This is a genomic window from Shinella sp. M27 (assembly GCF_049199905.1).
In the GTDB taxonomy this organism is placed as follows: Bacteria; Pseudomonadota; Alphaproteobacteria; order Rhizobiales; family Rhizobiaceae; genus Shinella.
The window spans coordinates 8,289-120,781 of sequence record NZ_JBLZPK010000044.1 but is presented as its reverse complement, the minus strand read 5'-3'; the positions used below and the strand labels follow the sequence as shown (position 1 = coordinate 120,781).

General features: G+C 62.5%; 105 protein-coding genes, 1 tRNA gene and 1 pseudogene (1 of these 107 only partly in view). 54 read left to right on the top strand and 53 right to left on the bottom strand.

Annotation, left to right across the window (positions count from 1 at the left end; translation table 11 throughout):
* The 4 genes from bcsA to ACOZK4_RS17800 form a co-directional block, all read right to left on the bottom strand.
* On the bottom strand, positions 1-1,386 hold the 5' portion of the coding sequence (bcsA, locus tag ACOZK4_RS17815; protein ID WP_313529951.1) for a UDP-forming cellulose synthase catalytic subunit. Its footprint begins 786 nt before the window's first position; the window shows 1,386 of its 2,172 coding nt (coding positions 1-1,386); it begins with the start codon at positions 1,384-1,386; its stop codon lies off the left edge, out of view.
* Between the two features lie 85 nt (positions 1,387-1,471).
* Positions 1,472-2,398 carry a cellulose biosynthesis protein BcsN gene (bcsN, locus tag ACOZK4_RS17810; RefSeq protein WP_421593037.1) on the bottom strand — a complete coding sequence of 309 codons (927 nt, stop codon included), beginning with the start codon at positions 2,396-2,398 and terminating at the stop codon, positions 1,472-1,474.
* 122 nt (positions 2,399-2,520) lie between these two features.
* Positions 2,521-3,300: a LytR/AlgR family response regulator transcription factor gene (locus ACOZK4_RS17805; RefSeq protein WP_421593036.1), complete on the bottom strand. Its 780-nt coding sequence runs from the start codon at positions 3,298-3,300 to the stop codon at positions 2,521-2,523.
* Positions 3,297-4,406 carry a sensor histidine kinase gene (locus ACOZK4_RS17800; RefSeq protein WP_421593035.1) on the bottom strand — a complete coding sequence of 370 codons (1,110 nt, stop codon included), beginning with the start codon at positions 4,404-4,406 and terminating at the stop codon, positions 3,297-3,299. Before ACOZK4_RS17800 ends, ACOZK4_RS17805 begins: the two co-directional genes overlap by 4 nt.
* Positions 4,407-4,687: 281 nt before the next feature.
* On the opposite strand from ACOZK4_RS17800, the gene ACOZK4_RS17795 reads away from it, so the two are divergent.
* Positions 4,688-7,015, top strand: a complete 2,328-nt coding sequence (locus ACOZK4_RS17795) for a pre-peptidase C-terminal domain-containing protein (protein WP_421593034.1) — start codon at positions 4,688-4,690, stop codon at positions 7,013-7,015.
* Between the two features lie 54 nt (positions 7,016-7,069).
* Here the strand turns inward: ACOZK4_RS17795 and ACOZK4_RS17790 are convergent, their stop codons facing one another.
* On the bottom strand, positions 7,070-8,518 hold the full coding sequence (locus ACOZK4_RS17790) for an amidohydrolase family protein (RefSeq protein ID WP_421593033.1): 1,449 nt from the start codon (positions 8,516-8,518) through the stop codon (positions 7,070-7,072).
* A 440-nt stretch (positions 8,519-8,958) separates the two neighbouring features.
* On the opposite strand from ACOZK4_RS17790, the gene ACOZK4_RS17785 reads away from it, so the two are divergent.
* Positions 8,959-9,690, top strand: a complete 732-nt coding sequence (locus ACOZK4_RS17785; protein ID WP_421593032.1) for a GntR family transcriptional regulator — start codon at positions 8,959-8,961, stop codon at positions 9,688-9,690.
* 48 nt (positions 9,691-9,738) lie between these two features.
* Here the strand turns inward: ACOZK4_RS17785 and ACOZK4_RS17780 are convergent, their stop codons facing one another.
* From ACOZK4_RS17780 to ACOZK4_RS17750, 7 genes are all read right to left on the bottom strand, one after another.
* Positions 9,739-10,224, bottom strand: coding sequence for a GlcG/HbpS family heme-binding protein (locus tag ACOZK4_RS17780; protein ID WP_313532522.1), 486 nt, complete (start codon positions 10,222-10,224; stop codon positions 9,739-9,741).
* Between the two features lie 109 nt (positions 10,225-10,333).
* Positions 10,334-10,930, bottom strand: coding sequence for a response regulator transcription factor (locus ACOZK4_RS17775; protein ID WP_313532520.1), 597 nt, complete (start codon positions 10,928-10,930; stop codon positions 10,334-10,336).
* Complete coding sequence (locus tag ACOZK4_RS17770; protein ID WP_421593031.1) at positions 10,927-12,516, bottom strand: sensor histidine kinase; 1,590 nt, start codon at positions 12,514-12,516, stop codon at positions 10,927-10,929. Before ACOZK4_RS17770 ends, ACOZK4_RS17775 begins: the two co-directional genes overlap by 4 nt.
* 72 nt (positions 12,517-12,588) lie before the next feature.
* On the bottom strand, positions 12,589-14,034 hold the full coding sequence (locus tag ACOZK4_RS17765; RefSeq protein ID WP_421593030.1) for an amidohydrolase family protein: 1,446 nt from the start codon (positions 14,032-14,034) through the stop codon (positions 12,589-12,591).
* Positions 14,027-15,121: an amino acid ABC transporter permease gene (locus tag ACOZK4_RS17760; protein WP_421593029.1), complete on the bottom strand. Its 1,095-nt coding sequence runs from the start codon at positions 15,119-15,121 to the stop codon at positions 14,027-14,029. The genes ACOZK4_RS17765 and ACOZK4_RS17760 overlap by 8 nt, the downstream gene beginning before the upstream one ends.
* Position 15,122: 1 nt before the next feature.
* Positions 15,123-16,271: an amino acid ABC transporter permease gene (locus tag ACOZK4_RS17755; RefSeq protein WP_421593028.1), complete on the bottom strand. Its 1,149-nt coding sequence runs from the start codon at positions 16,269-16,271 to the stop codon at positions 15,123-15,125.
* A gap of 86 nt (positions 16,272-16,357) precedes the next feature.
* Positions 16,358-17,377 (bottom strand): amino acid ABC transporter substrate-binding protein, encoded by a 1,020-nt coding sequence (locus ACOZK4_RS17750; RefSeq protein WP_313531448.1) that lies wholly within the window; start codon positions 17,375-17,377, stop codon positions 16,358-16,360.
* Between the two features lie 586 nt (positions 17,378-17,963).
* On the opposite strand from ACOZK4_RS17750, the gene ACOZK4_RS17745 reads away from it, so the two are divergent.
* Both ACOZK4_RS17745 and ACOZK4_RS17740 read left to right on the top strand, forming a co-directional pair.
* On the top strand, positions 17,964-18,332 hold the full coding sequence (locus ACOZK4_RS17745; protein WP_313531446.1) for a cupin domain-containing protein: 369 nt from the start codon (positions 17,964-17,966) through the stop codon (positions 18,330-18,332).
* 23 nt (positions 18,333-18,355) lie between these two features.
* The gene (locus ACOZK4_RS17740) at positions 18,356-19,741 is read left to right on the top strand and encodes an NAD(P)/FAD-dependent oxidoreductase (protein WP_421593027.1); all 1,386 of its coding nucleotides are present in this window, start codon (positions 18,356-18,358) and stop codon (positions 19,739-19,741) included.
* Positions 19,742-19,750: 9 nt separating this feature from the next.
* Here the strand turns inward: ACOZK4_RS17740 and ACOZK4_RS17735 are convergent, their stop codons facing one another.
* Positions 19,751-20,443: a GntR family transcriptional regulator gene (locus ACOZK4_RS17735; protein ID WP_421593026.1), complete on the bottom strand. Its 693-nt coding sequence runs from the start codon at positions 20,441-20,443 to the stop codon at positions 19,751-19,753.
* 101 nt (positions 20,444-20,544) lie between these two features.
* Positions 20,545-21,714, bottom strand: coding sequence for a serine hydrolase domain-containing protein (locus ACOZK4_RS17730; RefSeq protein ID WP_421593025.1), 1,170 nt, complete (start codon positions 21,712-21,714; stop codon positions 20,545-20,547).
* A 398-nt stretch (positions 21,715-22,112) separates the two neighbouring features.
* Between ACOZK4_RS17730 and ACOZK4_RS17725 the strand changes: the two genes are divergently transcribed.
* The 8 genes from ACOZK4_RS17725 to ACOZK4_RS17690 all read left to right on the top strand — a co-directional run bounded on the left by ACOZK4_RS17725 (position 22,113) and on the right by ACOZK4_RS17690 (position 29,904).
* Positions 22,113-22,994, top strand: coding sequence for a helix-turn-helix transcriptional regulator (locus ACOZK4_RS17725; RefSeq protein ID WP_313531441.1), 882 nt, complete (start codon positions 22,113-22,115; stop codon positions 22,992-22,994).
* 236 nt (positions 22,995-23,230) lie between these two features.
* Positions 23,231-24,757, top strand: a complete 1,527-nt coding sequence (locus ACOZK4_RS17720; RefSeq protein WP_421593024.1) for an ABC transporter substrate-binding protein — start codon at positions 23,231-23,233, stop codon at positions 24,755-24,757.
* 65 nt (positions 24,758-24,822) lie between these two features.
* A complete protein-coding gene (locus ACOZK4_RS17715) occupies positions 24,823-25,752 on the top strand; it encodes an ABC transporter permease (protein ID WP_421593023.1) in 930 nt (309 codons plus the stop codon).
* 8 nt (positions 25,753-25,760) lie between these two features.
* Positions 25,761-26,606 carry an ABC transporter permease gene (locus ACOZK4_RS17710; RefSeq protein WP_421593022.1) on the top strand — a complete coding sequence of 282 codons (846 nt, stop codon included), beginning with the start codon at positions 25,761-25,763 and terminating at the stop codon, positions 26,604-26,606.
* On the top strand, positions 26,603-28,225 hold the full coding sequence (locus tag ACOZK4_RS17705; protein WP_421593021.1) for a dipeptide ABC transporter ATP-binding protein: 1,623 nt from the start codon (positions 26,603-26,605) through the stop codon (positions 28,223-28,225). The genes ACOZK4_RS17710 and ACOZK4_RS17705 overlap by 4 nt, the downstream gene beginning before the upstream one ends.
* Before the next feature lie 29 nt (positions 28,226-28,254).
* Positions 28,255-29,454, top strand: coding sequence for a serine hydrolase domain-containing protein (locus tag ACOZK4_RS17700; protein WP_421593020.1), 1,200 nt, complete (start codon positions 28,255-28,257; stop codon positions 29,452-29,454).
* Between the two features lie 80 nt (positions 29,455-29,534).
* Positions 29,535-29,732 (top strand): hypothetical protein, encoded by a 198-nt coding sequence (locus ACOZK4_RS17695; protein ID WP_313531433.1) that lies wholly within the window; start codon positions 29,535-29,537, stop codon positions 29,730-29,732.
* A gap of 10 nt (positions 29,733-29,742) precedes the next feature.
* Positions 29,743-29,904, top strand: coding sequence for a hypothetical protein (locus ACOZK4_RS17690; RefSeq protein ID WP_313531432.1), 162 nt, complete (start codon positions 29,743-29,745; stop codon positions 29,902-29,904).
* Between the two features lie 19 nt (positions 29,905-29,923).
* Here ACOZK4_RS17690 and ACOZK4_RS17685 read toward each other — a convergent pair whose 3' ends face one another.
* Entirely contained in the window at positions 29,924-31,138 is a 1,215-nt protein-coding gene (locus ACOZK4_RS17685) for an MFS transporter (RefSeq protein WP_421593019.1), read from the bottom strand.
* A gap of 350 nt (positions 31,139-31,488) precedes the next feature.
* On the opposite strand from ACOZK4_RS17685, the gene ACOZK4_RS17680 reads away from it, so the two are divergent.
* Both ACOZK4_RS17680 and ACOZK4_RS17675 read left to right on the top strand, forming a co-directional pair.
* Positions 31,489-32,709 (top strand): helix-turn-helix domain-containing protein, encoded by a 1,221-nt coding sequence (locus tag ACOZK4_RS17680; RefSeq protein ID WP_421593018.1) that lies wholly within the window; start codon positions 31,489-31,491, stop codon positions 32,707-32,709.
* Positions 32,710-32,743: 34 nt separating this feature from the next.
* Entirely contained in the window at positions 32,744-33,382 is a 639-nt protein-coding gene (locus ACOZK4_RS17675; protein WP_421593017.1) for a glutamine cyclotransferase, read from the top strand.
* Positions 33,383-33,384: 2 nt separating this feature from the next.
* Here ACOZK4_RS17675 and ACOZK4_RS17670 read toward each other — a convergent pair whose 3' ends face one another.
* Together ACOZK4_RS17670 and ACOZK4_RS17665 are read right to left on the bottom strand one after the other, a co-directional pair.
* Complete coding sequence (locus ACOZK4_RS17670; protein WP_421593016.1) at positions 33,385-34,245, bottom strand: urea carboxylase-associated family protein; 861 nt, start codon at positions 34,243-34,245, stop codon at positions 33,385-33,387.
* A gap of 128 nt (positions 34,246-34,373) precedes the next feature.
* On the bottom strand, positions 34,374-34,856 hold the full coding sequence (locus ACOZK4_RS17665) for an Lrp/AsnC family transcriptional regulator (RefSeq protein WP_421593015.1): 483 nt from the start codon (positions 34,854-34,856) through the stop codon (positions 34,374-34,376).
* A 171-nt stretch (positions 34,857-35,027) separates the two neighbouring features.
* Between ACOZK4_RS17665 and ACOZK4_RS17660 the strand changes: the two genes are divergently transcribed.
* The 3 genes from ACOZK4_RS17660 (at position 35,028) to pncB (ending at position 40,433) form a co-directional block, all read left to right on the top strand.
* Entirely contained in the window at positions 35,028-35,231 is a 204-nt protein-coding gene (locus ACOZK4_RS17660; RefSeq protein ID WP_421593014.1) for a hypothetical protein, read from the top strand.
* A 37-nt stretch (positions 35,232-35,268) separates the two neighbouring features.
* A complete protein-coding gene (gene putA / locus ACOZK4_RS17655; RefSeq protein ID WP_421593013.1) occupies positions 35,269-38,931 on the top strand; it encodes a trifunctional transcriptional regulator/proline dehydrogenase/L-glutamate gamma-semialdehyde dehydrogenase in 3,663 nt (1,220 codons plus the stop codon).
* A 197-nt stretch (positions 38,932-39,128) separates the two neighbouring features.
* A complete protein-coding gene (gene pncB / locus ACOZK4_RS17650) occupies positions 39,129-40,433 on the top strand; it encodes a nicotinate phosphoribosyltransferase (protein ID WP_421593012.1) in 1,305 nt (434 codons plus the stop codon).
* Here the strand turns inward: pncB and otsB are convergent.
* The gene (otsB, locus tag ACOZK4_RS17645) at positions 40,430-41,224 is read right to left on the bottom strand and encodes a trehalose-phosphatase (protein WP_421593011.1); all 795 of its coding nucleotides are present in this window, start codon (positions 41,222-41,224) and stop codon (positions 40,430-40,432) included. The genes pncB and otsB overlap by 4 nt on opposite strands.
* Before the next feature lie 105 nt (positions 41,225-41,329).
* Between otsB and ACOZK4_RS17640 the strand changes: the two genes are divergently transcribed.
* Positions 41,330-42,403, top strand: coding sequence for an ROK family protein (locus ACOZK4_RS17640; RefSeq protein ID WP_421593010.1), 1,074 nt, complete (start codon positions 41,330-41,332; stop codon positions 42,401-42,403).
* Between the two features lie 47 nt (positions 42,404-42,450).
* Here ACOZK4_RS17640 and ACOZK4_RS17635 read toward each other — a convergent pair whose 3' ends face one another.
* A complete protein-coding gene (locus tag ACOZK4_RS17635) occupies positions 42,451-42,684 on the bottom strand; it encodes a DUF2171 domain-containing protein (RefSeq protein WP_421593009.1) in 234 nt (77 codons plus the stop codon).
* Positions 42,685-43,007: 323 nt separating this feature from the next.
* Here ACOZK4_RS17635 and ACOZK4_RS17630 point away from each other — a divergent pair, with 323 nt between their 5' ends.
* The 12 genes from ACOZK4_RS17630 to ACOZK4_RS17575 all read left to right on the top strand — a co-directional run bounded on the left by ACOZK4_RS17630 (position 43,008) and on the right by ACOZK4_RS17575 (position 57,164).
* Positions 43,008-46,037 (top strand): calcium-binding protein, encoded by a 3,030-nt coding sequence (locus ACOZK4_RS17630; RefSeq protein WP_421593008.1) that lies wholly within the window; start codon positions 43,008-43,010, stop codon positions 46,035-46,037.
* A gap of 403 nt (positions 46,038-46,440) precedes the next feature.
* The gene (locus tag ACOZK4_RS17625; RefSeq protein ID WP_421593007.1) at positions 46,441-47,202 is read left to right on the top strand and encodes a helix-turn-helix domain-containing protein; all 762 of its coding nucleotides are present in this window, start codon (positions 46,441-46,443) and stop codon (positions 47,200-47,202) included.
* On the top strand, positions 47,199-47,681 hold the full coding sequence (locus ACOZK4_RS17620) for a MobC family plasmid mobilization relaxosome protein (protein WP_421593006.1): 483 nt from the start codon (positions 47,199-47,201) through the stop codon (positions 47,679-47,681). Before ACOZK4_RS17625 ends, ACOZK4_RS17620 begins: the two co-directional genes overlap by 4 nt.
* Entirely contained in the window at positions 47,675-48,265 is a 591-nt protein-coding gene (locus ACOZK4_RS17615) for a hypothetical protein (RefSeq protein ID WP_421593005.1), read from the top strand. Before ACOZK4_RS17620 ends, ACOZK4_RS17615 begins: the two co-directional genes overlap by 7 nt.
* Before the next feature lie 187 nt (positions 48,266-48,452).
* Positions 48,453-48,926 (top strand): hypothetical protein, encoded by a 474-nt coding sequence (locus ACOZK4_RS17610; RefSeq protein ID WP_421593004.1) that lies wholly within the window; start codon positions 48,453-48,455, stop codon positions 48,924-48,926.
* A 3-nt stretch (positions 48,927-48,929) separates the two neighbouring features.
* A complete protein-coding gene (locus ACOZK4_RS17605; protein ID WP_421593003.1) occupies positions 48,930-49,262 on the top strand; it encodes a hypothetical protein in 333 nt (110 codons plus the stop codon).
* Positions 49,263-49,328: 66 nt separating this feature from the next.
* The gene (locus ACOZK4_RS17600; RefSeq protein ID WP_421593002.1) at positions 49,329-51,179 is read left to right on the top strand and encodes a type IV secretory system conjugative DNA transfer family protein; all 1,851 of its coding nucleotides are present in this window, start codon (positions 49,329-49,331) and stop codon (positions 51,177-51,179) included.
* Positions 51,180-51,262: 83 nt separating this feature from the next.
* Positions 51,263-51,493: a helix-turn-helix transcriptional regulator gene (locus tag ACOZK4_RS17595; RefSeq protein ID WP_421593061.1), complete on the top strand. Its 231-nt coding sequence runs from the start codon at positions 51,263-51,265 to the stop codon at positions 51,491-51,493.
* A 79-nt stretch (positions 51,494-51,572) separates the two neighbouring features.
* A complete protein-coding gene (locus ACOZK4_RS17590) occupies positions 51,573-52,982 on the top strand; it encodes an N-6 DNA methylase (protein WP_421593001.1) in 1,410 nt (469 codons plus the stop codon).
* 97 nt (positions 52,983-53,079) lie between these two features.
* Positions 53,080-54,699, top strand: a complete 1,620-nt coding sequence (locus tag ACOZK4_RS17585) for a restriction endonuclease subunit S (RefSeq protein ID WP_421593000.1) — start codon at positions 53,080-53,082, stop codon at positions 54,697-54,699.
* Positions 54,700-54,702: 3 nt separating this feature from the next.
* A complete protein-coding gene (locus ACOZK4_RS17580) occupies positions 54,703-56,376 on the top strand; it encodes an AAA family ATPase (RefSeq protein ID WP_421592999.1) in 1,674 nt (557 codons plus the stop codon).
* 68 nt (positions 56,377-56,444) lie between these two features.
* Positions 56,445-57,164, top strand: coding sequence for a hypothetical protein (locus ACOZK4_RS17575; RefSeq protein WP_421592998.1), 720 nt, complete (start codon positions 56,445-56,447; stop codon positions 57,162-57,164).
* A gap of 19 nt (positions 57,165-57,183) precedes the next feature.
* On the opposite strand, the gene ACOZK4_RS17570 is transcribed toward ACOZK4_RS17575, so the two are convergent.
* The 4 genes from ACOZK4_RS17570 to ACOZK4_RS17555 all read right to left on the bottom strand — a co-directional run bounded on the left by ACOZK4_RS17570 (position 57,184) and on the right by ACOZK4_RS17555 (position 59,671).
* Positions 57,184-57,459 carry a helix-turn-helix domain-containing protein gene (locus ACOZK4_RS17570; protein WP_421592997.1) on the bottom strand — a complete coding sequence of 92 codons (276 nt, stop codon included), beginning with the start codon at positions 57,457-57,459 and terminating at the stop codon, positions 57,184-57,186.
* A gap of 17 nt (positions 57,460-57,476) precedes the next feature.
* Positions 57,477-58,799 (bottom strand): type II toxin-antitoxin system HipA family toxin, encoded by a 1,323-nt coding sequence (locus ACOZK4_RS17565; protein ID WP_421592996.1) that lies wholly within the window; start codon positions 58,797-58,799, stop codon positions 57,477-57,479.
* Positions 58,800-58,877: 78 nt separating this feature from the next.
* Entirely contained in the window at positions 58,878-59,231 is a 354-nt protein-coding gene (locus tag ACOZK4_RS17560) for a hypothetical protein (protein ID WP_421592995.1), read from the bottom strand.
* The gene (locus tag ACOZK4_RS17555; protein ID WP_421592994.1) at positions 59,228-59,671 is read right to left on the bottom strand and encodes a helix-turn-helix domain-containing protein; all 444 of its coding nucleotides are present in this window, start codon (positions 59,669-59,671) and stop codon (positions 59,228-59,230) included. Before ACOZK4_RS17555 ends, ACOZK4_RS17560 begins: the two co-directional genes overlap by 4 nt.
* A 65-nt stretch (positions 59,672-59,736) precedes the next feature.
* Here ACOZK4_RS17555 and ACOZK4_RS17550 point away from each other — a divergent pair, with 65 nt between their 5' ends.
* From ACOZK4_RS17550 to ACOZK4_RS17540, 3 genes and pseudogenes are all read left to right on the top strand, one after another.
* The gene (locus ACOZK4_RS17550; RefSeq protein ID WP_142588004.1) at positions 59,737-59,955 is read left to right on the top strand and encodes a helix-turn-helix domain-containing protein; all 219 of its coding nucleotides are present in this window, start codon (positions 59,737-59,739) and stop codon (positions 59,953-59,955) included.
* 10 nt (positions 59,956-59,965) lie between these two features.
* Positions 59,966-60,232, top strand: a complete 267-nt coding sequence (locus ACOZK4_RS17545) for a helix-turn-helix transcriptional regulator (RefSeq protein WP_421592993.1) — start codon at positions 59,966-59,968, stop codon at positions 60,230-60,232.
* A pseudogene (locus tag ACOZK4_RS17540) lies at positions 60,198-61,175 on the top strand (site-specific integrase); the annotation flags it as partial. The gene ACOZK4_RS17545 and the pseudogene ACOZK4_RS17540, both read left to right, overlap by 35 nt.
* A gap of 200 nt (positions 61,176-61,375) precedes the next feature.
* Here the strand turns inward: ACOZK4_RS17540 and ACOZK4_RS17535 are convergent.
* A tRNA-Ile gene (locus tag ACOZK4_RS17535) sits at positions 61,376-61,451 on the bottom strand.
* Positions 61,452-61,607: 156 nt separating this feature from the next.
* Here ACOZK4_RS17535 and ACOZK4_RS17530 point away from each other — a divergent pair.
* Complete coding sequence (locus ACOZK4_RS17530; protein WP_421592992.1) at positions 61,608-62,366, top strand: SIMPL domain-containing protein; 759 nt, start codon at positions 61,608-61,610, stop codon at positions 62,364-62,366.
* 268 nt (positions 62,367-62,634) lie between these two features.
* Here ACOZK4_RS17530 and ACOZK4_RS17525 read toward each other — a convergent pair whose 3' ends face one another.
* The 6 genes from ACOZK4_RS17525 to ACOZK4_RS17500 all read right to left on the bottom strand — a co-directional run bounded on the left by ACOZK4_RS17525 (position 62,635) and on the right by ACOZK4_RS17500 (position 65,213).
* Positions 62,635-63,078 carry a hypothetical protein gene (locus ACOZK4_RS17525; protein ID WP_421592991.1) on the bottom strand — a complete coding sequence of 148 codons (444 nt, stop codon included), beginning with the start codon at positions 63,076-63,078 and terminating at the stop codon, positions 62,635-62,637.
* 111 nt (positions 63,079-63,189) lie between these two features.
* Positions 63,190-63,537, bottom strand: a complete 348-nt coding sequence (locus ACOZK4_RS17520) for a nuclear transport factor 2 family protein (protein ID WP_421592990.1) — start codon at positions 63,535-63,537, stop codon at positions 63,190-63,192.
* 57 nt (positions 63,538-63,594) lie between these two features.
* Positions 63,595-64,017, bottom strand: coding sequence for a secondary thiamine-phosphate synthase enzyme YjbQ (locus ACOZK4_RS17515; protein WP_313522932.1), 423 nt, complete (start codon positions 64,015-64,017; stop codon positions 63,595-63,597).
* A 7-nt stretch (positions 64,018-64,024) separates the two neighbouring features.
* The gene (locus ACOZK4_RS17510) at positions 64,025-64,150 is read right to left on the bottom strand and encodes a hypothetical protein (RefSeq protein WP_298104968.1); all 126 of its coding nucleotides are present in this window, start codon (positions 64,148-64,150) and stop codon (positions 64,025-64,027) included.
* Positions 64,151-64,200: 50 nt separating this feature from the next.
* Positions 64,201-64,554, bottom strand: coding sequence for a DUF1428 domain-containing protein (locus tag ACOZK4_RS17505; RefSeq protein ID WP_421592989.1), 354 nt, complete (start codon positions 64,552-64,554; stop codon positions 64,201-64,203).
* A gap of 86 nt (positions 64,555-64,640) precedes the next feature.
* Positions 64,641-65,213 (bottom strand): transglycosylase SLT domain-containing protein, encoded by a 573-nt coding sequence (locus ACOZK4_RS17500; RefSeq protein ID WP_421592988.1) that lies wholly within the window; start codon positions 65,211-65,213, stop codon positions 64,641-64,643.
* 304 nt (positions 65,214-65,517) lie between these two features.
* Between ACOZK4_RS17500 and ACOZK4_RS17495 the strand changes: the two genes are divergently transcribed.
* Positions 65,518-66,624, top strand: a complete 1,107-nt coding sequence (locus tag ACOZK4_RS17495) for a branched-chain amino acid ABC transporter substrate-binding protein (protein ID WP_421592987.1) — start codon at positions 65,518-65,520, stop codon at positions 66,622-66,624.
* Positions 66,625-66,689: 65 nt separating this feature from the next.
* Here the strand turns inward: ACOZK4_RS17495 and ACOZK4_RS17490 are convergent, their stop codons facing one another.
* The 7 genes from ACOZK4_RS17490 to ACOZK4_RS17460 form a co-directional block, all read right to left on the bottom strand.
* Positions 66,690-68,354: an alpha/beta hydrolase gene (locus tag ACOZK4_RS17490; protein WP_421592986.1), complete on the bottom strand. Its 1,665-nt coding sequence runs from the start codon at positions 68,352-68,354 to the stop codon at positions 66,690-66,692.
* A gap of 109 nt (positions 68,355-68,463) precedes the next feature.
* Positions 68,464-70,515 (bottom strand): RNA polymerase sigma factor RpoD, encoded by a 2,052-nt coding sequence (gene rpoD / locus ACOZK4_RS17485; RefSeq protein ID WP_313522922.1) that lies wholly within the window; start codon positions 70,513-70,515, stop codon positions 68,464-68,466.
* A gap of 436 nt (positions 70,516-70,951) precedes the next feature.
* Positions 70,952-71,299: a GFA family protein gene (locus ACOZK4_RS17480; protein WP_421592985.1), complete on the bottom strand. Its 348-nt coding sequence runs from the start codon at positions 71,297-71,299 to the stop codon at positions 70,952-70,954.
* A 13-nt stretch (positions 71,300-71,312) separates the two neighbouring features.
* Positions 71,313-72,350 (bottom strand): L-threonine 3-dehydrogenase, encoded by a 1,038-nt coding sequence (tdh, locus tag ACOZK4_RS17475; RefSeq protein WP_421592984.1) that lies wholly within the window; start codon positions 72,348-72,350, stop codon positions 71,313-71,315.
* Between the two features lie 30 nt (positions 72,351-72,380).
* Positions 72,381-73,571, bottom strand: a complete 1,191-nt coding sequence (locus ACOZK4_RS17470) for a glycine C-acetyltransferase (protein ID WP_421592983.1) — start codon at positions 73,569-73,571, stop codon at positions 72,381-72,383.
* Positions 73,572-73,607: 36 nt separating this feature from the next.
* Positions 73,608-74,063 carry a GFA family protein gene (locus ACOZK4_RS17465; protein ID WP_421592982.1) on the bottom strand — a complete coding sequence of 152 codons (456 nt, stop codon included), beginning with the start codon at positions 74,061-74,063 and terminating at the stop codon, positions 73,608-73,610.
* Between the two features lie 144 nt (positions 74,064-74,207).
* Positions 74,208-74,936 carry a class I SAM-dependent methyltransferase gene (locus tag ACOZK4_RS17460; RefSeq protein ID WP_421592981.1) on the bottom strand — a complete coding sequence of 243 codons (729 nt, stop codon included), beginning with the start codon at positions 74,934-74,936 and terminating at the stop codon, positions 74,208-74,210.
* 137 nt (positions 74,937-75,073) lie between these two features.
* On the opposite strand from ACOZK4_RS17460, the gene ACOZK4_RS17455 reads away from it, so the two are divergent.
* Entirely contained in the window at positions 75,074-75,844 is a 771-nt protein-coding gene (locus tag ACOZK4_RS17455; protein WP_421592980.1) for an SDR family oxidoreductase, read from the top strand.
* Between the two features lie 4 nt (positions 75,845-75,848).
* Here ACOZK4_RS17455 and ACOZK4_RS17450 read toward each other — a convergent pair whose 3' ends face one another.
* Together ACOZK4_RS17450 and recQ are read right to left on the bottom strand one after the other, a co-directional pair.
* Positions 75,849-76,319: a VOC family protein gene (locus ACOZK4_RS17450; protein WP_421592979.1), complete on the bottom strand. Its 471-nt coding sequence runs from the start codon at positions 76,317-76,319 to the stop codon at positions 75,849-75,851.
* Between the two features lie 75 nt (positions 76,320-76,394).
* Positions 76,395-78,257 carry a DNA helicase RecQ gene (recQ, locus tag ACOZK4_RS17445; protein WP_421592978.1) on the bottom strand — a complete coding sequence of 621 codons (1,863 nt, stop codon included), beginning with the start codon at positions 78,255-78,257 and terminating at the stop codon, positions 76,395-76,397.
* 134 nt (positions 78,258-78,391) lie between these two features.
* Between recQ and ACOZK4_RS17440 the strand changes: the two genes are divergently transcribed.
* Complete coding sequence (locus ACOZK4_RS17440) at positions 78,392-78,550, top strand: hypothetical protein (RefSeq protein WP_421592977.1); 159 nt, start codon at positions 78,392-78,394, stop codon at positions 78,548-78,550.
* Positions 78,551-78,566: 16 nt separating this feature from the next.
* The gene (locus tag ACOZK4_RS17435) at positions 78,567-78,746 is read left to right on the top strand and encodes a hypothetical protein (protein ID WP_421592976.1); all 180 of its coding nucleotides are present in this window, start codon (positions 78,567-78,569) and stop codon (positions 78,744-78,746) included.
* On the opposite strand, the gene dnaG is transcribed toward ACOZK4_RS17435, so the two are convergent.
* Both dnaG and ACOZK4_RS17425 read right to left on the bottom strand, forming a co-directional pair.
* Positions 78,709-80,721 (bottom strand): DNA primase, encoded by a 2,013-nt coding sequence (gene dnaG / locus ACOZK4_RS17430; protein WP_421592975.1) that lies wholly within the window; start codon positions 80,719-80,721, stop codon positions 78,709-78,711. The genes ACOZK4_RS17435 and dnaG overlap by 38 nt on opposite strands.
* Positions 80,722-80,895: 174 nt before the next feature.
* Positions 80,896-81,345 carry a GatB/YqeY domain-containing protein gene (locus ACOZK4_RS17425; protein WP_313522902.1) on the bottom strand — a complete coding sequence of 150 codons (450 nt, stop codon included), beginning with the start codon at positions 81,343-81,345 and terminating at the stop codon, positions 80,896-80,898.
* A 336-nt stretch (positions 81,346-81,681) separates the two neighbouring features.
* Between ACOZK4_RS17425 and carA the strand changes: the two genes are divergently transcribed.
* On the top strand, positions 81,682-82,890 hold the full coding sequence (carA, locus tag ACOZK4_RS17420) for a glutamine-hydrolyzing carbamoyl-phosphate synthase small subunit (protein WP_421592974.1): 1,209 nt from the start codon (positions 81,682-81,684) through the stop codon (positions 82,888-82,890).
* Between the two features lie 80 nt (positions 82,891-82,970).
* Here the strand turns inward: carA and ACOZK4_RS17415 are convergent, their stop codons facing one another.
* Both ACOZK4_RS17415 and ACOZK4_RS17410 read right to left on the bottom strand, forming a co-directional pair.
* Positions 82,971-84,341 carry an MATE family efflux transporter gene (locus ACOZK4_RS17415; RefSeq protein ID WP_409530325.1) on the bottom strand — a complete coding sequence of 457 codons (1,371 nt, stop codon included), beginning with the start codon at positions 84,339-84,341 and terminating at the stop codon, positions 82,971-82,973.
* Between the two features lie 150 nt (positions 84,342-84,491).
* Positions 84,492-85,745, bottom strand: a complete 1,254-nt coding sequence (locus ACOZK4_RS17410) for a TCR/Tet family MFS transporter (protein ID WP_421592973.1) — start codon at positions 85,743-85,745, stop codon at positions 84,492-84,494.
* 18 nt (positions 85,746-85,763) lie between these two features.
* Here ACOZK4_RS17410 and ACOZK4_RS17405 point away from each other — a divergent pair, with 18 nt between their 5' ends.
* A complete protein-coding gene (locus tag ACOZK4_RS17405; protein ID WP_421592972.1) occupies positions 85,764-86,564 on the top strand; it encodes a hypothetical protein in 801 nt (266 codons plus the stop codon).
* Here the strand turns inward: ACOZK4_RS17405 and ACOZK4_RS17400 are convergent.
* Both ACOZK4_RS17400 and ACOZK4_RS17395 read right to left on the bottom strand, forming a co-directional pair.
* A complete protein-coding gene (locus tag ACOZK4_RS17400) occupies positions 86,548-87,495 on the bottom strand; it encodes a neutral zinc metallopeptidase (RefSeq protein ID WP_421592971.1) in 948 nt (315 codons plus the stop codon). The two genes, ACOZK4_RS17405 and ACOZK4_RS17400, sit on opposite strands and share 17 nt — an antisense overlap.
* Before the next feature lie 109 nt (positions 87,496-87,604).
* Positions 87,605-88,126 (bottom strand): DUF2306 domain-containing protein, encoded by a 522-nt coding sequence (locus ACOZK4_RS17395; protein WP_421592970.1) that lies wholly within the window; start codon positions 88,124-88,126, stop codon positions 87,605-87,607.
* 57 nt (positions 88,127-88,183) lie between these two features.
* Between ACOZK4_RS17395 and ACOZK4_RS17390 the strand changes: the two genes are divergently transcribed.
* The 3 genes from ACOZK4_RS17390 to ACOZK4_RS17380 all read left to right on the top strand — a co-directional run bounded on the left by ACOZK4_RS17390 (position 88,184) and on the right by ACOZK4_RS17380 (position 90,869).
* A complete protein-coding gene (locus tag ACOZK4_RS17390; RefSeq protein ID WP_421592969.1) occupies positions 88,184-89,032 on the top strand; it encodes a LytTR family DNA-binding domain-containing protein in 849 nt (282 codons plus the stop codon).
* An 84-nt stretch (positions 89,033-89,116) separates the two neighbouring features.
* A complete protein-coding gene (locus ACOZK4_RS17385) occupies positions 89,117-89,776 on the top strand; it encodes a dihydrofolate reductase family protein (protein WP_421592968.1) in 660 nt (219 codons plus the stop codon).
* A gap of 67 nt (positions 89,777-89,843) precedes the next feature.
* Positions 89,844-90,869, top strand: a complete 1,026-nt coding sequence (locus ACOZK4_RS17380) for a zinc-dependent alcohol dehydrogenase family protein (protein ID WP_421592967.1) — start codon at positions 89,844-89,846, stop codon at positions 90,867-90,869.
* Between the two features lie 6 nt (positions 90,870-90,875).
* Here the strand turns inward: ACOZK4_RS17380 and ACOZK4_RS17375 are convergent, their stop codons facing one another.
* Positions 90,876-91,763, bottom strand: coding sequence for a LysR family transcriptional regulator (locus ACOZK4_RS17375; RefSeq protein ID WP_421592966.1), 888 nt, complete (start codon positions 91,761-91,763; stop codon positions 90,876-90,878).
* A 109-nt stretch (positions 91,764-91,872) separates the two neighbouring features.
* On the opposite strand from ACOZK4_RS17375, the gene blaOXA reads away from it, so the two are divergent.
* Entirely contained in the window at positions 91,873-92,679 is an 807-nt protein-coding gene (gene blaOXA / locus ACOZK4_RS17370; protein ID WP_421592965.1) for a class D beta-lactamase, read from the top strand.
* A 1-nt stretch (position 92,680) separates the two neighbouring features.
* Here blaOXA and ACOZK4_RS17365 read toward each other — a convergent pair whose 3' ends face one another.
* Positions 92,681-93,862 (bottom strand): FAD-dependent oxidoreductase, encoded by a 1,182-nt coding sequence (locus ACOZK4_RS17365; RefSeq protein WP_421592964.1) that lies wholly within the window; start codon positions 93,860-93,862, stop codon positions 92,681-92,683.
* Between the two features lie 262 nt (positions 93,863-94,124).
* On the opposite strand from ACOZK4_RS17365, the gene carB reads away from it, so the two are divergent.
* Positions 94,125-97,607, top strand: a complete 3,483-nt coding sequence (gene carB / locus ACOZK4_RS17360) for a carbamoyl-phosphate synthase large subunit (protein ID WP_421592963.1) — start codon at positions 94,125-94,127, stop codon at positions 97,605-97,607.
* 176 nt (positions 97,608-97,783) lie between these two features.
* Positions 97,784-99,817 (top strand): caspase family protein, encoded by a 2,034-nt coding sequence (locus tag ACOZK4_RS17355; RefSeq protein ID WP_421592962.1) that lies wholly within the window; start codon positions 97,784-97,786, stop codon positions 99,815-99,817.
* A gap of 297 nt (positions 99,818-100,114) precedes the next feature.
* Here the strand turns inward: ACOZK4_RS17355 and ACOZK4_RS17350 are convergent, their stop codons facing one another.
* Together ACOZK4_RS17350 and ACOZK4_RS17345 are read right to left on the bottom strand one after the other, a co-directional pair.
* On the bottom strand, positions 100,115-100,432 hold the full coding sequence (locus tag ACOZK4_RS17350; protein WP_421593060.1) for a hypothetical protein: 318 nt from the start codon (positions 100,430-100,432) through the stop codon (positions 100,115-100,117).
* A gap of 432 nt (positions 100,433-100,864) precedes the next feature.
* Positions 100,865-101,128 (bottom strand): hypothetical protein, encoded by a 264-nt coding sequence (locus tag ACOZK4_RS17345; RefSeq protein WP_421592961.1) that lies wholly within the window; start codon positions 101,126-101,128, stop codon positions 100,865-100,867.
* A 229-nt stretch (positions 101,129-101,357) separates the two neighbouring features.
* Here ACOZK4_RS17345 and greA point away from each other — a divergent pair, with 229 nt between their 5' ends.
* Both greA and ACOZK4_RS17335 read left to right on the top strand, forming a co-directional pair.
* Complete coding sequence (gene greA, locus ACOZK4_RS17340; protein ID WP_313522872.1) at positions 101,358-101,834, top strand: transcription elongation factor GreA; 477 nt, start codon at positions 101,358-101,360, stop codon at positions 101,832-101,834.
* A gap of 28 nt (positions 101,835-101,862) precedes the next feature.
* Complete coding sequence (locus ACOZK4_RS17335; protein WP_421592960.1) at positions 101,863-102,915, top strand: glycosyltransferase family 4 protein; 1,053 nt, start codon at positions 101,863-101,865, stop codon at positions 102,913-102,915.
* 39 nt (positions 102,916-102,954) lie between these two features.
* On the opposite strand, the gene ACOZK4_RS17330 is transcribed toward ACOZK4_RS17335, so the two are convergent.
* Positions 102,955-103,833, bottom strand: a complete 879-nt coding sequence (locus ACOZK4_RS17330; protein ID WP_421592959.1) for a glycosyl transferase — start codon at positions 103,831-103,833, stop codon at positions 102,955-102,957.
* A 213-nt stretch (positions 103,834-104,046) separates the two neighbouring features.
* Here ACOZK4_RS17330 and ACOZK4_RS17325 point away from each other — a divergent pair, with 213 nt between their 5' ends.
* Positions 104,047-105,078 carry a polysaccharide pyruvyl transferase family protein gene (locus ACOZK4_RS17325; RefSeq protein WP_421592958.1) on the top strand — a complete coding sequence of 344 codons (1,032 nt, stop codon included), beginning with the start codon at positions 104,047-104,049 and terminating at the stop codon, positions 105,076-105,078.
* On the opposite strand, the gene ACOZK4_RS17320 is transcribed toward ACOZK4_RS17325, so the two are convergent.
* From ACOZK4_RS17320 to ACOZK4_RS17310, 3 genes are all read right to left on the bottom strand, one after another.
* The gene (locus ACOZK4_RS17320; protein WP_421592957.1) at positions 105,065-105,766 is read right to left on the bottom strand and encodes an FkbM family methyltransferase; all 702 of its coding nucleotides are present in this window, start codon (positions 105,764-105,766) and stop codon (positions 105,065-105,067) included. The genes ACOZK4_RS17325 and ACOZK4_RS17320 overlap by 14 nt on opposite strands.
* Positions 105,763-106,428: a glycosyltransferase family 29 protein gene (locus tag ACOZK4_RS17315; protein ID WP_421592956.1), complete on the bottom strand. Its 666-nt coding sequence runs from the start codon at positions 106,426-106,428 to the stop codon at positions 105,763-105,765. The genes ACOZK4_RS17320 and ACOZK4_RS17315 overlap by 4 nt, the downstream gene beginning before the upstream one ends.
* Positions 106,429-106,512: 84 nt before the next feature.
* Positions 106,513-106,980, bottom strand: coding sequence for an Lrp/AsnC family transcriptional regulator (locus tag ACOZK4_RS17310; RefSeq protein WP_023516337.1), 468 nt, complete (start codon positions 106,978-106,980; stop codon positions 106,513-106,515).
* Between the two features lie 252 nt (positions 106,981-107,232).
* Here ACOZK4_RS17310 and trxB point away from each other — a divergent pair, with 252 nt between their 5' ends.
* The 5 genes from trxB (at position 107,233) to ACOZK4_RS17285 (ending at position 112,491) form a co-directional block, all read left to right on the top strand.
* Positions 107,233-108,222 (top strand): thioredoxin-disulfide reductase, encoded by a 990-nt coding sequence (trxB, locus tag ACOZK4_RS17305; protein ID WP_421592955.1) that lies wholly within the window; start codon positions 107,233-107,235, stop codon positions 108,220-108,222.
* A gap of 112 nt (positions 108,223-108,334) precedes the next feature.
* Complete coding sequence (locus ACOZK4_RS17300; protein WP_117366706.1) at positions 108,335-109,231, top strand: LysR family transcriptional regulator VtlR; 897 nt, start codon at positions 108,335-108,337, stop codon at positions 109,229-109,231.
* Between the two features lie 527 nt (positions 109,232-109,758).
* The gene (locus ACOZK4_RS17295) at positions 109,759-110,064 is read left to right on the top strand and encodes an ArsR/SmtB family transcription factor (RefSeq protein WP_421592954.1); all 306 of its coding nucleotides are present in this window, start codon (positions 109,759-109,761) and stop codon (positions 110,062-110,064) included.
* Positions 110,065-110,100: 36 nt separating this feature from the next.
* Positions 110,101-111,222: an alkene reductase gene (locus ACOZK4_RS17290; protein WP_421592953.1), complete on the top strand. Its 1,122-nt coding sequence runs from the start codon at positions 110,101-110,103 to the stop codon at positions 111,220-111,222.
* 174 nt (positions 111,223-111,396) lie between these two features.
* Positions 111,397-112,491, top strand: coding sequence for a calcium:proton antiporter (locus ACOZK4_RS17285; protein WP_421592952.1), 1,095 nt, complete (start codon positions 111,397-111,399; stop codon positions 112,489-112,491).
* Positions 112,492-112,493: the final 2 nt, after the last annotated feature.

The window sequence follows — 112,493 nt, the reverse complement described above, 5'->3', positions numbered from 1 at the left end:
CCACGGCCAGCGGAACGAACCGTAGAGATAGTTCTGCATCATCAGGTTCACGAGCATATAGGCGAGCGTGTAGCCCAGAAACTCGCCGCCGGAAGCCGTGAAGATTTCCAGATCGAAGAAGAGATAGAAAAGCGGCGCGACGAGGAAGATCGTGCGCGGGAACGGAAACAGCCAGAACAGCATGGACGACATGTAGCAAAGCCGCTGCGGCACCGAGAGCCCGCCCTTGAAGAGCGGAAAACGGAAACGCAGGATCTGCATCATGCCCTGCGCCCAGCGGCTGCGCTGGCCGATGAAGCTGGCAAAGGTCGCAGGCTGGAGGCCGGCGATCAGCGGCTTGTCGACATAGACGCTGTTCCAGCCTCGCGAATGCAGCGACAGCGCCGTTTCGCAGTCCTCGGTGATCGACAGGCCGGAAAAGCCGCCGGCCTCGTTGAGCGCGGTGCGCCTCAACACCGCGGCCGAGCCGCAGAAGAACGAGGCGTTCCACTTGTCGAGGCCGCGCTGGATGATGCCGTAGAACATCTCATTCTCACTCGGCATCTTTTCGAAGGTGCGCAGGTTACGCTCCAGCGGATCGGGATTGAGGAAAAAATGCGGTGTCTGGACAAGGAAAAGTTTGGGATCATCCGCAAAGAACCCGACCGTCTCGCGCAAGAAGTCGCGGGCAGGCGCATGGTCGGCATCGAAGATGGCGATGAGTTCGCCCGTCGAATGCTGCATGCCGTTGTTCATATTGCCGGCCTTGGCATGCTCGTTGCGGGCGCGCGTCAGGTAGTTGACGCCGAGATCGCGGCAAAGGTCCTGCAATTCGCGGTGCCGCGCTTCGGCGGTCTGCGCCTCGATCACGGCAGCGGCATTGCGCTTCTGCTCCGTGCCGCCGTCGTCGAGCAGCCAGATGGTCAGCTTGTCGGCCGGATAGTCCATCGCCTTGGCGGCGGCGAGCGTGTTGGCGAGCAGGCCGACATCCTCGTTGTAGCTCGGCACGAACACGTCGACCGAAGGCAGCCGCTCCTCCTCGGCCCTGCGGCCCTTGCGCGGCGGCAGCGGCATCGCAACCACGAAGAGGCTGAGCGCCAGCATCATGACGCTATACATCTCGGCGAGATAGAGCAGGAAGCCGGGAATGAAATTTTCCAGCTGGTTCAGCGGCGGTAGCGTGCTCGTCGTGCGCCAGTAGACATAGCGCAGCACCACGGCGGTGCCGAAGGCAAGCGCGATCAGCCGCCAGATGCCTTCCGCCCTGAGCACCTTGATCACGGCCATGAGGGTGACGACCGCGATACTGGCGATCAGCTGGGTCTGCAGATTGATCGGCAGCGTGATGACGAGGATCACGAGGGCAGAGACAAACGCCCACAGGATGATCGTGCCAGTATGTCTCATGCGCCGCCCTTCGCCATCATAGCGTTCCAGCCCGGACCTTATGCACCATTACGTTAAGGAAAAATTAGGCTGGGCGACCGCTTTGTCAATTACAGGTTGCCGAACCCGATGCGCCCGTAACGCATACGGGTGACGGCACGACGATTGCATCTTCCCCCGCGCCTGCCGTTGTCGTCGTGGTGTTCGCGCCGCCGGTGGGCGACGGGACCACCACCATATCCTTGGCCACCACCTGCTCCGTACGCCGGGCGACAACAGGTCTGGTTTCGGCAGCGCGCCGGCTGACGGGCGCCTTTTCGATCGTCTCGACGCTGACCGCGGTGCGCCGCGGCTCGTCGATCGCCACGCGCAGCGGCTTGCCGCCGCCGACCTCGGCATCGACAGCCGCCGGCGTGCCGTGGGGGTTCCAGGTCGCGCCGGAAAAACCGCCGGTGACGGTGTAGCCGTACATCAACTCGACCAGCTCCTTCTCGCTTGCCCCCGCCTGGCAGACGCGCAGGCGAATCTGGAGCATGCCGAAACTGTTTAGAAGGTTGCGGTCGGCCTCGTCCGAGCGGATTTGCTGCCAGCCATAGAGGCAACCGTCATCGCCGGCGCCGGGACCATAGGCATAGCCGAAGGGGCCATAGGTGTTGCGCACGAAATTGCTGGAGATCGTCAGCCGACCACCGGGCACATAGGCGCGGATTTCCGCCTGGATTGCCGAATGGCGCACAGGTTTGAAGGCCAGCCCGCCGGCGGGCATCGCAACCGTTTCGGCAGGGCCGAAGGCCTGGATGCTGATGAAATTCTGGCCCGATGTCGAGGCCGAGGTGGACAGCGCGATCTGCTGCTCGATGGCATTGGTGTATTGGCGCTGGATCACGCTGACGATGGACAGCGTGCCGGGCGCGGGCAGAACCAGCGCGCTTGCCGTCGGGACCGTCGAGGAAAGCGTCGCGACGCCCGCGCCTGGCCGCGCAGCGCAACCGCCAAGCAACCCGATGGCGACCGTCGCCAACAGGGAGCCCATCCGAAACGCGCCGCCGCCGCGGCCGAAAAAACGAATCGCTGCCGAATCATCCATGGATCACTCATATTTCGACGGGCGCCGAATAGGAATCCCCAGATCCCACCACATGCCGGCAATCCGCCCTAAAGGCCGACGAGCTTCATGCAGGACAGATAGCTGCGGCCGATGCGGACCTCGCTGCCATCAAGAAGTTCCGCCGACCAGGAACCATGGCGGCCGCGCCGAAAGCCCTTGATGGCCTCCAAGCGCAGGATCGTGGATCGGTGGACGCGGATGAACTGTTCGGCCGGCAGCCGGCTTTCGAGCGAGGCGAGCGTCTCGTCGAGCAGATAGGTTTCTCCGTCGGCATAGAGGCGCGCATAGTCCCGCTCGGCATCGATACGGGTGACGCCCCCTGCCGAAACCCGCACCAGCCGTCCGCGCGAGCGCACCCAGAACGGCGGCAGGCCCGCCTGCTCCTGACGCATCGCCTTGCGCAAGACATCGAACGCCGCCGTCATCTCCGCCAGCCGCTCGGCGGCATTGCGGGTCTCGAGGCGCTGGCGCACGCGCAGGAGCGAAGCAGCCAGCCGCTCCTCCTCCACCGGTTTCGTCAGATAGTCGACGGCATCGGCGGCGAAGGCCGGAAGCGCATAATGGCCGAAGGCGGTGACGAAGACGATGGCGGGCGGTGCATCCCGCAGGGCATCGACCACGTCGAAGCCATCGCCGCCCGGCATGCGAATATCCAGCAGCAGAAGGTCCGGCCGGTGCCGGCGCGCCGCCTCGACCGCCTCCGTGACGTCGCCGGCCTCGGCCACCACCTGTACGCCGCCGATGGTGGCAAGCAGGCGGACGAGCCGCCGGCGCGCGATCGGCTCGTCATCAACGACAACAGCGGTCAGCTCGCGTTCGCCGGTCATGAACGCGCAAGCGGCAGCGAGAGGCGCACACCGAAGCGGCCGGGGCGGATATAGCCGCTGGAGAGTGACGCCGCACCGGAGAAATGCGCTGCGATGCGGTCGGCGACATTGCGCAGCCCGATGCCCATGCCCGCCGGCATCCCGTCCGCGTCGGCCGGCGGGGTATCGTTCTCCACGGTGATGACCAGGGCATCGTCAAGGCGCTCCGCACGCAGCATGATCTCCACCGCCCCCCGCGTCGCGCCTACGCCGTATTTAACCGCGTTCTCGAAAAGCGGCTGAAGGATCAGCGGCGGCACGCAGATCTCGCGCACATCGTCATCCACGGCGAAGGAGACCTTCATCCGGTCTGAGAAACGCGTGCTTTCCACCGCAAGATAATCCGACTGAAGCGCCAGCTCCTCGCCGAGCGGGATATCCTGCGTCGGGTCGAGCGTCAGCGTCTTGCGCAGGAAGGCGGAGAGTTTCAGCACCATGCCGCGCGCATGCGCATTCGCCCCCTCCTCGATGAGCCCGGTCATGGCGTTCAGCGTGTTGAACAGGAAATGCGGATTGACCTGATAGGCGAGCGCCCGCATCTGCGCCGATAGTGCCTCTTCGCGCAGCGCCGCCATGCGCCGCTCGCCTTCGGCGAGCGCCATGCTGTAGCAGAGCACGAGATAGAGGCAGCACCATCCGAAGAACAGCGACATGCCGAAGATAAGGCTATAGGCCAATTCCTTGGCATCGACCGGCGCCGGCGCCGGATAGACGCATACGACATAGATCAGGTAGTCGGCGACGGCCGAAACCGGCGTGGCGGCAAGCGAGAGGGCAAAGGCTGCCATCGCCTGCTGCCAGAGCGGCCAGGACAGTGTGCGCTTGAGCAGCATCGTCATGCCCGTCGTCAGCACCAGGGCAAAGGCGATCGAGGCGAGTTTGCCTGGCGCGGATTCGATCGGGTCCGTTCCGGCGACCGCCCAGAGCACGCTCGTCGACAGAAAAACGGCCACCCAATAGGCAGCGGCGAGACGGAAGACGGCCTTGCGCCGCTCCATGTCCTCGCGATTTTGCCTGGTCTCCTTGCGTGCCACCGCTCCAAAACCGGCCTCGGCTAAACTGGCCATTCCATCCCTCGCAACCGCCCTTGTTCAATCAGGACTATTCCGCCGATTGCCGCGCCTGTCGATAGACGCTCGTCGCCGCAGCAGGGCCGTTCGCAGAAATTCGCTCCATCGGCGCTGCCCGCCATGTTCTTTCCCGGACGCGGCGGAAGCGAACGAGATTCGATGATCGGCGATGGGCGGCGCACGGCTGCGTCGGACGAGCCTCGCCGCTCCGCTGCCACGGACGGGCGCCGAAGCCCGCCGCTGCCATGCAGAATCCCCTATTGATTTGAGGAGTTCATATGTCCACCATTCCCGGCGACACATCGACGAACGCAACGATCAGCACTGGCCAGGTCATCAAGAACAACCTGACCGCCTCCGGCGACGCCGACTGGTACAAGGCCGCCTTTTCCGCGGGGCTCGACTACGGCTTCCGCCTTTCCGGCGACGGCTCCGGTTCGTCCATGCCCGATCCGGATCTCTATCTCTACGACGCCAACGGCAATTACCTCAAAGGCGAAACGAACTATTCCTCCAGCACGGTGACGATCAGCTTCTCGGCCCTTGCCGGCGGCACCTACTTCGTCGGCGTCAAGGATAACGGCAGCGACATTGGCAACTACATCCTCACCTGGCTCGGCAACGACACGATCCGCCGCGACGTCAACACGTCGGCCACGCTTTCCATCGGCCAGACGGTCAAGAGCGCAATGGATGTCGCCGGCGATTCCGACTGGTTCAAGATCAGCCTGAAGGCAGGCCTCGACTACGGCTTCACCGCCTCCGGCGACGGCTCCGGTTCCTCACTGCCCGATCCGGATATCACGCTGCGCGATGCCAATGGCAACGTCCTGGTGGATGGCATCAACTATTCCAACACCAGCATGTCGATCGTCTACGCCGCCCTGCAGTCAGGCACCTATTTCGTCGAGGTGCGCGACAGCAACGACACCGGAAACTACAGCCTGAAATGGCTCGGCAACGACACGATCCTGCGCAACACGGCGACCACCACCACGCTTGCCACTGGCGCCAAGATCACCAGCGCGATCGATGTGAAGGGGGATTCCGACTGGTTCAAGGTCGCGCTGAAGGCCGGCATCAGCTACGCTTTCGAAGTCACCGGCACGGGCACATCGGGCCTTCCGGACGGCGATATCTATCTGCGCGACGCGAATGGCAACAAGATCGCCGGCAGCGTAAACTACTCCTCGGCCACTGGCCTCGTCACCTTCACCGCCAAGACCAGCGGCACTTATTTCCTTGAGGTGACCGACTCCAGCGATATCGGCAAATACATCGTTTCCAACCCCAGCCTCGACACCGTCTTCAACAACGTCAAGACGACCCACAGCATTCTCGCCGGCCGGACGATCGGCGGCAAGATCGACGTGCAAGCCGACAGCGACTGGTACGGCTTCACCGCCAAGGCCGGCGTCACCTACACGTTCACAGCAAGCGGCACGGGTACGGCGGCGGCGAGCGGCCTCAAACTGATCCTGCGCGACGCAAACGGCAATGTCATCATCTCGGATGCGGACGCGTCCGCTCTTATCGAATTCAAGGCGACCAGCTCCGGCAAGGTCTTCCTCGACGTCGCCGGTTACTCGTCTTCCACCAAGGGTGACTTCATTCTCACCGCCATCTCCAACGAGGCCGTCCAGAAGGGTACGGCGGGCTCCGATTCCATCAAGGGCGGCGAAAACAACACCACGATTTACGGCTATGCGGGAAATGACATCCTCAACGGAGCCGGCGGCAATGACGTGCTGAATGGCGGAGCCGGCGCCGACAAGCTCTATGGCGGAAGCGGCACCGATACGGCCTCCTATCAGAACGCGACCAGCGGCGTCGTTGCGAGCCTCCTCAAACCCACGGCGAACACCGGCGAGGCAAAGGGTGACGCCTATTCCTCCATCGAGTGGCTCATCGGCTCGGCCTTCAGCGACAAGCTGCAAGGCAACGGTGCTGCAAACCGCCTCAGCGGCGGCGCCGGCAACGACCAGCTCTACGGCGAGGACGGAAACGACGTTCTCATCGGCGGTGCCGGTGCAGACAAGCTCTACGGCGGCAACGGAAGCGACGCCGCCTCTTATGCGGATGCCAAGGCGGGCGTCGTGGCAAGCTTCGCCAAGCCGACCTCCAACACCGGTGATGCCAAGGGCGACACCTATTCCGCAATCGAAAACCTGATCGGCTCGGCCTATGCCGACCGGCTTGAGGGCAACGGTGCTGCCAACATCATCAACGGCGGCGCCGGCAACGACCAGATCTATGGCGGCGGCGGCGCCGACAAGCTCTATGGCGGCGCAGGCGCCGACCGCTTCGTCTTCACGAGCTACAAGGACAGCACGACGACCGTCCGCGACATGATCTACGACTTCTCGCAGAGCCAGGGCGACAGGATCGATCTTTCGGGCATCGACGCGCGCGCATCGACAAGCACGAACGACGCCTTCACCTTCATCGGCGAAAAGGCCTTCACCAAATCGGCCGGCCAGCTTCGCTACGTGAACAGCGACGGCGACACTTTTCTCTATGGTGACGTGAACGGCGACGGCGTCGCCGATTTCTCGGTCCGTCTCGACAAGACCATCGACTTCGTCAAGGGCGATTTCATCCTGTAAGACAGGACATCCTATGAGAAAAGGCGGGGCGGCTTCGGCCGCCCCGTTCTCCGATCAGGGCGCGACGGACTCGTAGCGCGTGTTGCGCCAGTAGCCGGTCGGCTCGGAAAGGCAGTCTTCCAGCCCGGCCCGCTCGAAAGCCTTGCGCTGCTCCACGGCCGCATTTTCCAGAATGTCCTGCGTGTTCAGATGCGCAACCTTGCGACCACGCATCAACACGCGTCCATTGACCATCACCGTATCCACGTCGGCGGCATTGGCGAAATGCGCGATGCGCAGCACCGGCATACCCGGCGGATAGAGATGGGGCTTGCGCATATCGACCAGCACGATATCCGCTTTCTTGCCGACCTCCAGCGAGCCGATCTCATGCTCCAGTCCCAACGCCCGGGCGGCATCGATCGTCACCAGCTCGATCGCCTTGCCCGGCGGCAGATAGGCGGGATCGCGGAAATGGCGGCGATGATAGTGCATCGCCTGTGTCATATGCCGGAACATGTCGTAGCCGCGATCCGGCGCGGACGCATCCGAGGCGATGCAGACATTGATGCCGGCATCAAGCAGTTCCGGCACGGGGCAGCGGCCATAGATCGACATGATGGCGCTCGGATTGTGGATGATGGAGGCGCCGGTCTCCTTCAAGGCCGCAAAATCCTCGGGCGTCAGGTCCACGCTGTGGCCGAGCAGCGCGAAACGACCGAGCAAACCGAAATCACGGGCGAGCGCGATCGAGCCCTCACGATGGCCGTCCTGGGTGAAGAGCACGCCCAGCCGCTCGCGCAATGCCATGATGGCCTCGCCCATGGCGGCAATCTCCCGGCGGTCGGCCGGATCCTCGATCTGCTTTGCATTATAGACCGGCATCATCAGGCAGACACCGGTGCCGCGGCCGAGCACATCGTTCCAGCGCGTGATGAGGTCTTCGCTGACGTCGAGTTGCTGCTGGAACGTGACGGCGACATCGCGCACCGGCCCGTCGTCGAAACGGCGGAAGCTGCGCGGAAACGGCGGACGGCGGGGGCCGACGGCGAGAATGGTGCGAAGGCCCGATTGCGCGGTCGCGCCGCAATGGGCGTCGCCGAAGGCCGGGTCGTCGGTGCGCATGATATCGGCCCCGCCGCCGAGCAGCGTCATGCCCGTCGTCACGCCGGCCATCAACCGCTCAAGCATGGTGAGCTGCGCTTCCGTCCGCCAGAAATCCGGTGTCGAGCCCTGGGCATAGACGCCCTCGCAAACCTCGGTCCAGCGGTCGACGTCACCGTAACCGGCCGCGCGGATGAGGCCGTGGCCGGCATGGGAATGGCAATCGATGAGGCCCGGCATGGCGACCATGCCGGTGCCGTCGATGACCTCCTTCGCGCCCTCCGGCGGTTCATCCTCCTTAGAACCGATCCCGACGATGCGGTCGCCCGCAACAGCGATCCAGGCGCCTTCGATGACACGGCGTTCCTCGTCGACGGTCAGCGCCGTCACATTGCGCAGGAGCACATCCGGCTGGTTCATGCCCGTTCCCTTCTTCATACAAATATAGTAATTATTGTACACAAAATCATCGGCGAGACCTTGGCGGAATGCAAGCGATATTCCATTATAGCCCGCATGTGACCGGCACGACAGCCGATGAACGGCATTCCTGCGCATCTCCAGGCGAAGGCGCGTGAAACCTCCGCTGGAAGCGCTCGCCCCATGGGCCTCCTGGCGAATTGTGAAACGGGGCCGGATCCGGCTTCACATCAGCGGTAAAATCCCGCATTCCAAACCAGAACACCCGCAAATTTCCGGAATTTGGTATACAGCGCTGGCGCGGTGTGTTGCGGATCACGTCCACCATCTTGTATTGCTCGGCGCAAGTACCCATTCCCGTCGGACTGTGCCCGGGGAATGAACGGAAAAAACGGCGATGGAGCGGTCGGGCGGAGCGACCGCCGATCGAGGGAGAGATGATGGACCAGGCGTCGAAAACAACGGCCGGCGTGCACGCTGCGGCCACGAAGTCCAGAAAGCGGACAGGCCCGACCGACGCGCATATCCATGGCGAGATCTACGGCGCCATCATCAACCATCGCCTGCGCCCCGCAACCCCGTTGCAGGAAGACGCGCTGGCGGGCGCCTTCGGCGTGTCGCGCACCATCATCCGCAAGGTGCTGCAACGGCTTGCCCATGAGAAGCTGGTCGAGCTTATCCCCAACAAAGGTGCCTTCGTGGCGCGGCCGTCCATCGAGGAGGCGCGGCAGGTCTTTGAAGCGCGGCGCGGCATCGAATGCCTGCTGATCGAAAAGCTGGCGCTGACGGTCACGGAAGACAATATTCGCCAGCTGGCCGGCATGGTGGAAGACGAAGCCGATGCCGTGGCGCGCAACGACAAGAAGCGCCGCGTCCAACTGTCAGGCGATTTCCACCTCGAACTGGCCAACATGGCCGGCAACGTGGTGATGCGCGATTTCGTACAGGAACTCGTCTCGCGCACGTCGCTCATCATCGCGCTCTACGAATCCCCCGGCGCCGTGCCCTGCTCGCATGGCGAACATGCCGAAATCATCGATGCGCTGAAGCGCAGAGACGCCAAACGCGCAGCAAGCCTGATGGACCATCACCTGCGCCACATCGAGGCGCAGATCGATCTCGAGGAACAGCCGACCCGCGTCGACTTCAACGCGCTCTTCCGTTCGGCATAAAAGCCCCGGCTTCCAACGGAAACCAGGGCTCTCGATTAAAATCCGCGATTACTTCAGCTTGGCGCTGACGGCTTCGATGCCGGCGCGTGCGCATTCGTCGTCGATATCGCCGCTCGGAGCACCGCCGACGCCGATGGCGCCGATCGTTTCTTCACCGGCCTTGACCGGAACACCGCCGGCGAGAACCAGCAGCTTGTCGATCGAAACGAGCTGGGCAGCCGCCGGGTTCTTGCCGACGTTTTCGGCGATCTTCTGGGTCGGCGTGCGGAAGGAAGCGGCGGTGTAGGCCTTGCGGACGGCGCTGTCGAGCGTATGCGGGCCAGCGCGGTCGGCGCGCAGGACGACGCGGGTCAAGCCGGCGCGGTCGACGACGGCAACCGTGACGTTGAACTTCTTGGCGGCACAGGCCTTGACGGCGGCATCGGCAGCTTCGACGGCGATGTCGAGCGGCATGTTGCGCTCGGTGAGGATTTCGGCCTGGGCGGCGCCAGCAAGCGTCAGGGCGGCAAAGGCAGCGGCTACGAACGTCTTCATGAGTATCTCCATCTGGGGCCGCTCAGGTCTCGTTGGCGGCGACGTCCTTCTTTTCGGAGGTTTTCGCGTTTTGCGGTATCGGTGGACGGACGGAGCGGGGTCCGTAGGACTACGGAGCCTGCCCGATCAGGGAGAGGCGCGCGAACTCCGCGACCGACGTCGTGCCGAGTTTCTGGGCGATATTGGCGCGGTGCGTATCGACCGTGCGGGGCGACAGTTGCAGGGCCTCCGCGATCTCCTTGGTCGACCAGCCGCGGCCCACCATGTCGAGCACCTCGCGCTCGCGATCGGTCAGCTGCGCGACAAGCTGTGCGGCTTCCGCCTTCTCCGCCCGCGCGTCGAGCGCACCGGAGGCCTGCTGCAGGGCCTCGATCAGCACCTGCTCGTCGATCGGCTTCGTCAGGAAATCCACCACGCCGGCCTTGAAGGCCCGCCGGCAGGCGTGCACGTCGCCATGGCCGGTGCAGATGATCGTCGGCCAATCGCAGCCGATGGCGCCAAGCTTTTCATGCAGTTGCAGGCCGGTGATGGCGGGCATGCGCAGATCCAGCATCAGCACGCCCGGTTTCAATTTCGGTGCCCGCGCCAGAAAGGCGGTCGGATCGCCGAACGCCTCGATGCGGATGCCATAGGTGCCGAGCAGCAGCGACAGCGCGCTGCGCACCCCCTCGTCATCATCGACCAGATAGACCGGCGCTATCGTCATTCCGCTGCTTCCTCTCGTCCTGTGGTTTCCCGCGCGGCCGGCAGGCGCACGGTGAAGACCGCGCCGCCCTTCGGGTCGTTCTCTCCCGAAATGCTGCCGTCGAAACGCTCTACGATGCTTTCGCACAGGCTGAGGCCAAGGCCCATGCCGTCGGGCTTGCTGGAGAAGAACGGCTCGAACAGCCGTGGCAGAATATCCGGTGGAATGCCGGTGCCGTTGTCGGAGACGGCGATCTCGAAGTTCCCGCCCGCAGCTTTCAGGGACACCAGCACTCGCCCATCCCCTCGCCCCGCCTGCTCCACCGCATCGGCGGCGTTGCGGATGAGGTTGTGGATGACCTGCTCGATCTCGACGGGATCGACGCGCGCCAGAGCCGGTGCATCCGAAAGATCGATATCGAGCGCGATGCCGCGCCGATCGAGATCGATACGCGAGAGCGCGACGATATCGGCGACGTGTCGGCCCAGATCGTGCACCCCCGCTTCTGGCGCGCTCTTGCCGACATAGGCGCGCAGCCGGACCAGGATGTCGGCGGCGCGCTTAGCCTGCTGCACGTTTGCCGCCAGCACGCTGTCGATCGGCGTATCGGCCAGGCCGTTCGCCGCCGCGATGCGCCGCCCGGCCTGGCTCTGGCTGAGCAGCGCCGTCAGCGGCTGAGTGAGCTCATGGGCGATGCCGGAGGCCATCTCACCCATGCTGTTGATACGCAGCGCATGGGCAAGTTTCGTCTCGTGCTGGCGCAGCGCCTCGCGCCGCGACGCCGCATCTGCCGCCTCGCGGGCGACGGCCGCCTCGTGACGATGGCGCAGCAGCGAGCGCACGAGCACGAGGCCGGCCAGCGACACGGCTGCAAAGAGCGCCAAGGGCAGCGGCGGCAGAAGCTGCGCCAGCGTAACATGCCGCTGCAGGGACAGCCGCAGCGGTTGCGTGACGCTGGCGATCGGCGCGTCAAAACTGACTGTCCGGGCCAGGAAGGACGTTTCGGCGGGTGGCATGGCCCCGGTTTCCAGCAACGGCCCCGCCGCCGTCGAAAGCTTCAGCAAGGCCCAGCGCGGCAGTTCCTCGCCCTCGACGAGCTTTGCCCCGTCGATATCCAGGCTGACGGCCAATGCGTCGTCCATGCGCTTCATCAGACGATAATGGCCGGGCTTGGCATCCGGGCCATAGACCGCCTTGCCGGGCGGCAGCTTTTCCACCGCCTTGAAGACCTGCAAGGGGTCAGCCGTCGTGCCGTCCGCGGATGTCGCCGAGCTCACCACGCCGACTTTTTCAGCCGCACGCACGCTGATAAGATCGATGGCAACGATGCGCGGGTAAAAGCGCAGGATCGACCCCGCAACGGGGCCGAAATCCTCAGACGGCTGCGCCCGGGCGAGACCGAGCGCGCTGAGGCTCGTCAGATGCGCATCATGCTGGGCGACGCGCTGCGAGATCGCCCGTTGCAGCGCGCGACCGCTTTCCGACACCTCCTGCTCCAGCGCCTGCCGGTGGCTTATAGCCGACATGAGCCCGAAGGCAGCGACGAGCAGCAGCCAGACGCCGGCAAGGGCGGCGGGGGAACGGAGGAAGGTCAGGCGTCGATGCATCGAAAGTGAAGCCGGCTCAGGGATCGGGGACGCCATCATAGGACGTCCCTCCTCCCTTGGCGATCCGCAGCATCACGGATGCGGCAATACCGGCAGCGAGAGCGGCGCGAGCTCGCAAGCCGCGCGACCGCGCGGATCGTTCGCCTGCAAACGGCGCACCGCGAAATCCTGCACCGCCTGCAATTCCGAAAGCGCGCCGTCGTAATCCACTCGCGTCGGCCGGTCGTTTTCCATCACGCAGGCGCCGTCAACATAGACGGCGGCCACCGCACGCTCGGCCGCACAATGCAGCAGATTTCGCAGGGGATCATAGACCGGCTGCATGCCGGGATGCTTGAGATCGACCAGCGAGAAATCCGCTTTCGCGCCCTTGGCGATGCGGCCGATATCGCTGCGGCCAAGCGCTCTGGCGCCGGCAAGCGTCGCCACGTCGAAAATATCCGCCGTCGAAACGTCGAACACCGTGCCGCCGGCAATGCGGGCATTGATCAACGCCGTGCGCATCTCTTCCAGCATGTTGAAGGGGTAGCTGTCGGTGCCCAGCGCCACGTTGACGCCGCTCCTGCGATACCGGCCGACCGATTGCAGCACCATGCCGCTGCGCGCGAAGGTGACGGGGCAATGGGCGACGCTGGTACGGCTGGCCGCGAGACGCTCGAGATCTTCGGCCGTGCGCTGGCGTGTCCAGGCGTGACTATCGATGAAGATGCAGTGGCCGAGGATGAGATCCGGGCCGAGAATGCCGAGCGTTTCGAGATAGCGCACGGCGGTCAGGCCGTGGCGGCGTAGCAGTTCCTCATGCTCGGCCATGGTCTGGGCGGCATGGATGGTGATCGGCACCGTGCGGTCGCGCGCGGCCTGGGCGGCTTCCTGCAACAGGTCCGGCGAGCAGGTCTCGACCTGCGCCGGCGCGACGATGCCGCCGAGCCGGCCGGACGGGTGAGCCTCAGCCGCATCGACCGTTTCCAGCGCGCGCGCAAAGGCCTCACGGCACCGCGCGGCATCCCAACGGAAATCGAGACGATGGCTACCCTCAACATGCCAGGCCGCCTCGCGGAAGCCGGGGGCGACATAGGCGCGCGCACCGCTCTGCGCCAGTGTCGGCAGCCAGCAGTCATGCGGACCGGCAATATCGACGAAGGTGGTGACGCCGCTGCGCAGGAGATCGCCGAGCATCACCGTCAGCGCGGCCTTCACCGCGTCGTCGCTAATCTCGATCAGCGTCGAATATTCGTACATCGCCTGGCCCCAGAGGGCGGCGGTGCCCTGGTCCTCGAACAGGCTTTTCGAAATCGGCTCCTCGCCGGAATGGCAGTGCACATTGATGAAGCCCGGCAGGACCATGCGGTCGCGGCCGGAGATTTCGCGCGTGAAGGGACCGTCGTAACGGCCGCCGACATGCAGGAAGCCGCTGTCGTCGAAGGCGACGTCCGTATCGTTGAGATAGGCATGGCCGCCGGTTGCCGCGTTGAAGGCGACGACGGTGTGGGCGTTTCGGATGACGGTAATGTCAGGCATGGGTCGTCCTGAAATGTTTTTCGAGGAAACGGCTATAGGCGCCCATCAGGGCACTGAAGGTGAAATAAACGGCGGCGGCGACGAGATAACCTTCGAGCACCGCGATGCCCTGCCATTCCGGATCGCGGATGGCGGAGCGCACCGTATCGAGGAAATCGACGAGGCCGACGATGGTGACGAGCGTCGTATCCTGGAAGAAGCCGATGAACAGGCCGACCATCGGTGGAATGACCTTCTTCAGGGCCTGCGGCAGCACGATCTTGCGCATGACCTGCCAGTAATGCAGGCCGAGCGATTTGCCGGCCTCGACCTGCCCCGCCGGCACGTCCTGCAGGCCGCCGCGCACGATCTCGGCGATATAGGCCGAGGCGAAGAGGATGATCGCCACCTGGGCACGCAGCAGTTTGTCGATCGTCACGCCATCGGGCATGAAGAGCGGCAGCATGACCGTCGCCATGAAGAGGATGCTGATCAGCGGCACGCCGCGCACGATCTCGATGAAGCCGACGGCCAGAACCCGGATCGCCGGCAGATTGGAGGCGCGCGCCAGAGCCAGTACGATGCCGAGCGGCAGCGCGAGCGTCAGCCCGACGAAGGAGAGCATGAAGGAGAGCGGCAGGCCGCCCCAGCTCGTCGTCGCGACCGGCGTGAGGCCAAACACGCCGCCGGCCATGAGGATGTAGAGCACCGGCAGGATGACGACGATCCAGGCGATGAGCAGCCCCCGGCTCCAGAAGCGCGGTATCATGGAAAACAGGCAGGCGCCGAAGAGCAGCAGCAGCGCCGAGAGCGGCCGCCATTGCTCGTCATAGGGATAGAAGCCGAAGAGCATGTAGCGCATCTTCTGCGCGACGAAGGGCCAGCAGGCGCCACTCGCCAGTTTGCAGGCCTCGCCGCTGCCGGAAAACACGGCATCGATAAACAGCCAGCCGATCGCGAGCTTGGCGACGAACAGGATCGCGACGATCGAGGCAACGCTGATGACGGTGTTGCCGGGTGTGCCGAAATAGGCGGAGAGTTTGCTCAAACGCGCGGCGGCCGGAGCCGGCTGCGGCGGGGCGAGGACCAGGGCCTGGACGTCGGTCATCTCAACGCTCCCTCAGCGCGACATGCGCATTGTACCAGTTCATCACAAGTGAGATGGCAATCGACAGGCCGAGATAGACGCCCATGAAGATCGCAATCGTTTCAATGGCCTGTCCCGTCTGGTTCATCACGGTGTTGGAGACCATGACGAGATCCGGATAGCCGATGGCAATGGCCAGCGAGCTGTTCTTGAACACGGTGAGATAGGTGTTGGTGAGCGGCGGGATGATGATGCGCAGCGCCTGCGGCAGCACGACGAGCCGCATGGCCTTGCCGCGCGGGAGACCGAGGGCCGCCGAGGCCTCCCACTGCCCCTTGTTGACGGCCTGAATGCCGGCGCGCACGATTTCCGCGACGTTTGCCGAAACGCTGAGCGCTAGGCCGAAGAGCAGCGCCACGAATTCCGGCCGCACATGCAGCCCGCCCGTCAGGCGGAATTTGCCTGCCGTCGGAAAATCCCAGCTCACGGCGACACCATTTGCCAGCCACAGCAGCAGCGCGGGCAGAACGAGCACGGTGAGCGCGATAAGGCCGCCATGGTTGGACTGCCCGGTCGTCACGCGGCGGCGGGTCGAGGTGACGCGGATGACGAGGGCCGCAACGGCACCGCCCAGCAGGCAGGCGAGAAGCGCCAGCCCCCCGCTTTCGATAAGTGCTGCCGGCACGACGAGGCCGCTGTTGGAGAGATAGACGCCCGGCAGCAGGTTCAGCGCCTGCTTGACCGGCGGCAGGATCAGGATGATCAGCGAATACCACAGGAACAGATAGAGCAGCAGCGGCACGTTGCGCAGCAACTCGACATAGACGAGCGCGAGCCGTGCCAGGAGCGGATTGTGCGACAGGCGCGCAATGCCCACGCCGAGGCCGAGAACGGTGCCGAAGATGGCCGCCAGCAGCGAGACTTTCACCGTGTTGGCGATGCCGACGAGGATCGCCCGGCCGACCGTATCGGTCTGCTCGAAGGCGATGGCCGATTCCGTGATGACGAAGCCGGCCGGCCGCGTCAGGAAGTCGAAGCCGGTCGCGATGTTCTGCTTGGCGAGGTTGCCGCTGGCCGTGGAGAACATCGTCCAGCCGACGAGAGCCACGAAGCCGATCGCGACGATCTGATAAAAATAGGCGCGAAAGCGCATGTCATGCAGGAAAGCCATGAAACCTCGCCGCCATGTAAGGAAGTGAAGAGGGCGCGCGCACCGCCATGCGCGCGCCCGGGTGATCGCTTAGAAAAGGAAAGCGATCAACGGATCGGCGGCGAGTAGATCAGGCCGCCGGCGTTCCACAGCGAGTTCGGGCCGCGCGTCATGCCGAGCTTGGTGCCCTGGCCGACATTGCGCTCGAAGACTTCGCCGTAATTGCCGACGCTCTTGATGACATTGTAGCCCCACTTGTTGTCGAGGCCGAGCATCTTGCCGAGTTCTTCGGTGGCGCCGAGCATGCGCTGCACGTCCGGATCCTCGCTCTTCAGTTTCTCGTCGACATTCGCCTGGGTGATACCCTTCTCTTCAGCGGCCATCAGCATCCAGACCGACCAGGAAACGATATCGCCCCATTGGGAATCGTTCTGGCGGAAGGCCGGCGCCAGCGGCTCCTTGGAGATCGTATCGGGCAGGACGACGTAGTCATCCGGGTTGTTGGCGACGGCGCGGATCGATGCAAGGTCCGAACGGTCCGAGGTGATCGCCTCGCAACGGCCGGAGAAGAACGCGGCGCGGTTTTCATCCGGGCTTTCGAAGACGACCAGTTCGAACTTGCCCTTGATGGCAGCGAAGAAGTCGGAAATGTTCTGCGCCGTCGTGGTGCCCGGCAGCGTGCAGATCGCGGCTTCCGTCAGCTCCTTGGCGCTGGTGACACCGAGCGACTTCGGCACCATCAGGCCCTGGCCGTCATAAAACACCGTCGGACCGAAATCGAGGCCGAGCGAGGCGTCGCGCGAGAAGGTGTGCGTGGTCTGGCGCGAGAGAACGTCGATCTCGCCGGACTGCAGCGCCTGGAAGCGCGTGTTGATATTGGTCGGGACGAATTCGACCTTGTCGCCATCGCCGAAGACGGCAGCGGCGATCGAGCGGCAGATGTCGGCGTCGAAGCCCTGCATCCGGCCCTTATCGTCGGGGGCGGCAAAGCCCGGCGTCGCCAGCGAAACGCCGCAGACGAGCTTGCCGCGCGCCTTGACAGTTTCGAGCGTGGTTGCGGCCGAGGCCGAGCCGGCAGCTGCCAAGCCGAGTGCGGCAGCAAAGATCGAAAGAAGTGCCTGTTTCATGCTTCCCCTCCCATTGGGTGTTGGTTGAACCGATGGCACCGCCCTCCAGCAGCACCTCGGCCAACATTGCGATCTCCCGGATCGCCTGAATTGTGTACAATGCTAAAAATCCAACAGCAACAGATACGTATATAAAATCTTCGTCATTTCGCACAAAGAATCGTGGGCAATCGACATCATCACATGACGGAATTGCATCAAAAGATGCCGCTTTCAGCCTTCCGCACCATTACAAGGCCGTGCGGAAAGGTGCCACCACATTGACCGACGAGTAAAAGATACAATTGAAAAATCTATAGTATACAATTACGATCACAAGCGCAGTGAACGAGGCCATGAAGCTCTATCGCGGCAAACTTGCGGTCCATGGCCCAAGAGCACGCCGCCATCGCGCTGGATAGACCCGAAAATTCTCCCGGAGGGCGGGGCTGGAACGCGAATGTTCCGGCCCCGTCGTCGTTTTGGGCCCGTCCTGGCGCTCTCCGATCACCTACCCATTTGGCGTATTCCGCAGTTTTTGGCCGCGCGCCAAATACGGACATGCCCTGCGAAAGCGGGAAAATGCTTCAACAAAGGTAGGAATTTCATGTCGAAAGTCATCAAGCTCGGCCGTGACGGCACTGGCCTCAATGCGCTGGAAAAGTGCAGCGTCGTACCGGCGGAAGCCATTCTCTCCGGCTTTGCCGAGGAGATGGGTGACGTGCATTTCGAAAGCGCTGACGGCTCGCTCGTCATCGGCACCTGGCAATGCACGCCCTATGCCGAAATGCTCGTCTATCCCAACGGCACCGAATATGCCGTCATCGTCTCGGGCAAGGTCGCGCTGACCAATCCGGACGGCTCCGTCGAGACCTTCGGTCCCGGCGAAAGCTACATCCTGCCGCCGGCCACCGAAGTGCGCTTCGAGGTGCTGGAAACCATGCGCAAGATCTACGTCCTCCAGACGGCCAAGTAAGCAGCGGACGGGGAGGACAGACCATGACATCGAAAGCGCTCGCCGACGTGAAAATGGAACCCTTCTGGCTGGATCGACCCGACCGGCCGGAAACGCTGCCTCCCCTCACCGCCCCGCGCAATGCCGACCTGCTCGTGGTCGGCGGCGGCTTTACCGGCCTGTGGGCCGCCATCCAGGCCCGCCAGGCAAAACCTGAAAGCACCGTCATCCTGATCGAGAAGGCAAGCGTCGCCAGCGGCGCGTCCGGCCGGCCCGGCGGTGTCGTCTCCACCTCGGTCATGCATGGCCTGTCCAATGCCGCCCGTATCTTCCCCAAGGATATCGCCGCGCTGGAAGTGCTCGGCAAGGAGAACATGCACGGCTTCATGCAGACGATCGCCGACAACGGCATCGACTGCCATGCCGAATGGGGCGGCGAACTCAACGTCGCCATCGACGACAGCCAGATCGACAGCCTGCGCGACGAACACGCGCTGCATCTGAAATACGGGCACAATGCCGTCTTCCTCGACCAGTCGGCGCTTGCCGACCATATCCGCTCGCCGCGCTACAAGGCCGGCGTCTGGACGAAAGACGTCGCCGGCACCGTGCATCCCGCCCTGCTCGCCTGGGGCCTGAAACGGCTGGCGCTGGAACTCGGCGTCGAAATCTACGAAAGCACGCCGCTCGAAACCATCGAGGAGACCGGCGGCAAGATGCGTGTGAGGACGCCGCACGGCTCCGTCACCGCCGGCCGCGTGCTGCTCGCCACCAATGCCTTCATGGCCGGCCACAAGCACATCAAGCGCCGCATCGTGCCGATCCGCGACCGGGTGCTCGCCACCGAACCCTTGTCCGATGCCCAGATGGCCGCCATCGGCTGGGGCAACCGGCAGGGCATCTACGACATGCGCACGCAGATGAACTATATGCGGCTCGCCAAGGACAACCGCATCATCTTCGGCGGCCGCCTCGCCTATGCCTTCAACGGCGACACGTCGCCCGCCATCGACCGCGCATACGACACCTATGCGCCGCTCGCGAGCGCCTTCTTCAACACGTTCCCGCAGCTCGAAGGCCTGCGCTTCAGCCATGCCTGGAGCGGCGCCATCGACCTTTCCACCCGCATGGCCGTGCATTTCCAGCGTTATTTCGATGGCAAGGTCGTCTATGCCGGCGGCTATTCCGGCTTCGGCGTCTCCGCCTCGCGCTTCGGCGCCCGCGTCGCGCTCGACATTCTCGCCGGCTCGACGCTGCCGGAAAGCCGGCTGGAATTCGCCACCCAGCTGCCGTCCATCGTGCCGCCGGAGCCGTTCCGCTGGCTCGGTGCGCAGATCACCATGAATGCGCTTGATACGGCGGATGCCAAGGGCGGATGGCGGCTGCCGTGGCTGAAATTCATCTCGGCACTGGGCTTTCCGCTGCACTGAGCGGCCGGCTCAGCCGGCCATGAACTTTGCATGTCTCAGCATGAACTGCCCGGCTTCGCGAATATCGTGCGCCACGGCGTCCCGCGCACGGGCGGCATCCTTGGCCTCCAGTGCATCCATGATGCGCTCATGGAAATCGACGTCGAGCGCCTCGGTCGGCGTAAATGTCGTGCCCTCCACCAGCTTGCGCAGGAAGGGGCCGGCCTGGAGCCAGAGAATTTCGATGATGTACAGCAGATATTCGTTGCCGCAGTGCTGGTAGATCGCAAACTTGAAGTCGAAATTGGCTTCGAGATAGCGATCGATATCGCCGGCCTTGGCTGCCTCCGTGCGTGCCTTGCAATGGTGGCGCACGGTGCGCAGGCTGTTGCCGTTGAGGCGCGGCGTGGCGAGTTCCGTCGCCGTGCCTTCGATGGCGATGCGCGCCTCCGTCAGGCTGTTGAAGGAGGCGACCGTCAGGAGCGGCACCTCCACGCTGCCGTTCGGCAGCAGGTTCAGCGCCCGCACGGCCTGCAGGCGCTGGAAGGCGGTGCGCACCGGCATCGGGCTGGTGCCGAACTGTTCGGCGACCTTGCGATAGGTCAGCTTCTGCCCCGGCTCGAAATGACCGGCCATCAGCGCATGCACGATCTGCTGGTAGACCTGCTCGTGCATCGGCACGGGGGCCTCGATCGCCGTGATGCTCGTCGCCTTCTTCGCCATGTCCGCCCCTCGAAATCCGCGCCGCGTCTTGCTGGAATGCCCTTGGTAGGAGATTTGCCGGCGCCCGCGCAAGTCCTGCAACCGGCGTGGGCGTGCCGTTATCAGACCATGCGGGACAGTTGCGCGAGGAAGGCGATGTTGTCGCGGTCGAACGGATCGGTCACCGGGTCGGGCTGCGAGGACATGCGCACGATCACGACTTCCGTTGCCGGATCGACATAGAGCCACTGGCCGTGAATGCCGATGCCGCAATAGGCGCCCTCGCCCGTCTGGTACCATTTGTTGCGGTAGCGGCCCTTCGGGAAGAGGGTGACGAAATCGCTCCTGTCCCAGGCCTCCTTGCTGCCGCCGCCGATCGTATCGGCCACCCAGGCCTCGGACACGAGGCGGTTGCCGTTTGCCACGCCGCCCTGGCGCATCATCTCGCCGAAACGGGCAAGGTCGCGCGGGGTGAGCGAGATGCCGGCCGAGGCGCGGCAGCTGCCCTCACGATCGACGGTGATAGCGACGGCACCGCGCGCACCGAGCGGCGCGAAGACTTTTTCCCGCAAGAGATCCGGCATGCGGCGGCCGGAGGCGCGTTCCAGGATGATGCCGAGCATGTCGGTGTTCGGCGAGCGGTAGCGGAAAATCTCGCCGTGCTCGCCCGGCAGCCGCTGGATCGTGCAGAGGAAATCGCGCAGCCCCTCGTCCCCGCCGCCCGGATTCCACAGCATGGCCTTGCGATAGCGCGCAAACGGGCTGTTCGGGTCGAGATAGGCCTCGTCGATATCGATGGCGACGGCCATGTCGAGCACATGCTGCACCGTCGCATCGCCATAGGCCGAGCCGGCGGCCTCCGGCACATAGCGCGTCACCGGCGCCTCCGGATCGAGCAGGCCGTTCGCCTGCAAGGCACCGGCGACGACCGCGACGATCGACTTGCTGATCGAGAAGGCGATGTGGCGATTGCCGAAATCCATGGTCGGCGCGGACCAGTCGGCGACGAACTTTCCCGATTTCATGACGGTCAGGGCATCCGCATGGGAGCGGGCGAGGAAATCCGCCATCTTCTCGTCGCCATCAGGCAGCGACACGGTCTCGGCGACGAGCGCAGAGGCATCCTCCGGCGTCTCCTCCCCGCCCGAACCGCCCCAGACATGGGCGCTGGGCACGAGTTCGCCGACATTCTGGTAGGTCCAGGCGCTGAACGGCGCCAGCCGCCAGTTGCCGAGCCGCACCGCATCGCGGGCAAAACCGTATCTCTGTTCGAAGGCGCTCGTGGCGACCATGCTCTGTCCTTTCTCTCCCGCTGCTAAGGGTGGAGCCGGTTCGCCCGCCCGATATGCCCGCCAGCATCACCGAAGCAAGTTTCCGTGCGAAACTCGAAAGACCCGCAGGACATTCCGCCCGGCTCTACCGGCCCCTCATGCAAGGCATTTTCCGACACCACCCCTTCGCCGCCCCGGAGCGGGCCGACATCCCCCGGAATATCGACGCTTCATCCCCGCAACAGGCATGCGAATGCCTGCGGGAGGCAGCTTCCCCCGCAGGCACTTCGAAGCTATACTGTGATCTCAGATCACGCAATGGGGTTGGCTGGATTTCTTGATGGCGCGAGACAAACGCAAGCTTCACGCATAGAATTGCGGGCAAGAACACGGATACCGGGATCGGCTGCGGGGAAGAGATGACAAGCGAATTGCAGGGTGAGGACGGGCAGGTCGCAGCCATCGCGGATCTCGCCATGGCATTGCTGGAGGGCATAGGCCGGCTGGATTTCCAGGAGCGCATCATGAACGCCCTGAAAGAACGCGTCGCCTTCGATGCCAGTCTCGTGCTGCTCTACCGCAAGGGCTTTGCGCCGAAAATCCTGTTCAACGACTGGCGCACCGACCGCGGCATGTCCAACATCCAGCAATACCTGCAGGGTTACTACCGGATGGACCCCTTCTACCGGCTGACGCTCGAGGACACGATCGACGGCGTGCACCAGTTGAGCCAGATCGACGCCAGCTTTGGCGACAGCGATTATTACCGCGAATTCTACCAGTATTCGGGCTTGCACGACGAGATCAACGTGCTCGTCAGCCTCGATGCGGAGACCAAGTTCGCCATCTCGCTGGCCCGCCGCAGCACCCGCCCCGCCTTCACCGGTGAGGACCTGAAATTCCTGCGCACCGCAACGCCGCTGCTCGTGAAGGCCATCGTGCGGCACTATCGGGATCTTCGTCCCGACAGCCAGGAGGGTGAGCCGCTCTTGCAAAGCGCGCTGGCGCAGGCCGTGCGCAATTTCGGGCGCAGCGTGCTCACGGGCCGGGAATGCCAGGTGGTGCAGCTCATCCTGCGCGGTCATTCGGTCAAGGAGGCGGCGATCAAGCTCGGCATCGCGCCCGCGACGGTGAAACTGCATCGCCGCAATCTCTATGCGAAGCTCGACGTCACCTCTCAGGCCTCGCTGTTTTCGCTGTTCCTCGATGCCGTCTGCTCGGCGGACAACGCCTTCGACGACCCGCTTGCCGGCTACCTCACACGCCGCGCCAAGCTGACGGGCGATATCCTGCGCGCCTGAAACGGTCTTTTTTCAGCGTCAGTTTTCCCGCCGGACCCGCCTCGTGGAATCGGGCCGGAACCTCCTGAATTTTCAGAAATTTTGCGATTCGGTAGGCAGTGCCCTTTTGCTTTGTCCGGAATTTTGTGATCACAAATCACGAAATCTACATTGACACGAACGTGATCTGAGATCACAAAATCCCCTCGAAGGACGCATCGGCCGGGGAGTGCCGCCGTCCATAAAGGGGAGAAACCATGAGAAAACTGAGCAAGCTTGTGCTGGCGGCCTCCGTCGCCCTTGGTGTCGCGACGATGGGCATGAGTGCTGCCGCGCATGCCGAGGCGCTGGTGCGCATCGCATCGCCCTATCCGGCAACGACGCTCGATCCGTCGCGCTCGGCGGCGGCCGGCAATATCGAGACCTTCGGCCAGCTTTATGCCCGCGTCCTGCACCGCAACACGGAAACCGGCGAGCTGGAGCCAGGCCTAGCCGAAAAGTGGGAGCTTTCCGACGATCGCCTGACCTATACGCTGCACCTGCGCGAGGCGAAATTCTCCGACGGCTCGCCGATCACCGCCGACGACGTCGTCTTCTCCTTCGAGCGCGTGCGCTCCGACCCGCAATCCGCCCTGCCCTCGACCTTCGGCGCGGTGGAATCCTTTACCGTGACGGACCCCAAGACCGTCGTCGTGAAGCTCAAGAACCCGCTGGTCTCGCAGCTCGGCCAGTTCGAGATGTGGAATGCCGGCATCGTCTCCAAGACGGACGTCGAAAAGCGCGGCGAGCAGGCCTTCGCCGACGTGCCCGTCACGTCCGGCCCCTATGCCGTCAAGGAATGGAAGCCGGGCGAAAAGCTGGTTCTGGCGCCGAATGCCAACTACTGGCGCACGGGCTATCCGAAGTTGGACGCGACGGTGGAACTCGTCGAGGTCGCCGAGCCGGAAACCGCCGCCGCCATGCTGAAATCGGGCGAAGTGGACGTGATGCGCGAAGTCGAGTGGTCGCAGGCCGCCGATCTCGCGGCGACCGAAGGCCTCGACATGCGCATGGAGGATTCGCATGTCATCTACACGATCCTGCTCAACAACAGCCGCGCGCCCTTCTCCGACATGAAGGCGCGTCAGGCCGCCGCCTACGCGCTGGACAAGAAGGCGATCACGGGGATCGTCACGACCGGCCTCGCCAACCCCGCCAACACGGTGCTGCCCTCCGGTCTCGACTATCACGACAAGGACTATGCCGCTTTCGCGCCCGATATGGAGAAGGCCAAGCAGCTGATCACCGAATCCGGCATGGCCGGCAAGGAAGTGAAGATCCCGGTCACCGCAGGCCAGGCGACGCAGCAGATCGCGCTCTTCATGCAGGCGCAGCTGGAAGCGATCGGCCTCAAGCCCGTCATCGTCAATGTGGACGTCGCCACCTGGTGGTCGGACACGGCGACCGCCGCCTATGACGCGACGCCGACCTGGTGGACGAACGAGCTGACGGACCCCGACACCGCCGTGCGCTGGGCCATCTGCGGCGCCTGCGATTCGCACGCCTTCAACACCTTCTACAACAACGACCGCGTCAACAAGCTGACCGAGGAAGGCTCGCGCGAGACGGATGAGGTGAAGCGCGCCGAAATCTACCGCGAGATCGCCAGGATCGCGACGGACGAGGTCGCCCAGATCCCGCTCTTCGACGCGCCCTTCGCCGTCGCCTATTCGACCCGCCTGAAGAACCTCAAGCTGACCCCTGCCATGCAGTGGACGCTCGAGGACATGACCATCGAGGAATAATCCCTCCCAGGCTGGCGCGGCGTCCCGTGACGTCGCGCCTTTTTTCCGCATCCGGGGACCTTTTCATGCACATGATCCTGCGCCGCATCCTGCAGCTCGTCTTCGTGCTCGTCGGCATCACGCTCGTCACCTTTCTTCTGGTGCACATGGTGCCGGGCGATCCGGCGCGGGTGATCGCCGGCGACCGCGCCAAGCCCGAAACGCTCGAGGCCATCCGCCAGAGCCTCGGCCTCGACAAGCCGCTATGGCAGCAGTTCCTGATCTATGCCGGCAATCTCCTGAGCGGCGACATCGGGGATTCCCTTCGCTACAAGCGCCCCGTCGCCGAACTCATCGGCCAGTATCTCTGGCCGACACTGTTCCTCACCGGCTATGTCATCGTGCTTGCCGTGCCACCGTCCATCGCGCTTGCCATCGCCAGTGCCCGCAAGCCCGGCAGCCTGACGGACCAGATCATCCGGCTGATCGGCGTCGCCGGCATGGCGATCCCGGTCTTCTGGCTCGGCATCATGATGTCGCGGTTCTTTGGTGTCAGCCTCGGCTGGTTCCCGGTCTCCGGCTACGGCAAGACCTTCACCGGTCACCTGCACCACCTCTTCCTGCCGGCACTCTCGACGGCGATCTGGATCGTGCCAGTGCTGGTGCAATCCCTGCGCGCCGCGCTGATCGAGAAATCGGCCGCCGATTTCGTCACCGCCGCCCGTGCACAGGGTGCAAGCGAAAGCGAGATCTTCTGGCGCACCGTGCTGCCCAACGCCATCCTGCCGACGCTCAATCTCTTCGGCGTCATCGTCGCCTTCCTGATCGGCGGCACCATCGTGGTGGAGACGGTCTATGCCGTGCCCGGCCTCGGCACCCTGATGATCAACGCGCTGCTGGCGCGCGACTACCACGTCATCCAGGGCCTGACGGTGATGTTCGCCGCCGCCACCGTGACCGTGACCTTCCTCGTCGACCTCCTCTCCGCGGCGATCGATCCGCGCGCCCGCCTCTAGGAGTAACCATGTCCATCGACGCCACCACCTCCGTTCCCGAACGTGCGCCGCTGCCGCTCGGCCTCGTCGTCGCCGGCAGCCTCGTCGGCCTCTGGGTCCTCATCGCCGTCTTCGCGCCATGGATCGCGCCTTACGACCCGAATGCCGTGGATATCGTGCACGCCCTGCAAGGCCCGAGCGCCGAGCACTGGTTCGGCACCGACCAGGTCGGTCGCGACGTCTTTTCGCGCGTGCTCCATGCCGCGCGGATCGATCTCCTGATGTGCCTGGCCGGAGTCCTGCCGCCACTCGTCATCGGCACGACGATCGGCCTGGTCAGCGGCTATTACGGCGGCTTCATCGACACCGTCCTGATGCGCCTCTACGACCTGACGGCGGCCTTCCCCTTCTTCGTGCTGGTTCTCGCCATTGTCGGCGTGCTCGGTCCGGGCCTCGTCAACTTCTTCATCGCGCTCGCCTTCGTCGCCTGGATCACCTATGCGCGGTTGCTGCGCGCCGAGGTGATGGCCGTGCGCGGCAGCGAATATGTGCAGGCCGCAAAATGCCTCGGCTTTTCCGACCGCGTCACGCTGTTCCGCCATGTGCTGCCCAATGCCTTCGGCCCTGTCGTCGCCTATGCGGTGAGCGATGCGGTGCTCGTCATGCTCGCCGGCGCGAGCTTCGGCTTCCTCGGCATGGGCGCGCAGCCGCCGCTTGCCGAATGGGGCGTCATGATCTCCGACGGCACGCGCTTCCTGCGCCAAGCCTGGTGGATTTGCACCTTCCCTGGCCTTGCCGCCATCAGCCTCGGCCTCGGCCTCATCTTCCTCGGCGATGGCCTTGGCCATCTCAGCCGCCAGCGAGCCGCCGCATGACCCATCCCCTGCTCGACATTTCCAATGTCTCCGTTTCCTTCGGCAAGGCGCCGGTCGTCAAAAATGTCTCCTTCCGCGTCGCGCCGGGTGAGATCGTCGGTATTGCCGGCGAAAGCGGCTCGGGCAAATCCACCATCTGCCGCGCCGCGCTGGGCCTGCTGCCGCCGACCGGCAGCGTCAGCGGCGAGATCCGTCTCGACGGCAAGCCACTCACCGGCCTCGCCCCGGCCGAATGGTTCGCATTGCGCGGCCGCGACCTCTCGATGATCTTCCAGAACCCCTCATCGCACCTCAATCCGTTGCAGACGGTCGGAAGCCAGATCGCCCAGCCGATGATCCGCCATCTCGGCCTCTCTCGCTCTGCCGCCTGGGATAAGGCGGTAGCTCTCCTGGAGGATGTCGGCATCCGCGAACCGGCGATGCGCGCGAAATCCTATCCGCATGAGCTTTCGGGCGGCATGAAGCAGCGCGTGATGATCGCCGCCGCCATCAGTTGCGCCCCACGCCTGCTGATCGCCGACGAGCCGACGACCGCACTCGACGTGACGGTGCAGCAAAAGATCCTCGAATTGCTGAAGGACCTCAACCGGCAGCGCGGCCTCGCCATCGCCTTCGTCTCGCACGATCTCGGCGTGCTCGCCGATATCTGCTCGCGCATCGTCGTCATGCGCCACGGCGAGATCGTCGAGGAAGGCGAAGCGCGGCAGGTGGTGACGGACCCGAAGCATCCCTATACGCGCCTGCTCGTCAACTCGCAGCCGGGCCGCAAGAGCCTGACCAGCGGCTGGAGCGGTGCGGTAGCCGAAACGCCTTTGCTGGAGGTGAAGGGCCTGAAGGTTCATTTCCCGGTCAAACGCGACATCATCGACGTGCTGCAACGCCGCCAGCCGGAACCGTTCAAGGCGCTCGACGGCATCGATCTCACCGTCAAGGCCGGCGAGACCGTCGGCATCGTCGGCGAAAGCGGTTCGGGCAAGAGCACGCTCGCCCGCACCATCATCCTGCAAAACCGCGCGACCGAGGGCGGCGTGACGCTGGAGGGGCGGCCGCTCGGCGACCTCGCGGGCGCTGCCCTGCTCGCCTTCCGCCGCCGGGTGCAGATGGTGTTCCAGAACCCCTATGATTCCCTCAATCCGCGCATGACCGCGCTGGAAACGATCGCCGAACCGATCTGGCGCCACCTGCTCGCCGACCGCGCGACCGCCCTCAAGGAGGCGGAAAAGCTGCTCGACATGGTGGAGCTGAAGCGTGAATTCGGCAGCCGCCGGCCAAGCCAGCTCTCCGGCGGCCAGTGCCAGCGCGTCGGCATTGCCCGGGCACTGGCGCTCAAGCCGGAAATCCTGATCGCCGACGAGATCACCTCAGCGCTCGACGTGACGACGCAGGCGCAGATCCTCGATCTGCTCGCCCGCCTCCAGCGCGAGCGCAAGCTGACGTTGCTCTATATCTCGCACGACCTTTCGGTGGTCAGCTCCTTCTGCCAGCGCGTCTATGTCTTCCGTTCCGGCAAGATCGTCGAGCATGGCCCCGCGGCGGATGTGCTCGGCAATCCGCGCGAGGCCTATACGCAACAGCTCGTCGCCTCGATCCATCGCCTGCCGGACCTCGTGGCCGGCTGATTTTCAGCACGTGATTTTTGGAGACCTTTATGAACAGCACGACCCAGCCGTGGCGGCGCGACCCGAAGAACCCCGGCGCCCCGATCATTCCGCGCGGCGAATGGGATTTTCCGCCCTATCACCGCTGGACCTTCCAGCATGTGCGTGAGATGGTGCCGACCGCCCAGATCTGGCGCGGACCCGGCTCCGTCCTGCCGCTGCCCGAGCGCAAGCGCGACATCGACGGCGTCAGCTTCGAGGCCCGCGCCGGCCGCAGAACCGTTCCGCAATGGCTGGACGAATGCGCGACGGACGGTTTCCTCGTCCTGTCCCGCGGCGCTGTCATCGACGAGCGCTACATGAACGGGCTGAAGCCCTACCGCCAGCACCTCGCCATGTCGGTCTCGAAATCCGTCACCTCGGCGGTCTTCGGCATCCTCGTGGAGCGCGGCCTCATCGACCCGGAAGCACCGGTGACGCACTATCTGCCGGAGCTAGAGGCGACCGGCTATCGCGGCGCCAAGGTCCAGCACGTGCTCGACATGACGAGCGGCGTGCTGTTCGATGAATCCTACACCACGCCGGGCTCGCATATGCAGAAGCTCGGGCAGGCCTGCGGCTGGTTCGAGGCGACCGAACCGACCTGGCCGATGACCGTCTGGCAGCTGATCCTTGAGCTCACCGAGCAGGAGCGCCCGCACGGCCAGCTGTTCCAGTACCGTTCCATCGAAACGGACGTGCTCGCCTTCATCATGCAGCGCGTGACGGGAAAACACCTCGCCGACCTGATCAGCGAGGAACTGTGGGTGCCGATGGGCGCCGAGGACGACGCCTATATCACGCTCGACCGCGGCGGCTATGCGCTGGCCGACGGCGGCTTCAACGCCACGCTGCGCGATTTCGCCCGCTTCGCCCTGCTGCTCCTCAACGGCGGCAAGGCGCATGGCAGGCAGATCGTGCCGAAGGCCTGGATCGAGAGCTTCAATGCGTCCGCCGACCACGAGGTCTTCGGCAACGAACGCCAGGGCGCACTGCCGAACGGCGCCTATCACAACCAGTTCTGGATCGAGGCGCCCGACAGCCCGGTCTTCATGTGCTTCGGCATTTTCGGCCAATATCTCTATATGGACCCGGAAGCGGAATTCGCGATGATCAAGCTCTCGACGGACGCCGAGCCGGTCAACGAGGACCGCACCTTCGACATGCTCGCCGCCGCCCATGCGTTGAGGGAGTTCTGCAAGACCGCCTGATTTTTTCCATTCGCCGGCAGGAACAATCGAAGCCCCTGCCGGTTCAAGGTCCGTACCATGATGATTGGGCGTGATCGCACATGACGGAACAGTCCAAACTCTTTCCCGAACACCGCAGGCTTTCGGGGGAGCGCTACACAATCGAAACCTTTCGTGCGGCCTATGACCTGCCCGCGCAGGAGGCCAAGCGGCTTTTCGAAAAGTTCGGCCCCTCGAAACGGGAGCTCGATCTCCTGATGCGCGCGCGCCGTGATCCCGAGCAGTTCCTGAATTTTTAAGGAAACGGCCATGACGAAGACCGACGCACACAATACGCCAAAGCCCTCCTCTCCCGACAACCGCGAGGTCGAGACCGACACGAAACCGGAAACGGAAGACGAGAAGATCAAGCGCGAGCAGGCGACGAAGCCCGCGCTGATGCCGATCGGCGATCCGGCGGGGGCGGCCTGAACGACCGCCCGCCTCCTGTTCAGGCCGCCGCCAGCCCCTCGCGGGTTTTGGGCATCGGCCTGAAGGTCATCGCGATCAGGAAAGCACCGAGGCCGATGCCACAGGAGCCGACATAGAGCCAGGTATAGCTGGCAAAGGTGTCGTAGATCAGCCCGCCCGCGACCGGTCCGAGCGCCATGCCGAGGCTGCCTGCCATGGCCGTGCCGCCTATGACCGTGCCCATCAGCCGCAACGGAAAGTTTTCCCTCGCAATGACCGCATAGAGTGGCATGACGCCGGCATAGATGAAGCCGAAAATCCCCGCCACGAGATAGAACGAGGCGAGCCCGCCGGTGAAGACATAGGCGAGCGCGCCGATGGACTGCGCCAGAAGCCCGAGCACAAGGATGTGCTTGGCGCCGAACCTGTCGCCGAGCAGGCCGAAGAACACGCGCCCACCCATGCCGGCAAGCCCCTCGACCGAATAGATGGTGACGGCCGCGATCATCGGAATGCCGCAGGTGATGGCATAACTCATCGTGTGGAATATCGGCCCCGAATGGGTGGCGCAGCAGAAGAAATTGGTGAGACACAGAATGATGAACTGCGGCGAGCGCAGCACGTCGCGCGTCGTCATGCCGCCCTGCGGCTCGTCCGCCGCGGCAAGCGCCTCGTTGCCTGCTTCCAGTGCCGGCGGACGCTTGATAAGCAGCGAGGCGGGGATCATCACGACGGCGACAACGACCGCGATGATCTGCATCGACGTGCGCCAGTCGTGGCCGGAGACCAGCCAGGCGGCGAAGGGCGCCATGGTCATCGGCGCCATGCCCATGCCGGCGGAGACCAGCGAGACGGCAAGGCTGCGATGCGTATCGAACCAGCCGGTGACGCAGGCCATCATCGGCGCGAAGACGGCCGCCGCGGCCGCCCCGACGACGAGACCAAAGGTGAACTGGAAGGCCACGAGCGAGGTCGCAACGCTCGCCGCCGCAAGGCTTGCAGCGAGCAGCACCGAGCCGGTCAGCACGACGGGCCGCGGCCCCCAGCGATCGGACAGGCTGCCCCAGACCATGCTGGCGAAGGCCATGGAGAGAAAACCGATGGTCATGGCGGTGGAAATGCCCGTCACCGACCAGCCGGTATCCTTGGAAATAGGCAAAAGGAAAACCGGCAGCGAGAACATCGCGCCGATGGCGATGCAGCCGAGCAGGCCGCCCGCCGCCACGATCACCCAGCGATAATGCGTATGGATCATTGTCATCTCCTTCGCGGTCGCCCGGCCCGGCCGGAACCGCCCCAAACCTGATACTGATCGCGCGCCGTATTCTTTGCCTCGAAAGCAAGGATAGGCGGGCACTCTACACCTTCCCGACGCGGGCTGAAGCAGGAAGACATCAGCACAGTCTCCCTGCTTGCCTCTCTGGAAGACGCTGTCATTCGCCGTTTCCGACATCGGCCATGCGAAATTTTACGCTTTCGCAAAACCCATCGCGCTGCCATCTATTGATGCGCCTCGGACGATCGCCTTGCTCTGCCCGGATACGGCCAGTCCAGAGTAGGCGGCGGACTTCCGCGGGCGGGAGTGACAAGTGTGACGGGAATGCAATGGATTCGATGATCACAGCCGCCGCCCGCGCGCTCGCCGCCGGCGACCCGCTCGGCGCGCTGAACCGCGTGGCCCTGCGCGACGATGCGCCGGCGCTTGCGCTGCGCGGCATCGCCATGGCGCAGCTCGGCGATCTCGACCGGGCGAAAACGCTGCTGAAAAGCGCCATCAGCGCCTTCGGCCCGCGCGAAACGGTGGCGCGGGCGCGCTGTATCGTGGCGGAGGCGGAGGTCGCGCTCGCCAGCCGCGACCTCACCTGGCCGGCCAAGGCGCTCGACGCCGCCGGCGAAACACTCGCCGCCCATGGCGACAGCCTCAATGCCGCCCATGCCCGCACGCTCGCCATTCGCCGCCTGCTGCTCATCGGCCGGCTGGACGAAGCGGGCGCCCGGCTTGCCGAAACCGATCCCGCCACCCTCGTCGCACCGCTGCGCGCCGCTCACGAACTTGCCGCCGCCGGCATCGCCATCCGCCGGCTGCGCACGAAAGTGGCGCGGGCCGCCTTCGCGCGCGCGATCGATGCCGCCCGACAAGCCCGCATCCCGGCCCTGCTGCGCGAAATCGAACTGGCCGCGACGGTGCTGGAAAAGCCGGCGGCACGGGCAATCGCCAGCGGCGCGGAACAGGCTCTGCTGCCCGACGACGTAGAAGCGCTCTTTGCCGGCAAAAGGCTGATCATCGATGCCTGCCGCTATGTCGTGCGTTGCGAGGAGGCCATCCTGCCGCTTGCCACGCGCCCGATCCTGTTTTCCCTGCTGCGCACGCTGGCCGAGGCCCTGCCCGGCGATGCCAGCCGGGAAAAACTGCTTTTCAATGCCTTTCGCGCGCGCCATGCCGATGAATCGCACCGTGCCCGCCTGCGCGTGGAAATGGGCCGGCTGCGCGCCGAACTGGAGCCGTTCGCCGGGATCGAGGCCACCAAATACGGCTTCGTGCTGGCGCCGCGCGGTGGTCGGGCGGTGACCGTGCTGGTGCCGCCGCTGGACGAGCCGCATGCCGACATTCTCGCGCTGTTTGCCGATGGCGAGGCATGGTCGAGTTCAGCGCTTGCCATTGCGCTCGGCACCAGCGCCCGCACCGTGCAGCGCGCCCTGGAACAGCTTTCGGCAGCGGGAAAGGTGCAGGCGATCGGCAGCGGACGGGCGCGGCGATGGCTCACGCCGACACCAGGCGCCTTCTCGACACTCTTGTTACTCCCGGGTCCGCTGCCGGGCGACTAAGATTGCGACCATCAACGATCCATAGGAGATGACGATGACGACTTCGCAAGCCCAGATCCTGCGCGAATACGGCCCCTTCCCCGATGTGGAACAGGTGGGCGGCGTGACCTATGACGGCAAGAAGGTGTGGTTTGCCGTCGGCGACCGGATCAATGCGCTCGACCCCGACAACGGCGAGGTGGTCGGTGCCATCGCGCTCGCCGCCCATGCCGGCACCGCCTATGACGGCCGCCATCTCTTCCAGATATCCGAGGATGTCATCCACAAGATCGACCCCGCGTCCGGCGCCGTGCTCTCCACCATTCCCGCCCCCGGCAAGGGCGGCGATTCCGGCCTCACCTGGGCGGAAGGGTCACTGTGGGTCGGCGAGCACCGCAGCCGGAAAATCCACCAGATCGACCCGCAGACCGGCACGATCCTCCGCACCATCGAGAGCAACCGCATGGTGACGGGCGTCACCTGGGTGGACGGCGAATTCTGGCACGGCACCTGGGAGGGGGACGAGAGCGACATCCGCCGGATCGATCCCGAGACCGGCGCGGTGCTGGAGACGCTCGTCATGCCCGAAGGCACGGCCGTCTCGGGCCTCGAATCCGATGGCGGCGAGCGCTTCTTCTGCGGCGGCGGACGCAGCGGAAAGGTCCGCGTCGTCCGCCGTCCGGAACGTGTCTGAGGTTAAAGCCCGTGGGTGCCGTCGTAGCCGTTGACCGGCGGCGGCGCCCAGCCTGCGGGCAGGCCCTTGGGCTTGTAGATCTCGACGACCATGGGATGGCAGGCCGCCGTGTCGGAAGAGTGTTCGGCCGAGCAGTCTCCGCCGGGGCAGGCCGACATGCAGCCCAGAAGATCGATCTCGGCGAAGAATTCCAGATAATCGCCCGGCCGCACCGGGCTTGCCTTCATGAAATACTGGCCGGTGTCGCGGGTGAAGCCCGTGCACATGAAGACGTTCAGCACGTCATGCACATAGGTCTCCGCCTCGCGCGGCGCCATGCCGGTCTTCTGGGCGAAGGCGCGCGTCAGGTTGGAATGGCAGCAATGGTGGTACTGGCCGCCGTGGCTGAGCAGATTGTGCGTATAGGGATCGCAGCGCGTGCCGATCACGTCATGCACCGCGCCGCCGAATTCGTCGAAGCCGTACCAGTCGAGCGTGTCATGTGTGATGGTCGCGATGGGGCGCAGATAGGGAAAATTCGAGAAGAGTTGGTCGCCGAGGCCGACATGGGTGCCGTTCAGCGCCCGCGTCTTGCCGGTGTAAAGGCGTTCCTTGAGATCGTTGGCGTTGAAGAGGTTGAGGTCGCCGACCTGCGGGCCTTCCGAGCAGACGATGCGGCAGAAATGCCCCGCCGGTACCGACCAGGTCGCCGCCTCGCGCGGCGGCACGATCACCGTCTCAACCAGCGTAAGGTCGTCGCGTAGCGCGCGATAGCTGACAAGATCCGGGTGCGGCAGCGTCTCGACGGGATAGCAGACGACCGGCTTGATCGCCTTGCGGGCGTCGGCATCGGCAGGCGCCGGGGTAATCGGTTTCGGCTTCATGAAAATCCTCCCTCTCCTCTTCGGCGGCGCGCTCCGAACGGTGCCGCTTGCCCCGAAGAAATCCACGTTTGTTGAATAACATGAATATTATTGTTCAACAAGATTGAATTCATGCGCTTAGCTTTCCGCTAGCCGCGTTCCTTCACCGTCTCCATCGCCACGTTCGTCGAGGTATTGGCGACATAGGGCAGGTTCGAAATCCGCTCGCCCAGCACCAGCCGGTATTTCTTGATGTCACGCGTGCGGATCTTCAGGAGATAGTCGAAACGGCCGGCGATCATGTGGCATTCCTCCACCTCGCGGATTTTCTTCACCGCGGCGTTGAAACTCGTCAGCGCCGCCTCATGCGTATGGGTCAGCTTCACCTCGGCAAAGGCGATATGGTCGAGGTTCATCTTCGCGGGATTGAGGATCGCCTTGAAGCCCTGGATGAAGCCTTCCGCAATCAGCCGCTTGAAACGATTCTGGCACGGCGTTTTGGAAAGGCCGACCTTCTCCGCCAGCTCCGCAACGGAGATGCGGCCGTTTTCCCCGAGTTCTTCGAGGATTTTTCGGTCGAATGCGTCCAATGACCCATCAGGCTGCAAATTTTCGATCAATCGGACCTCCATAGGACGAAAAATAGACCCATATAGCCTAAATCATCCAGATATGAAGTCCATCTGTTTTCAAGCCGTATGGTATCAATTGCGCCCAGTTTCCAGCAATGAACGCACCGAACCGGCCGCCAGCAGAGCGTGTCGGCGACGGACGTATTCCGCGCCAAGACAGGGGGAGATGGGATGCAGGACAGGACTTTCGATGCTAGCATGCCGGCGGACCTCATCCGCCACTACAAGCCGCTCGCCATTCGGGCCGTCGTGGCGGCCTGCAGCGTCAGGGCGGAACGGTCCGAAAGCGACCGCGCAGGCGTGATGCTTGCCGGCGCGGCCGATATCGACGACGCCCCTTTCCGGGACGAGCCTGCTCCTGCCTTCATCCGCTGATCCCTTCAGACACCGAACGCTTCTCATAGGTCCTTCCATGCAGAACCCCTTCTCCGATTTCGCCCCGCCGATCCGTCCGCAGAGCGCGCTGCGCCAGGCCATCACGGCCGCCTATCGCCGCCCCGAGACCGAGTGCCTGCCGCCGTTGGTCGCCGCCGCCCGCGTGTCCGAGCGCGAGCGCTATGACATCCGCAGCACCGCCCGCACGCTGATCGAGGCGCTGCGCGCCAAGCACAAGGGCACGGGCGTCGAGGGTCTGGTGCAGGAATATTCGCTGTCGAGCCAGGAGGGCGTGGCGCTGATGTGCCTTGCCGAGGCGCTGCTGCGCATCCCGGACACCGATACGCGCGACGCGCTGATCCGCGACAAGATCGCCGAAGGTGACTGGACCTCTCATATCGGCGGCGGCAAGTCGCTCTTCGTCAATGCCGCGACCTGGGGCCTCGTCGTCACCGGCAAGCTGACCTCCACCGTCAACGACCGCGGCCTTTCCGCCGCGCTGACGCGCCTCATCGCCCGCGCCGGCGAACCGGTCATCCGCCGCGGCGTCGACATGGCGATGCGCATGATGGGCGAGCAGTTCGTCACCGGCGAGACCATCGAGGAAGCGCTGAAGCGCTCCAAGCCGCTGGAAGCCCGCGGCTTCCGCTATTCCTACGACATGCTCGGCGAGGCAGCCACCACCTCGGCGGATGCCGAGCGCTATTACCGCGACTACGAAAACGCCATCCACGCCATCGGCAAGGCTTCTGGCGGCCGCGGCATCTACAACGGTCCCGGCATCTCCATCAAGCTCTCGGCGCTGCACCCGCGCTACAGCCGCACGCAGACCGCCCGCGTGATGGGCGAGCTGCTGCCGAAGGTGGTGAAGCTCGCAGCGCTGGCCAAGAGCTACGACATCGGCCTCAACATCGACGCCGAGGAAGCCGACCGGCTGGAACTGTCGCTCGATCTGCTCGAAGGCCTCTGCTTCGATGAAGCGCTGAAGGGCTGGAACGGCCTCGGCTTCGTCGTGCAGGCCTATGGCAAGCGCTGCCCCTTCGTGCTCGATTTCATCATCGATCTCGCCCGCCGCTCCGGCCGCCGCGTCATGGTGCGCCTCGTCAAGGGCGCCTATTGGGACGCCGAGATCAAGCGCGCCCAACTCGATGGTCTGGAAGGCTTCCCGGTCTATACCCGCAAGATCTATACCGACGTCGCCTATGTCGCCTGCGCGCGCAAGCTGCTCGCCGCGCCGGATGCGATCTTCCCGCAGTTCGCCACCCACAACGCCCAGAGCCTTGCCACCATCTACCAGCTCGCCGGCCCGGATTTCGCCGTCGGCAAGTATGAGTTCCAGTGCCTGCACGGCATGGGCGAGCCGCTCTATGACGAGGTGGTCGGCAAAGACAAGCTCGACCGGCCCTGCCGCATCTATGCGCCCGTCGGCACCCATGAGACGCTGCTCGCCTATCTCGTGCGCCGCCTGCTCGAAAACGGCGCAAACTCCTCCTTCGTCAACCGCATCTCCGACCCGAAGGTCTCGGTGGAATCGCTGATCGCCGACCCCGTCGAGATCGTCGCCTCCATGCCCGTCGTCGGTGCGCAGCACGACCAGATCGCCCTGCCCGATGGCCTGTTCGGCACTTCGCGCAAGAATTCGGCCGGCCTCGACCTGTCGAACGAAGAGACCCTCGCCGGCCTCTCGGCGGAACTGGCCGGCACCGCCGCAAAACAGTGGCACGCCGCCCCGCTTCTCGCCGATGGCAGCGCCGCCGGCGAAACGCAGGACGTGCTGAACCCGGCCGACCACCGCGATGTCGTCGGCCGCGTCACCGAAGCCAAGGCCGAGGATGCCGCCCGCATCGTCGCCATGGCCGCCGACAGTGTCGCAAGCTGGTCCGCCGTCCCACCCGCCGACCGCGCCGCCTGCCTCGACCGCGCCGCCGATATCATGCAGGCCCGCATCGAGCCGCTGATGGGCGTCATCATGCGCGAAGCCGGCAAGTCGGCGGCGAACGCCATCGGCGAAGTGCGCGAAGCCATCGACTTCCTGCGCTACTATGCCGAACAGGCCCGCCGCACGCTTGGCCCCTCGCACCTGCCGCTCGGCCCCATCGTCTGCATCAGTCCTTGGAACTTCCCGCTCGCCATCTTCACCGGCCAGGTCGCCGCAGCGCTCGTCGCCGGCAATCCGGTCATTGCGAAGCCGGCCGAGGAGACCCCCATCGTCGCCTATGAGAGCGTGAAGATCCTGCACGAGGCCGGCGTTCCCGTCGGCGCCCTGCAGTTCACGCCCGGCGGCGGCGCCCTCGGTGCAGCCCTCGTCGGCGCCGACAAGACGGCCGGTGTCATGTTCACCGGCTCGACGGAAGTCGCCCGCCTCATCCAGGCGCAGCTGGCCGAGCGTCTTTCCACCAATGGCAAGCCGATCCCGCTGATCGCCGAAACCGGCGGCCAGAACGGCATGATCGTCGATTCCTCAGCGCTTGCCGAACAGGTGGTCGCCGATGTCATCGCCTCGTCCTTCGACAGCGCCGGCCAGCGCTGCTCGGCGCTGCGCGTGCTGTGCCTTCAGGACGACGTCGCCGACCGCACGCTCGCCATGCTGAAGGGCGCGCTTCAGGAACTGACGCTCGGCCGTACCGATAGCCTGAATGTCGATATCGGCCCCGTCATCACGGGTGAAGCGCGTGACAACATCGTCGGCCATATCGAGCGCATGCGCGGCCTCGGCAACAAGGTCGAGCAACTGCCGCTGCCGGCCACCGCCCAGCACGGTACCTTCGTCGCGCCGACCATCATCGAGATCAAGAAGCTCGCCGATCTCCAGCGCGAGGTCTTCGGCCCCGTGCTGCATGTCATCCGCTTCCGCCGTGCCGATCTCGACCGGCTGATCGACGACATCAACGCCTCGGGCTATGGCCTGACCTTCGGCCTGCACACGCGCCTCGACGAAACGATCGCGCATGTCACCAGCCGCATCAAGGCGGGCAATCTCTATGTGAACCGCAACATTATCGGCGCCGTGGTCGGCGTGCAGCCCTTCGGCGGACGCGGCCTCTCCGGCACCGGCCCCAAGGCGGGCGGCCCGCTCTATATCGGCCGCCTCGTGCAGAAGGCCCCAGTGCCGCCGCAGCAGGATTCGGTGCATACCGATCAGGCGCTGCGCGATTTCATCTCCTGGCTCGACCGCAAGGGCAAGGCTGCGGAAGGGGAAACCGCCCGCAGCTTCGCCAACCGCTCGGCACTCGGCCTGGTGCGCGAACTCGCCGGCCCCGTCGGCGAACGCAATCTCTATGCCCTGCATGCCCGCGGCAACGTGTTGCTCGTGCCGAAGACGGAAGCCGGCCTGCTGCGCCAGATCGCGGCTGGCCTTGCTACCGGCAACATGCTGGTCATTGACAATGCCGCAGCGCTGAAGCCCGTGCTTGCCGACCTGCCCGCCTCCGTCGCCGCCCGCCTCACCTGGTCGGCGGACTGGGCCAAGGACGGCCCCTTCGCCGGCGCGCTGGTGGAAGGCGATGCGGAGGCGGTTCGCGCCGTCAACCGCAAGATTGCCGCCTTGCCCGGCCCGCTCGTTCTGGTGCAGGCCGCGACGACCGAGGAACTGCTGGGCGACCCGGACGCCTATTGCCTGAACTGGCTGCTGGAGGAGGTCTCGACCTCGATCAACACCGCAGCCGCCGGCGGCAATGCCAGCCTGATGGCCATCGGCTGATTGCCGATCCACACACGTCAAACAAAGGCCCGCTCACGCGGGCCTTTGTGCATTTGGCGCAGGGCACGGCACGGTAAAAATCGCCGTCACCCCTCCCACCCCGGCGATATCGCGTTAAGGTGGCGCCATCGAAACGGGAGAATCTGCATGCCTATCGCAAGTCCAATCGCGGCGCGCCCGGCCGGAAGGAGAGCCGCGTGACCGTCACCGATTTCGCGACCCGCACCTACGACCACAATTTCCGGCTCGACCCGATCGTGCGCAGCCTGCTCGATACGGACTTCTACAAGCTGCTGATGTTGCAGATGATCCGGCAGCTCCATCCGGATGTGAAGGCAACCTTTTCCTTGATCAACCGCACGAAGAGCGTGCGGCTCGGCGAGATCATCGATGAGGGAGAGCTGCGCGCCCAACTCGACCATGCCCGCAGCCTGCGCTTCACCAAAAAGGAGCTGATCTGGCTCGCCGGCAACAGTTTTTACGGCCGGGCGCGCATGTTCGGCCCGGATTTCATCGCCTGGCTCGCCGCCTTCCAGCTGCCGGACTACGAATTGCGCAAGGCCGACGGACAGTACGAACTGCATTTCGACGGCCCGTGGACCCACACGATGATGTGGGAAATCCCGGCGCTGACCATTATCAACGAAATGAAATCCCGTGCCGCCATGCGCGACAAGGGACGTTTTGCGCTCGACGTGCTTTATGCCCGCGCCAAGGCGCATTTGTGGGAAAAAGTCGAGCGCCTGAGGCTCCTGCCCGACCTCGTCATTTCCGATTTCGGCACGCGCCGCCGGCACGGTTTTTTGTGGCAGCGCTGGTGCGTGGAGGCCCTGAAGGAAGGGCTCGGTGAGCGCTTCATCGGCACCTCCAACGTGCTGCTCGCCATGGATGCCGATCTTGAAGCGATCGGCACCAATGCCCACGAACTGCCGATGGTCGCCGCAGCCCTTGCCGAGGATGACGCAGCACTTGCCCGCGCACCCTATCAGGTGCTGGAGGAATGGCGCCAGCACTATAACGGCAACCTGCTGATCGCCCTGCCCGACGCCTTCGGCACCACGGCCTTCCTTGCCCACGCGCCGGACTGGCTGGCGGACTGGACCGGCTTTCGCCCTGATAGCGCGCCGCCGATCGAAGGCGGCGAGCAGATCATCCGCTGGTGGCAGGAGAAGGGCCGCGACCCACGCGACAAACTGTTGATCTTCTCCGACGGCATGGATGTCGACACGATCGAGGCGACCTACCGGCATTTCCACGGCCGCGTGCGCATGAGCTTCGGCTGGGGCACCAACCTCACCAACGATTTCCGCGGTTGCGACCCGGACGGCAGCAACGGCCTCGATCCGATCTCGCTGGTCTGCAAGGTGACCAGCGCCAACGGCCGTCCAGCGGTCAAGCTGTCGGACAATCCGCTGAAGGCGACCGGCGATCCGCACGAGATCGAACGCTACCGCCGCGTCTTCGGCACGGATGTGCAGGAAGCGCGCCCGGTTGAGGTTTAAGCCTCGCCAGCCGCAGCGATAGTCGAAAGCGCCGAGCGAATAGCCGAGGGCGAAGAGGCTTTTGCCAGCGCACAGGTGGCCGTCGAAAGCGAGCCGACCCGGATCGACTGCCCGCCGCGGGCATTGGCAAGGGCAAACATCGTCTCGTCCGTCAGGTCGTCGCCAATGGTGATCGGCAGGCGATCGGCAAAGGCGGGCTGTTCGAGATAGGCCGCCACAGCGTCGCCCTTGTCGGCGCGTGCGGGTCGGATTTCGAACACCATCTTGCCCGGCTGCAACACCCAGCCCGGCCCCGCCTCCTCGGCGAAGGTCCGCATGATCCCTTCCAATGCCGTGTCGAAAGCGGGCGCCAGCCGGTAATGCGCCGCCACCGCCGCCCCTTTGTCCTCGATCAGCACGCCCTCCATCCACGCCGTCTGCTCGACAAGGCGCTGCTTGAGCGAGATGAAGGCCGGCGTTGGCGTCACGACGGTCGTCTGTCCGTCGGCACCTCGGAATTCAGCGCCATGCAAACCGGCGATCGGGAAGCGGCAGGGTGCAAAGAGCGCGTCGGCATAGGACAGGCTCCGCCCCGTCACCAGCGCAAGCGCCCCCTTGAGACGATTGGCGACGGCCTGCAGATCGCTGGCGAGCGACAACGGCACCTGAATGGCATCCGGCGTCGCCGCAAGATCCAGGAGCGTTCCGTCGATATCGAGAAACAGCGCCCAGCGGTCCGGCTCATCGACCAGGCGGCGCACCAGATGGCGGGTGGCGGCGTCCGATGGCCGCAATTTTTCCAGCTCGTCCATCGCCTTGCAAGTAGATCGCGAGGCCACGCCGGCAAGGCCGGCAGGAACAAGTTTTCGCGCGCCGCATTGTGCCCTTCACCACACAATCGCAGCAAGGGAGCCGCCATGGGCCATCGGAAAGCAAAACGGACCGCCGACAGCGACGCCCCCGTCATCCACGGCGCCGGGGACCTGCCGACGGTAACGGTCGCCAGCTATAATCTCGAAACACGCGACAAGCAGGGCTTCATCGGCGACCGCGCCAACAAATCCGCTTTCCGGGATGCACTCGAGGCCTGGCGTATGCGCATTCGTAAGGGTGGCGATGATCCACTGGGCGAGGTCGCGACCGACACGCTTTCCAAGAAGGAAATCGATGCGCTGCTCAAAGACGAGGAAACGGAAGCCGCCACCCTCGTGCGCGCGGCGGTCGATGATTTCGCCGCCGAGCTTGCCGATGTGCTGATGCGCTACCTGAAGGAGGAGGCGTGGAAGGGTACCGAACGGATTGCCATCGGTGGCGGCTTCAAGGACAGCAGGACCGGCATGATGGCGATCGCGCGCGCGCAGCTGCTGCTGAAGGCCGAGGGCGTGAAGGTCCAGTTGATGCCGATCGCCCATCATCCCGATGAAGCGGGCCTTATCGGCGCCGTCCATCTCATCCCCTCCTGGATGCTGAAGGGGCATGACGCGATCCTGGCCGTCGATATCGGCGGCACGAACATCCGCGCTGGCGTCGTCAAGCTGAACCTCGACGACGCCAAGGATTTCGGCAAGGCCAAGGTCTGGAAATCGGAACTGTGGCGCCATGCCGACGACGAGCCGAAACGCACCGCGACCATCGAATATCTCGTGCGCATGCTCGAAACGCTGATCGGCAAGGCGAAGAAGGCCAAGCTGGCGCTCGCTCCGGTCATCGGCATCGGCTGCCCCGGCATCATCGCCTCAGACGGATCGATTGCGCGCGGCGGGCAGAACCTGCCGGGCGGCAACTGGGAAAGCACGCACTTCAACCTGCCGGAGGCACTTCGCAAGGCTATCCCCGAGATCGACGATCAGCCGACCTTCGTCATCATGCACAACGACGCCGTGGTCCAGGGGCTCTCGGAAGTACCGCGCATGGCCGATACCAAGGCCTGGGCCGCCGTGACGATCGGCACGGGCCTCGGCAATGTCAGCTTCGTCAACAAGAAGGACTGATGTCAAAAAGCGGACATGAAAAAGCCGCCCGGAGGCGGCTTTTTCGGTCAGTTCAGCGTGGACCATTCCTGGCGCACCGCGTCCGCATCCTTGTTGAGATGCACATGGGCATCGACGTGGTCGACCCAGTCGAGCGGGATGAGATGGTGCTTGCCATCCTCGGAATCGCTCCGGGTCAGCTTGATGCGGCTTTCGCCCTCCATATGGTCGACAGTGCCGACATGACCGCCATCGGCGGCGCGCACTTCCATATGTTCGCGGATTTCATTTGCAGCGACCATTGTCGTTCTCCTTTGGTGAACTTGCCACAGAAGAACTGCCCAAACCCACCCAAGGTTCCTGTTTCAGCGTATTTTCGAAACGCTGCCGCAACCTTTGATTAGCCGATAGAAGTCGCTCAACGTCGTGCTGATGGGCAGGCAGCTGTTCCCCAGGGAACACGATGAGCCCCCTGCTTGTGAGCAGATGCGGTCACGGCGGGACTGCACTCGCCACCGAACTGCGGGGGCCTGACTTCCAACGTTTATGCAGCACTTTCGAGCATCCGCACCGCGGATGGCGGGCGGTCGCTGTTGTCCGAAACAGAGAATCATGGGTGAGCAAAATGGCGACGAAATACGGAACGGATGCATCGGAAACGCTGAACGGCAGCCTTGACCAGGATTACATCTACGGCCAGGGCGGCCATGACAAGATCTATGGCCTGTTCGCCCGTGATAACCTGTCAGGCGGCAACGGCAACGACACGCTCAGCGGCGGCTTCCAGGACGATACCCTCTATGGCGACCTCGGCACGGATACGCTGTCGGGCGGCCAAGGCGATGACGTCCTGTCGGGCGGCGGCGGTGCCGATACGATGTCGGGCGGGCTGGGCGACGACCGGTTCACCGATTATTCCATCGGCGACTGGAAGGGTGACGTCGTCGATGGCGGGTTGGGCACGGACACGGTCGACATCAACCTGCAATACAATACGGCCGGCATCAAATTCACGGTGCAGGATCCGACCAAGTCGGTCAACCTGTTCGGCTTCAACGTCAAGAACATCGAGCAATACTGGGTCACGGCCACCAATTTCGCCGACACGCTGACCGGCGGCCACTGGAACGACCGCTTCAACGGGCAGGACGGGGACGACACGCTGTCCGGGAATGGCGGCAACGACACGCTCGATGGCGGCGCCGGCAAAGACACGCTGAACGGCGGCCAGGGTGACGACTATCTCTATGGCCGCGACGGCGACGACAAGCTCGACGGCAGCTATGGCGACGACAACTTGCAGGGCGGCGGCGGCAACGACACCCTCACTGGCGGCAATGGCGACGACGCGCTCTACGGTGAAGACGGCAACGACGTGCTCAACGGCGGAAACGGCGACGATTATCTCTGGGCCGGCGAAGGCAACGACACGCTGAACGGCGGCGCAGGCGCGGATTACATCATCACCGGCAGCGGCAAAAACACGGTGAATGCCGGCGACGGCGATGACGAAATCCTGATCACCCTGGCGGATGGCGCCGACAAGGTCGACGGTGGTGCCGGTATCGACGAGATCGAGATCCGCAACATCTCCGGCACCTTCACCGCCAAGGCCTCCACGGTCGTCAACACGCTCGCCGACGGCACGACCATCGTCAATGTCGAGAACTACGATCTCTACGGCACGAACGACAAGAACACGATCGTCACGCTGGGCGGCAAGGACCACATCGTCACCTACGATGGCGACGACACCGTCAAGGCCGGCGCCGGTGACGATTCCATCGACGGCGGTGCGGGCAACGACAAGCTCTATGGCGAAGCCGGCAACGATACGATCTTCGCCGGTTCCGGCAAGGACGCGATCGATGGCGGTTCGGGCACCGACACGGTGTACATCGACGTCTACAGCTACCAGACGATCAACTACACCTTCGACGTCGTCAACGGCAAGGGAACGCTCTCGAACGGCTCCTACGCGCAGAACACCGAGATTTTCAACATCTTCACCTCCGCGTATGGCGACGACGTCCTCAAGGCCGGAAATGCCCAGAGCGTCTGGTTCAAGTCCTACAGCGGCAATGACCAGCTCTACGGCAGCGTCGGTGATGACCTGCTCGACAGCGGGCTCGGCAACGACAAGATTGTCGCCGGCAAGGGTGACGACGTGTTGTACGATCTCGGCGGCAACAACAACCTGTCGGCCGGCGACGGCGACGACGAGGTGCACCTGTCGATTTTCGAGGCCCATGCCGGCGGGGATACAACGACGCTCGATCTCGGCGCGGGCAACGACAGCGTGGAGTTCAACGCCGGCCTCGGCTACACTTTCGGCAAGCTCAACGCCGACGGCGGCACCGGCACCGACCTTGCCATCATCGACCGCAACGAAACCACCAAGGCCCTCACCTTCACGCTGAGCGCCAATGCGACCGTCGTCAACGGCGACGTCACGCTGAAGAATTTCGAGCGCATCGACATCACCGGCGGCTCCGGCGCCGACAAGTTCACCGGCGGCAACCTGTCGGATTCGCTCGGCGGCAAAGACGGCAACGACACGGTTGTCGGCCTTGGCGGCGACGACTGGATCTATGGCGGCAACGGTCGCGACACGCTGAAGGGCGGTGACGGCCGCGACACGATCTGGGCGGCCGGATCGAGTGACGACGCGGCGGCCGACACGATTGATGCCGGCGCCGGCGACGACTATGTCCATATCAACAACGGCGACACCGCGATCGGCGGCACCGGCATTGATACGGTCTATGTCGACGTCTCGGCGCTCACGACCGGCGTCAAGTTCACCTCCGGCACCGGCACGGTGAAAGTCAACGCCACCACCTCCTATTCCGGCATGGAAGCGCTCGACTTCACCGGCACGAAGGGCAACGACCTCGTGACCGGCGGCGCCGGCAGCGACACGCTGCGCGGCAATGCGGGCAACGACACGCTCAACGGCGGTGACGGCAAGGACTTCCTCTATGACGACGCCGGCAACGACACGCTCCTGGGCGGCGCGGGAGACGATAGTTTCACCCGCAACGAGTTCACCGGAAAGGACCTCTTCGACGGCGGCGCCGGCAGCGACATATTGGACTTCAACTATTACGGCTACGACGCCTCGGTGAAGCTTGACCTGCTCGACAGCACCAAGAACGATGGCCTCGCCCGCGGCCTCACGGTCAAGAACATCGAACGGTTCTGGGGCACGAGCCAGGACGACGACATCAGGGGTTCGAACGCCAGCGAATGGATGTACGGCGGCAGCAAGGACGATATCCTGCAGGGCCGCGGTGGCAACGACACGCTGATCGGCGGCTCCGGCGGCGATCACCTCACAGGCGGGTCCGGCAAGGATACGTTCCAGTTCAACTACGTCACCGACGGCGGCGACCAGATCACCGACTTCAAGCGCGGCGAGGACAAGATCGCCATCGACGACACCGCCTTCGGTCTCAAAGCCGGAAGCGCGATCAAGCTCGTACTCGCCGACGACGCCGTTTTTACGACATCAGGTCCGACGTTCCTCTACGAGAAGGACACGCACCGGCTCTGGTTCGACGCCGACGGCAAGGGCGGCGACAAGGAATCCGTCCTCCTCGCGACCCTGGACAACGTCTCGACGCTCTCCACCAGCGATTTCCTTCTGGTCTGATAGCAGCCCATTGCCAACCCGCTGATTACGCCTTGCGCTCTTCGAACGCGTGCTGCCAGGAAGCCCGCGTTCGAGTGTTTCACCAGAAGACATCTGTCAAAAGCATTGTTGGTATTTTCCTCAAACAGTGAATCAACACCAACGAACAACCAGACAAAGCGCTGAAACCCATTGAAAAACCGAGATTATCTCGCATCCCGTCATCCAAGCTGGACTATGTTGGATGATGGGGAATGGTGGGCCCGGAGGGCCTGCCGAATTCCAAGAAAATCAGCAGCTTAACCCCGTGTGGGACGAAGACCCCATTTTATAAAAATCAATGGCTTAGTAAAGCCGCCGTCCCACTTTTTCCGGCCGTTTTCGGTCCTTCTTTCCCGGTCGTATTGCGGCCAGGGAGGCGCGCATGAGCGGGGTGCGGCCATTTCGGGACGTGAAGCTGCAATGGCTTCAGCAGTTGAGCTGCGACAAGGATTTGAGCGACAGCGCGCGATCCGTGGCGCTCTATATCATCACCACGCATTTGAACGGCCACACCGAGAAGGCGTGGCCGTCCTATCAAACGATTGCCGACGCAACCGGCAAGAGCGTCAAGACCATTCAGCGCGCCGTCCGTGAACTTGAGGTCAAAGGATGGTTCGAGGTCCAGCGCGGAAATGGTGTCGGGCACAACACAGAATATCGTCCCTCAGCGGCGTCGATTTTACGCGCATCGGACGCCCGCGAAAAGACGGACAAAATTGTCACCCTTTACCCAAGCGAAGGCGGTCAAAATCGTCCGGCAAGGCGGTCAGATGTGTCCAGCGAAGGGGGACAAATATGTCCACCAAACTTAGAGAAAGAAAAAATATATAAACCTAACCCGCGCGAGGACGCCCCGCCGCGCGTCGAGACGCGGCGAGCCGTCCCGCTCGTTTTCGTGGCCGAGACCAAGGCCGATCAGGTCGAGCAATGGCGCAATTGGTTGCGACGTCACGGCTTTCCTTCGATCGACGCCTTGGGCATGCGAACGGTGAAAACCGGGAAAGCAGGCTATGCCCTGCCCAGCTATTGGCCGCCGGACGAAGCAAGCTCCAGCGCGCTCGATTGGATCGCTTTCTTCAGCCGTCGCCGTGACCACATCGCCAATGAAACCGCCCGGCAGACGGCAGTCCGGAGGGCATCATGACGGCTGGCGATTTGGAAGGAGCAAGGCGACCCCTGTCATACGGCGAGCCTTCTGACAGGGAGCCTTGTGAGGGGAGGCAGGCCTCCCCTTCAAACCCCACCAAGAGCACGCGGCGATCGCCCAAAGGCGAACTCAATGCCGTCGTGGTTTTCCGCTGCACCGCATCGGAAAAGCAGGCGCTGACCGCACGCGCAGCGCGGGCCGGTCTGCCCTTCGCCACGCTGATGCGGGAAGCGCTTGGCCTCACCGAGGCGCGCCGCCGCCGTCCGGTTCCCAAGGCGGACCCGGACCTGGTGCGCGCCGTCGCGCGGATCGGCGGCAACCTCAACCAGATCGCCCGATGGCTGAACACGGCCCAGGCTCAGGGCCAGGTATCCGCCATCGACGCAATCACGGTTGCCACCCGCCTGGTCGCCATTGAACGGGCGCTATCGGAAACCCTTGAGCAGTTCGCGGCCAAGGATGGCGCGCCGTGCTGATCAAGTTTTTCCGCAACGGCCAGGGCGGCGGATCGGGACCGGTTGACTACCTGGTCGAGCGCGACGTCGTCGCCTACGACCAGAACCGCAACGCGATCCGCGACGAGCGCGGCGAGATCATGCTGTTTGCCCGCGAGCCTCTGCCGGAAGTGCTGCGCGGCGACGCAGACCGCATGCGCGCGCTGATCGATGCCTGCCCGCATCAGTGGACCTATCGTGCCGGCGTCATCGCCTTCACGGCGGAGGACGCTCCGAGCCTTGGCCAACAACGGCAGGTGATGGACGCCTTCGAAAACCTTGCCTTTGCCGGTCTCGAACCCGACCGGCACGATATGCTTTGGGTCCGCCATACCCACGAGGGCCGCGTCGAGCTGCATTTTGTGACGCCACGCATGGAGCTTGCGAGCGGGCGCAGCCTCAATATCGCGCCGCCCGGCTACCAGAAGCACTACGACGCCCTGCGTGATGTTCTGAACAAGCAACACGGCTGGAATGACCCAATGGCGCCGGAGCGCTCCCGCGAGACCGTCAGCCTCATCGAAAGCGTCAGGCGCGGCGATGCCCGCGAGCTGATCCATGACTGAATCGTCCAGCGCATCGAGACCGGCCAAATCCATGACCGTCCGAGCATGACCGAAGCCTTGACGGCGGCAGGTTTCGAGCTGCCGCGCGCCGGCAAAAACTACATCACCGTGCGCGACCCCGAGACGGACGAGCGCTGGCGCCTGAAAGGAGACCTGTTTCGTGAAGACTGGACCCGAAAGAATAGCCTTGAGCGAGCGCTTGAAAGATCGGCTGGCGAGCCCAGCCGCTCCGGAAGCCGGCTCGACGCCATCGCTCCCGATGAGCTTCGAGACCGATTGGAGCGAAGCCTTGAAGCGCGCGCAAGCTACAATCGAGACCGATATCCGCAGCTTCACGGACGCGAACCGCCAGCACTTGAACGAGGCGCTGGCGATGACCGAGGCGGACGTGAACCGGCTCCGGTCGATGGTGCAGCCATTCTTCCTGACCATGGGCGCGGTGGCCTTGCTAATCGTCCTGTTGAGCTTCACCGCAAGCTGGTTATGGGCGGGCCTGATGATCGACCGCGCCCAGAACGCCAGCCTCTGGCAGATGGGCTTGCAGATCAACCAGACCAGCAACGGCAAAGTCCTGACCTGGGACGTCGACCGCCTTCAACTGATCACCTGTCAGGCCGGCTCCGCCAAAACGCCATGCCTGAAGATCGTCCAGGGAGATTGACCGATGACCGAGACCACCAGACCACCGACGCCCGAGAGCCTGTCGCCGCTGGAGCGCGAATTGCTGGGTTACGTCGAGACGTTGATGAACACCTTGCAGAGCGGAACCGCGCAGTTCGAGGCGCTGGAGAAACGCTCGACAGACATGATCGAAAACCGCCAAGCGGCTTTGGAAGGATCGCTGAAATCGCTCATCGCGTCACAGGCTACGTTCATGAACGCCTGGCTCGCCTCCGGCAATCCTTCCAACGGCACGGCCTCGACCGAACTGACGGAAGCGTTCGCTCTGCTGGAGCAAGCCGAAGCGATGCTGGAGACGGTCGCGCCGCCGACGTGACAGCCCGACCGCCTGCGCCAAGTCGCGGCCGCAACTGATCCTCATTTCCGTCCGGAGTTTCGAGCCATGAATTTGATTATTCAGCCCTATCGCTATGCCCTTTCCATTGCCATCGTTGCTGCCGGCTTCCTGCTGATGGAGACAGCGCCGTTGTTCTGGCCACCTATCTACCAAAATGCGCGCGCCGCGATCCTGGCCATGTTTTGCGGGTTTGCGCTGCTGACCTTGGCGGGAGATACCCAGGGCCGCATCCGCAGCGCGTCGGGCTTAGCTGTGGGGGCTGCCCTCCTTGCCGCGTCTGCTCTGGCCCTTACCGACCCCACCATTGCGGCCGGCGTCCTGCTCGACAGCTTCAAGGCTTGGCGAAATGCCGGCTATTCCGGAATCGAAAGCATCCGAGGCATGGTTTCGACCTGGGACCGCTTCACCGAGGCGCAAAAGCTTGGCGTGCAAACCAGCCTCGCCATCGGCCTGCCTGTGCCACTGTTCCTCATTCTGCGAGCAATCTCGATTGCCGCCCCGGCATCATCGAGCCGCATTTCCAAACAGGGTCCATGGCGCGCCCGGTGGATGAACCGCCACGAGATGCGCCAGATCCGCCACAACGATACCGGTTTGCCGCTCGGTCTTTCCGGCAGGGCAATGCTGCGCTACCGCCCCAACCCGAAGACCGGATGGCGCGCCGGCCACCATGTTGCCATCGCCGGCACCCGCGCCGGAAAAGGTGTTTCCGTCGTCATTCCGGCCATCATCGACCATGACGGGCCGGTCGCCGTTCTCGACATCAAAGGCGAGAACTTCGCCGTCACGCGCCGCTATCGGCAGTCGCTTGGCCGGCAGGTCGTGGTTCTCAATCCCTTCGGCGTCATCGAACCGTCGAAGGACCGTTTCAACCCGCTCGACTATATCCGGCAAGCGCACCTGGTCCGCGACATTGAGGTCATTGCCGAGGGGCTTGTTCGACCAGAAAGCGGCAACGGCTCGCACTTTGCAGAAATGGCGAAATCGATGATTGCCGCTGTGATCGAGGTCGTCATGACTAGGCGCGTGGAAGCCGATCGCAACCTGATCACCGTCATGGACCTGCTGTTTTCTGCCGGCTTTGAAAAAACGCTGACGGAATGGGCCGGAGCGCCTGAGATATTTGGCACCCGCCCGGCGGCGGCGGCGGCGACCTTCCTCGCAGCCGGCGAGAACGAGCGCGGCGCAATTAAGACGACGATCAAGAAGGCTTTTGATTGGGCGCGTTCCGACGAACTGCGCGCCTTTCTCAGCGCCTCCACATGCTCGCTCGAAAACCTTTTCGAGGGCAGCGCCGACCTCTTCATGGTCGTGCCGCTCGATCAGGTTGACGCCCAGGCCGTCTTTCTCCGACTACTGACAAACATCATTCTCGGCATGGTCGTGCGCTTGGAGGGTGCGAAGAAGCCGAAAAAGAACGTACTTTTGGTGCTGGACGAATTTGTTCGTCTCGGCCGGATGGAAAAGCTGATCAACATCGCCAATGTCGCCGCCGGCTGCGGCATCGAGGCGCTGTTCATCACCCAGGACAAAGGCCAGATCGAAAGCGTCTACGGCAAGGGTGACACCGCCAGCATTCTTGGCTCCTGTGTCACCACCCGCATTTTCGGTCTCGGCCGCGCCGAGTTCGAAACCGCCAACTGGGCCGCGAACGCCCTTGGCGATCAGACGGTGCTGACCCGCACCAAGCAATCATCCGCGAAATTCGGCGAAAGCCGTAAGACGTCCACGGCCGAGCAGCGCCAGAAGCTCATGACGGTCGATCAGATTCTGGAAATGAAGACAGGCAAGATGCTCCTGCTGGCGGGGTCGAAGCCGCCAGCGCTGGTTGACGCGATCGTGTCGCATCGACATCCGGCATATCGAGGGAAACTGGACCGGAATCCGATGGTGTAGTGATCGGCCAGAATATTCCCGATCGGGAAAAATCACCTCGACAAATAATAGAATCTACTGCTAATTTCCCGAGCGGGAAAATCATGCCAAAACAAATTAAGAACCCAGCTGAGATCGGCAACCTAATTCGAAATATCCGAAAGGAGCAAAACCTGCGGCAGGACGAGCTCGCGGGTGTGGCTGGGGTCGGCCTACGCTTCATTGTGGATCTTGAGGCAGGAAAGCCGACTGCTCAGATTGGAAAGGTCTTACATGTACTCCAGACACTCGGATGTGGCGTTGAAATTCGACAACCAGGAGAACGCGCACGATAAATCTTGATTTCGATTCCATCAGAAAATTCGCAAGTGTTGGCACCTCGCCCAGAAATATCCAGTAATTCCCGAGTAAAATATGAACAAAGATAGCATAACTCAAAAAATTTGGAACCTATGCCACATTCTGCGCGGGGATGGAGTTAGCTATCATGAGTATATATCAGAATTAACTTATCTATTGTTTTTAAAGTATGCAGAAGAAAGCAAGACTGAGCACTTACTGCCTGAAGGTAAGCGGTGGTCTGATTTAATAAGCTATAGTGGAGATGATATTCTGAACTATTATAGAGAAATGCTTACTTACCTTGGTGCGCATGCACCTGATGAAAACGTAAAGAAGATTTATTCGTTTCCGACAACTGTTTTTTCACACTCAGAGAACCTCAAAGCCGTAATTGAAGGTATTGCTAAGCTCGATTGGTATTCGATGTCGGGTGACGGCATGGGAGACATTTATGAAGGACTGTTAGCGAAGAGTTCTCAAGATGCTCGATCTGGAGCAGGGCAATACTTCACGCCGCGCGCCCTGGTTGATTGCATCATAAGATTAATACAGCCAGCCGCAGGCGAGGTAATCCAGGATCCGGCTACCGGTAGCGGCGGCTTCTTAATATCCGCGGATCAACATGTGCGCGCTTCAATATCTCCCGCTCAATACGAGCTCGATCCTCCGAGGTATGAAGGAATTGAGATCGAAAAAGGCACGTACCGCATTTGCTTGATGAACGCGTTTTTGCACAGACTGAGCTCAAACATATTTCTCGGAGATGCCTTAACTCAGGATGCTGAGCAGCTTTCTCCAGCAGATGTCATCTTGGCGAACCCTCCCTTCGGCGCGAAGGCCGGTAGCGCTCGTAAACTAAGAGATGATATCGTTCACACCTCGACAAACAAACAGCTTCTGTTCCTTCAGCACATTTATCTTGGATTAAAATCAGGCGGGAGAGCCGCAGTTGTCCTGCCTGACAATGTCCTATTTGAAGATGGAGTGGGACGAAAAATTCGACAAGATCTTATGGAGAAATGCGATCTCCACACCATTCTGAGATTGCCGACGGGAATATTCTATAGTCCTGGCGTCAAAACAAATGTTTTATTCTTTAAGAAGGGGCGGCGAGACACGGGCAATACCAAGGTCGTTTGGGTCTATGATATGCGATACCGCTCGCCGAGATACGGCAAGAAAAGGCCGTTACGTTCGGAGGATTTTGCTTCTTTTGAGGTCGCGTACGGCAACGGTGAGATGGCCGCAAGAGTGGATCAAGGGGAAGGAGGTCGCTGGCGCTCATTTACACGAGCAGCTATCGCAGAGAGGTTCGACAATCTTGACATTTCATGGCTGGGCGAAACAGACGCCGATCCTGAAGCTTCCCTAACTGATCCGGATGATATCACATTGGCAATCTTAGGTCATCTGCGCGCTGCGCTCACTGAAATTGAAGCGGTATCTGAAGAAATCGCAGAAATTGCGGGCGGTGCATCGTAATGGCGAAAATCGGCCTTATAAGTTTTCATTGCTTTATTTTTGAGCGACCCAAAACTGGTACGGATAGATCACTACGCCAGATCGGGGAGGCTCGACCGTGAGCAAGTTGCCGATTGGCTGGGTGGAAGTTACCATTGAAGAGATCACAAATTACGTCTCACGTGGAAGATCCCCAACCTACACGCAGAAAAGCGACTTACCAATAATCAATCAAAAATGCATTCGCTGGGACGGCATTGATGAACTGCATCTGAAATTCGTCGACCCTGCTACATGGGAACAATGGTCTGACGAGCGCTTCGTTCGTAATAGAGATATTTTATGGAACTCAACTGGAACTGGTACTATTGGAAGGGCCGCTTTATTTTCTGGGCTTTCCGGCTATTCGCGGGCAGTCGTTGATACTCATGTAACTATTATCAGACCAAGCGAACATATTTATGAAAGTTACCTATTTTACTTCATAAAATCCCCTCTTACTCAAGAGAGGATCAAGGATATGCAATCGGGCTCTACAAATCAGGTAGAACTTAATCGTAGTGAGATTAAGTCAACCGTTGTGCCGATCGCGCCTTTGTCTGAACAGCACCGAATTGTCTCCAAAATAGATAGCCTATCCGCGAGAATAACCCGTGCCCAGGCGGAATTGGCGCGCCTGCCTCCCTTGATTGCACGCTACAAAGAAAACTTTTTAGGAATGGCGACGTCCGGCAAACTCACTGAGAACTGGAGAAAAGAAAATAGCCAGCCTGATTGGAGATATTGCAGTGTAGAGAGCATAGCGGATCAAGTGTTTGATGGGCCTTTCGGGTCGAAGCTCAAATCTTCTGACTATTCTCGATCCGGCGTAAGGGTGATCAGGCTAGAAAATATCGGAAATTTGAAATTCATCGCAGAGAAAGAGACCTATGTTCCCCTCGAAAAGTTTGAGGAATTAAAGCGTCACGAACTCTTGCCAAATGATGTGCTCGTTTCCTCTTTTGTGTCTGAAGAAATTCGGGTTTGTGTATTTCCGAAGAATTTTACTACCTCAGCCATAAATAAAGCGGATTGCTTTTGTGTGCGGGTCAACTCCGATCTATGTCTTCCTGATTTTCTCGCTTACCGCTTAGCGTCTCCGGAAACATATCAGTTACTTCGGGACGAGGTACACGGCGCAACTAGACCCAGAATCAGCCTTGGACACTTGCGCGCGCTGAGGCTCAAGCTTCCGTCTATTGAGGAGCAGGCTGAGATTGTGCGTCGGATAAAGACGGCATTTTCCTGGTTGGATCGCGTATCCAGCGAGCAAACGAGCGGCGCGAACCTCCTGCCGAAACTTGAAGAAGCCATCCTTATGGCAGCTTTCAGCGGGCGGTTAGTGCCTCAAGAACCAACGGACGAGCCTGCGGGTGCGCTGATAGACCGAATTAAGACCACCGTGGTAAAGCCCCCATCTACGGATCAAAAAAGAACGCGGCGCAAACTGCTGACCAAGGAGAAGCTGATGACATCGGATAAGAGCCTTGAAGAGGTGCTGGCGAACGCGGGCGATTGGATCTCTGCGCAATCGGCTTTTCAGCTTTGCGGCGTGAAAGACGGTGTGCCAACTGAATTTATTGAAAACCTTTACGCTCAGCTACGTGATTTGGATAAAGTCGGAAAATTAGAAACAGATGCCGTCACAGACAAACAAGGTCGCAAGCTCTTCGATAGACTTCGTATAAAGGCGGTATGACCGATGCGCCTAGATAAGCTTACGATTGGTAGTTCAAAAGACAGCCCTACCCACAAGTTTAAAAATCTTAAGAACGTTTCAATTGATTTTGATCAAAAGCATTGGATTACCGTTGTAATCGGTTGGAACGGCACCGGAAAATCCAATGTACTCGAGGCACTTGCAACGATCTTCCGCGATTTGATCTCTGGTGAAAAAAAGCCTGTATTTGCTTATCAACTTGATTACCGCATCGGGCGAGGGTCCGAGGTGTTAAAAGTCCATATTGACGCAGACCCAGATCGCGAACGCGACAGCCTCATCATCTATGCAAAGACTGACGAACCACGAACTGAAGAGAGCCTCAATCTATTTGCGCAGGATGAAGGCGATGTGGCGTCGTCGGCCGGAAAAAGAGTTTCGCTGAAAGCGTTCTTTAGCCAAGAAACGGGATATCTGCCTCGCTACGTGTTTGCCTACTACTCCGGAGAAAGCGACAGACTCTACAAGATATTTCGCCCATACCTGGAAAAATTTGACGCACAATTGAGGCAGGGAAAAGATCCAGGCCTAAAGCGTCTTTTTCACGCGATGCCTGTTCATAGCCAATTTGTATTACTTGCGTTTTTGATGCAGCAAACCGATGACGTGCGCGAGTTCCTCTCTAATCATCTCGGAATTGACCCAGATCAGGGCATTGAGTCAGTTTTGTTCGTTTTGCGGCAACCACCTTGGAAATCAAAAGAGGGGGATGAACGGTTTTGGAAAGCAAAAGGTGTTGTCGCGGCGTTCCTTGATCGGCTTTACGAAATTTCTCTGGCCCCGATTGAGGTTAGTCGACGTATCAATGTTTCTCTGTGGAACAAAAAGAAACTAGAATTCAAATATTTATACGTAAAAGATATTGAAACTCTGCGAAAACTTGTTGGAGAGCAAAGGCCTGCCGAGTTCTTCCGCGATATGGAGAGTGCCCATGCCTCGCAACTATTTGAAGAAGTACGTATCCGCGTAAGACTTAAAAAGAATGATGGGCCCGTCACATTTAGGGAGCTTAGCGAGGGGGAGCAACAACTGCTTACCGTTTTGGGCCTTCTAAGATTTACCGCAGAAAGCGAAAGTATATTTCTACTTGATGAACCGGACACGCATTTGAACCCGAGATGGAGTGTTGACTATCTGCAATATTTGAAAAATTTTTCAGGGCAAACCGAAGAAGAAAGAGAGAGAAGCCATATAATTTTAACTACTCACAATCCACTTTCGATTGCAGAGCTGACTAAAGAACAGGTGCAAATTCTTTACAGAGATCCCGTTTCTAAAAATATTGAGTCTCAAAATCCCGCTATTGATCCAAAAGGCATGGGTTTTGCAAATATTATAACCAGTGACATGTTTGGGCTCGGCTCAAATCTGGACGGCGCGACAAATCGTGACTTAATTGAACTTCATCGTTTATCAACGAAATCTGAGTTGACCACTAAAGAGCGGCAAGACTTATCAAATATCCGAGAGCGCCTGCAAAGTCTTGATTTCAACTTCGCAACACGGAACAGAGTTGAGCAAGAATTCGTGCGTGCTCGCTTTGATCTATCCGATGACGCTGATTTCGATAGCCCTATTGTAACGCCTGAGAACAAGAAAAAGGCTGTTGAAGTGTTGATAAAAAGCTTGCTCAAAAATCTTGAGGATCAAAAGTAGTGAGGTTCATTCCGCTTTCTTTTCCACCTCACTTGCCTAAGAAGTGGGGTAAAATATACGATGGTAGGGTGGCCGCACTAGCCGCGAAAACTGCTCATGAAGATCGGTCAGTCTACCTGAAGAAGTACGGCAGCTGGAAATTTCTAAAAAGCTGGTTGGCAAAAGCCAGCTATGGAAAGTGTTGGTACTGCGAGGTTAAGAGCCAGCGTGCGCCGATGGATGTGGACCATTTTCGACCGAAGCTTGCTGTCACAGTAAACGGCCAAAAAATTGCGGGCAGCCAGGGATACTATTGGCTAGCTTATGAATGGTGGAACTTCAGGTTGTCTTGTCAAAGATGCAATCGGCCAGAAGAAGGAGATGCTTCGATTGTCTACGGCAAAGCAAATGAGTTTCCCCTAAAGGAGGAAGGGTGTCGCTGCGTTTCTTCTGTAGACGATCTTTTCTCGGAAGCTCCAGAGCTTTTAGATCCTTGTGATCCTGATGACTTCCTATTGTTGGCACATGGAATTGACGGCGAAGTAAAACCGTCCTCGATGCCGGGCACTTGGGAGTTCTCGCGCGCAGAATATACGGTAAAGTTGCTTGGATTTAATGCATTCAATGTTCCCGAGGAAAAGAGAAGTAATTGGCGTATATTGGACGACTTAATAAGGATGGCTGGCAATTTGCCCGAAGTCGTTTCTCATATCCAGGAAAGGATTTCGCCCGATCACGAGTATTCCAGCTTCTTTCGAGCCGCCGTTGGCACGCATCGAGACAAGGCATGGATTGAGGACATCATATAAGCGGGCGCGCTCTTTAACTTCATTGTCTTGGTATAAACCCTACTTCAAACCCAAATAACCGACCGATTTTGTCCAATGTTCCCAGAGTCGGGTTCGCCGTCCCAGCTTCCATTTCAGCCACTTGTCGCCGCGTTAGCGCAAGCGTTTTAGCAAACTCCTCTTGCGTCATGCCGAAACCCTTTCGAATTTCTGCCACAGCACCAGGTAGCCTTAGATCACCGGTTCGAGCACGCTCAGCCAATGTTCGCCGGTTTTCAAGAATCTCTTCCTTCGTGGGTTTCTTCCAGCGAGCCATTTAGCTGTCCCCCAGCATCATTGGCACGCGGCCAGAGCGTTATCCGCGATTTCAATACAGCGTCCCATTGCACGTTCTAGAATTTCCGGAGACGCACCCATATCTTTCGCCATGGCCGGTGTCTGCCGCAGATATTCGGCAAACGCGGAAAGCTCAGCCGCGAGCGCATTCTGCTCTGCAGGATCTGGCATCAGTTCGGCACAAATGCGCTTCCAATCGGGAAGATGATCGCGACCACCGTCACGCATCATGGCCCAACGGGTTGAGCGAACGATCCCCTCTTTGGCGAGCCGCATTGGTGCAAAATCAAAGAGCGGAGACAGGCGGATCGTGCCGTCTTGGTGCTTGCTAAGAGCAGAATTCCGGCCGTGATTATCGGGATTGCCGAGCGCCAGGTTGACGATGTCGCGCTTCAGGTATTCAATAACGTCCGCGAAGGGATTGGCCGAATATTGGCGCAGAACGTCGATATAGGCCTCATGCGTGCCGACGTGACCGAAATCCGCAACACCGATCGCGGACACGAGGCTTTCCTGGCCCAGCCGGATGGTTCCGCCGCCTTCTCTCCTCTTCCGGTCGAAACGGGGAATGATCAGGACACCTTCAGCATAGGTTGAAGGCTCGCTGACATTCACACCGATCTCTTGCGCGATCCGCGAATAGAGGGCTTCACCTTCGAGTATAAGGCGGTCCACAGGCTCGTTGCTGCGTACCAGCTTAACGATGACGTGGCGCACGGCCTCATCATCAGTCACGAAGCTGTCGGGATAATAAAGACCGTCATTCGCCTGGGTCATTGAGACCTTCGGCCATTCGCCTTGCAGGCCGCTGGAGCCGGAGGCGAGCATTCCAAAGCGATCGGCGACTTCCATGAAGCGATCCGAGCGCTGAAGGATCTCTGCTTCCGTCACCCCTTGGCGCTCAACACCGCGCAGCCGTTCCGCTTCGGCGTCCGCCGCTTCTTTGATGCGGATATTGCCTATGCCGCCCGTTGCCGATCGCAAAAGCAGCGGGAGATCAGAAGCGCGCGAGCCTTCAGCAAGACTGAGATGCTCGGCAAGCTTTCGCCTTGCATGCCCCTGCGGCATGAGATCCAACAGGAAAGGCGGCCAACTGCGGCTATATCGATTTTCGAGATCAACGGGATAACGGACTGACAAGGCGCGACGGTCCCGGACCGTTTTTCCGGCCGCGAATTCCGCCGACGCCACGGTGACGAAATAGTCGAGATCGTAATCGACGATCGACGCGCCCTGGAAGCCGGCCGCGTCGCCCTTGAGTTCTAGCGTCGCGGCGTGATGCCACTCACCATCAAAATGGGTTTGGAGCGTTAGGCGCATTATTTGACCCCTTCAATGGTACAAATAATGCATTTTCTCAAGTTATTCAACCCATCAAAGTGGGTTGAATAATTTCCGTTAGAACTGCCAGCTACCGAAGCGGTCATGGAAGCTTCTGATTCGGCTGACCATCTTCCGACCCCGCAACGCACTACCGCAAGCGAACAGCATAAGGGACAGGCTCAGCACAGGTGTCAACCAAGCATCGGAATCGCTTCTCCCATCAAACACAATGAGCAAGACAGTTCCCATCGCCGCGAAGAAGATCATTCCGAAGTCGTATTGCTTTGAAAGGCTCGTGAGCCGGGCCGAATGTCGGGCATAGCGCAGTTGCCTTGCCAACTTTCGTTTTTCAGATGCCAATTGATCGCGCTGGCGCCCGATTGCGTAAAAACCCTGTTCGATTTTCTGTTCAAAGCTCGACTTATTCATATTGCTGACCTCAGATATTTCTCTGCAATTTCCTCTGTGAATTCGCCGTGCTGTTCGGCGTAGTCGATTAGGAACCGGATGAGCTTCAAGCGCTTATCCGGTTCCACCTGACAGTTTTCCCGCACGATAAAGGCATCAACTTGGTTCGTGACCTCGTGATAGAGATCGACCCTGTCGCGATTGTAGGGGCTGCCTTCCCCGGTCATCATCCAGACTGGATTGACGTTGAACTTCGTGTAGAGCGAGCGCAGTACGCGAACGGGAATCTCTCGTTGGCCGCGCTCATAGGTATTGTAGCCGCCCTGGGAGACCTCAAGCGCTTCCGCAAAGGGGATCTGTTTCAATCCCGAGTTTTCCCGGATCATCGCCAAACGTTTGCCCATCTGAATGAGCAGCGTGTCTTGCGTCGAATTATTATTTTTCTGATAATCGCGTTGCATTTTTGAGCTTGATGTGATTCTTTCGGGTTCATATCATTCTATCATCAGTTGGAGGTGAATTTCCAATGCAGGCGCAACTCTTGTCCCCCAAACAGCTCGCAGACCGTTCCGGATGGCCGGTCGCACGCATCCGCAATCTGATCGCCAAGCAGGAAATCCGCCATGTGCGAATCGGTGGAAGTCTGTTCCTGCCGGAAAACGCCGTGGATGAGTATCTTGCTGCGAATATGGTCGAGCCCAAGCAGAAGGCTTTGGCGCTTGTTGATAGCGCCTCCAGAGCGTGAGGAGCGGCACATGAAGCAGCAAGCCGAAGCGCTGGCCCCACGCCCCATTTACAAGGTCGCGGTCAGCCGCGTCCGTGCGGCGGAACTTCTCGACGTCTCGACGGGCACCTTTGACGACTGGGTTCGCCGTGGCCTTATGCCGAAAGGCGTGAAGATCGGCGCGTTGCGCCGTTGGGATGCCGAGGAAATCCGCGCTTCCTGGTACGACATCAAAGAACAGGGCTTGAGCGGAGAAGAAGACGATGGCGAAAACCCGTTTGATCACGCGGTTGGGTAGCCAGCGCGTCCCCTTCAAATATTGCTCGCGGGATATCGACCGGCACGGCAACGAGCGGTTCTATCTCCGCCTGCCAAACATGCCGAAGTATCGCATGACGTCCGTTTATCTGGACGAGGCGGGCAGCGTCACCCAAGCGTTTACCGAGGAATATCATCGCGTTCTGGCTGGCGATCGTGGTGAAAAAACTGTCCCGGTTTCCCGCCTAGAGCCGGGTTCGGTTCGTTGGCTGGTCGAGACCTACTACCAATCAAAGACTTTCCAGAGCTACTCGCCTGCCACGCAGAAGGACAAAAAGAGCGTTCTCAATCGCTACTGTGAAGTGGTGGGGAATTACCCCTTTAAGCAAATGCGCAAGAGCGACATCGAGAAGAGCCAGATGAAACGCCGTGATACTCCCGGCGCGGCCGACAAGCTGGTGAAGTACCTGAAGGCGCTCTTCAATTGGGCCATCAGCGCGGAGTTGGCGACATTCAATCCCACGAACGGCGTCACCAAAATCCATAAGTCTCCCGGTTTCCATACGTGGAGCGAAGCGGAAGTGGCGCGCTATCGCGCAGACTATCCGCTCGGCTCCACAGCTCGGCTTGCAATGGAATTGATGCTGAATTTGGGCGTCAGACGCTCAGACCTTGTCAAACTCGGTTGGCGGAACCTGGTCGGAGACCGCATCGAATTCATGCCGGAGAAGGGGTCGAAAAAATACGCGCAGTCCATCAGCCTGCCGGTTACAGACGAGCTTGGCGAGGCCCTGGATCAGATAACGCATGATCAGCCGACCTTTCTTATCACCGAATACGGCAAGGCGTTCAGCGGGAACGGCTTCGGCAACAAGATGCGCCAGTGGTGCAACGACGCCGATTTACCGGAATGCTCCGCGCACGGCCTGAGAAAAGCGTCTGCGACGATCCTCGCCGAGGCCGGCGCGACCGAACATCAGTTGATGGCGATCTTCGGCTGGTCTGATTCCAAGATGGCGCAGCACTACACGAAAGCCGCCCAATCCAAGCGCATCATCGATGCCGGTTTCGAGCGCCGCAAAACCTATGTGGCCCGCAAAAATGTCCCACTTTCATCGAGCCGGAATTCCGGTGAGACAAATCGAGGAAAAAACGATGGAAAAACAACGCCTGAAGACAGAAATGGTGGGCCCGGAGGGACTCGAACCCCCAACCAAGCGGTTATGAGCCGCCGGCTCTAACCATTGAGCTACAGGCCCGATCCGACGATTTGCCGGGGCCGTCGGTCAATGGCGGCCGACGGGTGGAAAATCGTCTAGACGAAATCGGGCTTCCTCACAAGCGCTGCCGTATTCTCTACACAATGACGAGAGAAGAACGGGACAAGGGACACAACTATCAGGAGATATTCCAATATGGCCCACGGAATCCTCGGCCGCCGCACCGGCGCCGGTCTTGTCGCACTTTCGCTTGCTCTCGCCGCCGCCCTCCCGCTTGCTGCGAAGGCTGAAGATGGCGCCAAGCCGCGTGAAGCGACGATCGTCGTCACCGGTGAAGGCTCGGCCGAAGTCGCGCCCGACATGGCGCTGATCGACCTTGGCGTCGTCAAAGATGCCAAGACCGCCCGCGAGGCGCTCGACGCCAACAACAAGGCCATGGCCGAAATCCTCGCCGCCCTGAAGGAAGCCGGCATCGCGGAGCGCGACCTGCAGACGTCGGGCTTCATGATCAACCCGCAGTACCAGTATCCGCAGAGCTCGAACGGCGAAAACCCGCCGCCGGTTCTGACGGGCTTCCAGGTCACAAATACCGTAACCTTGCGCGTGCGCGATCTCTCCAAGCTCGGCGAGATCATGGACAAGGCCGTGACGCTCGGCGCCAACCAGGGCGGCGGCATTCGCTTCACCAACGACAAGCCGGAAACGGCCGTCAGCGCGGCGCGCAAGAAGGCCGTCGAGAATGCCATGGCCAAGGCCAAGGAATTGACGGATGCCGCCGGCGTCGGGCTTGGCCGCGTTCTGGAAATCTCGGAGACGAGCTATCGCGCCGAACCGATGCCGATGATGCGCGCCATGGCCAAGGACTATGCCGCCGAAGGCGGCGCCGTGCCGCTCGCCACCGGTGAGAACAGCTACTCCGTCGTCGTCAACGTGACCTTCGCCCTCGGCAAGTGAACGGCACGAAACGGAATACATGACAGGGGCCGGGAAACCGGCCCCTTTTTGTTTGCGCATGCCAATCCCCGGAGCGCACCCTTCCCCTCCTGCCCCCTCGCAGGGAACAAAAGGTCTCATCGCGCGGCATCCATTTTCCGCGCATCCACCCACTCGCCCAAAACGCAAAAACCCTCCCGGCTTGCGCCGAGAGGGTGGCCGTTCGCCGGCCGGGGGTGACAAGACGAACGGCTTTCGTTCAGGCAGCGGCCGGAAAACCGGCCCGCCCTTAACGCCAGAGAACCGGGCAGTGACGGTCGTTGGCGAAGACGACGCGGCTATAACCGCCGTGGCGGAAACCTTCGACAACGACCTTGCGCGGCGTGATGTCGGCGATGCGGGCACGGCGCAGGCCGAGATCGCGTGCCTTGGCGACGGCGAAGTCCGGCGAGCAGCGACCGCGGTGACCCCAGTCACCACCATGGCGGCGGTCGTCGCGGCGATCCCAGCGATCACGTCGCTCCCAACGATCCCACCGGTCGCGGCGATCGCCGCGGCGGTCCCAGCGATCGTTGTCACGGCCATAATCCTGAATTTCGAGGAACCCGTTGCGGTAGCCGACCTGCTCGATCGAGAGGTTGATATCGGTTGCGGACGCGGCAGGCGCCACGGCGGTCAAGGCGCCAAGGCCGAGAAGGGCGGCGAGCATGGTCTTTTTCAGAAAATGGGTCATCGAGGTCTCCTGTTCGCTCTGCCCTGGCCGTCTTGCGTCGGGCGATTGAGGAGACCTTAGGGCCGCGTGCCTGAACGCAGGCCGAAGCGGCCGTTCAGCCTGCGTTCAACTTCATGAACCCGTGAAGAAGGCCATGCGGGTAATCACCCCGTCCTCCAGCTCGAGCAGCAGAATCTTTTCTTTGGAATAGCTGCCGCCGGCTAGGTTTCCGCGGGCCGTAAGGCGGATGGCGACAGTGTTGCCGGGCGGATCGCTCATCACCAGGGCATCCTGGTAGGTTTCGTCATTCGCCGCGAAATGCCGGACAAAGCGCTCGCGCAGGGCCTCGCGTCCATTGTCGCTGCCCTCGCCGATCCCGGAAAGCGCGACGTCCTCATTCACCTTGGCGGCGAGTGCTGCGAAATCGCGAGCGTTCAGCGCCTCGATCACGGCATGAGCGATATTTTCGGTGTTTGCCATGGAGGCCTCCTTTTCCCGGGTTTCCGCAGCAACGGTTCACCCGACAAATCGGTTCCGTCAAGAACCGAGATGCAGGACGATTTCGCGGCGATGCGGCCGGTCGCGATGTTCGAAGAGATAGAGGCCCTGCCAAGTGCCGAGCGCCAGCCGGCCGCCCATTACGGGGATGCCGATGGAGACCTGGGTGAGCGCCGCCTTGATATGGGCCGGCATGTCGTCAGGCCCCTCCAGCGTGTGCACGATCCAGCGCATGCTCGGGTCGTCGGACGGCGGCACGAGGCGGCGGAAGAACTGATCGAGATCGCGCCGCACATCCGGGTCGGCATTTTCCTGAATGAGCAGAGAACAGGAGGTGTGACGCACGAAGACGGTGAGCAGGCCCGTTTCCAGGCCTGCATCCCGCACGAATGTCTCGGCCTCGCCGGTGAACTCGTAGAGCCCCTGCCCGCGGGTTGGAAGGGTCAGGATAGTCTGCGGCATCCGCGCCTCAGCCGATCGCCCAGAACAGGCCGCCGACGACCACGATGAAGGCCAGGATCACGCCCATGAATCGGGCGAGCCCCATATTCGTATCCGTCGTATCGCCGACGATGGCATAGTAGAGATCGAGCATGGCAAGGCCTTTCTTCCGGTGTCCTCCGTGATAGCCCAGCTGCGCCGGGCTCACAACTCGACGATCGCCTGGAAGCCGCCATAGATCATGCGCTTGCCGTCGAAGACATCCTTCCAGTCGTCGCCCTTCAGCCGCTCGTCGGCCATCACCTTGGCGACGATTTCGTCACGTTTTTCGCGGGATTCGTAGGTGACCCACGAGAAAATCACGATCTCCTCGTCCTTCACCTGCACGGCACGCGGGAATGAGGTGAGCTCGCCATAGGGCACGTCGTCGCCCATGCATTCGACATAGTCGATCGCGCCGTGTTCCTTCCAGACGGCGCCAGCGGTGCGCGCCATCGCCTTATAGGCCTCGACATTGGCCTTCGGCACGGCGAGCAGAAATCCATCCACATAGGTCATGATCGTCTCCTCCTTCGGTTTAAGACCTTCAGAGGACGTGGGGCGCCATGCCAATCCGACAAGGGGCGTGCACTTTTTGTGCCCGGTTACCAGGCGCCGCAGTTCCGCAACTGGCGCGAATAGCTGGAGGCCATGTTGGCCGCCCGCTTCGCGCCGGCCTTCGCCGTAGCGCTCCAGTTGCCGCGCGAATAGCCGCCGTGGCCGTGATAATAGGCGATGTAGAGCCGGTAGGTATCGTTGAGCGCGATGCCGTTCTTGCGGTTGCTCTCGGCGTGGTACCAGGCGATGAAGCGGATCGCGTCTTTGAAATCGGTGCGCTTGGCCATCCAGCGGCCGGTCACGCGCTTGTAGCTCGCCCAGGTGCCGTCCAGCGCCTGCGAGAAGCCGAGCGCCGTCGATTGGCGCTTCCACGGAATGAAGCCAAGAAGCTTGGTGCGCGGCGGGCGCGCATTATGGCGGAAGCCGGATTCGGTGTAGATCGTCGCCATCAGCACGGCGACGGGAACGCCATATTCGCGCTCGGCACTGTAGGCGGCGCGCCGCCAGTTATCCCAAAGGCCGTCGCGCTGCTCGAAGATGGCACAGGCATTCTGCGTCTGTCTTGGAACCGACGCACAGCCAGCGAGCAGCAGGAGGACGACGATCAATACGCAACGCATCGCTAATCCTCGAAAATTTCCGGATATTTATAATTGGTAAATCTTAAGGATTGGTTTTGATTCAACTGCGGTTCATCGTCTTCCATTCACGGTCGTGATCCGCCCATCAAATATGCAAATGCATTATTTTGTTGCGCTTTTTGCCCTCGCGGCCTAATCAATCTGCAGCACGCCGGACCCTCACGCATGATTGTTCCGGAGCGTGATTTGCCCCCTCCCCACCGGATTTCGTGCTTACGCCATCCGGGTGCGGGAAGGTTTGCGACCGGGCCCTCCCAAGGCCTCTAGTTCAGGAGAACGACCCATGAAGAAGCCTCTTTTCGCCGCTGCTGCCCTCGCGGCATCCGTCGCCTTCGCACCGCTGGCGCATGCCGACATCGTCATCGGCCTCATCGCGCCGCTGACCGGCCCGGTCGCCGCCTATGGCGACCAGGTCAAGAACGGCGCGGAAGCAGCCGTTGCCAACATCAACAAGAACGGCGGCATCCTCGGCGAACAGGTCGTGCTGAAGCTGACCGACGATGCCGGTGAACCCAAGCAGGGCGTCTCGGCGGCCAACCAGATCGTCGGCGAAGGCATTCGCTTCGTGGTCGGCCCGGTCACCTCGGGCGTCGCCATCCCGGCCTCCGACGTTCTGGCCGAAAACGGCATCCTGATGGTCACCCCGACCGCGACGGCACCGGACCTGACGGCCCGCGGCCTCACCAACGTTCTGCGCACCTGCGGTCGTGACGACCAGCAGGCCGAAGTCGCCGCTGCCTATGTTCTGGAAAAGCTGAAGGACAAGAAGGTCGCCATCGTCCATGACAAGGGCGCCTACGGCAAGGGTCTGGCAGACGCCTTCAAGGCCGCGATCAACAAGGGCGGCATCACCGAGGCACTCTACGATTCGGTCACACCCGGCGAGAAGGATTTCAGCGCGCTGCTCACCCGTCTCAAGGCCGACGGCGTCGAAGTCATCTATTTCGGCGGCTACCACCCGGAAGGCGGCCTGCTTGCCCGCCAGCTGAAGGATCTCTCCGTCAACGCCACGATCATCGGCGGTGAAGGCCTGTCGAACAGCGAATACTGGGCGATCGGCAACGAAGCCGCTGCCGGCACGCTCTTCACCAATGCGTCGGACGCACTGAAGAACCCGGATTCCTCGGCGGCCGTCGCCGTGCTGAAGGAAAAGGGCATCCCGCCGGAAGCCTTCACGCTCAACGCCTATGCCGCCGTCGAAGTTCTGAAGGCCGGCATCGAGAAGGCCGGCAGCGCCGAAGACGCCGCCGCCGTCACGACGGCGCTGAAGTCGGGCGAACCGATCGCAACCGCCATCGGCAAGCTCACCTACGGCGAAAACGGCGACCTCACCTCGCAGAGCTTCTCGCTCTTCAAGTGGGAAGACGGCAAGATCGTCGCCGCCGAGTAAGGCTTTTGCACTTTGAAAATGCGGACGCCGGGGTTTTTACCCCGGCGTTTTTGTTTGTGGGCGCTTCACCGTCCCGCGCGAAATTTCTCCTTCAGCCGCGCGATATCCGCAGCACTCCAGTCCGTCACACCGGTCACGGCAATCCACGGCTCGACATAGTGCTCGCCGGCATAGACATGGCCGAGCCCCATGGGCGTGGTCGTTGCCATGGCGAGGTCGAGCGTCAATTGCAGGAAGGTGACGACCGGATACCATTGGAAATCCGGCGAGACATCAGGCCCACGCGGCGAAGCCATCCAGGCCGGTTGGCGGTAGAAGGCGTAGGGGTCGTAGAAGACGATGGGATCGCTGGCATATTGCAGATAGACGATACGCATCGGCCCCCAATGGTCGCCCGCCTCCGGCAGCGCATTGCGCTGGCTGGTGAAGCGCACATAGGAACCGTCACGGAAGCGCGGAAGCCAGGCCGGCGTATCGGGATTGCGGTCCGCCGTCATCTTGCGCCAGATACGGCTCGGGAATGGCGGGCCGGACCAGAGCGCGCCCTGATAGGGATCGCCGATCACCTCGAACAGCTCCGCCGATTGCTCCGACGACAGCGCACCGAGGCTCAAACCATAGAGATAGAGTTTGGGCCGGCTTTCCTTCGGCAGGCTCGTCCAGTGATCATAAATGGCATGGAAAAGCGCACGCGCGGCCTCCGCGCCATAGTCCGGCTCGGCAAGCAGCGAAAGCCAGCTCGCCAGATAGGAATACTGGATGGCGACGCTGGCGATATCGCCATGATGCAGGTACTCGACCGTGTCGATGCCCTCAGGGTCGACCCAGCCCGTGCCGGTCGGCATGATGACGATGAGCGTCGAGCGCTCGAAGCCGCCGACGCGGATCAGTTCGTCCAATGCGATCTTCGCCCGCTCCTCCGGGGTGTCACCGGCATTGAGGCCGGCATAGACCCGCAACGGCTCCATCGCCGGCTTGCCGGTGAAATCGGCGATGTCCTTGGCGCTCGGCCCGCTTGCTACATAGGAGCGGCCCATCCGGCCAAGCGCGTCCCAGCGCACCAGCGAGGCGGCGCTGCCGGATTTCAGGGGATCGGTGGGTTCGGCGGTGTCGGGCTCGATCACCTGGTCGAGCCGGCGGAAGGAGGAATCCGCCGTATGCAGCACGAAGCGCACCAGCACGCCGTCCGCCAGCGTCCAGAACAGCGTCGCCGCCAGCGCCGTGCCGATGACATAGGAGAGCCTGCGCGGCGCTGCCCGGCGCGAGGTGCTGGCGAAGAGTTTGACCAGCAGTGCAAAGAAACGGCCAAGGCCGATGAAGAGCGTAAAGACGACAAGGGCAATCAGGCCAACATAGAAGGGATGCGCCGTCTCGATCGGCGGCAGCATCATCAGCGTGCGGATGGAGTTCTGCCATTCGGCGGTGCGCCAGAGGAAGACCAGCACCACGACGCCGCAGACGCCGCCCGCTGCCGCCTTCAGCCCCAGCCGCACCCGATCCTTCGGCTCCGGCAGTTCCAGCCAGAACCACAAGAGCGACAACAGCACGCCGAGACCGTAACCGCAGGCCATGGCGACACCGGAGAGCAGGCCCTGGGTGATGTAGGTGCGCGGCAGGAGGCTCGGCGTCAGCGATGCCGCAAAGAACAGCGTGCCGAGCACGAGGCCGGTTGCGGAGAAGGAGAGGAGAAAACGCCAGACCCGATCCCGCACAGCACGCTCCTTTCGCATCCAGGCCCAAACCTTGCACGGCAGCCGCCGGGAGGCAACACGGCAGGCCGAAATGCAAAAGCCCCGCGGCCTTTCGGAGCGCGGGGCTTTTCGTGTCTGTTGCGTCGCCTCAGCTGTCGAGGAACGAACGCAGCTTGCGCGAGCGGCTCGGGTGCTTCAGCTTGCGCAGCGCCTTCGCCTCGATCTGGCGGATACGTTCGCGGGTAACCGAGAATTGCTGGCCGACTTCTTCCAGCGTGTGGTCGGTGTTCATGCCGATGCCGAAGCGCATGCGCAGGACGCGCTCTTCGCGCGGCGTCAGCGACGCCAGCACGCGGGTCGTCGTCTCGCGCAGGTTCGCCTGGATGGCGGCGTCGATCGGCAGGAGCGCGTTCTTGTCCTCGATGAAGTCGCCGAGGTGCGAATCTTCTTCGTCCCCGACAGGCGTTTCCAGCGAGATCGGCTCCTTGGCGATCTTCAGGACCTTGCGGACCTTTTCGAGCGGCATGGCGAGCTTTTCGGCCAGTTCTTCCGGGGTCGGCTCGCGGCCGATCTCGTGCAGCATCTGGCGCGACGTGCGGACGATCTTGTTGATCGTCTCGATCATGTGCACCGGAATGCGGATCGTGCGCGCCTGGTCGGCGATCGAGCGGGTGATCGCCTGACGGATCCACCACGTCGCGTAGGTGGAGAACTTGTAGCCGCGGCGATACTCGAACTTGTCGACCGCCTTCATGAGGCCGATATTGCCTTCCTGGATGAGATCGAGGAACTGAAGGCCACGGTTGGTGTACTTCTTGGCAATCGAGATCACGAGACGAAGGTTGGCTTCCACCATCTCCTTCTTGGCGATGCGGGCTTCGCGCTCGCCCTTCTGCACCATCGAGACGATGCGGCGGAATTCGGCGATCGAAATGCCGGTTTCCGTGGCAAGGTTCTGGATCTCCTGACGGATGTCGCGGATCGTCGTGTTTTCGCTCTTGGCGAATTCCTTCCAGCCGCGGGCGGCCAGATTGGCGATCGACTTCATCCAGTTCGGATCGAGTTCCGCACCGGAATACTGTTCGAGGAACGAGTCGCGCTTCACTCCATAGCTCTCAGCGAGACGCAGCAGACGGCCCTCGTTCTGCATCAGGCGCTTGGAGATGTCGTAAAGCTGCTCGACGAGGCTGTCGACGCGGTTCTGGTTGAGCGACAGCGACTTGACGGCCGTGATCAGCTCGTCCTTGAGCTCCTTGTAGCGGCGCTCCTGGGCGGGCGACAGCGTGCCGGTGGCCTGCAGGCGGGCTTCCACCTGCTGGTCCTGCAGCTTGCGCAGCTTCTTGTAGGTCTCGGCGATCGTGTCGAGCGTTTCCATGACCTGCGGACGCAGTTCCGCTTCCATGGCGGCGAGCGAGAGGTTCGACTCGTCGTCGTCCTCTTCCTCTTCCTCCGGCGGCAGGCCCTCGCCGCCGACATTGGTGATGTCGTCGTCGTTGGCGGCGCGCGGCCGGCGGTTCTTTTCCTTCTCTTCGGCCGCCTTGCGGTCGGCCTCGATCTTTTCCGGGCTCTGGAACTGCGGGGCAGCCTTCGCCTCGGGACCGGAATAGGTCGTCTCGAGGTCGATGATCTCGCGCAGCAGCGTCTGGCCTTCGTTGAGTTCATCCCGCCAGATGATGATGGCCTGGAACGTCAGCGGGCTCTCACAGAGGCCGGCGATCATCGTCTCGCGGCCGGCTTCGATGCGCTTGGCGATGGCGATTTCGCCCTCGCGCGACAGGAGCTCCACGGAGCCCATCTCGCGTAGGTACATGCGCACCGGATCGTCCGTGCGGTCGGTCGGCTCTTTCTTCTTGGCGGCCGCAAGGGCGGTGCCGCTGGAAGGGGCGAGCTCGCCGCCTTCGCTCTCATTGTCGTCGTCGCCGCCGTCGTCTTCGCCCGGAGCCGCCTCTTCGGCGTCCTCGTCCTCGATGACATTGATGCCCATGTCGGAGAGCATGGACATCGTGTCCTCGATCTGCTCCGAGGTCACTTCCTCGGACGGCAGAACCGAATTCAGCTCATCCATGGTCACATAGCCGCGCTTCTTGGCGGCCTTGATCATCTTCTTGACGGCATCATCGGAAAGATCGAGAAGAGGGCCGTCGGATGCGCCTTCGCGTTCGTTTTCGACTTCCTCGTTCTCTTTGACCTTTGTCGCCATTTATTTCGTCGCTTTCTTGAGCATCCAGTTTTCAAGCGGTCAGGGTTTCCGCAGCCGAGCGCCCTTCGGCTTGCGCAATCGCCTCTCGGCGCTCCTGACCTAACGGATTGACAATTAAATCCTGATTAACCACAGCCCGGCCCGCCGGCTTGTGGACGTGTCGCCAAGGCGACACAATTGACATGACTTCCCGATCCGCCGTACCCATTCCTTCTCAGCCAACAATGGTGATTCCCAGAATTTTCGGTTCCGTCAAGCTTTTCCGGTAAAAAAGCCGTAAAAGGCTCCGATTCGGGTTCGCGAATATGAAAGTCGACGGATCCGGGCGATTGAGCCTTCATGTAGGCGTAAATCGTAAAAAGGCAAGAGCCAACCGCGCCTCACCCCGCACACCCGTCGGCACCGCGATTCGCACGCCAGGGTTTAAACGGGCCTTTCAGAACGAGCGCCCGTCCACCTTGTTGATCGTCAATGTCTCAAGATCGATCGCCGGAAGGCAGCGCAGATTGACCGCCGCCATCCTGTTTCCGTTGGGATCAGACCCTTCGCCATAGGGCGCAATCCCGCACTTGGCGCAGAAGTGGTGCTGGATGACGTGGCGGTTGAACGTGTATGTCGAGACGTTCTCCTTCGGCGTCGTCAGCCGCAGGTTTTCCGCCGGCACGAAGGCGAGCAGCCCGCCGCGCCGACGGCACAGGGAACAGTTGCAGTCGAGCCCGCTGTCGAAGTCGCCCTCCACCTCGAAGGCGATATTTCCGCAATGGCAGCTTCCTTCGTACTTCATGCCAAATCCTCCTTTAATGCCAGTCCATCACAACCTTACCGGAATTGCCCGAGCGCATCGCCTCGAAGCCGTCCCGGAAGTCGTTTATCCCGATGCGGTGGGTGATGATCGGTGACAGATCGAGCCCACCCTGCACGAAGGCGATCATCTTGTACCAGGTCTCGAACATTTCGCGGCCATAGATGCCCTTTAGCGTCAGCATCTTGAAGATCACCTTGTTCCAGTCGATGCCGAAGCCATCGGGCGCAATGCCGAGAATGGCGATCTTGCCGCCATTGTTCATCGTGTCGATCATCGAGCGGAAGGCCGGTGGCGCACCGGACATTTCAAGGCCGACGTCGAAGCCCTCCGTCATGCCGATCTCGTTCATGACGTCCTTCAGGTCCTGGCGGGACGCGTCGACGACATAGTCGATGCCGACCTTGCGCGCGAGATCGAGGCGGACGGGATTGATATCGGTGATGACGACCTTGCGCGCCCCGGAGCGTTTGGCCACCATCGCCCCCATGATGCCGATCGGCCCGGCGCCGGTGACGAGCACATCCTCTCCGACGAGATCGAAGGAAAGCGCGGTGTGCACGGCATTGCCGAAGGGATCGAAGATCGCCGCCACCTCGTCGGGCACGTCATCGGGGATCGGCACGACATTGTATTCGGGAATGCAGACGAACTCGCCGAAGGAGCCCGGCCGGTTGACGCCGACGCCCTTGGTGTAGTGGCAGAGATGTCCCCGCCCGGCGCGGCAGTTGCGGCACTTGCCGCAGACGATATGCCCCTCGCCGGAAACGCGTTCGCCCGCCTTGTACTTGGTGACCGACGATCCGACCTCGGCGATCTCGCCGACGAATTCATGGCCAACGACCATCGGCACCGGAATGGTCTTCTGCGCCCATTGGTCCCAGTTCCAGATATGCACATCCGTGCCGCAGATCGCCGACTTTTTCACCCGGATCAGCACGTCGTTCGGGCCGACCTCCGGCACCGGCACAGTCTCCATCCACAGGCCGACTTCGGGTTTTGCTTTAACCAGCGCGCGCATCATGTTCGACATGACGAAACCTCCGCAAGGGATTCAGAAGACTCAGGCAATCACGCCCAGTTCACGTCCGACTTCAGCAAAGACCTGTATAGCCTTGCGAATATCCGCCTCGCTGTGCGCCGCCGACATCTGGGTGCGGATGCGCGCCTGGCCGCGCGGTACGACGGGGAAAGAAAAGCCGACGACATAGACGCCCTTTGCCAGCATGCGGCTTGCCATGTCCTGCGCGAGCGTTGCGTCGCCGAGCATGACGGGAATGATCGCATGCCCCTCTCCCGCCAGCGTGAAGCCGAGCTTGGTCATCTCGCTACGGAACAGATCGGCATTGGCATAGAGACGCCGCCGCAGCGCATCGCCATTGTCGATGAGATCGAAGACCTTGAGCGAGGCGGCTGCGATGACCGGAGCGAGCGTGTTGGAAAACAGATAGGGCCGCGAGCGCTGGCGCAGCCATTCGACCACCTCGCGCCTGCCCGACGTATAGCCGCCCGAGGCCCCACCGAGCGCCTTGCCGAGCGTGCCGGTGATGATGTCGACACGGCCCTCGACGCCGCAATGTTCGGCCGAGCCGCGGCCATGTTTGCCCACGAAGCCGACGGCATGGCTGTCGTCCACCATGACCATCGCACCGTATTTTTCAGCCAAGTCGCAGACGCCGCCGAGATTAGCGATGATGCCGTCCATCGAGAAGACACCGTCGGTCGCGATCATCTTGAAGCGACTGCCCTCAGCCTTCTTCAATTCCTCTTCCAGCGCCGCCATGTCGTTGTTGGCATAGCGGAAGCGCTTCGCCTTGGAGAGGCGCACGCCGTCGATGATCGAGGCATGGTTCAGCGCGTCGGAGATGATGGCGTCCTCCTCGGACAGCAGCGTCTCGAAGAGACCGCCGTTTGCATCGAAACAGGAGGAATAGAGGATCGTATCTTCCAGCCCGAGGAAGGAGGAGATGCGCGCCTCGAGCTCTTTGTGCTCCTCCTGCGTGCCGCAGATGAAGCGCACCGAAGCCATGCCGTAGCCGTAGCGATCGAGGGCCGCCTTGCCGGCCTCGGCCAGTTCCGCATTGTCGGCGAGGCCGAGATAGTTGTTAGCGCAAAAATTCAGCACGCGCTCACCCGATGCGACGGCGATCTCACCCGCCTGCTTGGAGGTGATGACGCGCTCCGATTTATAGAGGCCTGATGATTTCAGGCCGGCGATTTCGGATTGCAGATGGGTGATGAAGGCGGAGGTCATGGCGGGCACTCGCAAATACCGGAGGGAACGAAAGGCTTAGGCCGTACGCTGGGCATAGGCGGACAGCAGCGGCTCGAAATCCTCCATCGCGGGGAATTTCTCATAGCTGTGTTCGGCTGGCGTGGCCGCCCAGGCGAGCTTCTCGCTCGTATAGGTCTCGACGAAGGGACTGTACCAGCCGGTGTCCTCCAGCATGGTCGGCCGCACATTGACGAAGAAATCGAGGCCCTGCGGCCGGGTGAACATCCAGGTCATGCAGTCAGGGCAGAAATGATGCCCCGCTTCCCGGCTCGCCCCGGCAACGACCGGCTCGCCCTCGACGACGGCAAAACCCTCCGTCGGGATGGCCGCGCTCAGCGAATAGGCGCTGCCGGACATGCGCTGGCAGCCGGTGCAATGACAGGCCATGGTGATGAGCGGCGGCGCGCTGATGCGGATTTTCACCCGCCCGCAGCGACACGCGCCATCAAGCGGCAGTTTCGGTCGGTCCATGGGCTCGGCTCCCCTTCCGATTGACGCCGGCTTGTCTTTTTAGATCGTAATGCCGGCGAATGGCTCCACGATGATAGTTCTAGCGCAGCAAAAGCCCGCGTAAAGGGCGGCCATCAGCCTTTCCCGGTTTTCAAGCGCCGCTTTTCAGATGCGGTAGCAGGCGATGAGCAGGAACATCGGCCGGTTGAGCTCGACCTGCCATTCCGGATGCGCGGCAAGCTGCGCTTCGCTCGGCCGCCACTCCTCGACATGGCGGATCGCAAAACCCGCCGCGATCAGCGCATTCAGGGTCGTGCCGAGCGTGCGGTGATGCTTGACGACGCCTTTGGCGAGCCAGTCCGTCGTGCGCGGCCCCTCGACCAGATAGCCATCCACCGGCCAGACCGTGCGCCCGCTGACCTCGGCCCAATCCGGCGCCGACGGCGCCATGTAAAGCGGGTGCTCGATGGTGAAGACGAAGGGGGCACCCGGCGTGAGCGCGGTGTGGATGGTGCAGATGAGCCGGTCGAAATCCGCGACATAATGAAAGGCGAGCGAGGAATAGGCAAAGTCGAAACTGCCTTCCGGCAGGTCAAGATGATCAAGATCGGCAATCTCGTAACGCACCGCCGGTGAGGCCGTCTCCGCCTTCGCCCGCGCGATCATGTTTTCCGAGAGGTCGAGGGCCAGAACGCTCTCGGCCCCCTCGCCCGCCGCATAACGCGCAAACCAGCCGAAGCCGCAGCCGAGATCGACCACCCGCTTGCCCTTCAGGTCCGGCAACAGGGCACGCACCGATTCCCACTCCGCAGCGCCGGCCAAGCCGTGCACCGAACGCGGAAGGTTGCTGTAGCCCTCGAAGAAGGCGGGCTGGTCGTAGATATTCTGGGCCATGGGAGACTTCCTTTACGGCCCCGACATAACCCGGTTCCGGTCTTCGGCAAAGCCGCACTTTCCAGCAGCCACTTTTGCGCAGGGTTGACAGAAACGCGCTGCCGCTATCCGGTGGCACCGCGAAAAGGATGCAGGCGATGACGATACTCGACAGGTTTTCCCAGAAAGGTCGCGTGGCGCTGGTGACCGGCGGCGGACGCGGCCTCGGCTTCGAGATCGCCAAGGGCCTGGCGGAGGCCGGCGCCCATGTGGTGGTGACGGGCCGCACACGCGCGACGCTCGAGCAGGCCGTGGCGAAGATCGCGGCAGCCGGCGGCAGCGCCTCGTTTGCCGCCTTCGACGTCGCCGACCGCGCCGCCCAGCGCGCCGCGCTTGCCGAAATCGAGGACAATCACGGCCGGCTCGACGTGCTCGTCAACAATGTCGGCGCGCGCGACCGCCGCCCGCTGGCCGACATGGACGACGCGGCGATCGATGAACTGATCGGCACCGATCTCTCCGCTGGCGTCAGCCTGTCGCGCGATGCCGCGGCCCTGATGAAACGCAACCGCCACGGCCGCCTCATCACCATCACCTCGATCGGCGGCCATGTCGCCATGCCGAACGACGGCGTCTATCCAGCCGCCAAACACGGCCTCACCGGCCTGATGCGCAGCATGGCCGTCGAATACGCCCCGCACGGCATCACCAGCAACGCCATCGCCCCCGGCTGGTTCGCCACGGAAACCAATGCCGCGATGGCCGCCAACGACGAGCTCATGCCCTTCGTGCGCCAGCGCATCCCCGTCCAGCGCTGGGCCCGCCCCGACGAGATCGCCGGTGCGGCCCTGTTCCTCGCCAGCGACGCCGCCTCCTTCGTCAACGGCCATGTGCTGGTCGTCGATGGTGGCATGACGGTCAGGATGTAACCGGTTATCCCGCCGCCGCGGCCTCCAACGGCGCGATATTCAGCTTGACCATCTTCAGCATCGCCTCGGTGACACGCTTGACCTTTTCCTGGTCCGGGTCGCTCATCAATTCACCGAGCCGCGTCGGGGCGATCTGCCAGGAGAGGCCCCAGCGATCCCGCAGCCAGCCGCATTGCTCCACGGAGCCGCCCTCCTTCAGCGCATCCCAGAGGCGATCGAGATCGCGCTGCGTCTCGCATTCGACCATGATGGAGAAACTGTGGTTGAACGGATCGAGCGGGCCGGCCTCGATGGCCATGTAGCGCTGGTCGCCCAGCGTGAAGCTCGCGATCCTGACGCTACCGGGCGGGCCGCTCGGCGTTTCGGCCGGCAGGGCGGAGATCCAGTGGACCGAGGAGCCGGAAATGAGCGCGGTATAGAAGCCGATCGCCGCTTCCATATCCTTCTCGAACCAGAGATGCTGCGTGACTTTCATCGGAACGTCCTCCTGTGCGCATACTCAAGGACGAACAGGGCCGGAACGTTCCGACATCCCTTTTTAAAAAAAGTCCTAGCCGGCAAATTCCTCGATGACCGCAAGGAAGGCTTCGCCGAACCGGTCGCGCTTGGAAACGCCGATGCCGGGAATATCCAGCAGTTCTTCCAGATCGCTCGGGCGTTCCTTGGCAAGCGCAATGAGCGTCGTGTCCGGGAAGACCACATAGGGCGGCACGTCGAGGTCCTTGGCGATGGAGAGACGCTCGGCGCGCAGGAGTTCGAACAGCTCGCGATCCGAACCCGACAGGTTCGAGCGCTCGCGCGCGGCGGGCGAATTGCCGGCTTTCGCCTTGCGCCCGGTCTGCGGCCGGTCCTTGCGGAACAGGACCTCCCGCTCATGGCGGAAGACGGCGCGCGCCTCCTCCTCCAGTTTCAGCGCACCGAAGGCCGAATGGTCGACGCTGATCAGGCCCATGGCTAGCAACTGGCGGAAGATCGACTGCCAGATGCGCGGCGCGATGTCCTGTCCGGCGCCGAAGACAGGCATGTCCGTATGGCCGAAACGCTGCGTCTTCTCGTTCTCCACCCCCATCAGCACATCGATGACATGGCCCGCGCCGAACCGCTCACCAGTGCGATAGACGGCGGCGAGTGCCTTGATCGCCGCCTCGGTCCCGTCCCAGGTCTCGACCGGGTTGCGGCAGGTGTCGCAATTGCCACATCCGCCGGCATGCGCCTCGCCGAAATGCGCCAGGATCGCCTTGCGACGGCAGCCGGCCGTCTCGCAGATGGCGAGCAGCGCCGTGAGCTTGCCGCGCTCGATGCGCTTGACCTCCTCGGCCGCATTGCCCTCGTCGATCATCCGCCGCCGCTGCACGACATCGGCCATGCCATAGGCCATCCAGACCTCCGACGGCAGGCCGTCACGCCCCGCGCGCCCCGTCTCCTGGTAATAGGCCTCCACCGAACCCGGCAGGTCGAGATGGGCGACATAGCGCACATCCGGCTTGTCGATGCCCATGCCGAAAGCGACGGTGGCGACGAGGCAGAGGTTCTCCTCCTTCAGGAAGGCATCCTGGTTGGCATCGCGCACCGCGCGGTCGAAACCCGCATGATAGGGCAGCGCCCGCACCCCTTGCGTGTTCAGCCACTCGGCCGTGTCCTCCACCTTGGCGCGCGACAGGCAATAGACGATGCCGCTCTCGCCCTCGTGCTTCGACAGGAAACGCAGGAGTTGCTGGCGCGGCTGGTCACGCTCGGCGATCTCATAGGAAATGTTCTGCCGGTCGAAGCTGGTGGTGAAGACTTCGGCGTCCTGAAGTCCGAGGCGCTCGATGATATCGTCGCGCGTGTGCGGATCGGCCGTCGCCGTCAGCGCGATGCGCGGCACGCCGGGATAGCGCTCGCCGAGCATGCCGAGCGCCCGGTATTCCGGCCGGAAATCATGCCCCCATTGCGACACGCAATGGGCCTCGTCGATGGCGAAAAGCGCGATCTTGGCATCCGCGACGAGTTCGGCAAAACCATCGGTGACGATTCGCTCCGGCGTGACATAGAGAAGGTCGAGTTCGCCGGCGCGCATCGCGTCGCGAACGGCAAAGAACTCCTCGCGCGACAGCGACGAATTGAGCCCGGCCGCCCGCACGCCGAGCTGCTTCAGCGCCTCCACCTGATCACGCATCAGCGCGATCAGCGGCGAGATAACGATGCCGACACCCTGCCGGCAGAGCGCCGGGATCTGGAAACACAGCGACTTGCCGGCACCTGTCGGGAACAGCACGACGGCATCACCGCCCTGGGCGACATGCTCCACCACGGCCTGCTGCTTGCCGCGAAAGGCGTCATAGCCATAGACGCGCTTCAGCACGTCGAGCGGCGTGGCAACAGGCGCATCGAAAAGCGCGGCAAGGGAACTGGAGGATCTGGTCTGGGTCATGGTCAGCACGTTTTCCCTCATTCTTGCCAGCCCGTCCACACCGGCAACCTCTTGCCCCCGACTTTTAACGTCAAACACAATGTTCTTGATTTGTTCCAAATTCAAGATAAAGTCGCAGTCGTGGAGAAAAAAACATGACGGATGTCTATGCAACACTCGGCGCTTCGGACGCCGCCGCGACTGCGACGTTCTACGATGCGGTGCTCGCAATGATCGGATGGGCGGTGCGCGATGATTGTCCCGGATGGCGCAGCTATTCCAAAAACGGCGGGCCGGACGGTTTCACCCTGTGACTCTGCACACCCTTCGATGGCGCAGCCCCCCAGCGTCGGAAACAGCACGATGATCGGCTTCCCGGCCGCAACGCAGAGCGTCGTCGATGCATTTAATGCCGCCGCCCTCGCCCATGGCCTGACGGCCTACCTGAACGAACCGGCAGGCATTGTCGGCGCTAGCGTGCAGCTGGGCCTTTCACGCGGCCGGACATGACGCCAAAACCCTCGATGATCGCTTCCTGGCTTTCCAGGCGGACGGTCTCGTTCTGCACTTCCTGCAGAGCGCGAAGGATTTGCGGCACGCGTTCGCCGTCGCCCTCCTCCGTCGCGAGCGCCAGGTCGCGTTCGAGTTCACGACGCTGCCAGAGCAGGGCGCGGGTGCGCTTGTGAAGGGCGAGCGCCTGCTGGTAGCCTTCGTTCGCATCCTCGGAGGCGGCCTCGGCCGTTGCCGTCCAGAGGCGGGAGTTGCGCACCTGTTGCTCGAGGCCCTTGAGCAGCGCTTCAAAACCGGCGGCCTCCAGCTCCTCGATCAACCGGGCGCGGTCAAGCCGCGCACCGATGGCACCGGCAATGCCGATCAGCGACGACCAGAGGCGTTGCAGGTCGCGGTTTTCATATTCGATGATGGCGATCTCGTCGTAGTGGCTGAAGAGAAGGTCGGGATGATTGACCACCGTGAGCGCCAGCACACTTTCGCGAAGGGCGGGCAGTTCCTGCGCGCCGCGCACCAGCGCCGAGCGGGCAAGTCGGTCGGAGATGCCTGACGGCATCGCATTGCCCTGCGCAGCACCCCGGTTCCCGCCGCCCCTCGGCTGCCGGTTGCCGGAGAAGCTGCCGCCGCCATTGTTGCCGCCTTGCCGCTGGACGGGACGGAAGAAGGTGTTCAGCCGGTCGCGCATGTCCTGCTGGTAGTGACGGCGCACGTCCTCGTCGGCAATGACCGCCGTGATCTGGCGCAGGCGCGCTTCCAGGGCCGCGCGGCTTTCCGGTGTCTCGAAATTCGCGCCCTGCACCTCGCGGCTCCAGATCATCTCCGCTAGCGGGCGGGCGCTTGCCATCACCTTGTCGAAGGGCGCCCGGCCCTCATGGCGCACGAGATCGTCCGGATCCTTGCCATCGGGCAGCAGCGCAAAGCGCACGGTGCGCTCCGGCTTGATGAAGGGTAGCGCAAGATCGGCGGCGCGGTTGGCCGCGCGGATGCCGGCGCCATCGCCGTCGAAACACAACACCGGCTCCGGCGTCATCTTCCAGAGCAGGTCCAGCTGGTTTTCGGTGAGCGCAGTGCCGAGCGGTGCCACGGCGTTTTCGATGCCGGCCTGGTAGAGTGCGATCACATCCATATAGCCTTCGACGGCGATAATGGTGCCCGTGGTTTTTTCGTCTTGCGCGGCGTTGCCGGCGCGGCCTGCCCCTTGCATGCTCTTGCGGGCGCGGGCGTGATTATAGAGAACATTGCCCTTGTGGAAGAGTTCCGTCTCGTTGGAATTCAGATACTTGGCCGGCGCATCCGGCGACATGGCGCGCCCACCGAAGGCGATGACCTTTTCGCGGATCGACAGGATCGGGAACATGATGCGATCGCGGAAACGGTCATAGGACACCGGGATTTCCGGCCCATGAACGACAAGACCGCAGGCCTCGATCGCTTCCTTCGGCACGCCCTTGCCGGCGAGGTGCTCCTTCAGCGCGTTGCGGCTGTCCGTGGCAAAGCCCAGGCGGAAGGTCTCGATGGTGCGACCCGTCAGGCCGCGGTCGCGCAGATAGGCGCGCGCCTTGGCGCCCGCGGGCGTCTGGAGCTGGTCTTCGAAGAAGCGGGTCGCCATTTCCATGACCTCGACGAGGCCCATGCGCTCCTTTTCACGCTGTTCGGCCTGCACGTCCGGCTGGGGCATGGCGACGCCCGCCATGTCGGCGATCTGCTGCACGGCCTCGGGGAAGGACAGCCCGTCGAGATCGGTGAGGAAGCGGAAATGATCGCCCGAAACGCCGCAGCCGAAACAATGGTAGCGGCCCTTGCGGTTCTCGCAATGGAAGCTCGGCGACTTCTCGCCGTGGAACGGGCAGCAGGCCCAGTAGTCGCCGCGCGAGACATTGGTCTTCTTGCGGTCGAAGGTCACGCGCCGGCCGATCACGTCCGAAATGGGGACGCGGTCACGGATCTCGTCTAGAAAAGCGTTGGAAAAGCGCATGGCAACCTCGGTTGGGGTTCATATAACCATCCATGGGGCCAGCCGCCAGCGATAGTCGCCCGCCCACAGCAATTCACAGGCCCACGGTCACCGTTGCGCCAACCTGCCAGAAAGCATGCCGAAAACAAAAAGGGCGGCTTCAAGCCGCCCTTCCCACTCGACACCCATTGCCCGTTACTTCAACAGGTCCTTGACCACGCCCGAGGCCTTGGCGAAATCCATCTGGCCGGGGAAACGCTCCTTGAGCACGGCCATGACCTTGCCCATGTCGCGCAGGCCCTGCGCGCCGATCTCGGCGATGACGCCGGAAATCAGCTCGCGCACCTTCTCGTCGGAAAGCTGCTCGGGCAGGAAACCCTTGATCACGGCAATTTCCTGCTGCTCCTGGGCGGCAAGCTCAGGGCGGCCGTTATCGGCAAAGATCTTTGCCGATTCCTCGCGCTGCTTGATCATCTTGGCGAGGATCTGCAGCACTTCGTCGTCCTCGACCGGGCCCTTGCCCACGCCGCGGTTGGCGATGTCGCGGTCCTTCAGCGTCGCCTGGATCAGGCGCAGCGTGGAAACACGGCAGGCGTCCTTTGCCTTGAGGGCTTCCTTCAGGTCGTTTGCGAAGATTTCGCGCATTCTTTTCTCCATGAAAGGCCGTCGGCGCCGGATGCGCGACCAAGCCTTGTCGTCGTTTACATGTGCATGCTCATAGACCGGCAAAGGCCATATCCGCAAACGGATTGCGCAAGCGCTTGATTCCAAAAGCTTTATAATTCAACGCAATCCACAGGCGGCGGTTGACCCCGTCATCCGCTTTGTCTATTTTCCGGCACCTGCACGAAATTTGGCAATCAGGGCGAACCAACGCGGGTTTCCGCGCGCCCCCGTTTGCGACAAACGCTGCGACCTCAAATGGTGCCTGGTCCCCCGGCTTTCAAGCCGGTGGCGCTCGGTGCCGGAAACGGGATGAACATGACCTCGACCCCCGCATGGACCACTGAAAAGCCGACCGCCCTGCTCGTTCTCGCCGACGGCACGGTCATCGAAGGCAAGGGCATCGGCGCCACCGGCAAGGTGACGGCGGAAGTCTGCTTCAACACGGCGCTGACGGGCTACCAGGAAATCCTGACCGACCCCTCCTATCTCGGCCAGATCGTCACCTTCACCTTCCCGCATATCGGCAATATCGGCGCCAATGACGAGGACATCGAAGACCTGACGCCCGCCGCGCGCCACGGCGCCGTCGGCACGATCTTCAAGGCCGATATCACCGATCCCTCGAACTACCGCTCGGCAAAGCATCTCGACGCCTGGCTGAAGGCCCGCGGCATCATCGGCCTTTCGGGCATCGACACGCGCGCGCTGACCGCCTGGATCCGCGAAAACGGCGCGCCGAACGCCGTCATCGCGCATGACCCGAACGGCGTCTTCGACATCGAGACGCTGAAGGCGGAAGCCAAGGCGTGGAGCGGCCTCGTCGGCCTCGACCTCGCCAAGGTCGCCACCTCTGGCCAGTCCTCGCGCTGGAGCGAAAAGCCCTGGGTGTGGAATGAAGGCGCCGAAGACCTCGCGGACGGCGACGTGAAGTACCACATCGTCGCGCTCGACTATGGTGTGAAGCGCAACATCCTGCGCCTCTTCGCCGGCCTCGGCTGCAAGGTCACCGTCATGCCGGCAACGACCAGCGCCGAAGACGTGTTGGCCCAGAAGCCGGATGGCATCTTCCTCTCCAACGGACCGGGCGACCCAGCGGCAACCGGCGAATATGCCGTCCCGGTCATCAAGACGCTGATCGAGACGGACATTCCAGTCTTCGGTATCTGCCTCGGTCACCAGATGCTCGGCCTTGCCGTCGGCGCCACCACCGAAAAGATGCACCAGGGCCACCATGGGGCAAACCACCCGGTGAAGGACCACACGACCGGCAAGGTGGAAATCGTGTCGATGAACCACGGCTTCGCCGTCGCCTCGACCTCGCTGCCCGAGGGTGTGGAAGAGACCCACGTCTCGCTGTTCGATGGCACGAATTGCGGCCTGCGCCTCGTCGGCAAGCCCGTCTTCTCCGTGCAGCACCACCCTGAGGCCTCCCCCGGCCCGCAGGACAGCCACTACCTCTTCCGCCGTTTCATCAATCTGGTGCGCGAGAAGAAGGGTGAGGATGCCCTGCCCGAACGGGCGTAAGCGATCCCGATCCATCGACATTCAAAAGGCCCCGGAGATCATCTCCGGGGCCTTCTTCATTGGGCAATTTCGTTTGGTGGTTACGCTCTCTGCCGCACCAGCCGGTAGAAGCGCCAGTTGAGCAGAACTGCTGCTGCGGCAAGCCCGCCGACGAAGCCGAACCAGATGCCAACACCGCCGAAGCCGCCCGGGAAGGCGAAGAACCAGGCGCAGAAGAAGCCGATCGGCCAATAGGAGATCAGCGCCATGACCATCGGGATGCGGGTATCCTTGAGGCCGCGCAGCAGGCCGGCGGCGATGGCCTGGAGGCCGTCGACCAGCTGGAAAATGCCGGCGATGACGACGAAGGGGCCGGCGATCGCCAGAACCGCCGCCGAATCCTTGCCCGCCTCGTCGAGGAAGATTGCGGCGAGCGTCGTGGGGATGCTGGCAAAGAGCACGCCGCCGCTGATGGAAATGACCACCGCAACAGCAAGCACGGCCAAGGAAGCTCGTACAACGGCGAGATGATCGGCGCGGCCATGGGCGACGCCGACGCGCACCGTGCCTGCCTGCGCCAGGCCGAGCGGGATCATGAAGGCGATGGAGGCCAACTGCAGCGCGATGCCGTGGGCTGCGAGTTCCAGCGTGCCGATATTGCCCATCAGCAGCGACGCACCGGTGAAGAGGCCGACTTCCGCCAGCATGGTGAAGCCGATCGGCAGACCGAGATGCACGACCTCGCGGAACGCCGGCCAGTCCGGCCGCCAGAAGCGCACGAAGAGTTCGTAGCGGCGCATCTCCGGCCGCCACTGGATATAGGCGGTCAGAAGCAGGAAGCTCAGGATATTGACCGCGACCGAGACGATGGCCGCACCCTGGATGCCCAGGGTCGGGAAGCCGAAACGGCCAAGCACCAGCGCATAGGCGAAGAAGGCGTTGATCGACAGGATCGTGATGGTGACATAGAGCACGATGCCGGCGCGGCCGACCGCGCTGACGAGGCCGCGCAGCGTCATGAACAGCAGCGCAGGCGCCATACCCCATTGCACGATCTTCAGGTAGCCGCCGGCAAGGGCGGCCACTTCCGGCTTCTGGCCGGCATAGAGCAGGATGCGTTCCGCATTGTAGAAGATCGGCGCCGTCAGTGCCGAATAGAGGAGCACGACCCACATGCCCATGCGGACTGCCCGGCGCACCGCGACCGGGTCACCGCGCCCATAGGCCTGCGCGACCATCGGCATCACGGCATTGGCAAAGCCGGAGCCGAAAATGAACAGCGTGAAGAAGAACTGGCTGGACAGCACCAGGGCCGCGAGAGGAACAGCACCGAGGCGGCCGACGATGACGACGTCGGTCGTATGAATGCCGAGCTGGGCCAGCTGGGCGCCGATCAGCGGCACACCCAAGGCGAAGGTCGCCCGGAAATGGGCGCGCCAGCTGTTATCCGCGCGATGCGTTGCCATGTGCATAATAGTTCTCACTTTCGCATCGCTTCCGATCACAAGTTTCGGCCGCGATCAATCGAATAGGATTGATGATCTCATCAAAAATGCGCGATTGCGGTCAAAACGACCGCGTTTTCTCGAAAATTTCGTCGAAATGTTACGTTTGAAAGCGGTTCAAGCCCCTTCCCGCGTCATTTTTTCCATCGGACCGGCACCTGCGCCGCGCAACCGAGTGACGAAGATCAGGAGGCCGACGAAAAGGATCAGCGCCGCTACCGCATAGGGCGCGCCGGCAAAGACGACGGGGGCCTGGGGTCCGGTGAAGTGGCTGAATGCCTGGGTGAAGATCAACGGCCCGATGATGGTGGTGATGCTGGAGACGCTGGTCAGCGCGCCCTGCAACTCGCCCTGTGCCGAGGGCGGCACGCGGGCCGAGGCGATGGAGCGCAGCGGCGGATCGGCAAGGCTTTCGAGCGCCGTCAGCAGGATCACGGCATAGACCATCCAGCCCTGATAGGCGGCGGCGTAGCCGGAAAGCCCCAGCACCGAGAAACAGAGGCCGATGACGGCCGTGCGGTATTCCCCAAGTTTCGGCACGACGCGCGGCAGAACGAAGCCCATAACAATCGCCCCGCCGATGCCGAAAACACCGAGCGACAGGCCGATCTGCCCTTCGCTCCAGCCATAACGCAGCGCCGCAACGAAGGGCCAGACGGCGGGATAGACCGCGTGCGACAGGTTATAGCAGAAGAAGACGAGGCCGACCCAGAGCACGCCTTTATAATTGCGCATCTGCAGGAGCGCGCCGAGCGGATTGGCGCGCGACAGCTCGAAGCGGCGGCGGTTCTTCATGTCGAGGGTCTCGGGCAGCAGGATCCAGGCTGCGACGAAATTGAGAAAGGCGATGGCCGCCGCGCCATAGAAGGGAACGCGCGGACCGAACTCGCCGAGAACGCCGCCGATGACCGGCCCGATGACGAAGCCTGTGCCGAAGGCGATGCCCATCAGCCCGAAGTTCTTCGCCCGCGTTTCGTCGTTCGAGACATCGGCGATATAGGCCGCCGCCGTGGAAAAGCTAGCGCCGCTGATGCCCGCCAGGATGCGCCCGATGAACAGCATCCAGTAGCTCGTCGCCAGGGCACAGATGAGATTGTCGATGGCGAAGGTCAGCACACAGGCCAGCAGCACCGGCCGCCGGCCGAAACGATCCGACAGGTTGCCGATGAAGGGTGCGAAGAGAAACTGCATGCCGGCATAGACCAGCAGCAGCCAGCCGCCGTCGATTGCCGCATGGCTGAGATCGTCGCCCGTCAATTCCCGAAGATAGGCCGGCAGGACCGGCATGATGATGGCGATGCCGATCACATCGAGAAACATGATCATGAAGACGAGAAAGAGCCCCCGCCGGGTGGACCTGGCATCGATCATGGAAAGACCTCGAAAAGAATGGCGCCCACGCCGCGGGCAAAATGTCAGGTGCCGACTTCTAATTCAGTTTCCACAGCGAAACAATCCGTGAACATTGCAAATCTTTTGATGATGGCGATGCGTTTCCTTGAGGGATCGGCGGCAAATGCCCTGGCCGCGCCGACCGTCAGCGTATTGTCAGCTTTCTCGTGGAAAGTTGCGGCTCGGACCGGATTTCCCCTCGGGAAGGCCGAGGCCGGCATTCCTCGCGAGGTCACCATGACGCCCCAGACCTACCCTTCGGTCTTTCCGAGACCGGCTTTCGCAAGCCAGTCCGTCAGCATCGTCACGGGCCTCTATCTCTTTCTTCTCACCATCCGGGACTTCTGGCCGGAGACCCTGGTGCGGCTTGGCGAGCGGCCCGGCACGCTCGCCCTGCTGACAATGGGACTGGCCTGTCTTTTCGTCGGGACATGCGTGATCGTGTCGTGGAAGAAAATGATGATGAAGCCGCTGCTCGTCGTGGTGGTGCTTCTCACCGCCGGTGCAGTCTGGCTGCTGGATCAGGATAGCCCCTTCCGGGCCTTGGGCGGTGATATTGTCAGCTTCGCCACGCATATGGCGCTCTTCGGCCTCGTGCCGGTGGCACTCCTTCTGTGGATCCGCGTCCTGCACGGCTCGTTCTTTTGGCAGATGCGCGGCAATCTCGCGGTCGCCATTCCCGCCATCGCCATCGCGCTCTCAGTGATGACGACCCATCTGACGGACTATGTCGCGATTGCCGGAGAAGAAATCGCCGGCGTCGGAGACGCCGGCCCGGCTGTTACGGTTCACCCTTGAACGTGTCGCAGGCATCGACCCGGCCGGTGTCGAAGCCGCGCTTGAACCAGCGGCGGCGCTGGTCCGAGGTGCCGTGGTTGAAGCTTTCGGGGACGACGTAGCCCTGCATGCGCTTCTGCAACGTATCGTCGCCGATCTGGGTCGCGGCGTTCAGCGCTTCCTCGAGGTCGCCGCTCTCAAGCAGGCCCTTCTGCTGGGTATATTTGCCCCAGATGCCGGCATAACAATCGGCCTGAAGCTCGACGCGGATCGACATCTGGTTGGCCTCGACCTCGCTCATGCGCTGGCGCTGCTGGTTGAAGCGCGGCAGCACGCCGGTAAGGTTCTGCACATGGTGGCCGACCTCATGGGCGACCACATAGGCCTGCGCAAAGTCGCCCGCCGCATCGAACTTGTTGGCAAGCTCATCGAAGAAGCTCATGTCGAGATAGACCTTGCGGTCGCCCGGGCAATAGAACGGGCCGGAGGCCGCGGAGGCAAAGCCGCAGGCCGATTTGACGGAGCCGGAGAACAGCACCATCTTGGGCTCCTCGTAACGCTCGCCGGCCGCCTGGAAAATGCCGTTCCAGGTGTCTTCCGTCTCGGCGAGAACCGTTGCCATGAAGGCCTTGGTTTCCTCTTCCTGCGGCGACGAGCGCTGGCTGGCATTGTCGGTCTGCTCGAAGCCGGGGCGGCTCGGCTGCCCGCCACCGCCATCCATCACCTGCAACAGGTCGATGCCCATCGCCTTGAAGATGAAGTAGATGACAACGAGGAAGATGATGGTGCCGATGCTCATGCCGCCGCCGCCGGCGCTGCGTCCGCCACCCATCGGGATGCGGAAACCGCCATTGCCGCGACCGAACGGATTGCCTCCCCCCATCGAGGGGCCGGGACCGGGTCCGCGCTGGTCCTCGATATTGTCCGACTGGCGACGACCTTTCCATTCCATGGCGCATTTCCCCGCATTGATTGCCGACGAACGTCCACGGCGTGAATTCGTTCCTCAGCAAAAACTTATAGGGCCAGCCGCGCCGCCTTGCAAAACGAAAAGCAGCGTTTCAACGGCGCCGGAAGATCGCATTGAAACGCTGTCCCCAGCCCGCCTCGCGGATGGCCAGCGCGCCGGCCGCCACGAAGATCATGCTGACGAGGGCAGCCGCAAGCCCGCTCGCAAGGCCGGACGTACCGTCGAAGATCATCATGCCCATCACCCGGTGCGGAACGAGCGTGAAAAGCCCCGCCACCACGATGCCGCCGAAATACATGCCTGCGACATGGGCACGGTGGGCGCGGATATTGCGCTGGCGTGCCGTCTGGATCGCCCGGACGCTGCCCGCGATGACATAGATGGAAATAAGATGGATGGGGCTGAAGCCGCCCACCGTGTTGATGCCGTGAATGAAAAAGGTCGAAAAGCTCGTGAGCACCATCAGCACCAGCCAGATTTTTCCGAGCAGCCGATGGGCCGGCGTGCCCTTGGGGCGGGCGAGCAGGATGGCACCGAGCACAGCGGCCGGAAGCACCGTCGCAACATGAAACTGGATGGCAAAGGGGGCGTTGAGCAATGGTTCGAGGGTCATGGCAAACTCGATCGTTCGTGGAAAAGGGGCGGTTGAATTCGCTATCGTCTTCGGCCAATGATCGGCCCGCCTCAAACGCTTTGGCCCGAATGGACGGAATACTTCGTGGAACGCCCCTTCCTGCAATCCGCGCTTCGTGAACTGCAGGTCTTCCTGCGCGCGCCGCGCTTCTGGGCGACCTTCGGCGCGGTCGTGCTGATCTTCTGGGTGACCGGTCCCTATGGTACCGCCGAGCGTCTGGCCACGGCGCCGCGCCTCGGCTTCTGGCTCGTCCAGCACGCCGCCGCCTGGAGTATCGCTGTCGTCACCATCGTGCTGGTCAACACGCTTCTCCTTCAGCGCGTGCCGAGCCTTCTCGGACGCATGGCGATCGGCACGCTCATCGCCGGCGCGCCCGTCGGGCTCGCCACGGAGGCGATCAGCCTGACCACCTTCGGCGGCACGCCCACCGTGGCAACCATCGTTCAAAGCATCGCCAGTGGCTTGCTCCTCTCCGCCCTTTTCTGCGGCCTCACCTTCATGACGATGAGCAGCAAGCAGGCCGAGGTGCTTTCGCCAGCACCACTGCCTGCTTCCGACGCAACGGAGGAGCGCGCCGAGGTGCTGCTGTTGCGCCGGCTGAAGCAGGAGAACCGCGGCCCGGTACTGCACATGACCGTCGCCGATCACTATACCGAGGTGACGACGAGCCGCGGGCGGGAGTTGGTGCTGCTGCGTTTTTCCGATGCGCTTGAGGAGTTGGGGGCGACGGCCGGCTTGCAGGTGCACCGCTCGCATTTCGTCGCCGATGTGCATGTCGATAGATTGCTGCGCTCCGAGGGCCGGCTGTCGATCCTGATGAAGGACGGGCGGGAAATCCCGGTAAGCCGCAGCCGCATGGAGGCGGTGCGCAGCCGCTGGGGCTGATGGATTTTTTCAAGGGCGGTGTCGGATCGACCTTTCGCCCTTCGTCTCTAGGTATGCATTCAACACATCGGCCAGGAGAACCCCATGAGAAAGATCATTGTCGGCGCCTTTATCAGCCTTGACGGCGTCATGCAGGCACCGGGCGGTCCGGAGGAAGATCCGATTGGCGGCTTCAAATTCGGCGGTTGGGTGGCACCGCTCTTCGACGAGAAGATGGGCGCTGCGATCGGCGAGATGTTTTCACATCCCTTCGACCTGCTGCTCGGCCGCAAGACCTATGATATTTTCGCCGCCCACTGGCCCTATGCCGACAAGAACGACCCGATCGGCCCGCTCTTCGACCGCATCAACAAATATGTCGCCACCCGCAATCCGGGCTTCAAAACCACTTGGCAGAACAGCCATGTGCTGGGCACCGACACGGTCGCCGCGGTGAAGGCGCTGAAGAGCGAGGACGGGCCGGATCTCCTGACGCAGGGATCGACGGCCTTCCTCAAGACGCTGTTCGAACACGACCTCGTCGACGAGATCAACGTCTTCACCTTCCCGGTCATTCTCGGCAAGGGCAAGCGGCTGTTCGGCGAAACCTCCTTCCCGCGGGCGCTGACGCTGGTGGCCTCGAGCACCAGCGAAAACGGCATCGTCATCAGCAAATATGCCCGCGCCGGCGACGTCACCACCGGCTCCTTCGAATTCGAAACGCCGACAGACGCCGAACTGGAGCGCCGCCGTAACCTCACCTGAGCGCGTGCGGCCTTGACCGCCACCTCCGTTGCAGTTCCTATTCCCCGGCGGAAAACGGGAGGATGGCATGAAAGCGGCACGGCTGGAGGCGATCGGCGGTTTTATCGTTCGCGACGTGGAAAAGCCGGTGCCCGGCCCGGACGATCTTCTCGTGCGGGTGGAGGCCGCAGGCATCTGCGGCACCGACCGTCATCTCTTCCACGGAGGGTTTCCCTGCCGTCCGCCGGTGACGCTCGGCCATGAATTCTCCGGCATCGTCGAGGCAATCGGCGATGCCGTCCTCGATTTCCGCCCGGGTATGCGCATCACCGGCGACCCGAACATTCCCTGTGGCCGCTGCGCGCAATGTCGGCGCGGGCGCATCAATCTCTGCGAAAACCTCCAGGCCATCGGCATCCACCGCGACGGCGGCTTTGCCGACTATGTGCTGGTGCCGCAGCGGCAGGCCTATGAACTGCCGTTGTCGCTGCCGCCGGAACACGGCGCCTTCTGCGAGCCGCTGGCTTGCTGCCTACACGGTATCGACATGGCGGGCATCGAGCCGGGCAGCTCCGTGGTGGTACTCGGCGGCGGGGTGATCGGCATGCTCACGGTCCAGCTCGCCCGCCTTGCCGGCGCGACCACCGTCGTGCTCGTCACGCGCCAGGCCGTGCGCCGGCAGCTAGCCGAGGAGATCGGCGCCACCCACTCCTTCGACCCCGGTGCCGGCGATGCAATCGCGGGAATTGCCTGCCAATCCGGCCTCATTCCCGGCGGTGCCGACGTCGTCATCGAATGTGCGGGCGTGGCGGAAACCATGGCGCAAGCGCCGAAACTCGCCCGTAACGGCGGCACCGTGGTCATTCTGGGCGTGATACCGCAGGGGGAGAAGGTCGAGATCGAACCGTTCGACCTGCTGTTCCGCGAGGTGAAAATACTCACCTCCTTCCTCAACCCGCATGCCCATGGCCGTGCCGCGGCACTGATCGCGTCTGATACGATCAAGGTCGATAAGCTGATCTCGCGCCGCATCGGCATAGACGATCTGCCGGATGCCGTGGCGAACCCGCTACGCCCAGGCGAGGTGAAGGTGCTCGTCATGCCCGGTCTGTAAGAGGAGTCAGGCCAACCCCTCCTCCGCCACCATTTCCCGAAGCCATGCCGAAAAGGCCGCCATGGCCGGCGTGACGCTGCGCGATTGCAGCGATGTCAGCCAATAACTGCCGAGCGCGACGCTCGTCTTGAACGGCTGCACGACGGTGCCGGAGGACAGCAGCCGCGAAAACATCAGCGGCGGGGCAAGCCCGACGCCAAGCCCCTGCAGCACCGCCTCCATCATGGCGAGCGAGGTATCGAAGACGATGGCATTCTGCGGTGGCGGCGTGCGCGGCAGGCCGGCGGCCTCGAACCAGCGGGTCCACTCGTCGCGGCGGTAAGAACGCAGCAGCGTCAGGCCAAGCAAGTCTTCCGGCGCCTTCAGATCGCGCGCGACATTCGGGATCGCCAGCACCGAAAGCGGCGCATCGAAAAGCCTGGCGGCATCCGTGCCGTGCCAGGCGCCGGCACCGAAACGCACGGCGAAGTCGAGCCCTTCGGCAGCAAGATCGACGCGGTTGTTGTTGGTGGAAAGCCTGACCTCAACGAAGGGATGGCGCTCGCGAAAACGTGCAAGCCGCGGCAGCAGCCAGCCAACCGCGAAGGTGCCGACCGCACCGACCGTCAGGATTTCCCGCACGTGGCCGCCGCGAAAACGCTCCACCACATCGGCCATGCGGTCAAAACTGTCGCGCAGCACCGGCAGCAGGCTCTCGCCCTCCGCGGTAATCATCAGCCCTCGCGGCAGGCGCTTGAACAGCACGACCCCGAGCTGGTCCTCGAGGCTCTTCACCTGATGGCTCACGGCGGCCTGCGTGACGTTCAGCTCGATGGCCGCGCGGGTGAAGCTCAAATGCCGCGCGGAGGCCTCGAAAGCGCGAAAGGCGTTCAGCGGAAGATATGGCCGGACCATGGCAATGCCCTAGTTTTCCTCATGGCTGAGACCAGTATTGATCTTTTGTCAGCCCATCAAGCGATTGCTATCAAGACGGCACAAACCACTCGAAATCAGAGGAAACGGGATGGACAAACGTCTTTTCGCCGCCGGCGCCCTGCTGGCTGCAAGCTTCGCGGCGCCAGCCGAAGCCCGCATTATTTGTACCATCGTTGCGGATGCCGGCAGCAATGAGGTCATCATGGAAAAGGGTGACTGCAAAAGCCGCGTCACCCCCGCCTCCACCTTCAAGATCACACTCGCCGTGATGGGCTACGATTCCGGCTTTCTGGAAAATGCCGACGAGCCGGAACTACCTTTCATGAAAGGCTATCCGGACTGGCTGGGCGATGTCTGGCGCCAGCCGACCGGACCGCGGCGCTGGATGAAATATTCCGTCGTCTGGTATTCACATCAGATCGCTAAATTCCTGGGCTACGAGAAGCTGCGCGACTATGCCGAGGCCTTCGGCTACGGCAATGCCGATGTGACCGGCGATCGCGGCAAGAACAATGGGCTGGAACGATCCTGGATCGCCTCGTCCCTGAAAATCTCGCCGCGCGAGCAGATCGCCTTCCTGAAGCAGCTGGTCAATCACGAACTACCCGTCTCCGCCGAAGCCATGGACGCCGCGATGGAGATCGTCGAGGGCCAGGAAATCGGCGGCGGCTGGCACGCGAAGGGCAAGACCGGCATGGCCTTCCCGCGCCAGGCCGACGGCAGCTTCAACTATAATACGCCCTGGGGCTGGTATGTCGGCTGGGCGAGCCGCGGCGAGCAGACCGTGGTTTTTGCACGGCTGGTCCAGGACGAGAAGAAGCAGGAACCGCGTACGAGCCTGAGGGCACGTGACAGCATTCTCGCGGAACTTCCAGGCATTCTCGCCACGGAATGATCTAGCGCGGCGGCACCATGCCCATCCCCTTGCGGGCGAGGCCAGAGACGTTGAGCGCGAGCTTGCGCCGAAACACCGGGGACGCGCCGATGACGCGCAAGGCAAGGTTGCGCAGGATGCGGCCGAAGACGCTGCGCACCATCGCCATCCGCGTGAGGCGATCGGCGAGCGCCAGCACCTCCACCGCAGCCGGGCGGCGCTTCTCCTCATAGAGGTCGAGCGTCGTCTCCGGCGCCTTGCCGTTCAGGACATCGGCCAGCAGTTGCCCCAGCACCACGGCATCGACGATCCCGGTGTTCATGCCCTGCCCGCCGGCCGGGCTGTGCACATGCGCGGCATCGCCCATCACGAAAACCGGGCCGGAGCGATAGTGCGAGGCAACGCGGTGATGCACGCGGAAGCGCGAACTCCAGATCACATCCCGCACACGGCCCGGCACCGTGCGCGGTCCGCGCGCATCCAGCAGCGCCTGCACGAAGGCGGCATCCGGTTCGGGCGGCGCCTCCTCGACCGGCGCCACGATGCGAAAGTGGCCGCCGGGCAGCGGCGCGACGACACCCATGCCTTCCGGCGAGAAGAGCAAGGTCACCTCGTCGCTGAACCCCCAATCCATATGGACATCCGCCAGCACGAAGGAGCCCGCATAGGCCTCGCCATCGAACGCAATGCCGGCCGCCTCTCGCACAACGCTGTGCATGCCATCGCCGCCGATGAGGTAGCGAGCACGGATCACCTGTTCACCTTCCTCCATTGCAAGGTGAACGGTCGCGCCGCCCGCGTCCGTTTCCACTTTCGTCGCCGTCACGCCGCGGGCGACGCTGCCGCCGAGCACCGCCAGCCGCTCCGTCAGGATCGCCTCCGTCTCGTCCTGGGGAATCATCAGGACCTCCGCATAGCGCGAGGGCAGCATGGAGAAATCGAGTTCGAGCAGCGCCTTGTCATGGTCGCGCAGCGCAAAGCGCGTCAGCGGCAGGCCGCGGCGCTCCAGTTCATCCGTGACGCCGATGCGCTCCAGCACTTCCAGCGTGTGCGCATGGATGACGGCGGCGCGCGAGGTGTTCTGGCCGGCGGCGAGCCGGTCGACGATGACGGGGCGAAGACCGGCCTGTTGCAGGGTGACGGCGAGCGCAAGGCCCGTCGGCCCCGCCCCGACGATCAGCACATCGGTTTCCTGCGGCAGCATGCTTCCCCTCCCGGAATCGATCTTGAAAAGCCCCGACAGGTCCTTAATAAGCGGGTTACAGGGCCGCCTGTTATATCGCCGGCATGCGGCTGGGGAACACCCCCTGCACTTTTCCTGTCGATTGCGCGATTTTCGGGGTTCCGCTCCCCCTGTCATTTGCCTATAAGCCGCTTCTAGCCTTGAAAGACCATTTTTGCGCGCCCGGCCCGGTGAACCCATCGCCATGCCGGTTTTTCGCGCACGCGGAAGATTGGATAGAGAGATGCCCAAGCGCCAAGATTTGAAATCGATCCTCATCATCGGCGCGGGGCCGATCGTCATCGGCCAGGCCTGTGAGTTCGACTATTCCGGCACCCAGGCCTGCAAGGCGCTGAAGGAGGAAGGCTACCGCGTCATCCTCGTCAACTCCAACCCGGCGACGATCATGACCGATCCGGGCCTGGCCGACGCCACCTATGTCGAGCCGATCACGCCTGAAGTCGTCGCCAAGATCATCGCCAAGGAGCGCCCGGACGCGCTCTTGCCCACCATGGGCGGCCAGACGGCGCTCAACACGGCGCTTTCCCTCAAGCGCATGGGCGTACTCGACCGCTACAATGTCGAGATGATCGGCGCCAAGCCCGCCGCCATCGACATGGCTGAAGACCGCGCCCTCTTCCGCGAGGCCATGGCCCGCATCGGCCTGGAAACGCCGAAGTCGCTGCTCGCCAACGCCACCGAGATCAAGGACGTCGACCGCAAGGCGCATGAGGCCGAGCGCGCCAAGGTGAAGGCGCAGCTTTCCGGCGATGCGCTCGACAAGGCGCTGGACGAGCTGGAAAACCAGTGGAACCTCGGCGAGACCGATCGCAAGCAGCGCTATATGAGCCACGCCATGGCGATCGGCGCCCAGGCGCTGGACACGATCGGCCTGCCCGCCATCATCCGCCCGTCCTTCACGATGGGCGGCACCGGCGGCGGCATCGCCTACAACCGCTCGGAATTCTTCGAGATCGTCAATTCCGGCCTCGATGCCTCGCCGACCACCGAAGTGCTGATCGAAGAATCCGTGCTCGGCTGGAAGGAATATGAGATGGAGGTCGTCCGCGACAAGGCGGACAACTGCATCATCATCTGCTCCATCGAGAACATCGACCCGATGGGCGTCCATACGGGCGACAGCATCACCGTCGCCCCGGCCTTGACCCTGACGGACAAGGAATACCAGATCATGCGCAACGCCTCGATCGCGGTGCTGCGCGAGATCGGCGTCGAGACCGGCGGCTCGAACGTGCAGTTCGCCGTCAATCCGGAGAACGGCCGCCTCGTCGTCATCGAAATGAACCCGCGCGTCTCGCGTTCCTCCGCGCTTGCCTCGAAGGCCACCGGCTTCCCGATCGCCAAGATCGCCGCCAAGCTCGCCATCGGCTATACGCTGGACGAACTGGAAAACGACATCACCGGCGGCGCGACCCCGGCCTCCTTCGAGCCGTCCATCGACTACGTCGTCACGAAGATCCCGCGCTTCGCCTTCGAAAAATTCCCCGGCGCCGAGCCGACGCTGACCACCGCCATGAAGTCGGTCGGTGAAGTCATGGCCATCGGCCGCACCTTCGCCGAATCGCTGCAAAAGGCGCTGCGCGGCCTCGAAACGGGCCTCACCGGCCTCGACGAGATCGAAATCCCCGGTCTCGGCGACGGCAACGACAAGAACGCCATCCGTGCCGCCATCTCCACGCCGACGCCGGACCGCCTGCGCATGGTCGCCCAGGCGCTGCGCCTCGGCCTGACGCCGGAAGAAGCGCACGAAGGCTCCAAGATCGACCCGTGGTTCCTCGATCAGCTCAAGGCCATCGTCGACATGGAAGCCCGCATCCGCGAGCACGGCCTGCCGACGGACGCCGAAAACCTGCGCATGCTGAAGGCCATGGGATTCTCCGACGCCCGCCTCGCCACCCTCTCCGGCAAGCGCCCGAAGGAAGTCGCGGAACTGCGCAACGGCCTGAACGTCCGCCCGGTCTTCAAGCGCATCGATACCTGCGCGGCCGAATTCGCTTCGCCCACCGCCTACATGTACTCGACCTACGAAACCCCGTTTGCCGGCGCGACGCGCTCGGAAGCCGAGATTTCCGACCGCAAGAAGGTCGTCATCCTCGGCGGCGGGCCGAACCGTATCGGCCAGGGTATCGAGTTCGACTATTGCTGCTGCCACGCCGCCTTCGCGCTGAAGGATGCAGGCTATGAAGCCATCATGGTCAACTGCAATCCGGAAACCGTCTCGACCGACTACGACACCTCCGACCGCCTGTATTTTGAGCCGCTGACGGCCGAAGACGTCATCGAGATCCTGAAGGCCGAGCAGACCAACGGCGAACTCGTCGGCGTCATTGTGCAGTTCGGCGGCCAGACGCCGTTGAAGCTCGCCGAAGCGCTGGAAAAGAACGGCATCCCGATCCTCGGCACCGCGCCCGACATGATCGACCTCGCCGAAGACCGCGACCGCTTCCAGAAGCTCTTGCAGAAGCTCGACCTCAATCAGCCGAACAACGGCATCGCCTATTCCGTCGAACAGGCCCGCCTGGTTGCCGGCGAGATCGGCTTCCCGCTCGTCGTGCGCCCGTCCTACGTGCTCGGCGGCCGCGCCATGCAGATCATCCATTCGGAATCGATGCTGCAAACCTACCTGCTCGACACGGTGCCGGAACTGGTGCCCGAGGACATCAAGCAACGCTACCCGAACGACAAAACCGGCCAGATCAATACCCTGCTCGGCAAGAACCCGCTGCTCTTCGACAGCTACCTGTCGAACGCCGTGGAAGTCGACGTCGATGCGCTTTGCGACGGCAAGGATGTCTTCGTCTCCGGCATCATGGAGCATATCGAGGAAGCCGGCATCCATTCGGGCGACAGTGCCTGCTCGCTGCCCGTCCATACGCTGTCCACCGAGATCGTCGACGAACTGGAGCGCCAGACGAAGGCTCTGGCCAAGGCGCTGAACGTCGGCGGCCTGATGAACGTGCAGTACGCCATCAAGGACGGCACGATCTATGTGCTCGAAGTGAACCCGCGCGCCTCGCGCACCGTGCCCTTCGTCGCCAAGACCATCGGCGCGCCGATCGCCAAGATCGCCGCCCGCGTCATGGCCGGCGAAGGCCTCGATGCGGCGATTGCCGCCTATGGCAAGAAGCCCGATCCGCGCAACCTCAAGCACATCGCCGTCAAGGAAGCCGTATTCCCGTTCGCCCGCTTCCCCGGCGTCGATACGCTGCTCGGCCCGGAAATGCGCTCGACCGGCGAGGTCATCGGCCTCGACACGGACTTTGCGCTGGCCTTCGCCAAGTCGCAGCTTGGCGCCGGCGTCGACCTGCCGCGCGAAGGCACGGTCTTCGTGTCGGTACGCGACGGCGACAAGGATCGCGTGCTGACGGCCGTGCGCCTGCTCACCGAGATCGGCTTCAAGGTCATGGCGACCTCCGGCACCGCCCGCTTCCTTGCCGAAAACGGCATCGCGGCGATCAAGGTCAACAAGGTGCAGGAGGGACGTCCGCATGTCGAGGACGCCATCCGCAACCGCCAGGTCCAGCTGGTCATCAACACGACCGACGGCAACAAGGCGATCTCGGACTCGAAATCGCTGCGCCGTGCCGCGCTGATGCAGAAGGTGCCCTACTACACGACCATGGCCGGCGCGCTTGCCGCCGCCCAGGCGATCAAGGCCCTCAAGCAGGGCCAGCTCGAAGTGCGCCCGTTGCAGTCCTACTTCTGAGCCATAGGGTTTCTGATCTTTTGAGAGCCGGGCGGTCCCACCGCCCGGCTTTTTTCATGTTGAGGCAACGGAACAGACAGGTTTGATTTCGAATACGCCGGCAGGCTTTACCGTCAGAGGCTTGTGTGCGAGCGCAATTTCAGAGACGTTAGGACGACGGGGATCCGGGGTATCCGATGATTGGGACGGCATGGCGATTGCTGCGCTTTGCGGTCATGGCTTTGGTCATGGCCGGGCTTGGCGCGTCGATTGCCGTCGCCGCCGCGCAACGCGTTGCCCTCGTCATCGGAAATTCAAGCTACGATCACGCCTCCGTCCTTCCCAATCCCGGCACCGACGCCAAGGCGATCGCGGCATCGCTGGAACGGCTTGGTTTCGAGGTGAGCCTGCGCACCGACCTGTCGAAGGCAGCCTTCGAGCGGGAGCTTGCCGACTTCAGCGAACGCGCTGCCGATTCAGAGCTTGCCCTCGTCTATTATGCCGGCCACGGTATGGAAGTGCAGGGCCGGAACTACCTGATCCCAACCGACGCACGCCTCAAATCCGATCTCCGGGTGAAATTCGAGACGATCTCGCTGGAAGACGTTCTGTCCGCCGTCGAAAGTGCGAAGGGTCTGAAGCTCGTTCTGCTCGATGCCTGCCGCGACAATCCGTTCCTTCAAACCATGTCGCGTCAGAACAAAACCCGCTCGACGAGTCGTGGCCTCGCCAAGGTCGAGACCTATCCGGGCGTGCTCGTCAGCTACGCCGCCGCCGCCGGCACGGTCGCTGAAGACGGTCAGGGAGAGCACAGCCCCTATGCAGCAGCCCTGCTCGATCATCTGGAAACGCCGGGCCTGGAGCTCAGCCTGCTCTTCCGCAAGGTCGCCGACGACGTGCAGCAAAGGACCGACGGGCGGCAGACACCTTTCGAATACGGCCGCCTTCCCGGCACGAGCATCTATCTCAAGGCACCGCAGGAGATCGTGGTGCCGGAGAAGAAGGAGCCGGTGGTCGACGCCTGCCGCGATGCGGCGGCCCATTGGGCTGCCATCGCCGACAAGGGCGACGAGGACCTTTTCAACGATCACCTGACCCGCTTCGGCACCTGCGCCTTCTCCACGCTTGCCAAGCTCGCTCTCGCCGATCTTCATGCGGAAAAGGCGCAGCAGGTGGCCAATGCGAAGGCCAAGGCTGAGGCCGATGCCAAAGCGGAAGCCGACGCCAAGGCCGCTGCTGCCGCAAAGGCCGATGCGGACGCACAGGCCGCGGCCGTGGCGAAGGCAGAAGCCGATGCACGGGCCGAGGCGGCCGCGAAAGCGGAGGCGGATGCAAAGGTGCAAGCCGCGGCCAAGGCCGAGGCCGACGCAAAAGCCGCCGCTGCCGCAAAGGCCGAAGCAAACGCCAGGGCACAGGCAATTGCAAAAGCTGAAGCAGACGCTCTGGCCGAGGCCGCAGCCAAGGCGGAAGCGGATGCGAAAGCAGCGGCCGCCAAGGCAGAAGCCGACGCGCAGGCCGCCATCGCCAAGGCCGAGGCTGAAGCGAAGGCCGCGGCCAAGGCGGAGGCAGAGCGGCTGGAAAAGCAGGCGCAGATCGAGGTCGCTGCCCTTCCCGTGGAAACCGAGAAAAAGCCGGCCCTGCTGCTTGATCAAAAGCGCGACGATGCGCTGCAGGTCACGACCGAACCCGCGCCGACGCAAGAGGAACTGGCGCTCGCCCAGCAGAAGGAACTCGACCGTCTCGGCTGCGAGCCCGGAACGCCCGATGGCAAATGGGGTCGGCGGACGCGCACGGCGATGGAAATCTTCAATCGCGAAACCAAGCTCTCATTCGAAACCACAGCTGCGACCATGGCAGCGCTCGACGCCATGAGAGTGCGCAACGGGCGCGTTTGTCCGCTCGTCTGCTCCCCTCTCGAGGACAAGGTCGGCGAGCAGTGCGTGGCGAAGACGTGCCCGGAAGGTCAGGACCTCAACAGCAGCGGCATCTGCTTCACGCCGAAAAAGGCCGAGCCGATGAAGATCGTGCGTGAAAAGAAGGAAAAGCCGGCGAAGGCCCGCACCGCGACCCGCGAAAAGCCCGCCAAGGAGCGCCCGGTCGCCCGTACCCCGAAGACGAAGCAGCGCGCCGTCGCCGAGAAGCAGCCGACCGTCGTGGAAAAGAAGCCGGTGCAGCGGAAAACGGCCACGGCGACAGGCAACTGCATCGTCATCACCTTCTGCGATCACTGATGCGAATTGCCTGTCTCGAACACCTGTCGGGTCGAGCTTCGTAACCGCGGATGATCGGCAACCCCTCGCCAGCGATATAGCTTGAGCATCGCGGCGAGGCGGTGACGACATAGGCCGGCTCCGGCTCTTACAGATCGCGGAGCGCTTCAACGGTATGCTTGAGCCGAATTTCGTGACATTCCGGCCCGCTACGGCTTATCACTCCCATGCTTTTCGTCGGCTTGAGCCACCTTGTCCTGGATCTCCCGTTGCTTGGCGGCCGTGCGGGCGGGTTGGCTGCGGCTCATGAAAGCCTCCTCAGAGTTCGGTGGGTCGGATGTTATCGACGCGGACGGTTCCGGCGACCACTTCGCGCGGGCCGTCAAGCGGATAGGTGCCGTTCGTCTCATCGACGACGGTGTAGAGTTTCTCGTTTCGGAAGGCGCTCGACGAGGTCGTTGAATTGCCGTCGCCGGGCAGCGCGTCGATCTCCATAAAATCCAGCTCTGCTTCCGCCGCGACGACGCGCGCATCGCCGCTGGAGCGCGCCCGCACCACGACCTCTCCTTGGTTGGGCGCAAGATCCCAGTTCGTATCCGTTTCGGCAGCGATAGGAATGAGACGGTAAAGCTTCAGCTGCTCGGGGTTTGAATAATCGGCGACATGCGCCGGCGTATCCTGCCGCGGCGCGTTTTCATCGAAGCCGACCGACCAGTCGCGGGCACGTGCCGCCATGCCCAGTGGGGTAGGATGAAGGGGGGCATCGTCGCTGCCGGTAACAAAGTGCGGCTCGGCGCTCGCGACACCGTCATTGCTGCGGCCGGCTTTCGAGACCGCAAATTGTGGCACAGCGTCCGCCTCAATGATTTCCTTGCGTCCCGTCTGAGCGGAGACGACGCTTCCAGTGTCCGGGACCGTGCGGGGTTCGACGGGCACAACCTGCTCGTCTTTTTCCTCGTAGCCAACCTCACAGCGTCCCGCGTCATGCATCGCCTGATCGCCGGTCACCTCGCCGGCAAGCTGTTTGAAGTAGCCGGAAATCGTGTTCATCACGCCCATGATCTATCCTCACAGTTTGGTTTCGAGGCGGGCCATCGCCGCTCTCAGGATGCCGCGAAGCTCATCGTCGGAGATCTGTTGGGCGGCGAAGGCGGCGTCGGGCTCAATGCCCGGATCCTCCTCGTGGTCGTTGACCGTTTCGTTGTCGCGCGCCATCGCAATGAGCGCCGCACGTGCCTCGGGAACGGTCGCGACCACGGATAAGAGTTCAACCAGCAGCCGCCGATGGGCGTTGATCCTGCCTTCGAGATCGATCGAATTGCCGATGGTCATGCCACGCGCCTCCCACGATGTTTTGCTAACGGCAGCATCCAGGGATTGTTCCAAGCCCTGTGGGTGCCAAGCTACCTGCGGCAAAAAAACTGGCTTTTTGCGGCCGCAATCTGCTATAAGGATCGTTCAAACGCTTTCGACGGTTCCGGAGATTCTTCTCCGGAGACCGTTTTCTTTTGCGTTCTTGCAGGCGGGAGCCTGCGCGGCGCGCTCTGAAGGACGGGATAAAATGGTTGAAAAGGTACCGATGACTCACGGCGGTTTCGTCAAGCTGCAGGAAGAACTGCGTTGGCGTCAGCAGGAAGAGCGTCCGCGAATCATTGAGGCGATCGCAGAAGCGCGCGCCCACGGCGACCTATCGGAAAATGCAGAGTACCATGCTGCCAAGGAAGCCCAGAGTCACAACGAGGGCCGCATCACGGAAGTCGAGGACTACGTTGCGCGCGCCGAGGTCATCGACCTCTCGAAGATGTCCGGCACGAAGATCATGTTCGGCGCCAAGGTGAAGCTCACCGACGAGGATACCGGAGAAGAGAAGGTCTATCAGATCGTCGGCGACCAGGAAGCCGACGTGAAGCAGGGCCGCATCTCGATCTCCTCGCCCATCGCCCGCGCCCTCATCGGCAAGGAAGTCGGCGATTCGATCGAAGTGAACGCGCCCGGCGGTTCCAAGGCCTACGAGATCCTTGCCGTCACCTGGGGATAAAAGCCGCCTCATGCCGTTTGTAGAGGACATGCGGGACGTCGACGTCATCGCACCGAATTTCAAACGTCGCCTGTCGGGCGTCACCTCCACGATCATCCAGCTCGTCCCGGTGCAAAATGCACTGGGACAGAAGGTCGTGACGCTCGGACCCGGACTGCCGGCGATATTGCCGGCAATGCCCTACCGCGATCTCGTCCGCCTCTGGAGCCTGCCGCGCAACGGTACACGCCGCGTCTGGCACGCCCGCCGCAATGTCGAGATGCTGTTTGCCCTTCTGCTGCGCGACGTGCTGCGCATGCCGCTACGCATCCTCTTCACCTCGGCCTCGCAGCGCCAGCACAGCAGATGGACGAAGTGGCTGGTCTCGCGCATGGATGCCGTCGTCGCCACCTCCGCCAAGACCGCCACCTATCTCGACGTGCCCTCGACCGTCGTCATGCATGGCATCGATGCCGAACGCTTCTCCCCTGCCCCCGACAAGGCCGCCTTGCAGGGAAGGCTCGGCCTCGAACCGAACCGGCGATATGCCGGCTGCTTCGGCCGGGTCCGCCACCAGAAAGGCACCGACCTTTTCGTCGACACGATGATGCGCCTGCTGCCGGACCGCCCGGACTGGTCGGCGATCGTCGCCGGGCGTGCAACACCGCAACATGTCGAATTCGAAAACGTCCTGAAGGAAAAGGTGCGGCAGGCCGGACTGGCCGATCGCATTCTCTTCGTCGGCGAACACACCAATATCAACGACTGGTACCGCACGCTCGACCTGTTCATCGCGCCGCAGCGCTGGGAAGGTTTCGGCCTGACGCCGCTCGAAGCCATGGCAACCGCCGTGCCGGTCGTCGCAACCGATGTCGGCGCCTTCTCGCAGCTGCTCGACAGCGACGGAGAAACCGGCATTCTCATCCCGGCGGATAATCTTGCGGCAATGGTCGAGGCGGCAGCGCCCCTGATGGACGACGACGCGCGACGCCAGCAGGCCGGCGACAACGCCCTTCGTCACGCACTCGAGCATTTCTCGATTGCCGGCGAAGCAGAAAAACTCGGCGCAATCTATGCCCGTCTTCTCGGCAAGAAGGCCTGAGACCGACCGCGATCAATCGGCCCGCCACATCGGCAAGGTTCAGGGCCTGTCTTTTTCCCGCGCAAAGCGATCGTCATAGCCAAAACCCTCGGCAGCGAGCGCCGAAACAGCAGAATGGTTGTGGATCGTGATCCCGCGCCGCGCACAGATTTCTTTTGCCAGCCGGAAATGCGCCATGATACGGCTCCGCGCCCGCACGATGCCGGATCCCGCGACCTGTCCGGCCCGCTCGTAAAAGCGTGGCTGGTCGGCATTGACGATGTCGATGCCCAAAAGGCCGATTTCGCGCGGCTCGCAGAACATCGCGAACTGCAGCGCCGATATCGCGACGGAACCGCCCTGGAAAACCCCCTTATCAGGATCGAGCGACAAACCCGTCTCGCGCTCGCCGTCAAGGACGACAAAGGGCAGAGCCGAGAGGCTGTCGGGCGACTGAAGCATCTTCCGATAGGGTTTTCGGATATTGTCGATGAGGATAATCTTTCTGCCGTCGAGGAAGGCCGGTTCGATCTCACAGATAGCTCTGATAACCTCGGTCGAAAGAAGCAGGATGGTTTCGGGCGAAACATGTGCGCGCACGAGCGCAAAATGGCGCCAGATAAAGCGCTCGTCCTCGATCGCTATGGCAAGCGGCTCGGCGATCGCCTGTCCGATCAGCCCGATCGCGCCATTCAGCAGGATGCCGCTCCGTTTCTCCATAGTGACGAGATCGTTGTCGTTGATCGACGGCCCCGATCCCACGATGAAGATCGACGGGCCGGCGCGCTCGCGCAGAGCCGTCGCGGGCAACAGGCTCCCTACCACCTTTCCGTGATAGACGATGGCGCGGTGGCCTTCCGCATCTGGCGCCTGCAATGCCAAATAGGGCAACCAGGCATGAGCGTGGCGCCTGCTCTTACCGAGCAGCGCCGCAGCCATCTTAACCACCGAACGCCAAGGCGGTCGTTCCGACCACAGTTTCATCGTCAGCCCCTCACGCAATATAGAGAGCGTTTCCCTTCGCTATAGCCAGCTGCGCCCATCTGCGGCAACCGCCAATACGACGGGAGCGCGCTACGGCGGCTACTTGATCAAGGCGGCGCGCTTCCCGTATGGACATAATTCCGATGAACTCCTGACCGGCGCAGCCCCATGACCCTCAAAGCCGTCATCATGAACGACACTCGGTCCGACAACCATTTCGGCTGTTTCCGGGTGATGCGGATCATCGAGGAGAACCTTGCCGCGCGCGGCATCCTTGTCACGGCGCGCAGCCCTGTTCGTCACGAATGGATGAAGGATGCGGCCTTCCTAGCCGCCCTTACTGAAAGCGACGTCGTTGTCATCAATGGTGAGGGCACGCTTCATCACGGTGCACGGCGGGGAGAGATGGTGCTGCGCGTGGTGGATCATCCCGCCTGCGCCGGCAAGCCGGTCGCCCTCATCAACGCCCTCTACCAGGACAATCCGGACGCCTGGGGCCGCTATCTTGAGAAGATCGCGCTGATTTCGACACGGGATTCCCGCAGCGCCGCCTCTGCCGCAAGGCAAAGCGGAAAAGCGGTGGGCTTCGTGCCCGACCTGTCCCTTTGCGAAGCCTTCGCCATGCCGGCCGTCCCCGTCGAGCGAAACCGCCTGCTCGTCGGCGACTCCATCTCGAAGGAAATCTCGCGGACGCTCCTGCAAATCGTCGAGGATCGGCCCGATGCCTATCTTCTGCCGATCACGAAGGCGCTTAAGGCGAGCAAGGCGCATCTCCCGCTTCCGCTGCGCGCTTTCCGCGAGGGCTATATTCGCCTCCACGCGGCGGCATTCCAGCTGAAACAGCCGAGAGTGCTGTTCAACAAGACCGAAGCGGGCTTCATGCAGGACCTGCTTACCGGCTATCTACATGTGACCGGGCGCTTCCACTCGGTCTGCCTGTGCCTTGTGGCGCGAACGCCCTTCCTCGCGGTGGACTCGAATTCCTGGAAGATCAGCGCACTTCTGGAAGACTTCGGCCTCGGCAAGGAAAGACTGCTTTCCCTGCAGGATTTGAAGAGCCAAGCCGGCAGACCACAGGATGCGGCCTATTCCGAAGACGAGCTCGCGACAATCGAGGCAGGACTTCGCCAGTGTCAACAGAAGGCCAGCCACCTCTTCGACGAGATCGCTCGGCTGGCGGCAGGAGCTATAACGGCTTGAAAAGCCAGTCGATCCCCTCGCTGCCGATCTTCTCCACGAGCGTGTAGCCGTTTTTCGCAAGGAAGCGCTGGGCCGGTGTTCCGAAGATCTTTTCGAGGAAGCTGCGCTTGTTTTCGATCAGGATCCACGGCCGGTAGCGCCGGATCGTCTCGATGGCGCCGGTAAGCGCCTGCGCCTCATAACCCTCGAGATCCAGTTTCAGAAGCGAACAGGCTTCCAGTCCTAGACTGTCGATCGGCACACATTCGATATCGCCCTGCCCGACAATGCGACCTGTCACGGTCCGCGCACCATCCTTCGTACCGATGGCCACACGTTCATGGCGGTCCGACAGGCCTTTAGGATACGCAATGGCGACATCGGAGGCATTCCATTCCTCGATATTTCGCGCAAGGCAGGCAAATACATCCGGATTGGGTTCGAAGCTGTGTACCCGCCGGAACTGTTGCGCCATCAGTTTGGTCCAGGCGCCGACATTCGCCCCGCCGTCTATCGCAAGCTCCCGTCCCGGAACGAGTTCAAGGGTTCTCACCAGATGCGCGATCTGGATGCCCGCCCGGCCTTCAAATCCGCGCCGACTTTTCTCGAGGTTCTCACCGGGAGCCGCGTCGATATCCGGAACCCAGAATTCGCCAATTTTCTGCATCTCACCTACACGCTCACCGGACCGGCCCTGGTTGAATGTCAATTGAGGGAGAACTTCGGATCGTTCCGCAGCAGATCCGTGATGTAGCGTTCTTCCGTCACATAGTCATGCGGCATCGTCGCCTTGCGCCATTCTCCCGAAAGCGACTGGCTGCGAAAGAAGTCGAAGCCGAAGAGGCTCGCCTTGGAGCAATCGGAGCGGGCCAGGAGATCCACGACCATGAGACCCGTCGTCGGGCGCGAGCCCACCGCGTTGAAGAGCGTCAGATAGCTCGCATCCGGGTAGAGGAAGAATCCCGGCCATTTGAGCACCCAACCCGGCAGGGCATCCCGGCGCGGCGACATCCAGAAGAGATAGCGCGCCTTCCTGGCTTCCATCACCTGAACCGAGAAATCGATGCTTGTCGCGATGATATCCGTTTTAGCGCCATGCGACCGAAAGTCGGGAACCGGAGCCGCGTTGCAACGGATGACGATATCATGCGCATCTATGGCGGCACCCTGGGCCCGTTCGGAGAGGCTTCGGGCGTTCCCGACAAGGGCAATGGATTTGCCGCGCAGCAGATCGAAAACATCGACCTCACCGAGCGGGGAGACATAGGCGATGCCCAGAAGACGCCGGCTCTTGCCGATCAGTCGCCTCGTCTTCTTTTCCAGCTTGTGGCGGATGCGCTGGAAAATTCCATCACCATGCGCTGAGGCCATATGGCGCTTCCTCATATCCGGACCGGATCAGCCAACCGTCGTCAGGGGCTATACACTATTTTCAGAAGCAGCTCCCATCAACCGTTACAGCTCGACCAGCCCGACCTTCTTGACCTGCCGGATCGTCAGCATCGTGCGCACGGTATCGACCTGTGCGTTGGCGGTCAGTTCCTCGATGACGAAATCCTGGAAGCGGGTCAGGTTCTCGGCGACGCAGTGTAGCAGGAAATCGCTGTCGCCGGAGACCATCCAGGCCTGGCGGACCATCGGCCATTCGCCGGTCGCCGCCGCAAAGGCCTTGAGGTTGGCTTCGGACTGGTGCTTGAGGCCGACCATGCAGAAGGCGACGAGATCGTAGCCGAGCGCCGGCGCATTCAGCATCGCGGTATAGCCCTCGATGATGCCGGCCTCTTCCAGCTTGCGCACCCGGCGCAGGCAGGGCGGCGCGGAAATGCCGGCGCGCGCGGCCAGCTCCACATTGGTCATCCGGCCGTCGGCCTGAAGCTCCTTCAGGATACGGATGTCGATGGCGTCGAGTTCGGCGCGAAACATGGAAGTGTACAGACCTTTCGGGAAGGCGACCGGAAGTGACCCGAATCGCCGCATCAGCGCAACATTGTTACCGCAAGCGGCACAAATATGTCACGCGCCTTCGCTTGCCTGTTGGCAAAGCGCCCACAACACTTGAAACTGTGTACACTCCCCTCATAAATGAGCATTGAAGAGTTACACGCTGGCCCGAACCCTGACGCTTGCGCGCGGGCGGGCCGATTGAGGGGCCTTTTTGCCCTGGAAGGAACGACCATGTCCACCCCCTCCGCCTCCAAGCGGCACGTCAAAGTCCTGATCATCGGATCCGGTCCCGCCGGCTACACCGCCGCCATCTATACCGCCCGCGCCATGCTGGAGCCGGTGCTGATCGCCGGCCTGGAACAGGGCGGCCAGTTGATGATCACCACGGATGTGGAAAACTATCCGGGTTATGCCGATCCGGTTCAGGGCCCTTGGATGATGGAGCAGATGCTCAAGCAGGCTGAACATGTCGGCGCCGAGATCGTCAACGACCTCGTCACAAATGTCGACCTCGACGTGCGCCCCTTCCGCATCTCCACCGACAGCGGAACCGAATGGACGGCCGACGCGCTGATCATCGCCACGGGCGCCAAGGCCAAGTGGCTCGGCATCGACACCGAACACAAGTTCATGGGCTTCGGCGTTTCGGCCTGCGCCACCTGCGACGGCTTCTTTTATCGCAACAAGGACGTCATCGTGGTCGGCGGCGGCAATTCGGCCGTGGAAGAGGCACTTTACCTCTCCAACCTCGCCAAGACCGTGACGGTCGTGCACCGCCGCGACGGTTTTCGCGCTGAAAAGATTCTTCAGGAACGCCTGTTCGCCAAGGAGAACGTCAAGATCGTTTGGGACCATGAGGTCGTGGAATATCTCGGCGCCGATCCGAAGCCGCCGATGCCGGCCTCCGTCAACGGCGTGAAGTTGCGCAACGTCAAGACCGGCGAGACGCGCGACGTGGTGACGGATGGCGTGTTCGTCGCCATCGGCCATGCGCCAGCCGTAGACCTCTTCAAGGGCAAGCTGCGCCAGAAGCCGAACGGCTACCTGTGGACGGCGGCCGATTCCACGGCGACGGACGTCCCGGGCGTTTTTGCCGCAGGCGACGTCACCGACGACATCTATCGCCAGGCGGTCACGGCTGCCGGCATGGGCTGCATGGCAGCGCTGGAAACCGAAAAATACCTTGCAGGTCATATGCCTGTCGCAATTGCGGCCGAGTAGAAGCCGCCAACAAAGGGCGGCGGCATCGTCCGACCGCCCACGTGGGAACAGCAAGATCAGCGACCGGGCGGGAAGCAAGCGCTCCCCGCCTTACAGACCTATGGGGGATAGAATGGCGCTCGACTGGGACAAGCTGCGGATTTTTCATGCCGCGGCCGAGGCCGGCTCCTTCACGCATGCAGCCGACAAGCTGCATCTTTCGCAATCGGCCATCAGCCGCCAGGTGAGCGCGCTCGAGCAGGATGTCGGCATAAAACTCTTCCACCGCCATGCCCGCGGCCTGATCCTCACCGAACAGGGCGAAATCCTCTATCGCACCGCCCATGACGTGCTGATGAAGCTCGAAGGCGTGCGCGTCCAGCTGACAGAAAACACCGAGAAGCCGAGTGGTAAGCTGCGTATCACCACCACGGTCGGCCTCGGCCAGGGCTGGCTGACGGACAAGGTGCAAGAATTCCTGGCGCTCTATCCCGATATGCAGGTGCAGCTCATCCTCGACAACGAGGAGCTCGACGTGAACATGCGCCATGCCGACTGTGCCATCCGCCTGCGCGAACCGCAGCAGTCGGATCTCATCCAGCGCCGGCTGTTCACCGTGCACATGCACATCTACGCCGCGCCCTCCTACATCAACCGCTACGGCGAGCCGCAGTCGATCGACGATCTCGACAACCACAAGATCATCACCTTTGGCGAACCCGCGCCGAACTATCTGCTGGATGTGAACTGGCTGGAGATCGCCGGGCGCGATTCCGACAATCCTCGCCCCTCGGTCCTGCAAATCAACAGCCAGACCTCGATCAAGCGCGCGGCCTTGCTCGGCATCGGCATCGCGATGCTGCCGGACTATATTGTCGGGCGCGATCCAGGACTTATCCAGCTGCCCGTCAGCGCCGATATCCCATCCTTCGACACCTATTTCTGCTATCCGAGCGAGATGAAGAACTCCGCGAAACTGAAGGTTTTCAGAGACTTCATCGTGGCGAAAGCGCGCAACTGGAACTTCTGAGAAAGGCGTTTTGAGAGGCCTGCGCTTCATGCATGGCTGGCATGCACATTAAAAGATTGATGTATGCCCAAAAAACCATCATATCGCCCGCAGCTGATGCATTTCGGTGGCTTTTTCCTCCCAGTGCCACCGCACCAGCTGTTCCCCTCTGGAGGTTTTATTACCTTCAAAACTATAAAGGGCCCAAGTTCATCTTGCGGCCCTCTTTTTTTGCCTTGGGACAGGTGAAACAGATTTTCAACCTTGCTGCGAAAGTTGGCACGCGCTTCTCTTGAAGAAACGCAAGCCCTGCCCCATATCTTAGTCAGTCAATGCACATGCGGTCTTTCTCCTCCCAGTGCCGCGCGTTGGCTGTTCCCCTCTGGAGGTTCTAAAACCTTCAACCTTGCAGGGCCCAAGCTTCGCTTGTGGCCCTCTTTTTTTGCCGATTTTTCTTTTTCAGATTTTTCGGGGCACCTCTTGTATCGGCAAAGCGCGAACCCAATATCGATACTACCCGATATACGAATCGCCGAGCGCCGATAGACATGACCGAACCAGACACCGACGAAATCCTCAAGGCGCTTGCCCATCCGAAGCGGCTGGAGATTTTGGCTTGGCTGAAGGAGCCGCAGAACCATTTCGCCGGTCAGGAACACCCTCTGGAATTCGGCGTTTGCGCCGGTCAGATCGAAAAACGCTGCGACCTTTCGCAGTCCACCGTCTCCGCCCATCTCGCCACCCTGCAGCGTGCCGGTCTCGTGACGACGCGCAAGGTCGGCCAATGGGTGTTCTTCAAACGCGACGAAGACAAGATCGCGGCCTTTCTCCACCACATCAACAGCGCCTTGTAAGCGCCTAAACTCTCCCAGCCAGAAGAAGGACTTCCCATGACCTCGCTCTTCGACCCCATCAAGATCGGCGATATCCAGCTTGCCAACCGCATCGTCATGGCGCCGCTGACGCGCAACCGCTCGCCGGGCGCCGTGCCGAACACGCTGAATGCCGCCTATTACGAGCAGCGCGCCTCCGCCGGCCTGCTGATCACCGAAGCCACGGCCATCTCCCACCAGGGCCAGGGCTATGCCGACGTGCCCGGCCTCTACAAGCCGGAAGCGCTCGAGGGCTGGAAGCAGGTGACGGATGCGGTGCACAAGGCCGGCGGCAAGATCGTCGTGCAGATGTGGCATGTCGGCCGTATCTCGCATGACACGCTGCAACCCGATGGCGGCAAGCCGGTCGCCCCCTCGGCGATCCGTGCCAAGTCGAAAACCTACCTGATCAATCCCGACGGCACCGGCAGCTTCGCCGAGACCTCCGAGCCGCGCGCGCTGGAAAAGGACGAGCTGCCCGGTATCCTCGAGGATTATCGACTCGCCGCCCGCGCGGCCATCGATGCCGGCTTCGACGGCGTCGAGATCCACGCTGCCAACGGCTATCTGATCGACCAGTTCCTGCGCTCGGGCAGCAACCAGCGCACGGACGACTATGGCGGCTCGATCGAAAACCGCGCCCGCCTGCTCTTCCAGGTCGTCGATGTCATCACCAAGGAAATCGGCGCCGGCCGTACGGCCATCCGCATCTCGCCGGTCACCCCGGCCAACGATGCCTTCGACCCGAACCCGCAGCCGCTCTTCACCCATGTGGTCGAAGGTCTCGCCAGGTATGACCTCGCCTATGTGCACATCATCGAAGGCGCCACCGGCGGCTCGCGCGAGCACCAGCAGGGCGACACGCCCTTTGATTATGCCGCCCTGCGCACAGCCTACAAGGCGGCCGGCGGCAAGGCGGCCTGGATGGTCAACAACGGCTACAATCGGGAACTGGCCATCGACGCCGTGGAGGAAGGCAAGGCCGACCTCGTCGCCTTCGGCAAGCTCTTCATCGCCAATCCCGACCTCGTCGAGCGCCTGAAGAACGACACCGTGCTGAACGCCCCGGATCAGGCGACCTTCTACGGCGGCGGCGCCAAGGGCTACACGGACTACCCGGTGCTGGAAAACGTCGCCTGACGTTTTGCGCCTTCGCGGTGGCAGTCAGCCCCTTCCGATCGGCCTCGCCTCACGAGGGCCGGATAGGAAAGGCGTGACAGCCACCGGACGCCCGCGGAATCCTGCTCCGCGGGCGTTTTCTTTTTGCGCGCCTCGTCTACATCTACACGGAGATAGTCGAGGAACCCGCCACCCATGCTCTTAAGCCTCCTGAAGGAACGTTTCCTGTTCGTCGGCCTCGCCGCCGCCATCGTCGCCTATGCGGCGGAGCACAGCCTTCTGGAGATGGGGCGCCTTCCGGTATTGATCGCCGCCTTCGCGCTGGTCGCGGCCATCATCCTTGTTTCGACGCGCATCGCCCACCATGCGGAAATCCTCGCCTCCAAGGTCGGCGATCCCTATGGCACGATGATCCTCACGCTGGCCGCGGTGCTGGTGGAGGTCGTGGTGCTCGCGATCATGATGCAGGGCGAGAGTTCGCCGACGCTGGTGCGCGACACGATCTATTCCGCCGTCATGCTGGATATCAACGGCATCCTCGGGCTTGCCGCCCTGCTCGGCGGCATACGCCACGGCGAGCAGCCCTATAATGACGATTCGGGAAAGACCTATGGCGTGATGATCCTGACGGCCATGGGCATTTCCATGGTTGTGCCGGAATTCGTGCCGCGCGAGAGCTGGCATGTCTATTCCGCCTTCACCATCGGCGCGATGATCGCGCTCTACGGCGTCTTCCTGCGCATGCAGGTCGGGCCGCACAGCTATTTCTTCAGCTATGCCTATCCCCGCGCCGAGCGGAAGGAAGGCCTGCCGAGCAAGTCGCCGGATGAAAGTGAGCCCGCCACCCTCTCCATCGTCATCATCGTCATCGGCGTGGCACTGATCGGCGCACTGGCGGAAGTCATGTCCGTGCTGCTCGGCGCCGGCCTCAAGGGGACGGGCGCACCGCCGGCGCTGATGGCCATCGTCGTCGCCGCAATCTCCGCCGCACCTGAAATCCTGACGGCCTTGCGCGCCGCCCTTGCCAACCGCATGCAATCGGTCGTCAACATCGCCATGGGCGCATCGCTCTCGACGGTCATCCTGACGGTTCCCGTCATGGAAGCAATCGCGCTCTATACCGGCCAGCCCTTCGTCATGGCCATGTCACCGACCCAGACGGTGATGGTCACGATCACCCTGATCGCCGCCGCCATCAACCTCAACGACGGCGAAACCAACGCCATCGAGGGCATGACGCATTTCATCCTCTTCGCCACCTTCGTCATGCTGACGATGATCGGGCTTTGAAA

Coding starts and splice junctions, on each gene's coding strand:
- rpoD (WP_313522922.1), bottom strand. CDS start 70,515: ATGGCGACAAAGGTCAAAGAGAACGAGGAAGTCGAAAACGAACGCGAA.
- ACOZK4_RS17395 (WP_421592970.1), bottom strand. CDS start 88,126: ATGACCCTCGAACCATTGCTCAACGCCCCCTTTGCCATCCAGTTTCAT.
- tdh (WP_421592984.1), bottom strand. CDS start 72,350: ATGTCGAACATGATGCGCGCGCTGGTTAAAGCAAAACCCGAAGTCGGC.
- ACOZK4_RS17780 (WP_313532522.1), bottom strand. CDS start 10,224: ATGAAGACGTTCGTAGCCGCTGCCTTTGCCGCCCTGACGCTTGCTGGC.
- ACOZK4_RS17590 (WP_421593001.1), top strand. CDS start 51,573: ATGAACAAAGATAGCATAACTCAAAAAATTTGGAACCTATGCCACATT.
- ACOZK4_RS17710 (WP_421593022.1), top strand. CDS start 25,761: ATGTCCATCGACGCCACCACCTCCGTTCCCGAACGTGCGCCGCTGCCG.
- ACOZK4_RS17470 (WP_421592983.1), bottom strand. CDS start 73,571: ATGACCTCCGCCTTCATCACCCATCTGCAATCCGAAATCGCCGGCCTG.
- ACOZK4_RS17480 (WP_421592985.1), bottom strand. CDS start 71,299: ATGAAGTACGAAGGAAGCTGCCATTGCGGAAATATCGCCTTCGAGGTG.
- ACOZK4_RS17490 (WP_421592986.1), bottom strand. CDS start 68,354: ATGCGAAAGGAGCGTGCTGTGCGGGATCGGGTCTGGCGTTTTCTCCTC.
- ACOZK4_RS17385 (WP_421592968.1), top strand. CDS start 89,117: ATGAGAAAGATCATTGTCGGCGCCTTTATCAGCCTTGACGGCGTCATG.
- ACOZK4_RS17675 (WP_421593017.1), top strand. CDS start 32,744: ATGACGACTTCGCAAGCCCAGATCCTGCGCGAATACGGCCCCTTCCCC.
- ACOZK4_RS17495 (WP_421592987.1), top strand. CDS start 65,518: ATGAAGAAGCCTCTTTTCGCCGCTGCTGCCCTCGCGGCATCCGTCGCC.
- ACOZK4_RS17290 (WP_421592953.1), top strand. CDS start 110,101: ATGACCTCGCTCTTCGACCCCATCAAGATCGGCGATATCCAGCTTGCC.
- ACOZK4_RS17635 (WP_421593009.1), bottom strand. CDS start 42,684: ATGGTCGCTGCAAATGAAATCCGCGAACATATGGAAGTGCGCGCCGCC.
- ACOZK4_RS17725 (WP_313531441.1), top strand. CDS start 22,113: ATGACAAGCGAATTGCAGGGTGAGGACGGGCAGGTCGCAGCCATCGCG.
- ACOZK4_RS17530 (WP_421592992.1), top strand. CDS start 61,608: ATGGCCCACGGAATCCTCGGCCGCCGCACCGGCGCCGGTCTTGTCGCA.
- ACOZK4_RS17345 (WP_421592961.1), bottom strand. CDS start 101,128: ATGACCATCGGCAATTCGATCGATCTCGAAGGCAGGATCAACGCCCAT.
- ACOZK4_RS17715 (WP_421593023.1), top strand. CDS start 24,823: ATGCACATGATCCTGCGCCGCATCCTGCAGCTCGTCTTCGTGCTCGTC.
- ACOZK4_RS17365 (WP_421592964.1), bottom strand. CDS start 93,862: ATGCTGCCGCAGGAAACCGATGTGCTGATCGTCGGGGCGGGGCCGACG.
- ACOZK4_RS17800 (WP_421593035.1), bottom strand. CDS start 4,406: ATGGCCAGTTTAGCCGAGGCCGGTTTTGGAGCGGTGGCACGCAAGGAG.
- ACOZK4_RS17425 (WP_313522902.1), bottom strand. CDS start 81,345: ATGCGCGAAATCTTCGCAAACGACCTGAAGGAAGCCCTCAAGGCAAAG.
- carA (WP_421592974.1), top strand. CDS start 81,682: ATGACCTCGACCCCCGCATGGACCACTGAAAAGCCGACCGCCCTGCTC.
- ACOZK4_RS17520 (WP_421592990.1), bottom strand. CDS start 63,537: ATGGCAAACACCGAAAATATCGCTCATGCCGTGATCGAGGCGCTGAAC.
- putA (WP_421593013.1), top strand. CDS start 35,269: ATGCAGAACCCCTTCTCCGATTTCGCCCCGCCGATCCGTCCGCAGAGC.
- recQ (WP_421592978.1), bottom strand. CDS start 78,257: ATGACCCAGACCAGATCCTCCAGTTCCCTTGCCGCGCTTTTCGATGCG.
- ACOZK4_RS17755 (WP_421593028.1), bottom strand. CDS start 16,271: ATGGCTTTCCTGCATGACATGCGCTTTCGCGCCTATTTTTATCAGATC.
- ACOZK4_RS17380 (WP_421592967.1), top strand. CDS start 89,844: ATGAAAGCGGCACGGCTGGAGGCGATCGGCGGTTTTATCGTTCGCGAC.
- ACOZK4_RS17355 (WP_421592962.1), top strand. CDS start 97,784: ATGATTGGGACGGCATGGCGATTGCTGCGCTTTGCGGTCATGGCTTTG.
- ACOZK4_RS17760 (WP_421593029.1), bottom strand. CDS start 15,121: ATGACCGACGTCCAGGCCCTGGTCCTCGCCCCGCCGCAGCCGGCTCCG.
- ACOZK4_RS17550 (WP_142588004.1), top strand. CDS start 59,737: ATGCAGGCGCAACTCTTGTCCCCCAAACAGCTCGCAGACCGTTCCGGA.
- ACOZK4_RS17560 (WP_421592995.1), bottom strand. CDS start 59,231: ATGAATAAGTCGAGCTTTGAACAGAAAATCGAACAGGGTTTTTACGCA.
- ACOZK4_RS17515 (WP_313522932.1), bottom strand. CDS start 64,017: ATGCCGCAGACTATCCTGACCCTTCCAACCCGCGGGCAGGGGCTCTAC.
- ACOZK4_RS17785 (WP_421593032.1), top strand. CDS start 8,959: ATGGACCAGGCGTCGAAAACAACGGCCGGCGTGCACGCTGCGGCCACG.
- ACOZK4_RS17435 (WP_421592976.1), top strand. CDS start 78,567: ATGGCGCAGCCCCCCAGCGTCGGAAACAGCACGATGATCGGCTTCCCG.
- ACOZK4_RS17325 (WP_421592958.1), top strand. CDS start 104,047: ATGACCCTCAAAGCCGTCATCATGAACGACACTCGGTCCGACAACCAT.
- ACOZK4_RS17600 (WP_421593002.1), top strand. CDS start 49,329: ATGAATTTGATTATTCAGCCCTATCGCTATGCCCTTTCCATTGCCATC.
- ACOZK4_RS17315 (WP_421592956.1), bottom strand. CDS start 106,428: ATGGCCTCAGCGCATGGTGATGGAATTTTCCAGCGCATCCGCCACAAG.
- ACOZK4_RS17310 (WP_023516337.1), bottom strand. CDS start 106,980: ATGTTTCGCGCCGAACTCGACGCCATCGACATCCGTATCCTGAAGGAG.
- ACOZK4_RS17505 (WP_421592989.1), bottom strand. CDS start 64,554: ATGACCTATGTGGATGGATTTCTGCTCGCCGTGCCGAAGGCCAATGTC.
- ACOZK4_RS17500 (WP_421592988.1), bottom strand. CDS start 65,213: ATGCGTTGCGTATTGATCGTCGTCCTCCTGCTGCTCGCTGGCTGTGCG.
- carB (WP_421592963.1), top strand. CDS start 94,125: ATGCCCAAGCGCCAAGATTTGAAATCGATCCTCATCATCGGCGCGGGG.
- ACOZK4_RS17685 (WP_421593019.1), bottom strand. CDS start 31,138: ATGATCCATACGCATTATCGCTGGGTGATCGTGGCGGCGGGCGGCCTG.
- ACOZK4_RS17670 (WP_421593016.1), bottom strand. CDS start 34,245: ATGAAGCCGAAACCGATTACCCCGGCGCCTGCCGATGCCGACGCCCGC.
- ACOZK4_RS17465 (WP_421592982.1), bottom strand. CDS start 74,063: ATGGACCGACCGAAACTGCCGCTTGATGGCGCGTGTCGCTGCGGGCGG.
- ACOZK4_RS17565 (WP_421592996.1), bottom strand. CDS start 58,799: ATGCGCCTAACGCTCCAAACCCATTTTGATGGTGAGTGGCATCACGCC.
- otsB (WP_421593011.1), bottom strand. CDS start 41,224: ATGGACGAGCTGGAAAAATTGCGGCCATCGGACGCCGCCACCCGCCAT.
- bcsN (WP_421593037.1), bottom strand. CDS start 2,398: ATGGGCTCCCTGTTGGCGACGGTCGCCATCGGGTTGCTTGGCGGTTGC.
- ACOZK4_RS17730 (WP_421593025.1), bottom strand. CDS start 21,714: ATGGTCGCCACGAGCGCCTTCGAACAGAGATACGGTTTTGCCCGCGAT.
- ACOZK4_RS17460 (WP_421592981.1), bottom strand. CDS start 74,936: ATGGCCCAGAATATCTACGACCAGCCCGCCTTCTTCGAGGGCTACAGC.
- ACOZK4_RS17555 (WP_421592994.1), bottom strand. CDS start 59,671: ATGCAACGCGATTATCAGAAAAATAATAATTCGACGCAAGACACGCTG.
- ACOZK4_RS17740 (WP_421593027.1), top strand. CDS start 18,356: ATGACATCGAAAGCGCTCGCCGACGTGAAAATGGAACCCTTCTGGCTG.
- ACOZK4_RS17285 (WP_421592952.1), top strand. CDS start 111,397: ATGCTCTTAAGCCTCCTGAAGGAACGTTTCCTGTTCGTCGGCCTCGCC.
- ACOZK4_RS17440 (WP_421592977.1), top strand. CDS start 78,392: ATGACGGATGTCTATGCAACACTCGGCGCTTCGGACGCCGCCGCGACT.
- ACOZK4_RS17705 (WP_421593021.1), top strand. CDS start 26,603: ATGACCCATCCCCTGCTCGACATTTCCAATGTCTCCGTTTCCTTCGGC.
- ACOZK4_RS17400 (WP_421592971.1), bottom strand. CDS start 87,495: ATGGAATGGAAAGGTCGTCGCCAGTCGGACAATATCGAGGACCAGCGC.
- ACOZK4_RS17690 (WP_313531432.1), top strand. CDS start 29,743: ATGACGAAGACCGACGCACACAATACGCCAAAGCCCTCCTCTCCCGAC.
- ACOZK4_RS17640 (WP_421593010.1), top strand. CDS start 41,330: ATGGGCCATCGGAAAGCAAAACGGACCGCCGACAGCGACGCCCCCGTC.
- ACOZK4_RS17680 (WP_421593018.1), top strand. CDS start 31,489: ATGGATTCGATGATCACAGCCGCCGCCCGCGCGCTCGCCGCCGGCGAC.
- ACOZK4_RS17595 (WP_421593061.1), top strand. CDS start 51,263: ATGCCAAAACAAATTAAGAACCCAGCTGAGATCGGCAACCTAATTCGA.
- ACOZK4_RS17795 (WP_421593034.1), top strand. CDS start 4,688: ATGTCCACCATTCCCGGCGACACATCGACGAACGCAACGATCAGCACT.
- ACOZK4_RS17450 (WP_421592979.1), bottom strand. CDS start 76,319: ATGAAAGTCACGCAGCATCTCTGGTTCGAGAAGGATATGGAAGCGGCG.
- ACOZK4_RS17405 (WP_421592972.1), top strand. CDS start 85,764: ATGGCGCCCACGCCGCGGGCAAAATGTCAGGTGCCGACTTCTAATTCA.
- ACOZK4_RS17335 (WP_421592960.1), top strand. CDS start 101,863: ATGCGGGACGTCGACGTCATCGCACCGAATTTCAAACGTCGCCTGTCG.
- ACOZK4_RS17700 (WP_421593020.1), top strand. CDS start 28,255: ATGAACAGCACGACCCAGCCGTGGCGGCGCGACCCGAAGAACCCCGGC.
- ACOZK4_RS17330 (WP_421592959.1), bottom strand. CDS start 103,833: ATGGCTGCGGCGCTGCTCGGTAAGAGCAGGCGCCACGCTCATGCCTGG.
- ACOZK4_RS17665 (WP_421593015.1), bottom strand. CDS start 34,856: ATGGAGGTCCGATTGATCGAAAATTTGCAGCCTGATGGGTCATTGGAC.
- ACOZK4_RS17570 (WP_421592997.1), bottom strand. CDS start 57,459: ATGGCTCGCTGGAAGAAACCCACGAAGGAAGAGATTCTTGAAAACCGG.
- ACOZK4_RS17525 (WP_421592991.1), bottom strand. CDS start 63,078: ATGACCCATTTTCTGAAAAAGACCATGCTCGCCGCCCTTCTCGGCCTT.
- ACOZK4_RS17300 (WP_117366706.1), top strand. CDS start 108,335: ATGGCGCTCGACTGGGACAAGCTGCGGATTTTTCATGCCGCGGCCGAG.
- ACOZK4_RS17580 (WP_421592999.1), top strand. CDS start 54,703: ATGCGCCTAGATAAGCTTACGATTGGTAGTTCAAAAGACAGCCCTACC.
- ACOZK4_RS17720 (WP_421593024.1), top strand. CDS start 23,231: ATGAGAAAACTGAGCAAGCTTGTGCTGGCGGCCTCCGTCGCCCTTGGT.
- ACOZK4_RS17770 (WP_421593031.1), bottom strand. CDS start 12,516: ATGCATCGACGCCTGACCTTCCTCCGTTCCCCCGCCGCCCTTGCCGGC.
- ACOZK4_RS17790 (WP_421593033.1), bottom strand. CDS start 8,518: ATGAACCAGCCGGATGTGCTCCTGCGCAATGTGACGGCGCTGACCGTC.
- ACOZK4_RS17455 (WP_421592980.1), top strand. CDS start 75,074: ATGACGATACTCGACAGGTTTTCCCAGAAAGGTCGCGTGGCGCTGGTG.
- ACOZK4_RS17745 (WP_313531446.1), top strand. CDS start 17,964: ATGTCGAAAGTCATCAAGCTCGGCCGTGACGGCACTGGCCTCAATGCG.
- ACOZK4_RS17765 (WP_421593030.1), bottom strand. CDS start 14,034: ATGCCTGACATTACCGTCATCCGAAACGCCCACACCGTCGTCGCCTTC.
- ACOZK4_RS17410 (WP_421592973.1), bottom strand. CDS start 85,745: ATGATCGATGCCAGGTCCACCCGGCGGGGGCTCTTTCTCGTCTTCATG.
- ACOZK4_RS17735 (WP_421593026.1), bottom strand. CDS start 20,443: ATGGCGAAGAAGGCGACGAGCATCACGGCGATCGAGGCCCCCGTGCCG.
- ACOZK4_RS17375 (WP_421592966.1), bottom strand. CDS start 91,763: ATGGTCCGGCCATATCTTCCGCTGAACGCCTTTCGCGCTTTCGAGGCC.
- ACOZK4_RS17620 (WP_421593006.1), top strand. CDS start 47,199: ATGACGGCTGGCGATTTGGAAGGAGCAAGGCGACCCCTGTCATACGGC.
- ACOZK4_RS17660 (WP_421593014.1), top strand. CDS start 35,028: ATGCAGGACAGGACTTTCGATGCTAGCATGCCGGCGGACCTCATCCGC.
- ACOZK4_RS17390 (WP_421592969.1), top strand. CDS start 88,184: ATGATCGGCCCGCCTCAAACGCTTTGGCCCGAATGGACGGAATACTTC.
- ACOZK4_RS17545 (WP_421592993.1), top strand. CDS start 59,966: ATGAAGCAGCAAGCCGAAGCGCTGGCCCCACGCCCCATTTACAAGGTC.
- ACOZK4_RS17775 (WP_313532520.1), bottom strand. CDS start 10,930: ATGACGATAGCGCCGGTCTATCTGGTCGATGATGACGAGGGGGTGCGC.
- ACOZK4_RS17625 (WP_421593007.1), top strand. CDS start 46,441: ATGAGCGGGGTGCGGCCATTTCGGGACGTGAAGCTGCAATGGCTTCAG.
- ACOZK4_RS17750 (WP_313531448.1), bottom strand. CDS start 17,377: ATGAAACAGGCACTTCTTTCGATCTTTGCTGCCGCACTCGGCTTGGCA.
- ACOZK4_RS17415 (WP_409530325.1), bottom strand. CDS start 84,341: ATGCACATGGCAACGCATCGCGCGGATAACAGCTGGCGCGCCCATTTC.
- blaOXA (WP_421592965.1), top strand. CDS start 91,873: ATGGACAAACGTCTTTTCGCCGCCGGCGCCCTGCTGGCTGCAAGCTTC.
- dnaG (WP_421592975.1), bottom strand. CDS start 80,721: ATGCGCTTTTCCAACGCTTTTCTAGACGAGATCCGTGACCGCGTCCCC.
- greA (WP_313522872.1), top strand. CDS start 101,358: ATGGTTGAAAAGGTACCGATGACTCACGGCGGTTTCGTCAAGCTGCAG.
- ACOZK4_RS17510 (WP_298104968.1), bottom strand. CDS start 64,150: ATGCTCGATCTCTACTATGCCATCGTCGGCGATACGACGGATACGAAT.
- ACOZK4_RS17295 (WP_421592954.1), top strand. CDS start 109,759: ATGACCGAACCAGACACCGACGAAATCCTCAAGGCGCTTGCCCATCCG.
- ACOZK4_RS17605 (WP_421593003.1), top strand. CDS start 48,930: ATGACCGAGACCACCAGACCACCGACGCCCGAGAGCCTGTCGCCGCTG.
- ACOZK4_RS17805 (WP_421593036.1), bottom strand. CDS start 3,300: ATGACCGGCGAACGCGAGCTGACCGCTGTTGTCGTTGATGACGAGCCG.
- ACOZK4_RS17630 (WP_421593008.1), top strand. CDS start 43,008: ATGGCGACGAAATACGGAACGGATGCATCGGAAACGCTGAACGGCAGC.
- ACOZK4_RS17695 (WP_313531433.1), top strand. CDS start 29,535: ATGACGGAACAGTCCAAACTCTTTCCCGAACACCGCAGGCTTTCGGGG.
- trxB (WP_421592955.1), top strand. CDS start 107,233: ATGTCCACCCCCTCCGCCTCCAAGCGGCACGTCAAAGTCCTGATCATC.